This window comes from Candidatus Poriferisodalis sp. (assembly GCF_965208895.1).
Lineage (GTDB): Bacteria > Actinomycetota > Acidimicrobiia > Acidimicrobiales > Poriferisodalaceae > Poriferisodalis.
This window is the reverse complement of sequence record NZ_OZ242363.1, coordinates 3,549,356-3,664,698: the sequence shown is the minus strand read 5'-3', so window position 1 is coordinate 3,664,698 and position 115,343 is coordinate 3,549,356. Positions and strand designations below refer to the sequence as shown.

Below are 115,343 nucleotides of genomic sequence, written 5' to 3'. Positions count from 1 at the left end.
CCCCGCACGCTCACTCATCGCCTACGACCACTAACCCCTTGGAACTAACCATCTAGGAGACTGCTGAGCAATTCCCGGATCACCCCTTTGGCCCGAGCAAAACCGCAGGTCAGAGACTTGCCGTAGGTGCCGAAACCGAATAAATCAGCAGTCTCCTAGGTCCGGGGAAGTGGGGACAAGAGACAACGGCACCCGGCCAGCACAACGCCGACCGGGCGCCCGCTGTCTCGCAAGATCAGCCTTCGAGCTGCTGACGTGCCTCCGCAATAGCGGCATCGCGTCGCCGCGAGGCTCGCTGGCAGGCATAGACAGAAGCCGTGAGCGCAGAGACTCAGTCGGTGCCCGAAGGCTCCCCACGCGCAGCAGACCGAGCAGCCTCACTGCTGCGCTGCCGAATGGTGTACCACATCGCTCCCATGACTGCGGTCGCCAGCAGCGCGAGCGCTATGACCCGTGTCGCTAGTGCCGCAATGCCGCCCATTTGGAGCAAATAGATTGACGCCATGCCGACTGCTGTGAGCACTACGAATGACCGAAATGACCCGACTTGCCAAGAACGGCGACTCCTTGGTTCGACAGGATTCATGGTGTCAGGGTAGTTCGGGCCGCTCATTTGCGGAACCGGTCGATCTTGCGCGGTCATTGGTCGAGGCTGGCGAGGGCTGCTTGGCATTGTGCCGCCGCCCATGTTCGGTTGTCGTAGCTGCTTTGGTACTGGGTGTGTGCGGCACCATTCACGAACAGAGTGACCCCGCCGCGTTCCGGGCGCCCCCGGAACGCGAACGACGTCCACGGGCCGCAGTAATTGCCCGCCGAGTTCTCGTCGTCGGCATCACCGGACGCGTCGGCGGCGGCGCCGCCGCTGTCGCCGCCATCGTCAGGGTCGCCGCCGTCGTCGGGTTCGCTGTCGTCGTTCCCGTCTCCGTCGCCCGGGCCATCACTTCCTGTAACGAGCGCCACGTAGGCGGCGGCGCACGCCGCATTGGCACCGGTTGCTGCGGTCCATTTGACCCATGCCGGAGCCACTGTTCCCCCTGACGCCACGAGGGTCTGTGCGGCTAGCAGAACCAAAGCGCTACAGGCCACGCTCGTAATGAACGCTTTCGCGGGTTCGGGCAACTTGTCCCAGAGCTTCTCGATCTCTTGGCCGAGCTGCTGATTCAACTCGGCGTTTCGAAGCCCGTCCTCACCCAAGTCCGTCGCGATCTTCTCGAGGAGGTCGCGAGCGGCGCTGAGCGATGCGGCAGTGCCGGTTCGGATCAGTCCGGCGATGCGCTTGAGTTCACTCTCAACTTTGGGATCATGGCAGTTCTGCGAGCCGTGCCCGCCAGTCTCAGTGTGCCCAGCGGGGCAGTGCGAGTCGTCTTGAGTGTGACAGCCCGAGTCGGTGCTGCTGTCGCCTATGGGGTGCCTGTGACGCTGGTAGGTCCTCAGCGAGCCTTGGTACGGCGAGCACGGCTTGACCGTGTAGGTCGTGCCGGTGCCATTGTCAGACTTGCAGTTGGGCGGGGTGCCGGTCGTGCCCGCCCGACACACCTTCGGCTCAGTCCTTTCGGGCTCGGTCTCTTCGGGCTCGGTCTCTTCGGGCTCGGTCTCTTCGGGCTCGGTCTCTTCGGGCTCGGTCTCTTCGGGCTCGGTCTCTTCGGGCTCGGTCTCTTCGGGCTCGGTCTGCTCTCCATTGTTGTTGGTGTTGTCGGAGGGGATGGGGTAGCAGTTCGGGAATGTGCCCGTCGTGCCAGCGCCGCAGTTCTGGTTTGCCGGAGGGATCGGGTAGCAGTTCGGGTAGGTGCCCGTCATGCCTGCCCCGCAGGCGTGGGTGTGGCTGACGTTGACGGTCTCGGTCCAGCACTGGTTGCCTGCGAATGGGTCGTAGGAGCAGCGCTGTTTGGTGGTGGTCTGGCTGTGGGCTGCTGCGGGTTGGGCGACCACGGCGAGCGTGGATGCGGCAACGAGCAGCGCGCACAGCGCCGCGGTGAACTTCTTGGTCATTGGGCGGGTCTCCGTCCGATGGGTGAGCACTGGGGTGATCCGCGGACGCGCCGCCTGTGGGGGACCCATGCAATCGGTGCCGCCCTGTGGGCCGACGCGTCCGCGAATCGTTCGTTTCGCGGACGCCCGAGCCGAACAGAAACGGACAGGATCGGGGTGCGGGATGTGTACGCGGCGGCGAGGGCCGCGAGGGCGCGGAAGCCCAGCAGCGGCGCAGGTATCAGCTCTGCGGGAGGCTCAGCGCGAGACCGGCGCATGCCACGTGCCGGTCGGTGTTGACGGACCTGTCAGGCCCGGTTACTATACGAACGTATAGCGCACGCTCAAGAACAGCCTCTGACCAGCGGTTTCGGCCGAGGTGCGGGGTCCGGATCCCGGCATCGGCCAGGCACTACAGCCCGGATATCACCCCCGAGAGGCAACGAGACTCAGCGGGATGTCATCACAACTGTGCATTCCGGGCTCCCCCAGAACGTCGGCAACGCCGCAGGACCGCGCCCACAAGCGGAATCAGCCCCGAATAGCAGTGTCAGGGAGCTGTCCGTCGCACCATCGCGCGCCTGCGCTCGGCCTGGGGCGCATGCCGGTTGGTGCCCGCTCAGCACTCAGCGAGCGGCGCGTTGACGCGTCCGGGGTGGTGCGGCGAGACCTGCTCTACGGCCGCCGCCGGAGCGCTGCGCTCACTGGGTCGGTGCCATGGTGCGCAGAGCGGCCCCGAACGGTGGCGTGCGCCGCTTTGGAGTGCGATCGGCGCGTTTCGGCAGCGAGACGCGCGCAGGCGGTCTACTGAGGCCGCTCGTGCTTGGCGCGCAGCCGCCTCAGCCGGGCGAGGACTGGGAAGCAGCCCAGCGCAGCGATCGGTGCCATTGCGAGCAGGCTGGCGACATAGCCAAAGCCTCCGAGCACGCGGAACAGGAAACTGCCGATCAAGAACGGCACGATCACGTAACACGCCCAAGCCATCCGCTCCCTCAGCTCCAGCGGCGGCACTGAAGCACCATCCCCCTGCCACCACGGACGGATCGGCTCCATCAGCTCCAGCGGCTGCACTGGATCTGGGTCCCTGTTCGGTCGCCATGACCGCGTGCCCGGCTCTGAACTCACGGGCCGACGCTACCGCGCTGTTGACAGCCACCCCCACTCAGGACACTAAGCCGTGAGCCCAAGGCTTGGGTCTGGGTCCCTTGGTCGAAGCTGAACACCGCCGCCCGCTCGGGCGGGTCCAGGTACAGGCCGACCACGTCGTCGAGCTTGGCCTCGAAGTCGGGGTCGCCCGACACCTTGAAGATGTCGGTGCGCCACGGGCGCAGCCCCATCCTCGCGCCAAGTGCTCGCCACGATGTCCTTGCCCCACACCGTGACACGCCGCCATCTCCCGCGTCCACCAGCACGCCGCCCCGTCAGGCGGCTCGCCGGCCCGCCCGCGACAACCGGACAGTGCAAGCGCCGAGAGCAGCCGCAGGCTTCCCCGCTGTGCATGCAGAGCTCTGGGCATCGGGGACCGTCGCATCATGACCGAGGAATCGGAGTTGCCGTCGTGGTGGCGGCCTGACTTCACGTCGCGCTACGCGAGAGAGCGCCAAGCTCAGGCGTTCTATGTGACGATCCCGTTCGTCGTCGCCGCGTTCCTGTTCCGGCTGTTAGCCGGCTTTGACTTCTATGTGAGCTTCGCCGCCGCAACGCCGTTCGCGGCCATCGGCTGGATCGGCCTGCGAGCACGGCTGAAGTACCGCCGCGAGCGCCACCTGTAGACCGCTTCAGAACCATCAGCAGTATCGGGCAGACGACAATCGCCACAAAGATCGCCGCGCCAGCGAAGTACTGGCGGCGCCCGCATCACGCGCACACACGAACCTCCCGCGAACCGACCGCTCGGCCAGCCACCTACACAGGCCCCGCGGGACCGAGGCTGCCATTCGAGGCTGATTCCGACAGCCGAGTGCTGTTCTGCGGTGTTGTCGACCTTCGTGGGGACTCGGGAAACCGTCGTTGTGGTGGCATCTCGCTGAATCTCGCTGTTTGTCGGATGCGACATTCGGGCAGCGATCCTTGCATAGGTCTAAACCCCGGACCCCGCATTTCGGCCGAAACCGCTGGTCAGAGGCTGTTCTTGAGCGTGCGCTATACGTTCGTATAGTAACCGGGCCTGACAGGTCCGTCAACACCGACCGGCACGTGGCATGCGCCGGTCTCGCGCTGAGCCTCCCGCAGAGCTGATGCCTGCGCCGTTGCTGGGTTTCCGCGCTCTCGCGGCCCTCGCCGCCGCGTACACATCCCGCACCCCGATCCCGTCCGTTTCTGTCCGGCCCGGGCGTCCGCGAAACGAACGATTCGCGGACGCGTCGGCCCACAGGGCGGCACCGGTTGCATGGGTCCCTCACAGGCGACGCGTCCGCGGATCACCCCAGTGCCCACCCATCGGCCGGAGACCCGCCCAATGACCAAGAAGTTCACCGCGGCGCTGTGCGCGCTGCTCGTTGCCGCATCCACGCTCGCCGTGGTCGCCCAACCCGCAGCAGCCCACAGCCAGACCGTCAAGCGATGCGCCTATGACCCATTCGCCGGTAATCAATGCTGGAACGAAGCCGTCAGGCACTATCACACTCCTGTTCAGCGAAATATCCCCAGGCCCCAGACGTGCTCCGCAGGCACGACCGGCACCTACCCGAACTGCTACCCCATCCCCTCCGACAACAGCAACCACGACAAGGACAACGGCGGCACCGACAACGGCGGCCAAGACGGGACCGGCTGCCACCCTGCCAAGGGCGACACCTGCGGCGGCGACAGTGACGACGGCGGCGGCACCGACACCGGAACCAAGGGCACGCGATCGAACCGGCCCAAGCAACCGTCAACGCCAATCGGATGCCCTTACATCGACATAGTGGCGTTCGGCGGCATTCCCCATGAACACGACGGGCTCGGCTGCCATCACTCTGTACCGGGGCATCAGCACGGCGGAGGTGTAGCGCGCGATCCCGGCACGCCGCCCGGTGACACGACGGATCGTCAGGAACTCGAATTCACCGAAGAAATGCGCCAGGAAATGCTCGATAAGTTCTACGAGGAAACGGAACGAGCGGGGTTTCCGATCAGCAAAGGGACACTGGCGGGATTGGCAGTGACCGGGGTTGGTAGGGCTCTTGTGTGCGCTCCGGCCGCCCTCGCCGCGGGTGCCGGTGCCGTTGTCTGCGGGATACTTCTGTTTGGCGGATCGATCACTGTCAGTGAGATTGTGAGTCACGCGAACCGACAGCCCACGCAGTCAGGAGACGATAAAGACGACGAGAGCAGCGACGACAGCGGCGAGCAAGACCCGAGCGACCAGAAGAACCTCAACAACGCCAAGGACCAGAACGGCGGCGATCAGGGCAAGTTCACAGACGCCGCCTACGACGAGGCCGTAGAGGAGTTTACGAAGACCGGCGACGTCGACGCGCTGACGGACTTTCTCAACGAATGGGTTTGCCACCACGGCACCGGCACCCCGACGACGGGAACCTGCGAATGAGCGCCATGAACTACAATCAGACCGTGAGCCTCGCGAAGTGGTTGACTTGGCTGACTTGGATGAAGCCGCGGGACAACACCGAACGCTGGGTCGGTCTGGCGGTGCTTGATGTGCCGATCGGGATCTACATCGTGCTTCTTATTTCGGAGCGATTCCCGGCTTGGCAGTGCGGATTGGTCGGCATTGCCATCCTGTTGGTCTGTTTCGCAGCTCAGGTCATCTGGTACCGGCGACGCACCAAGACCAAGTGGAGCGCCTCAGAGGTGTTGCAAGCGGAGAAAAGTCCGGTCAGCCTTGGCGGCAGCCGACGCGATGCCGCTATTGCGGAGGCAGGCCAGCGGCCCGAAGGTTGATCTTGCGAGACGGCGGGCACCCGGTCGGCGTTGTGCTGGCCGGGTGCCGTTGTCGTTTGTTCCCCACTTCCCCAGACCTAGGGCTTGGGCAAGTGGGCTTCTTTGAGGCGTTCTGCAACCCTCTTCAGAAGTGACAACCAAGTGACACGGCTTGCCAGATTCCCCAGTAACTATGCGGGTTAGCTGTTCTGGTCGGCGCTGTGCGCGCTGCTCGTTGCCGCATCCACGCTCGCCGTGGTCGCCCAACCCGCAGCAACCCGCAGCAGCGCACAGCCAGACCACCACCAAGCAGCGTTGCTCCTATGACCCATTCGCCGGACAGCAGTGCTGGACCGAGACCGTCAACGTCAGCCACGTCCACAGATGCGGCGCAGGCATGACCGGCACCTACCCGAACTGCTACCCCATCCCCCCGGCGACCCAGTCTGTGTGCCCCCCAGGTATGACCGGCACACCCCCCAACAACTGCTACCCCCCGCCGCCCGACAACGACGGCGACGACGGCAACAACGACGACGAACGAGAGAAAGAGGCTGAGCGCAAGCGCAAGGCCGCTGAGACCGAGCCGGAAGAAACCGAGCCGGACAGCACCGACACCGACAGCACCGAACCCGACAGCACCGACACCGACAGCACCGAACCGGACAGCACCGACGCCGGAACAGGAACAGGAACAGGCACCGGGACCAGGACCGGGACCGGGACCGGCACCGGGACAGGCAGCAAGGATCCTTGCGGCGATTGGGCGAGCGCGACGCGAGACGCGCTCCATACCTACGGCTCCGACGGTGTGCCGAACGTCACACCCCCGCCAGCGGGCTGCGGAACCACAGCCTTGCAGTTGGCGCGATTTCTCAACAGGCTCACCACATCAGACCCGCTTGACCAAGTGGTTCTGTCTGCTGCTGAGTCCGAGGCCATGCGCAACGCGCTCGATGCGCTCGGCAGCGCGTACAACGAGTACATAACAGCTTGGGACAGCCTGACAGCCGCGGAGAAAGTGTTGGTGGCTTCAACCGCCTGTCTTGTCGGAGGGTTCGTGGTCTCGCCACCGGCAGTCAACGTGCTGGGTCCCGGTTGCACTGCGGCCGTCGGTTTGGCCGACGCGTGGCTGCCGAGGCCCACCGTGGAGCCCGACGGCGACATCCCCGGCGACGACAGCAGCGAGCAGGACCGGAGCGACCAGAAAAATATCAATAAGGCCAAAGACCAGAATGGCGGCGATTCGGACAAGTTCTCAGACGCCGCCTACACCGAGGCACTAGAGGATTTCGACAAGACCGGCGACCTCGGCGCGCTGACGGACTTTCTCAACGAATGGGTCTGCCACCACGGCGATGGCACCCCGACGACGGGAACCTGCGAGTGAGCGCCGTGAATTACGCTCAGACCATGAGCACCGAGACGACTCAGAGACGGCCGGCGCTTCTGTGGCCGATGTTGGAGCAGAGACCTAGGGATCGACGCGACAACGTGGCGCTCAGGGTGGCCGGCGCGGTCACATTTTGTGTCGCTATGTTCGGCTTCAGCTTCACTAGAGTCGCACTCGTCTGGTTCGTGCTCGCCCAGGTCATCGGGTACATCACGACTTGCCTCTTCTGGCTGATATGGACCCACCGACGCGGCTATTGGAGCCGTATGGCCAGTTCACGCCACTAGCCCTGATTCTTCATGAGTCTGTGGGGCGGTGCGGTGTAGTTCCGCGGAAAAGCCCCTCTGACCTGCGACGATGCATGCGTTCAAAGGACGCATCAGCGGGTTCAGGGGGGCATCTCCGAGGTGAAATCTGCCAGTGCCACAAACGCGTGTCTGGCAGGCGGCGGGTACCGGGTCGTGTGGGGCGCGGGCCTGTTCGCCCTGGGGCGATTCGCGGACCGTGTCGGGCTGACCGAAGCGTTGTCGGCTGCGGTGCCTGCCCGCGGGGAGCGCGCCCCGGTTCATGACCGGGGCGCAGTGCTGGCCCATGCGCTGTTGGTGCTCGCGAGCGGCGGGGAGGCTTGCACCGATATCGAGTGCCTGCGCTCGCAGCGTGAGCTGTTCGGCGAGGTGGCGTCGGACTCGACGCTGGTGGAGGTGCACTCGCAGAACAAGCAGGGCGCCGCTGCGAACTGCAAGGGCGGCTACGGGTTTCATCCGATGGTCTGCTCGACCGCGGACGGGGAGCCGCTGTGGATAAAGCTGCGGCCCGGCAACGCCGCAGCGAACGACATAGCCGATCATCTCGAAGTCCTCAACGCCGCGGTGTCGATGCTGCCCGTCCCTGACGCGGCAGGGCACTGCGAAGGCGACGACAAGCGCCTGGCGCAGCGCTCTTTGGTGGTGCGCATCGACGCGGCGGGATGCTCGGCGACCCTCGCGCAAGGGCTGCGGGACCGCAACATCGGGTTCGCGGTCTCAGCACGCTCGACGCCCAGCATCCAAGCAGCGATCCGCGGCGCTTTGGGCGACCCGGACCGCTGGCACAACTCCCCCCAACAGCGGCAGCGACCCAAGCCCGGCTGCGCTCAGGTCGCGGACCTCACCGACCTGCCGGGCTGGCCCGAGGGGACCCGGCTGACAGTGCGCCGCGAACCATTGCACCCCGGCGCCCAGCGCAGCCTGTTCCCCAGCGAGAACTACCGATACTGGGGATTCCTCACCGACCAGGCAGGCGACACCGCGCAGCTCGACCGCCTCATGCGCTCACACGCCGACGTCGAGAACGCCGTGTGCCGCCTCAAGGACAGCGGCCTCGCCCGCATGCCGTTCACTGCGTGGCACGCGAACAGCGCCTGGGCTGCCACAGCCATGATCGGCCTCGCGCTCGTGGGCTGGTTCCAGACCTGCTGCAGCACCGGGGCGCTGCGACGAGCAGCCCCCAAACGGCTCCGCTGGCAGCTGTGGCACCTCCCAGCGCTCGTGTGCCACAGCGCACGACGCGTCCTTTTGCGGCTCCCCAACAGCACCCCGGCGCCCGAGCACTGCTAGCCATCGCCGCTTGACAAGGGAGCGTCTGACACTCCGCTACTGAACAGTGAAGATGTTCGTCGAGGAGCGGGCCGTCGGCGTCTGACCTGGTGCGAAACGCGAAGTCGAGCAGCATCCGCAGATCGCGGTTGGACCGGGCAAATCGATCGAGGCGCATCGCTGCTACCACATTCGCCTCGCAGCCGGTGACGGTGCCTGACGCTGCGCCGCATCATTGGCCGCAGCAGCCGATTGCAACGAGTCCCACCGGTAGCCTGCGGTCATGGACATCCGGATCGGCATCACGCACGGCGGTCGCGAGCTCAGCGTCGAGATCGACGATGATGCTGCTGAAGATGCAGCGGCATCTCTCGAAGGCGCGCTGGCCGGAGATTCATCGGTGCTGTGGCTGACCGATCGCAGCGGGCGCCGGGTCGGCGTGCCCATCGACAAGCTCGCCTTCCTTGAGTTGGGTCCGGCTGGCGATCGGCGCATCGGGTTCGCAGCGGACTGAGCACCGAATGCGGGCGCCCGCCGACCGGCCGCTGCCCGCAGCCAGCGAGCGCGACAACTCTGCTGACGGCCCGCGTCGGCATCTCCGCCATCTCATGGCGTGGTGGTCGTTGCTGGCTGACCTGTCCTTCTCCGACTTGCTGCTGTTCGTGCCTGGGCAGGTGACTGCGCTGGACGATCTGCCCGACGAGGTCGCTAGCCCTGACTCGAACGATGAGGACAGCCCGCCTCGTCCGTGGCGCCGCCTTGGCTCACGGACTCCATTGACGGTGATCGGCCAGGTACGGCCGACGACCGGTCGCACGCTGTACCGCGACGACCACATCGGGTTGTGCGTTGCTGCGAGCGAACGGCCATTGGTGTCGGAGGCCTTTGCCCGCGGCGTGATCGTCACGGGTGAGGGTTTGCGCGTGCCCGGCGACCGGCGGGCGCGCATCACCGCGGTGCCGGTGACGTTCGACGGCGTGACGATTGCGGTGATGAGCAGCGAAGTGACGCCGCGCTTCACTGACATTCGAGATCCCGGCGAACTCGAGCGGACGTACATAGCGACGTTCGGCCGCCTCGCGCGCATGGTCGCAGCAGGCTCGTTCCCTTACCGGGGTGTCGATGTTGCCAATCAGGAAGCGCCCCGGGTGGGCGACGGACTGTTCCTTACCGACGAGACGACGCGTATCGGCTTCGCGTCGCCGAATGCCGTTAGCGCGTTGCACCGCATCGGCGTTGGCGGAAACGTGCAGGGTCGTCGCGTGCGCGACCTCGAGTTGGGACCCGACGTGGTGGGACGGGCGATCAGCGGCGGCATCCCCGAGGTGGGCGAGGTCGAGCACCAGTCGGTGACGGTCCAGTTGCAGGCGCTGCCGCTCGCCGATACTCCGGTGCGCAATGCGCTGGTGCTGCTGCGAGACGTCACCGAGTTGCGACGCCGCGACCGGTTGCTCATCTCCAAGGACGCCACCATCCGCGAGATTCACCACCGTGTGACGAACAACCTGCAGACAGTCTCATCGCTGCTGCGAATCCAAGCCCGTCGCCTGGAGTCGCGCGAGGCGAACCGGGCCCTCGATGAGGCTGTGCGTCGCATCCGGGCCATCGCACTCGTGCATCAGACGCTGTCGGCTGAGACGACCGACGACGTCGATTTCTGCGACGTGGCCGAGACGCTGACCGAGACGATGCGCCAGAGCATCACGTTTCCCGAACGACCCATCGACTTCGCCGTCTCCTGCGAGGCGGGGATGCTGCGATCGCAGACTGCGACCTCGCTCGCGGTGGTGCTCAACGAGCTGTTGCAGAACGCGGTGGATCATGCCTTTCCACGGTTGTGGGAGATCGAAGACCAGACGCTCGAGGCAGCGCCCGGGCTTGATGAGAGTCCCATCGGGAGCGTCGAGGTCGAGATCACCCGGCCGTGCGGGGATCTGCTGTCGATGATCGTGCGCGACGACGGCGTAGGCATCCCCGAGGCGTACGACGTGCATCGATCAGGCGGGCTCGGCACCTCGATCGTGCGCGCGCTGTGCGGGTCGGATCTCGGCGGCACTTTCGAGATCAGACGCCGGACGCCTCCGCCGGGATCCGAAGCCGTCGTGCAGATCCCGCTGCGCACGACCACCTGACCGCGGTCGCAGCCAACGCGTCGGCGTCCGTGGAGACAGGACCAGCGGCACACTGACATTTGCCGAAGTCCCAAGCGACCTCGCTTGTAGGGCAATTGATCGCTATACAGGTGTATATAGTCTCGACATGGCGACAGCATCCCACGCCCCGGCCCGACACTCCCGAACGAGCTTCCTGCCTGCCGACGCCGTCGCTCTGGGCTACGCGCGTGTCTCGACGGCTGAACAGGCCCGCACCGGGCTGGGGCTCGCTGCGCAGCGAGCCGCGATCGACGACTGGGCCGCCGGCCGTTCCGACAAGGTCGTCGTCGAGCACCACGACGAGAACGGAGCCAGCGGAATGCTCGCCCCTGAGGACCGGCCCGTTCTCAGCGTCCTGCTGGACCGGCTCGCCGACTCCGACGACCCCGCCAGTGCGCTCGTGGTCTCCCATCTTGACCGGCTGGGGCGCAGCGTCATCGACGTGCTGTGGCTGATGGACCGCGCACAGCGAGAGGACTGGTCAGTGGTGATGCTCGACTTGGAGGTCGACGCAACCACAGCGACCGGGCGCATGATTGCGACCGTGATGGCTGCCATGGCCCGAATGGAGCGCGACATGACGGCCGAGAAGACCCGCCGGGCTCTGGCCGAGCGTGCCGCAGCGGGAGCACGGCTGGGCCGGCCCGTCAGCGCCGAGACGCGGGCCGCGGCTGTGCGCGCCGAAGCGCTCGCAGCCGACGGGCTGAGCCTGCGATCCATCGCCCGCACGCTTACCGCCGAGGGCTGGCTCCGCGCCACCGGCGACCGGCAACGGCCATGGGACGCCGCCGCGGCCGGCCGGGCACTTCGCAGCCTGCAGCTCGACCGCGAAGCTGCCGCCAAGGCCACCGAAGCCGCCCGCCGCGCCGCCGAACAACAAGATCGCTGAGCGACGAGAATGCCCCCAGAACCGAAGGTCTTGGCCTTCCGTTCGGTCGTGGCCGGTGCTGCGGGCAGCGAAGAGGGCTCTCAGGCACAGCTCCCCTTTCATCGAAGAGCATGCCTCCTAGCTTCCGGGGGAAGCCCAAAACCCGCACTTGACATCTATAGGGACGTCCCAAGGCGAATCACGACGAACGGACCCCAAACCAGCCCCTCGCGCTCGCCATTTGACAAGGGAGCGTCCGACAGGCCCACCCATGGGCGACGGTCCAGCCCGACCGGCGCGGACGACCGCGCAGCCCGCCGGTCACGTCGAGCTTGGTTGCGCGTCTCAGCGTCTAGCCGCTTCCGCTGACGGTTCCAACGACGCCGAGCGCTCACGGCTGCTCACGCGACCAACGACGACCCGCAACAGTGCGTCCAACCCGGACAGCTAACCCGCATAGTTACTGGGCTTTCTCTGCCAGATAGGACAATGCGTTAGGACCGTTTCTAAGGCTCCGACTTGGCGGGCATCTCCGACGACGCAGCGCTGCCAGTTAGGACAATGCGTTAGGACCGTTTCTAGGCGTCTCGCCCGACCTGCCCAGTAGCCCAAGCCCTAGGTCCGGGGAAGTGGGGAACAAACGACAACGGCACCCGGCCAGCACAACGCCGACCGGGCGCCCGCCGTCTCGCAAGATCAGCCTTCGGACTGCTGGCGTGCCTCCGTGATAGCGGCATAGCGTCGCCGCAAGGCCCGCTCATAAGCATAGGCATAGGCCATGAGCGCTGACACTGCCAGCACTGCCCAGCCCGCTGGTAGCCGATAAATCAACCACCCGTTAGCGCCACCAAGAAACATCCCGACACAGCAAGCAACCAGCCGCTCGCGGACACTCATTCTCCGCCATAGCCGCTGCCGCGACGTGATCGCTGCATCTATGGCAGTCATGGCCTTGTTCATGGTCGCAGGGTAGTTCATGGCGCTCATTCACAGTCCCCCGGCGCGAAGTCATCGTACTTTTGGCATGTCCAGCGCCTAAAGAGCTTCAGCTGCTCATCGTTGTCCTGGGGCGCGTGACGCTCCAGCACGTCACGCCACGATCCCTCCAACGACGGATCGTCGCCGCTGCCGTCGCCATTGTCGCCGGACTCGTCGTCGCCGTCGCTGTTGTCGCCGTCGCCGTCGTCGCCGCAGGTGTCGCCCTTGGCAGGGTGGCAGCCGGTCCCGTCTTGGCCGTCATCGTCGCCGCTGTCGTCGGCGTTGCTATCGCTGCTGTCGCTCTCGGGATCGGTCCAACCGGGAGGGATAAGGTTCGGCAGCCTGGCCTCGCCGAAGGCGTGCCCCAGAAACGCACACCCAGACCCAAACAGTCCGCCACTGACAGGGCCAGTAGTGGCAGTGCCCGCTATGCCGCAAGCTCCGCCGGAGATGATTACCTGAGCTTCGGGAGGCAGTTCCTGCCATGCCTGCATGACCGATCTGAGGGCGACAAGGTCGGCATTGATGCGCTGTCGTTCCGACTCGCTGAGGTCCTTCAGCCCTTGTTCTATTCCATCGACGACTTGCTTGGCCGCAGCCTTTAGGGCGTCGCTTTGTGCTTCGTACAGTTCTCGGTCGGCATCGTTCAGTCTCCCTTGGCTATCGGCGACACCGCTCACAAGTCTCTTTAGCGCAGACCAAGCACCGCTGATCCAAGCCTCAAGTTCGCTCGTGCCGCCGTTGTCGGTGGTGCCGCCGTTGTTGGTGCCCCGGTTGGAGCGGGTGCCTTTGGTGCCGCTCTTGTCCGGCTCCGTGCTGTCGGGTTCGGTGCTGTCGGTGTCGGTGTTCTCGGGTTCGGTGCTGTCGGTGTCGGTGTTCTCGGGCTCGGTGTCTTCGGGCTCGGTGTCTTCGGGCTCGGTGTCTTCGGGCTCGGTGTCTTCGGGCTCGGTGCTGTCCGGCTCGGTCTTGTCCGGCTCGGTCTTGTCGGTGCCGCCCTTGTCCTTGTCGTGGTTGCTGTTGTCGGAGGGGATCGGGTAGCAGTTCGGGTATGTGCCCGTCGTGCCAGCGCCGCAGTTCTGGTTCGCCGGAGGGATCGGGTAGCAGTTCGGGTATGTGCCCGTCATGCCTGCCCCGCAGGTGTGGGTGTGGCTGACGTTGAGGGTCTCGGTCCAGCACTGCTGTCCGGCGAATGGGTCATAGGAGCAGCGCTGTTTGGTCGTGGTCTGGCTGTGGGCTGCTGCGGGTTGGGCGACCACGGCGAGGGTGGATGCGGCAACGAGCAGCGCGCACAGCGCCGCGGTGTACTTCTTGGTCATTGGGCGGGTCTCCGGCCGATGGGTGAGCATTGGGGTGATCCGCGGACGCGTCGCCTGTGGGGGACCCATGCAATCGGTGCCGCCCTGTGGGCTGACGCGTCCGCGAATCGTTCGTTTCGCGGACGCCCGGGCCGGACAGAAACGGCCCGAAACGGGGTGCGGGACGCGTACGCGGCGGCGAGGGCCGCGACGGCGCGGAAACCCAGCAACGGCGCAGGTATCAGCTCTGCGGGAGGCTCAGCGCGAGGCCGGCGCTGGCCGCGTGCCGGTCGGTGTTGACGGCCCTGTCAGGCCCGGTTACTATACGAACGTATAGCGCGTACTGAAAAAACCGTCTCTGACCAGCGGTTTCGGCCGAAATGCGGGGTCCGGATCCCGGCATCGGCCAGCGACTACAGCCCGGATACCACCCCCGAGAGGCAACGAGACTCAGCGGGATGTCATCACAATTGTGCATTCCGGGCTCCCCCAGAACGTCGACAAAGCCGCAGGACTGCGCCCACAAGCGGAATCAGCCCCGAATAGCAGTGTCAGGGAGCTGTCCGTCGCACCATCGCGCGCCTGCGCTCGGTTCGCCGGAACAAAGATCGCTCAGATCACAAAACCCGCAAAAGATGCAAAAGCCACAAAACTGCTAGCACGCACTTCGCATACGCTTACCCCGTGGCAAGAAACAATCCGTTCTCGCCGACCTTTGGCACCTCGCCTCCCATGCTCGCGGGACGCGATGACATCTTGGAGAGCCTTGACGAGGCCTTCGAGACGGGAACGACCCACCCTGACTACACCGTTCTGCTCATTGGTGTGCGCGGCACCGGCAAGACGGCGATCCTGAACGCCGCAGAGGACATGGTCCGCCAACGGGGTTGGCTCGTGATTGCCGAGCAAGGCAGCCCAAGTGGTCTCATTGACCGGGTGCGCGATCAAGCGGCACGCCTGCTCGCTGCGCTCGATCAAGAGCCCTCGCGCCGTGTCAGCGGCGTGCACGCTGCCGGTGTCGGCATCGCCTTCGAGCAGCGCTATGAGCAGCACGCGCCACAGGACCTTCGCTCCACCCTCGCCGACCTTGGCGATCGTCTCGCGCGAGTCGGCACCGGCCTGCTCATCACCATTGACGAACTCCACGGCGCCGATATGAACGAAGTGCGCGAATTCGGCGGAGTCCTTCAACATGTGACTCGCCGCGAGGGTCGACCCATCGCGTTCGCCGGTGCAGCACTGCCATACCTCGAGGATGACCTCCTGAAGGGCCAGCTCGCCACATTCCTCCAACGGTGCTCGCGTTACGACACCGGCCTGCTCGACTCAGCAGCCACCCGCAGCGCGTTGGAGCTTCCGATAACGCACTCCAGCGCCACCATCGATGCCCGTGCACTCGCACGAGCCGTTGAGGCCGCCAACGGCTACCCGTTCATGGTGCAGCTCGTCGGCTTCTACACGTGGAAGGCCGCGGGGGACCCCGCTGCGGGGATCGACGATACGGCAGTCACTGTCGGCATCGAACGAGCGGAGAGCAGAATCGGTCGTCTGGTCCTCGCGCCGACATGGAATGAACTCTCCGACACTGACCGGCGCTTCGTGTTCGCCATGACCGACGACGTGGACCCATCCGAACTTGCCGTCGTCGCCCAGCGAATGGGTGTAGCGGTCAACTACGCGCATGTCTACCGACGCCGCCTCGAACGCGCCGGACTCATCACCGTTACCGCGAGCAACACCATCTCGTTCGCTTACCCCACCGCGAGGGCATGGGTCTTGGCACGCCGAGAAGCGCTCGACACGAACGGTGCGAATAGCTGATCTCGGCGAGTTCGGACCGAATTCCTGACCGTATTCGGGACGGCTGCGGACTGCCCTACGGGGCTGTCAGGAGCTGCAGGAGAGCTGGCTGCAGCCGACCCGGGTACGGGCCCAGTCGGGTCGCAGCGCCGCATAGGACTCCCGGTCGGGCTGTTCGTCGTAGGGGCGGCGCATGACGTCGAGCAACTCGCCGATGGCTTCGGGCCGCCCCTCGGTCGCGCTGTGGATGGCCAGCTGGGCCAGGTAGTTCCGCAGCACGTACTTGGGATTGACTCGGTTCATCGTTTCGGCTCGTGCGGGGTCCGCGATGCCGAGCTCACGCAGCCGCGCTGCATAGCGCTCGACGAACTCGCTTGTGGCTGCGCGGTGCTCATCGGTGACCTCGGCGGGACGGTAGTAGGCGTCTGCCAGCGGGGCGATGCGATCGGCTGGCTCGACGCCGTCGGAGGTGTCGACCGTCGCGAGCCGTCGCCAGAACACCGTCATGTCGGTTTCGACCAGCCGGAGCACCTCCAGCACGCCAGTCGCCAGCTCGCGGTCGACCTCGGCCTGCAGCCCCGGCAAGCCGAGCTTGGCGGCCATCATCGCCGACCATTTCTGCTCGAAGTACGGCACGTAGCCGTCGAGGGTCGCCTGCAGCGGCTCGGCCTCGCCGACGAGCGGGTACAGCGCATTGGCGAGCTGCATCAGGTTCCACTGTGCGATGGCCGGCTGGGTGCCGAAGCGGTAACGGCGGTGGGCCGCATCGGTCGTGTTCGGCGTCCAGTCGGGGTCGTAGTCGTCGAGCCAGCCATAGGGGCCATAGTCGATCGTGAGACCCAGGATCGACATGTTGTCGGTGTTCATCACACCATGGACGAAACCGACCCGCAGCCACTCGCACACCATGTCCGCGGTCGTTCGCACGACCTCGTCGAAGAACTGCATGTACCGATCCGGCGCCCGCTCGGCCGCCAAGTGGGCGAAGTCGGCGTCGATGACGAAGTCGGCCAGCGTGCGCAGCGTCTCGATCTCGCCGCGCGAGGCGAAGATCTGGAAGTTGCCGAATCGAACGAACGAGGGCGCCACGCGGCACACCACCGCCCCGGGCTCTGGCGCAGGGTTGCCGTCATAGAGCATGTCGCGCATGACCATGTCGCCGGTCCCCACCAGGCTGAGCGCCCGGGTGGTGGGCACGCCGAGGTGCGCCATGGCCTCACTGCAGAGGAACTCGCGCACCGAACTGCGCAGTACCGCCAAGCCGTCAGCGGTGCGTGAGTAGGGCGTAGGTCCGGCGCCCTTGAGCTGGAGAGTCTGGTGCTGGCCGAGCGCGTCAACCATCTCGCCGAGCGCGATCGCCCTGCCGTCGCCGAGCTGACCAGCCCAGTTGCCGAACTGGTGGCCGCCGTAGCAGTGGGCGTGGGGGTCCATGCCGTCGAGCACGACGCTGCCGCCGAATACCGCGGCGAACTGCGGGTCTTCGAGCAGCCCCGTCTCGAACCCGAGCCGTTCCATCATCTCTGCGCTGTGCGCAAGCAACCGGGGCGCAGGCGTAGCAGTGGGCGCCACCCGCGAGTAGCAGGCGCCCGCAACCTGACGACGGAAGTTGTCGCGCTCCGGATCCGCGGGCAACGCTGCGGTGAAGCGATTGTCGAACTGGATTTCGTCGAGCGTCCCGATCAGCGCCGGAGCCGCTGAATCGACGCTCATGATCCCGCTCCCCGGCACCTTGGCGCGGCCGGTGACCGAGTGGACGACGCGAGCACGGCGCTCACAGCAGCTTCAGCCCCTCGTTGTAGCGCCGGGTGGGCAGATGCTCCTCGCAGAGCAGGCGCGCCATGTCCCTGAAGACTCCGGCGGTCTCACTGTTTGGATCGACCGCGGTGATCGGCAGGCCCTCGTCACCGCCTGCGCGCAGTTGCGGCACCAGGGGCACCTGGCCGAGCAACGGCACCTCCAGCTCGTCGGCGAGCGCTTGCCCGCCGCCGGAACCGAACAGCTCGTAGCGCTTGCCGTCGTCTCCGGTGAACCAGCTCATGTTCTCGATCACCGCTCGCACCTGCAAGTTGACGCGCCCGGCCATGTGGGCGGCGCGCTGGGCCACCTTCTGAGCTGCGGGCTGCGGAGTGGTCACCACCAGCAGCTCAGAACGGGGCAGGAACTGCGCCAGCGAGAGCGAGATGTCGCCGGTTCCGGGGGGAAGATCGATGAGGAGGTGGTCGGGCTCGTCCCAGAAGACGTCGGTCAGGAACTGCTCAAGCGCCTTGTGCAGCATCGGGCCCCGCCAGATCACCGGTTGGTCCTCGCGTGCGAAGAAACCCATCGACATGCAGCGCACGCCGTGAGCTTCGGTGGGCACGACCATCTGGTCGATGACGGTGGGCGGACGGCTCACGCCGAGCATCCGCGGAATGGAAAAGCCCCACACGTCGGCATCGATGACCGCGGTGCGGGTGCCACGCTGGGCCAACGCGATCGCGAGATTCACCGTCACGCTGGACTTGCCGACTCCGCCCTTGCCGCTCGCCACGAGCAGCACGCGGGTCTTGTTCCCCGCCTGGGCGAAAGGCACCTCGCGGCCTTCGGCGTGGCCGTGGCCTTCGTGTGTGCCCGCAGTGGCCCCTGGATCGCCGATGAGCTGGGCTCTCAGTGCCGACTGCTCGGCCTCGTCCATCACCGTGAACTCCACGACCACGTCGTCGATGCCGTCTAGCGAGCGCCCCGCCTCGCTCACGGCGTGCGAGACATGTCCGGCTGCAGGCCAGTCGTTCGACGGCAGGGCGACGAGCACTTGTCCAGCGCGCCCGGCGACGGCAGCGGCCCGCAGCATGCCCATCTGACCGATGGATCGGCGCAGCTCTGGGTCGATCACGCCAGCCACCGCTTCGGCCAGCTGCTGGTCGGTGACCTTGGCTGGACCGCCGTTGGCGGCAGACCCTCGACGCTTGCCCTTCACTGGGTGCCCCTGACCGGTTGTGATCGCTTGCCGCAATGAAGCTGCATTGGTGCCGCAGCCGCATCTGCCGCTCGCCTCGCACGCTACTGCCGGTACTGCCGCCGCCCGCAGCCGGCGGCGCCGGTTCGGCCGAACATGGGCTAGTTGGCAGAACCTGACGACTCTTGGGGGCCTTGTTCGGACTCCATCTCGGCGATCGCGCTCTCGAGGGCGGCAGCCATGGCGGGCGGCGGGTCGCGCTGGAGCGCCGCTTGGTAGTAGCCGATGGCGGCGGACAGATCCCCTTCGATGAAACGGGCCGTGTAGCCGCGGAACACCCACGGGTCGAACTCGCCTGGATCGAGTGCCACGGCGGCATCGAGCGAGGCAATGCCCGCTGCGATCAGCTCGCGGTCGGGGATGCGCACCAGCAGCCAGCCGCGCAGGGCCAGTGCCTCGGTGTCGCTGGGATCATCTGCCAGCACTCGGTCGAGATCCACTAGAGCCGACTGCAGGTCGCAGCCGGCCGCCGGGGCATCGGCTGTCTCGCCGGAACCCGACCCGTCCTGAGCCGACAGCGATTCGCAGTGGCGCAGGTGCAGGCGAGCCGACAGCACGAGCGCGCTGCGCAGGTCACGGTCGAGCCGGAAGATCTCCTCCAGCGTGGCGCGAGACTCCGAGAGCTGGTTCGCAGCGAACTGACGCTGAGCATCGACGAGCAGCGAGCGAGCCGAACGGTCGATGTCGCCTGAGAGGGTCTCGCCCGACAGGCGCAGCCCGGCCGAGCGCGCCACCAGTACGCCAGCCGCAATGCCGATGAGAACCAGCAGGCCGATGGTCGCGACAGACACGAGACGCGTTCGTCGGGTGCGCTGCTCGTCACTGGAGGACCGGCGGGCGACGCCGTCATCGAGCACGCCGGGGTCCGTCCCGCCATCAACGGCAAGGGCTCCGCGAGTCCCGGCGGCGGAGATCGGGCGCGTCTCATCGGTGCCGTCGATGCGCACGCCGGACCGCGCGCCGTCCTCGACTGCGCCGGCTTGGCGCGCTGAGCCGGCGCCGGTGCTGGAGTCGCCCAAGACCTCGGTTGCCGCCCTGGCCTTCCAACGGCGGGTTGCGGCCCACAGTCCAGCCCCAGCCGCAGCGAACGCAGCCACGGGGAGCACCCACACGAGCGTGCCTACCCCCTCCCCCGGCGGGAGCGCATTCACGTCGTCGCCGTAGGCGGCGGCAAGGTCGGCCCGAATCTGGGAGTCGCTGCGTCCTGCGTCTACCCAGAGGTCGATCTGCCGGCGCATGGCGGCTGCGGCCGGCGCATTCGATTCGAGCACGCTCTGGCCGTCGCAGACCGGACACAGCGTGGCCTGCTTCAGCTCATAGGCCCGTTCTGCCTCCGTCGCCGGAGGACGTGATGCCGTCGCAGCAAGCACGCCGGCGACGATCGCCGCGGCAGCGACGACAAGCCAGCCGATGCGCCGCATTCCAGAACCGCCGCTCGTCGGAGAGGCCGGCACGCTCGGCGCAGCAGACGAAGTCGCCTCTGAGTCGTTCATGGCGGACTCAGCTCGGCAGACGCGGTTCGCGCGACGTCCGGCACCGGTGCACCATGCGGTGCGGGCACGGCCTCGTCCATGCCGGCGCTCACGAGTCGAGCTGCTCAGGCACTTGACCCTCGACGACGGAACCCAGCAGCAGGGCGATGACAGCATCGGGATCGTCCGCGCTGATCTGACCCTGCCAGCGAGCTGCCACGATTCCTTCAGGCGTGATCAGGAACGACTCGGGCGGGCGCAGCACCCCGAACTCGACAGCCCAGCGGGAGTCTGGATCGTCGACCACCGACCAGTCACCGCCGAGACGCTCGTAGAACGCGACCGCGTCGCCGGTCCGGTCGCCGAACGGGACTGCCACCAAGGCGCCGTCGTAGGAATGGCGAGCCGCCCATGTTGCGAGCGCCGGGTGTTCGCGCTCGCACGGCACGCACCACGATGCGAAGAAGTTGACGAGCACCCACCGGGGGGACGCCGCGTCGATATCGAAGCGCGCCACATCATCTGGACCGATTCTCACCCCCGGCAACGCCGGCGCGCCGCCGGCATCGAGAAACGTCTCAGGCGGCCAGATGAGCTCGCCGCGCAAGGGCGGCACCAACTCGCCGATGAGAGGGCTGGCTGCGCGGATGCTGCCGCCGTCGGCATCTCGTGTCGCCAGGAGCGCAATCAGGCCCGCAGCGACCAAGCCGACCCCCACCGCGGCGATCCGCACCCAGGCACGGCCCCGATTCCCTCGCCGACCGTCGGCATCGGCTTGCGAGGGGGGATCGGCGCCCGCGGCGTCAGCGGTCTCGAGGGTCACGAGCGGGTTTCCGCTGCGGTCGCACCGGCTCGCTCGGCGGACGGACCAGTGCCCGGACCGCTCGATGGCGGGATCACGAGCCGCGCTCTCTCGCCACTGCTCCCGCTCGCTCCTCCGCGGAGCTAGGGGTCGGGCGGGCGCTGCCGCCGCGGGGGACCCGGTCGCGTGCCCCGATGCGGGTCGGCACCAGTGCCGCGGCGATGCCCAGCACGAGCACAGCACCGCCCAGCCACATCCACGCAACCAGGGGCTTGATGAGCACGCGCAGCGCCACCTCGTCGCTGCCTTCGTCAGGAATGGAGGCGAGCGAGAGATATACGTCGTCAATCAGGCTCGTGGCCACCGACGGCGTCGAGATCGGCTGTCCGAACTCGACGAAGCGCGTCACGGCGGGCTCGAACACGCCGCGGCCTTCGACGTCGACGCGCACACGCACGACCCGGTTGCCGTCGGAGATCCCGTCGGTCAGGCCCAAGTAGGTGACCTGGTGGCCTGCCACCACGCCCGACTCACCCGGTGACAGCGTGAACTCGCCTTCAGAGCCGTAGGCGCTCGATGCGATGAAACCGAAAGCGATCACGCCGACGCCGATGTGGGCGATCATGCCACCGCCGGTGCGGCCAAGCAGGCCGCGCCAGCCATTGCGTCGCACGCCCAGCCACAGCAGCCGTGCCGCGCTGCCGATCACGAAGCCGCCCAAGCCCAGCGCCAGCACCTGCCACAGGCCGTGCGCTCCTGCCCATACCGACACGACCATGGTCAGCGCCCCTGCCGCCGCAGGCCACAAGAGCCGCTTCGAGCGGAGCTCAGCCGGCGTGCCGCGCCAATTCAGCGCCGGCGACAGCGCCATGAGCCCGAGCAGCGCGATGCCCACCGGTGCGAGCATCCGGTCGAAGTACGGCCGACCGACGGCCAATCGCTCCTGCGAGACAGCCTCGGCCAGGAGCGGGAAGACCGTGCCGAGCATCACCACGAATGCCGCCACGGCAAAGATCAGGTTGTTTCCCAGGAAGGATCCCTCCCGCGACCAGATGGACCTCAGGCTGGCGGGAGTGCGCAGCGTCTCGCCGCGCCACGCCACCAGCACGACGCCCGTGACCACGATCGCTGCGAAGAACCCCAACAAGATCGGCCCGAGCGAGGATTCGCTGAACTCGTGGACTGACTCGAGCACGCCTGAACGGGTGAGGAACGTGCCGAAGATGGTCAACGCGAACGTGATGATGAGCAGCGACAGATTCCATACCCGCAGCATCTGACGGCGCTGCTGGGTGATGAGCGAATGCACGAACGCGGTGGCCGTCAGCCACGGCAGCAACGATGCGTTCTCGACCGGATCCCATGCCCAGTAGCCGCCCCAGCCCAAGACCTCATAGGACCACCAGGCACCCAGCAGGATCCCCGCGCCCAGGCTGCCCCACGCCACGAGCGTCCAGCGGCGCGTATCGGCCAGCCAGTGACTGTCGAATTTCCCCGTGACGAGCGCGGCGACGGCGAACCCGAACGGCACGGTGAATCCGACGTACCCGAGGTACAGCATCACCGGATGAATCGCCATCAACGGGTGGTTGCGCAGCAGCGGGTTCAAGCCGCCGCCATCGGAGGGTGGGTCAGCCAGCGTGGCGAACGGGTTCGCCGGGCCGGCGAGCAGCGCAAAGAAGAAGACGCACACGATCAGCATCACTGCCAGCGCCCACGCCACCGTCGGGTCTGCGGTCCGGTCGCGGAATCGCCACGCTGCCGCGCCCACATAGCCGCACAGCACCAGTGCCCACAGCAAGATGGATCCTTCGAGCGCGCCCCACAGCGTCGCGATCTTGTAGATGAGCGGCGTGGCGATAGTGGAGTTACGCGCGACGTAGGCGAGCGAGAAGTCGTCGCTGAGCAGCGCGAACTCCATCGCCCCGGCGGCGAGCGCGCAGCCCGCGGCCATCGCCGCAATCCACGCCAGTGCCTGGCGGCAGCGCTCGGGCTGGTCGAGCACTCTCGCTGCAACCAGCGTTCCGGCGCCGCCGAGCGCGCTGACAAGGCCGACGGCCACGCCGAGCGTGCCCAGCACGGCGATCACAGCCGGGGCACCTCGAAGGGGCAGTCGTCGAGGAAACCCTCGGGTGGCTCGTCGGGGTCAGCGATGCGATCCGCGTTGGCTGCTGCGTACTCGTTGGTGTGCTTCACGAGCATGTTGTCGCTCGAGAAGAAGTGGGTGTCGCGGCCGGCGACCGTCACCACATCACCGCGCACCCAACGGCCTTCGAGCACCACCGGAATCCAGGGCGACTCGAACAGGGCCGGAGGATCGACCGAATGGCGCACCGAGACCGATGCACAGTTGTGAATCACTTCGAAGGCGGTCACGCCGCTGTCGCCCGCTACCGAGGAGGGCACGACCCGTCCCTGCAGCCGAAAGCGACGGTCGCCCAGTTCGACCCGTTCCGCGATCGCCTCGTCGGCGTTGCGGAAGAACAGGGTGGCGTTGCGGAGGCCGGCAACGGTTGCCGCGCCGCCTGCGATGAGCAGCAGCAGCACGAAGGCACCGATCAAGGCCTTGCGCCGACGCCCCATCTGCTGGCGCAGAGCCGCACGATCACTCGGCGCCTCTAGTGGGTGCCGGGGGCTGAGGTCGGTCTGGCGGCGCACAGGGTGTCGATCACCCGCAGTCTCGATCGAATCCCGTGGGCCTCGGTCAGTCATGAGGTCGGGATTCATCGCCGACATCGGGGCCGGGACCTCCTGCGCCGATCCCCAATTCCCGACCGAGCGTGCGGCCTCGGCGGACAACCCATGAGGCGTAGGCCGCGACGCCGACTGCCGCCAGCACGTAACCGGTGAGAACGTTCGCTGCATAGGTCATCGGTTCGTCGCCTGTTCGCCGGGCCGACTGCTGCGTTGCTCCGCGGATCGGCGACCGGTGCTCTCGTCCTCAGCCCGGCGTGCCTCAAGCAATTCCTCCAGCAGTGCCTCATCGGCGAGTTCCTCGAGGCGCAGCACCCGGTAGCGGTGGATGCCGATCCACAGCGCCACCACCGTGAACACAGCCCAGGAGAACAGGAGGGTCCAGTACATCTCACCGGTGATGTTGCGGTCACCGCCGGGCTCGAGGTTCAAGCTCGCCTCTTGATGGAGTGTGCGCCACCAGTCCACGGAGTAATGGACAATCGGCAGGTTGACGACCGCGATGAGCGCCATCACCGCGGACCGGCGCGCACGGACGCGCGACTCCGCCGGGAGCCGACGCAGCGCCAAGTACCCGAGGTAGGTGACGAACAACAGCACGGTCGTGGTCAACCGGGCGTCCCACTGCCAGTAGGTGCCCCAGGTCACCTTCCCCCACAACGAGCCCGTCACCAGCGTGAGCGCGGTGAACAGCACGCCGAGTTCGGCCGCAGCGCCGGCCACTCGGTCCCAATGGCGCACTTGGCGAGGGGCGATGTCGCTGTGGGCACCGGCAGTGGCGGCGCGAGTCCACCCGAGCAACCCAGCCATCCAGCCGAACATGGAGGCGCCGCTGCGAGTCCACCTCAGCACTCTGGAACTGGCGAACGCAGTCAGCGCGAATCCGCCGTAGGCGACCCAGATCGAGGGCACGTGCACGTACATCAGCCGCACGGCGTCGCCCTGGACGGCGTCGGCGGGCGAAATCCACAGCGCCAGGATGGCCATCACCGCTGCTGCGGCCAGCGCGACGACACCGAGCACCCTGGTCGCCGGGCTGCCGGTCATCGACAGCGACCCTGCTCGCTGCGCCTGCTGGCGAAGGTCGGGCGGAGCGGCCTCGGTCATCGTGAGCACAGCTTCATGGCTCAGGCGTCCTCCAGCAGCGGCCCGGCCGCCGCCCAGCCCACTGCGATGTAGGTAACCAGCACCACCGCCAGCAGTGCCGTCCAGCTCCAGCCTTGGTCGGCGCTGGTCCCGAGCGCCACGTCGAACGCCCGGGTTCCGGCCAAGAGCACCGGTGCTGCCACTGGGATCAGCAGCAGCGGGAGCAGGGTATCCGCCGACCGCAGACCTACCGTCATCGCCCCGTACAGCGCGCCGCAGACTGCGAACGCAGCGGTACCGCACAGCCCCGCAGCCACGATCAGCAGCCAGTCCTCGACCGTCACCGAGAACAGCACCAACAGGCCTGCAGCGGCGAAAACGCCGACCACCATGGATTGCAGCGCCAACGCCGTCGCCTTGCCCCACACGATGGCGGCGGGAGCGAGCCCGCCGAGGCGCAAGGCGTCGAGATTCCCGCCTTCGGCTTCGATATCGAAACTGCGCTTCGACCCGAGCACGGCACCGAAGAGCACAGCCACCCAGAACAGACCTCCTGCCCCAGCACCCAGCAGAGTCGGATTCGCGTCGAACGCAAATGCGAAGACAACCAGCACCAGCAGCACCGTCGGGACGATCTGGACGAGGGTGACGCGGGCACGCCACTCGATGGTCAGGTCCTTGCGGCAGACGAGCCAGATCTCACGCAACATCGTCAGAGGCTGAGCCGATAGGCGAAGCCGTGGCCCCAGCGGCCCGTGAGCGCAAGCGAACAAGAGCGGGAGACAACCGGTGCGACAACGTCAACGTTCACCTATCCGCGCCTTCTCTTCGGACCGATCGTGGACGGCGCGGGCGGCGTGGGCGGCGCGGACGAACCTTCTACGACGCGACCTCCGGTCAGAAGAACCTGGCGAGCTGTCGCCACGCCGGTGCGGCCCTCTTCGTGCGTCGCGAACATCACCGTCGCGCCCGCCTCGACGGCGCCGGCCAGCAAGTCATCGAGCGCATCCCGGTTCGAGCTGTCGAGGCCGGCGTGCGGCTCGTCGAGCAGCCACAGCCGGGGCCGGGCGATGGTCAGGCACGCCAGCGCCACCCGCCGCTGCTGACCTTCAGACAGCCGCCGGATTGCAACCGCACCGAGGCGACCGCCGATCCCGAAGCGTTCGACCGCGGCCGTCACCTCGGCGGGAGCCGCGGTATGCAGCTCGGCGCAGTGGCGAACCTGATCGTCAACCCGCAGATCGCCGTACAACGGCGCTCGGTGTCCCAGCAAACCGACGTGACGCCGTACGGAGCGACGATCCGCTGTCAAATCGAAGCCCAGCACGTCGGCCCGCGTGCCTCGCACCGGCACGAGCCCCGCGCATGCCCGCAGCAACGTGCTCTTGCCGGCGCCATTGGGACCGCGCAGGCAGACCATCTCGCCGGCCGCCACGCTGAGGTCCACTCCCGCCAATGCGGGAAAGCGGTCCAACAGGGCCACGACGCCTTCGAAGGCAACGGCAGCTCCCACGGAGCGTCAAGGCTACGGGTGGGCTCGCCGCAGGACGTGCGCGACGGTGCCGGTGCAGCGTCGCAGAACGGCGCGAACGCCGGAAGTCACGACGTAGCGACCACCGCGAGCACATCGCCTTCAGCCACCGAGTCGCCTTCGGCCACACGCATCTCGGCCAGGGTGCCGTTCTCGGGCGCAGTGACCGGAATCTCCATCTTCATGGACTCGAGGATGATCAATTCGTCACCCTCCGCGACGGTGGTACCCACCTCGGCGACCACCTTCCACACGGTGGCGGTCAGCTCTGCTCGAACGTCCAGCACGTCGTTGCTCCTCCAGAAGTCTCAGGCGCACGGCCAGCGCAAAGCTAACCGCGCGAGCCGGCAGGTGTGCTCGCAACTGCCGCTACGCCCATTCGTAGCGCGCCGCAGTGATGTCTATGAAATCCCCGAACGTTCGCGCGCCTACCGGTACTGTCGGCAGACGGTGTTCCTCATCGTGCTCGTCACAATCATCGGAGTTGGCCTCGGGTTTGCTGTCGCCCTCGTCACGGGCGGCACGCCGCGCGAGATCTTCAGCAGGATTCGAGCGGCGCACATCCACTACTGGCCCGTTCTGGCCCTGGGAGCAGTGCTGTCGCTCGCTGTCGGGCTGGACACCAACATGCTCGCGGGCAGGTTCGCGCTCGGCATCTCACTGGCGTTGCTGCTCGCCGTCTGCCTTCTCAATCGGCACATCACCGGTGCAAGCGTCGCTGCGGTCGGCATCGCCGCGAATCTCGGTGTGCTCCTCGTGAACGGCTACGTGCCGGTGAGCGAAGGCGCTGTCGTGGCCGCAGGGATCATCGACTTCGACGGACTCGACCGCGTGCTGCTCGGTGCGGCACGGCGGTGGTCAGACGACGCGACGATCGCCGCGTGGCTGGGCAGTGCGATCCCGCTGGCACCTCTGAAAGACGTCATCACGCTGGGCGATCTGGTGACCGCCGCCGGCTTGGCCAATGTCGGATTCCGGCTGATGTGGCCGTCAACATCGGCCATCAGACAGCTCGAGACGGTCTCACTGACCGATTTCGACGACTACGACGAGGCTGCGGTCGTGCTGTTGCCCGCACCGCAGCCCACGACGCTGGAGCATCCGCCGCTCGTGGGCGCGGCAACTGCAGCACCCGCAGCGACGGCGGCGCCGACTGCTCCCGCGGCCGCACCGAGTCCCCAACCGGCACACGCCGAGCCCGCCTGGGCGTCGCGTGTCGAGCCGGCCCCTTGGCCAGCCCCCGCTCCGTGGCCCCGTGAGCCGTCGCCCGATGAGAGCCCCTCAGCCCCCCACGCCTCAGGCGACGAGCCGACCGAGAGCCACGATCCACAGCTCTTCGGAGCCTGAACGCCACAGCGTGCCGAGATAATGGGGCCGTGGCTGACGGCGAGGAATCTCATCAGCGCGCGGCCGTCAGCCGTCAGGGCGCTGCGCCTGCGGCGGGCCAGCCAATCGACGACGTCGTTGCCCGACGAGCGCGGCTGAAGCGGATCACCAGCCTGGGGCAGCGGACCGGGTACGGCCTCTACGCGGGCTCGCTCATCTGCGGTGCCATCGGCATCCGCTGGGGATACACCCCGCTGCTGACCACCCTGATTGCGGTGGCGCTCGTGGTCGGCTCGATGCTGCTCGCACCGACCATCATCATGAGCCACGGCATCAAGGCCGCCGAGCGCGAAGAGCGCCGGGCGGCTGCAGCCGGATCGACTGAGTAGGCCAGGATCACATGCCAGAAGCTGCAAGTACCGCCGGGGCCGCCAACGAATCGGCCGGCGCCCTTGACGGCATGCGCGTCGTCGATCTCACCACCGTGCTGATGGGGCCGATGGCGTGCCGCATGCTGGGCGATCACGGTGCCGATGTCATCAGGGTGGAATCGCTGGACGGCGACTCCACGCGCAACGGTCTTCCTGCTCGATCCGCGGGCATGTCCGGCTTCAGCCTCAACATCCAGCGAAACAAGCGCTCGCTGGCGCTGGACCTCAAGTCCGCAGCCGGGAAGGCGGCCATGCAGCGCTTGCTGGCGAACTCCGACGTGCTGGTCACCAACATGCGAGCGGCTGCGCTCGAACGCCTCGGCCTCGGCGCCGATGCGCTGCGATCACAGCACCCGCACCTCATCTGCTGTCGGGCGAACGGGTATGGCAGCGGCGGTCCGTACCGGGACAAGGCGGCGTACGACGACGCCATCCAAGCAGCCTCAGGCCTGTCGAATCTGATCGGTCGCATCGCTGGCGAGCCCGGCTTCGTGCCGGCCGTGGTCGCCGACAAGGTCACCGGGCTCCATGTCGTCGAAGCCGTGCTCGCGGCCTTGTTTCACCGGGAGCGAACCGGCATAGCGCAATCCATCGAAGTGCCCATGTTCGAGACGATGGTGGCGTTCAACCTGGTGGAGCACTACCGCGGTGCGGTGTTCGAGCCGCCTGAGGGACCGTTCGGGTACGACCGATTGCTCACACCGCACCGACGTCCGTACCCGACTGCGGACGGCTGGGTCTGCCTGCTGCCCTACAACGACGCGCAGTACCGGGCGTTCTTCGCGTTCGTCGATCGACCCGATCTGGCCTCGGATCCACGTTTTGCGGATCACAACTCCCGGATTGCGCACATCGACGACCTGTACGCGCTGTTCGGGCAGCTCTCGGTGCGTCGCACGACCGACGAGTGGATTGGGTACTGCGACGAGCACTCGATCCCGGCGGCACGGGTCATGGACCTCGCAGATCTCGATGCGGATCCTCAGTTGGCTGCCGTCGGTTTGGTGAGCATCGCCGAGCATCCCACCGAAGGCTCGTACCGATACGTGGCAGACCCGGTCGTGTATTCGGCGACGCCGACGCGTCTGCGCCGGCATGCGCCACTGCTGGGCGAGCACGCAGTCGAGATACTCCATGAATTGGGCTACGACGCGCACGAGATCGACGCCATGCGCGATGAGGGCGTCATCATCGTGCCGGACTGACGGCGCATCGGCCGCTTGGACCGCGGCTGCATACGGAGCCGGAAGCCACAGCTCGCCTCATTCGCGGGGCACGCGTATCGGGGGCTCAGCCTCTGCACGCGCCGGTAGCTTTGCCGCACATGACCCAGGTGCCCGAACGGCCCACCGTCGACGGACTCGAGGCCAAGTGGTCCCAGCGCTGGGAATCCGCCGGCGTGTACCGCTTCGATCGCACTGCGGCTCGTGAGGAGGTGTTCAGCATCGACACGCCGCCGCCGACGGTGAGCGGCTCGCTGCACATGGGTCACGTATTCAGCTACACCCACACCGACAACATCGCCCGCTACCGGCGCATGGCCGGCTGCGAGGTCTTCTACCCGATGGGCTGGGACGACAACGGTCTGCCCACCGAACGCCGCGTCCAGAATTACTTCGGCGTGCGCTGCGACCCCTCCCTGCCGTACGACGAGAACTTCGAGCCGCCGGCTGACGGCAGTGATCCCAAGGCCGTGGAAGCCCGCGGCGAGCTGGCGATCTCCCGGCGCAATTTCATCGAGCTGTGCCACGTGCTCACCGACGAAGACGAGCGCGCCTTCGAAGCCTTGTGGCGCCAGCTCGGGCTCAGCGTGGACTGGTCGATGACCTACGCCACTATCGACGAGCGCTGCCAGCGGATCGCGCAGCGTGCGTTCCTGGAGAACCTCGAACGCGGCGAGGCCTACCAGATCGAAGCGCCTTCGCTGTGGGACGTCACCTTCGGCACTGCGGTGGCACAAGCTGAGCTCGAAGACCGAGAACGGCCAGGCGCGTACCACCGCATCGCCTTCCATCGCATCGACTCCCATGGCGCCCGCCACGGCACCGTCGAGATCGAAACGACACGGCCCGAACTGCTGGCCGCCTGCGTCGCGCTGGTAGCGCACCCCGACGACGAGCGCTACCAGCCGCTGTTCGGCTCGACCGTGGTCACTCCCCTGTTCGGTGTCGAAGTGCCCGTTGTCGCGCACAAGCTGGCTGAGCCCGACAAGGGCACCGGCATCGCCATGATCTGCACATTCGGCGACACGACCGACGTGACGTGGTGGCGCGAGCTCAACCTGCCGGTGCGGGCGATCGTGGACCGCCGGGGCCGGCTGATCCCCGAACCGCCTGCGGGAATCGACACGCCTGCTGGTCGCGAGGCTTACGCACGCCTGGCCGGCAAGGCCGTGGGCGGCGCTCGCAACGCAACGGTGGAGCTGTTGCGCGACTCCGGCGAGCTCATCGGCGAGCCGCGCCCGATCACCCACGCAGTGAAGTTCTTCGAGAAGGGCGACCGGCCGCTCGAGATCGTCTCGAGCCGCCAGTGGTACATCCGCAACGGCGGTCGCGACACCGATCTGCGCGATGCGCTCATTGCCCGCGGCTCGGAGATGACCTGGCATCCGCCCTACATGCAGGGCCGCTACACGAACTGGATCGAGGGCCTGAGCGGCGACTGGCTGGTCAGCCGCCAGCGCTACTTCGGGGTGCCGATACCGCTGTGGTACCCACTCGACGACGGCGGCGAGCCGATCTGGGAACGGCCGCTCGTGCCCGACGACGCCGCTCTGCCCGTCGATCCGAGCAGCGAGGTGCCAGCCGGCTACGGCGAGTCTCAGCGAGGCCAGCCGGGGGGCTTCATCGGCGATCACGATGTGATGGACACCTGGGCAACGTCGTCGCTGACGCCCCAGATCGCCTGCGGGTGGAGCGAGGACACCGACCTGTGGGAGCGCACCTACCCCATGGACATGCGCCCCCAGGGCCACGACATCATCCGGACCTGGCTGTTCTCGACGGCGGTACGCAGCCATCTCGGACATGACAGTGCCCCGTGGCGGCACTGTGCGCTGTCGGGCTGGATCCTCGACCCCGACCGCAAGAAGATGTCCAAGTCGAAGGGCAACGTGGTGACGCCGGTGGACTTGCTCGACACCTACGGCGCCGACGCCGTGCGCTACTGGGCGGCCAACGGTCGGCCCGGCACCGACACCGCCTTCGACGAAGGCCAGATGAAGATCGGACGGCGCCTGGCGATCAAGCTGTTGAACGCGGCCAAGTTCGCCTTGACGCTCTCGGGCGGGGCGATGCCGGCAGATGCAGCGAGCCCAGGCGACAACGACGGCGCCGTCCGCAATCCGCTGGACGCGGCATTGCTGGGCGAGCTTGCCGAGTTGGTGCGGGTAGCCACCGACGCGTTCGAGAAATTCGACTACGCACGGGCCCTCGAACGCTCCGAGCAGTTCTTCTGGCGCTTCACCGACGATTACGTGGAGCTGGCGAAGGGCCGTGCGTACGGCGGGCAGGGCGACGAGGCAGCCGCAGACGCGCACCTCACGCTCACGGTCACGCTCGACGTGCTGCTGCGGCTGTTCGCACCCTTCCTGCCGTTCGTCACCGAGGAGATCTGGTCGTGGTGGCGGCCCGAGTCGATCCACCGGGCATCGTGGCCCGACGCGGACGAGATGGCCGCGCTGGTTCCGGATCTGCCCGCCAACGCCTTTGAACTCACGGCTTCAGTGCTCAGCGAGGTTCGACGGGCCAAGACCGAAGCCCGACGGAGCCTGCGTGTTCCGGCCGAGCGGGTGACGGTCAGCGCTGCGAGTGCTGACGTCGCCGTGCTGTCGGGGACGCAGCTCGACTTGATCGATGCGGGCCGGATCGAGGACCTGTCATTCGTGGCCGACGATGCGCTCGCACACCCGGTGGTCAGCGTGGTGCTCGCCCCCGCCGAAGCGCAGGCACAGAGCTAACAGTCTGAGCTGGCCAGCGAGACCGGTTCAGAGGTCGGCACCGTCGCCGTCGGCGTCCTCGGCTTGCAGCGGCGTGGTGGTCGTCTGGAACGCGCCCACCGCCCTCTCGCCATCGGCTTCGGAGGGCTCGCCGCTGCGCACCCATACCGTCCGCTGCGGGAACGGGATCTCGATGCCTGCCTCGTCGAACGCGTCCTTGATGCGCTTGCGCAGCAGGCGCGCTGTGGCCCACTGCTCGGAAGGCTCGGTCTTGACCATGACGCGGATGGTGACCGCGTCGGCCCCGAATGCCTGCACGCCCACGACGCTCGGCTCTTCGAGCACCGTGGTGTTCTCGCCCTGCTCGTGCCACACGTCGTCGGCGACGCGCTTGATGATCTCCATGGCCCTGTCGAGGTCGGTGTCGTAGGCAACGTCGAGATCGAGCGGCACGCGTGCCCACAGCTGCGACATGTTGCCGACGCGTGCGATCGCGCCGTTGGGCACATGCCAAACCGTGCCCGAGATGTCACGCAGCCGTGTGGTGCGCAGCCCCACCGACTCCACGGTTCCGACCGCATCGCCCAGGTCGACCACGTCGCCGACGCCGTACTGGTCTTCGATCAGCATGAACACGCCGGTGAGCAAGTCCCGCACCAGCGACTGCGCGCCGAAGCCGACTGCGACGCCGACGATGCCGGCACCCGCAATGAGGGGGCCGAGGTTCACGTCGAACTCGCCGAGCAGCATCATGAGCGCGACGGCCCAGATGATCGTCGTGGCGACGCTCTTGAACAGCGTCCCGAGCGTCGTGGCCCGCTGGCTGGCACGCTCGGTGCGCTCGCGCAGCTGCCGCATCTTGGCCGACAGGCGCTCGGGGTCCCACGTGCGCCCTTCCTCGGCGGTTCGGGCAGCCTCGTCTTCCTCGGCGTGCTTCTTGTCCGAAGCGATGCGCTCCACCATGTGATCGATGGCGCGACGCACGACCCGGCGAGCGATTATCGCGAGCACCAAGATGATCAGGACCGTCAGCGGCTTGTCCACGATCCACACAGACGCCGACGCAAAGCCTTCGCTGCCGGTCCAGTCCAGAACGCGTTCGCAGATCCAGCTGGGCTCGGTGCCGCACACCTCCGTGCTGCGGCTGATCTCCAGCAGTGCATCCACGGCGTCGGTAGCCGAGGAAGCCTGTGCCAACAGTTCAGTCATCGCGGCAGCCTAAGTCCCGACACGCGACGGTCGTGGCGGGAAGGTCACCACGTTCGCGCCCGCCTCCTTCGCGAGTTCGGCGGTGCTGCCGTGACAGGTCAGCAGCATGACCTGATGCAGTCTGGAGAATTCACGTAGTTCGCCGATACACCGCTTGGCCCGATCATCGTCAAGGCCGACGAGCACATCGTCGAGAATCACCGGCAGCCGCACGCCCGATTCCTCACCCCGTTCTGCCACCGTCGCCAGTCGCAGCATGAGAAACAACAGTGAGCGCGCTCCCAAGGACAGTCGATGTGCCGAATGCTCCCCACGAGGACCATCCACCAGCAGGCGATGTTCATCATCGGCCTGTTTCTCGCCGTCGGAGGACTGTGAAATCATGCGGATTCCAGTCCAATCGGCCACGTTTGACGCCCGCCGGTTGGCCTTTCGCAACCACTCTGGTTGACGCTCGCTGAGGTACGAATCGGCGGTGTCGTCCAACAGTTTCGCCGCGAGGCCACACCCCAGACCTCGCACGATCTTGGCGCGAATCTCTGTCACTCGCTGGCCGCGTTCCAACCGATTGTAAGCGGCCTCGTCCGATAACCCCTTCAGCTCAAATGCTCGCGTATCTAGTTCATCGAGCCTTTGTTCGACGCTGATGGCCCCGTCAGCGAGCCTATTTCGGTCCTCCTGCAAGCCACGAATCTGGGCGTCCAACGACTCTGGATCGTCGTTGGCGACGTGTTCAAGGGCAGCCCGGTCGATCTCCACCGCTTCGCGCAGGCGAGTGCGCGCTGCTTCCGCACAATGCACGGCCCGGTCGTGGCCTTCGACTCGCTCTCTAATCGCTCCGAGCATGGCGCGAGCGGAAGCGGCGTCGTTGATCGCAACAGGTGCCGCGTCCGCCTTGCGCGCAAACGTTGTCGAAGCCGGTGCCTCGTCTTCGGACTGGGCCGGTTCGTCACCCCGAATCGTCGGTGAAGAGTGCATATATTTGGCACCTGCGAACATGCGGTGCACGGTCGCGAGCCTCTGCCGTCGGTGTGCTTCGGCCCCATCCGATGGCGTCGATGCTCCGTCATCGTCCAGGTCGCGACTCCGACGTCGCTGGAAAAGCACGGCCGCCGCCACGCAAGCACCTGCAACCAACAGCCCTGACAGTCGTCGGTCGACGAACAATGCCAACAGAGCGACCAGCGCTACAACGATGCCGCCCGCGACCGTTCTGCGCTCACTCCACGAGCGGTCGGACGGCTGCTCTGCCGCGTTGCTCACTGGTTGGCACTCATTCTCAGCTTCCTCGAGTCTTGCGATCGCTTCGCCTACGTTCTCGCGGTTGTCATACAGGTGCCGTTCGGATGGCGACGGCGATGGCAGTTGTTCAAGTTTGCGGGTCCAATTCCTCACGTTGTCAACATGCCCATCACTGAACGCCGCCTTGGCAAGTTTCAAGCTCCTCATCTGTTCATCGATGCAATCACGACAGCAGCGCTTCTGCCGCGCAAGGTCGCTGATACGCGCCCACTCAGGCCCAGCGTTAGCAATCGTCCTAAATCGGTCATCGAGATCGTTCACCTTTTCGCACAACTCGCGTGCCGAGTCCTTCCTCGCCGCACCGCTCTTCGCTCCCAGCTCTTCCAGTGCGGTTTTCTCGAGTTTGCTGCTGTGTTCGGAGGGATCGATCCCTCCGAACACAGCCTGTGCCGAGAGTCGGTCGGCAAGATCCGATCCCTTGTCGACTTGAAGTGATTCGACCCAGTGGAAACGCCGGTAATCGTGCAAACCGCCTGTACACAATTCGGCTGCGAGTTGGCGTCGCTGCAATGCCTTGCCGCCGACCGAAGCAGAAAACTGCTGCTCCTTCACCAGGTGGCTTGTCGCATCCTTCGCCACCTTCGCGCCGGCGCTAATCGTGATCTGTTCGGACCCCAGACGGCCGCGCAGGCTCGCGTTGAGTTCTGTTCCCGGGCTGCCAAAGTGCGACAGCAACTCGCGATCACCGGGTCCTGCCAACAGCCACGCCAGTGCAGATGCGAAACTCGTCTTGCCCGTCTCGTTGGCACCGAGTAGCACCACGAAGTCGTTCTCAGGAAGCGGTATCTTGAAGCCCGAAGCTCGACCCCAGCGTTCGATATTGACCGACTCAACCCGGAGAAGTTCGCTCACTTCGCGTCGGCCGATCTCTCGTCAAGAGCTGCCAACAGCAGTTGTTCGGTCAAGTCGACCACATCGGACATGATTTCCCGGTCCTCCTCGAGAGCTTGCCTCCAAGCCCACTTGACGTCGTCCGGCAGCAGACCGAGCAGTAGATCACCTAATTCAGGATTGGCTGCGTCGCTTGATTCGGCGGTATCCCGCAACCTGTCGAGTGCATTCAGCACCTCAACGCGCAGGTCGCCTGCTTCCACGATTCGCTCCCGGTCAACGGGTTCGCGCAACGAAATCCTGACGTCACACAGTCCACCGCCGTTAAGCCTGCCAGACAACTCGTCGGCCGAGCCATCAAGCAGTCCGCGGCGGAAGCCTGGCTCGTGCAACCGGGTTGCCTCCGCATTGCTCCCGATCAAGCGGCATTTCCAAGCCACTGGTTGAGGCGCGTGCTTGTCTCCCAGCTCTCGTGCGACATTCCTGATCTTGCTGGACACACACTCGACGGAGTCGCCGGGAGTCACTTCGAGGTCGCTGCGCTCGAACCGAACTCGATCGCACGGCATAAATGCCGGTTCGCCAATCCGGCCGTCCTCGATCGGCACGACCAACGCACCCTTGGGTTCACATTCTGAAGGCTTGAAGTTACGACCCTGCAGATTGCCGCAGTACGCAGCCCACGCGCCGTTCGGCAGTCTGCGGATTCCGCGCTTATGGATATGGCCCAGCGCCCAGTAGTCGACGGATTCCGTGTCGAGGTCGTCCCACGTGCATGGCGCATACTCGCCATGACCAGAACTTGAGCCGACGTTCGCGTGCAGCACTGCTATGTGGGCCGCAGCATCCTGCGGTCGTTCGATTTCACGAAAGCGCGATGCCAGATTCTCGCGTTCGTGCTGAACTCCGAAACTCACACCGCTGACCTGCACGCGGTCGCGGCTGTGGCGCAACGTGACCGGGTGCCACTGCGGCTTGCCTGGCTCAAAGCGCACGGCATTCTGCGGCAGCTCGCCGATCGGCCGGAAGTCCTTGCCCAAGGGATCATGATTGCCGTGGCAGATGAACACGGATACGCCGCTGCCATCGAGTTCCCGGAGCCCGTCTTGGAAGAGCTGTTGCACACCTACACCGGCTGCTGCTTCGTGGAAAATATCACCGGCCAAAACCAGGAATGAGGCCTCCTCGTCAATGCACAGCTGTACGAGGCACTGCCATGCGCCTGCAGCCCGTTTGGCAAGGTCACGCTGTCGCTCCTTGTCGAGCATCCCGAGGTTGCCGAGCGGCGCGTCAAGGTGAAGATCGGATGCATGCACGAAGCAGTCCGCCATGGGAGCGATGCTATGCGGCGCACTCTTAGGCCGAGCCGAACACAAGCGAGATGCTGACGACCAGTCACAGCCGGAGCCAGGCGCTCGATTCGAAGGCGCTTCCACATCGGCCGAGTGGAATCACCGCGATCCCGAGACCCCGGCGGATGTTTCAAATGGAGCTCACGGTCGGCGTGTGTCGAGCAGCAGCTACGAAGACGCCCCCCGAGGGTGGTGCCGTCGAGATGTACCCGTATACGCCGCCGCCAGCCGTTCGGCGGCGAAGTAGACCATCGCCGGTGTCCGAAGATCGGCGGGCACGCCCTGTTCGATGAGGTCGAACAGCTCGCTCTCGGTGCGAATGCCGATGGTGCGGATGAGGATCTCGCAGTCGGCCTCGTCGATCTGGCGTCCGCTGGCGAGCTTCATCACGAGCACGTATTGGTCCCCTGCCGAGTCAATCAGCAGGCGTTCGCCGGTGTAGAGGCGTTCGGGTGCCATGGGCAGGCTGACGCGATGCAGCTTTGCGCCGTCGTTCAGCCAGTCCGGGCGCAGTCCCCGATGGCGCCGGCTGACCTCGGCGACGCACTGGCGCAGCTGCTCGGTCATGCCCTCGGAGACGACGTCGACGTCGGTGGTGAGCCGAGCGTCGGTCTTGACGGCAATGACGGCTCCCCCGCCGACGTACAGGTGGACCATGGTGCTCGCACCGGTACTGACCAGAATGCTGTCAAGCTCTGAGAAGTAGCGGAGCATCTCGCTCCCGGTGAACGGGAGATCGTCGCCCGCCGATGCGCTCTCAGCGGAATCCATGCACCCGATGGTCGTCGAGGTCGACTTCGCGGAACCACACGTTGTGCCGTACGCAGGCTGCGGGCGCCTCGGAGCGGATGTGATCATTCCAGGGCGTCGCAGGAAAGGCGGACTGGGTCAGAGTGATCGGACGCGACGCTCGACTCAAGCCGGCCCACGCCGGTACTGGCACACCGTCGCGGTCGCATAGCGCCGCGACGACAGCCGCTATGCGGGCCAAATCGAAGCGTCTGTCGTTGAAGCGATGCCACCAGCGACGGCGGCGGGGTGCGTCGCAGACCATTTCGCGACGGCGGGCCGGGTCCGATGTCGCCCAGTCCTTGACGAACTGCCGGATGGCAACGACGCGGCCGCGGCCGTCGTCATCCGCGATCAGCGCCGGCAGATCGCAGGCACGCAGGAACCGATCAGCGAGGCGCAATGCCGGAGTGGCGGCGATGGGCTCCATACCCGAATCGTAACGGCGCGTCCACGCGAGCCTGACTGAGCCGCGACGGTGCCTAACATCGCCGCGATGTCACAGGACCATGCAGGCAACGACGTCGACGATCGCACGTCGACCGACGATTCCGACGCAGCCGTGCTCTATGAGGTCGCGGGTGGGGTGGCGACGATCACGCTGAATCGGCCCGACTATCGCAACGCCCTCAGCGTCGAGATCGTGAATGGCATCGGCGATCACTTCGATGCAGCGCTGGCCGATCGCGACGTGCGGGCGATCCTGTTCACCCACGTGGGGAACACGTTCTGTGCCGGTGCCGACCTTCGGGCCGCTCAGCCTGGGGTTCCCCAGCCGACGCAGCGCCACAACTTCGTGGAGATCCTCGAGCAGATCATGACCTGCGACAAGCCGGTGGTGGGCAGGCTGGCGGGTCACGTCACTGCAGGCGGCGTGGGGCTGGCCGCGGCCATGGACATTTCGATCGCAGCCGACGACGCAATCATCGGCTTCACCGAGGTCCGCATCGGCGTAGCGCCTGCGGTGATCTCGGTGGTCTGCCTGCCGAAGCTCCGCCGGGCCGATGCCAGCGAGCTGTTCCTGGAAGGCGAGCGGGTGCCCGCACCTCGGGCGGCGGCAGCGGGGCTCATCAACCGCGCGGTGCCCCGCGACCAGCTCGACGACGAGGTGTCGGAGACGCTGAGGCGGCTGGTGCGAGGAGGCCCCAACGCCCTGGCGAACACGAAACAGCTCGTGACGAGGGTGCCCGCGATGGATCGCGCCGAAGCCTGGGAGTGGACGGCCGAACTGAGCCAGCGTCTGTTCCGCAGCGACGAGGCCGCCGAGGGCATTGCCGCCTTCCGGGAGCGCCGAGACGCCAGCTGGGTGCCGCCCGAGTCCTGAGTTCGGGCCTCGCTCGACGCTCGCACCGCCGACGATGCTCTCGCCTCGACACAACAGCGGCCGGATGCATCTCCGGCATGGCTGCGGGGCGGGCGGTAGCGTCAGCCGCCGTGAGCGGGCAGGTGCATCTCGAACGCGACGGCCATGTGGGCCGCATCATCTTGGATCATCCCGAACGGCATAACGCCATCAGCGCCCAGATGTGGGACGGCATCACCGCCGCAGCGACGGAGCTGGAAGGCGACAACGAGATCCGGGTGGTCGTCATCCAGGGCGCCGGGGAGCGCGCCTTTGCCGCGGGCGCCGACATCAGCCAGTTCGGCGAGCAGCGATCCGATGCGAGCGGCAACCGCGACTACGACGACACGACGTCGCGAGCGCATGCGGCGCTGCTGGGATTGTCCAAGCCGCTCATCGCGGCCATTCACGGCTATTGCATCGGCGGTGGGCTCGCCGTGGCACTGACAGCCGACCTGCGCGTTGCCGCCGAGGATGCCCAGTTCACCATCCCCGCCGCACGGCTCGGACTTGGCTACGGCGCCGCAGGAATCGGCACGCTGATGCGCCTGGTCGGGCCATCCGCGGCGAAGCGCATCTTCTTCTTGGCTGATCGCTTCGGGGCGCAGGAGGCGCTGCAGATGGGTCTTGTCAACCGGGTTGTCCCCAAGGCGCACCTCGAGTCCTCGGTCACCGAGTGGACCGATCTCATCGGCCAGAATGCACCGCTGACCATTGCCGCCGCCAAAGCAGCGTCGACGCAGTGGCAGAAGCCCGAGTCTGAACGCGACTTCACCGAGGTGGAGGCAATGATCCGGGCGTGCTTCGACAGCGAGGACTACCAAGAAGGCGTGGACGCGTTCATGAACAAGCGGCGGCCCGAGTTCAAGGGCCGCTGAGCTCAGCGATACGCAGACACCTCGACGTCAGGCGCGCCCGCTGCGAAACGGATCGCCGGTGTCCATGTCCGCCACGACCTCGAGGTAGGTGCTGAGACGCTCGGGCGCCAAATCGCCATCTGCCACCGCAGCAGTGACCGCGCAGTCCGGTTCGACGGTGTGCGCGCAGTCGGCGAAGCGGCAGCCCTGAGACAGCCCGACGATCTCGCCGAAGGCTGATGCGAGGCCACCGAGGCCACTCGGGGCCCCGGCCAATCCCAGATCGCCAACCCATGGGATCAGATCCTGCAGGCCCGGCGTGTCGACGAGGGTCCCGCCGCCCGGTCCGCCGACGGGAACGAGTTGGCGGCGCACGGTGGTGTGCCGTCCGCGGCCGTCAGGGCTCAGGTGCGCCACCGGCACGACCTCGGCCCCCGCAAGCCGATTCACCAGCGATGACTTGCCCACCCCGGAAGGACCGCTGAGGGCCACGGTCGCGCCGTCGTGGGCCAATGCTGCGAGACCGTCGAGCCCGCGACCGTCGAGGGCGCACGTCTGCAGGATCGGCACGTCGTCGGCTGCCGCGCCGAGGCGTCGGCGCAAGGCGTCGACGGTCGCCTCGCACTCGGCGTGGGACACCGTGTCGATCTTGTTCACGACGATCACCGGGCGAACTCCCCCGCCGAATGCCGCCGTCAGATACCACTCGATCCGGTGGCCAGCGCCGGCCGTTGCCGCGGAAGAACCATCGCCGGCTGGCCCGGGCGTGGTGACGACCGCCAAGACATCCGCGTTCGCCGCCACGAGCTGCGGCTGCGCCCGTGGCCCAGCAGCGCGTCGGCACAGCACGGAGCTGCGTTCGAGCACCTCAGCGATCACGACGCGTTGGTTGTGTCGAGCTTCAAGCGAGCGAACTACCCAGTCACCGACCGTTGGGTAATCGAACGGAGTTCCGGCGGCGTCGCGCAGCGCGGCGTCGAGTGCGCCGGTCGCCCGGCCCCGTTCGTCGACGAGTTCGTAGGCGCCGCGGTGCTCCACCGCGACGCGGCTCACGCCGTGATCCGGCGGGACCTGCGGGCCCGGGCCTGGCCGGCGGAGCCAGCCGAGCTGGGTGACACCCGGGATCGGCGACGATTCAACGATGCGCCGATCAACGCCGTCACTCACGGCGCAGCCACACCTCGTCGTAACGGCCGACACCGAGCCGCTGGCCTTCCGCCACTCTGCCGTCGGGAAGCGTCGCCCTCCCGAGCCCACCGACATCTGCGGTGGCCGCTACGACACTCGATGCGTAGGACAGGAACACGTAGGGGGCCTCGTTCGCGAGTTCTGCCATGAATTGCGCGACGGCTTGGCGCCGCTCGTCGATTGCGTCCGTCGACTTGATCAGGCTCGCCAGCGACGCCAAGTGCTCTCCGGTGAAGTTGGACACGTTCAGCGGCGTGGTGCGCACCGGGCCCACAGCAGCAGACGCCAGCAGAGCCGGATCGGACTCGCCGCCGACACGCCAGCAGGTGGCTCCGAAGTCACCGGCAAACGACGGGCTCTGGACGACCGAGCCCATGACGCGGCTGATGAGTCCGGTACGCGCCACCGTCTCGACGTCGACGTCGACAAGGCCGGTGTCTTCCCATTGACGCTCGAGTTCCGCCGTCATCCGCGACAGCGACAGATCGTCGGTGCACAGAACTCTGACGCGCACGGGCTCGCCGGGATCCCGGTCGTCGGAGCGCTCAGGATCCTCGATGTACTCACCCAGCAGCGAGCGGGCACGCTCGAGGTCATGGTCGGGCCAGGCCGCGGCAGCTTCGGTCGAATACCAGATGCTCTCGGGCGACCACCACTGGGTTGCCGCCAGCCGGTCGACATCGGGCCCGAGTGCGGAGATGAGCTGTTCCTGATCGGCCGCAGCGATCAGCGCGCGCCGTACCCGGATGTCGTCGAGCGGGGCACGGAGCAGGTTGAACAGCACGACTCCGGCGTTGTCGTCGTGCCGTTGGATGGTGGCGAGCGAGCGGCCAACGCTGTCGGTCGCAGCGGCCACGGCTGTGGCGAGCTCTGCCGATCTCGACATCAGGATGTCGCCGCGGCCGTCGAGCAGTGCCTCGAGCCGCTCCCGCTCGTCGGCGAGTTCGGTGAAGACGATCTCGTCGGCCCACGGCAGTGTCGAACCGTCCGCGGCGGTCCGCCAGTAGCCAGGGTTCGCTTGCAGGACCGCCGGCTCGCCGGCCGACCAGCGCCGGAAGACGAACGGACCGGTGCCGACCGGCGCTCTGGCAAAGAGGTCCGGGTCGGCGTCGGCGGCGACGATGGAGAAGACGCGCCCGACCGGGCCCGCCAGCGCAGCGGGCAGGCCGGCATTGGGCTCGCTCAGCTCGAAGAGCAGCGTGAGATCGTCGACGACGACCACCGATGTGATGCGGGCGTCTCGCAGGTGGCCGCCGCTGGCTCGACCTGAGCGCAGGTAGTCGTCGATGCCGGTCTTGACGGTGAGCGCATCCAAGGGCTCGCCGTCGGTGAAGGCGACGTCCGGCCGCAGTGTCACGGTCCAGCGCTGCAATGACGCGTCGACCGAGACCGACTCCGCCAGCCAGGGCACGACGGTTCCGTCGGGGAGCACGACCATGAGCGTCTCCACGACATGGTCCAGCACGTTTCGGCACGACCATGCGCACACGTGATCCCACGGTGTCCAGCCGGTGATGGGCGTGGGGTCGGCCGCCAGCAGCACACGCAGCGTGCCGCCGCGTCGTGGCCCCGTTTCCGCAGGCGCCTGCGTTGTGGGCACCGCGATCTGCGAGGCCTCGCTGGTCGTCGTGGCAACACCCGCCGTACCCGCGACGGGGGTGACTGTTGTTGTCGAGGCAATGGCGGGCTCGGGCGCCTGGTCGGTGCCCGTGCTGCAGGCCCCCGCCAGCAGCAGGACTGCGAGGGGGGCCGCCACCGCGGCGCGCCGCGGCCTCAGGAGCCCCAGTCCTTGCCGCTCATGGCGCACTCGCAGAGATCGCCGTGTGTGCCGCGCATTGACGCCGACGCTAGACGCACGAACCTCGAGCCCGTCAGCGCAGGGCACTTCGGGACTGGTTTGGCCCGGACCGCATTGCGTCACGTTTCAAGCTTCGTTGCCGTGCGGATCCCTTCTGGTAGTCGTCATCAACCGGCGAAACCAACGGGATTACGCTTGAGCTGTGTCCCGTCGAGAGGCGCTCTTGCTCCATCACCGCGAGGCCATACGGGCTGCCGCGTCTCGGAACAACGTGTCTTCGATCGCGTTGGCCGGTTCGGTTGCGCGCGGCACCGATGGACCCCACAGCGACTGCGACTTCGTCGCCGAGTTCGATGACGGAGCGACCATGTTGGACATGGCAGGGCTGGAACTTGACCTCAGCGACTTGCTGGGATGCGAGGTTGACGTCTGCTCGCTGCGCGCGCTCCGGCCCCCGTACGACTCGATGCTGGAAGATGCGATCACGCTATGAGCCGGAGCGACGAGGAGCGCATCGGAGACATCCTCAGAGCAGCTGAGTTCGCAAGCAGGATCGCAGCCGAGGGCGAGCAGGACTATGGCTTATGTGCTTCAGAGTCGACTGGTTGATCCCTCCGCGTTTGTCAGGGTACACTGACAAACATGAGCCTCATAGCTCCCGAACGCCTGCCGGCCAATCCGATTGAAGCGCTACAGGAACTCGCGCGCGCCGCCATCGAGTGCGACGACCTCAAGCGCGAACATGTGGCTGCTGCCCGCGCCGCGGGCGTGACATGGGAAGCCATCGGCAACGCCCTGGGGATCACCAGGCAGTCGGCGTGGGCGCTGCACTCGGCCGAGATCCGCGCTGACCTCGCCGCTAACGCCGCGAACAACTCGGACCTCTCCGAAGAAGAGGCTCTCGAAATCGCAGTTGAGGAAGTGCGGGCAGTTCGACAGGCTCACCGAACGCGCTGATCCAATCCGATGCGAGTCGTGGTGGACGCGAACGTGTTCGTGTCAGCCGTAATGGGGAGAGGTGCGTCGCATCGCATCCTCCAACGCTGGCTAGAGCGTGGCGACTTCGAGATCATTGCGTGCCAAAAGCTGCTCGACGAAATACTCAGAGTCACGACGACCCGACCACGAGTGACCGCACGCGTCGACAGCGCAGTCGCAAACAGGTTCATCGCGCACTTGACTACGGTGGTCGGTCTCGTGCCCGATCCCAGCGACGTACAGCAATGGACCCGTGATCCCGACGACGACTATCTCGTGGCGCTCGCGAGAGAGCACAATGCCGAGTTCATCGTCTCCGGAGACAAAGACCTCCTCGAATGGGACGAACAAGTGCCGCCGGCCATTGCGCCATCTGATTTCGAGGCGATCCTAGGATCGGCACCGCATCCTTAGTTCGCCGATTCGGCATCCGCATTCGCTGCCTCGCTCAGCATGAACGCGCAGTAATTCAGGAACGCCATGGCCTTGAGGCCACTTTGTTCGGTCCGGGTCTGTCAAAAAGGTGTGGACCCCTCCCGAGAAGGTCTCCATTTTCTAGTGCCCGTATAGGTGGTGAACACTCCCAGACCGCCCAACTGTGGGACTGCCGATCGGGGGAGGCGCCGGTTCAATGCGAAGTGAAGTCTGGCGACCACAGGCTGGAGATGGGCAGTGCCCACAGGCGGTCGCCGAAACTGGCGGCAATCTCCCCGTCGTAGATGACGGCGCCGCCGACGAATCTGTCGCCGGACGCGGCGGCGAGCCTTCGGAGGCCGCGAAAGTCCGCGGGAGTGGCCGTCGCCGATGCCTTGATGTCGATGCCGCCGACGCGGTGAGCGCCGCGCTCGATGACGAGATCAACCTCGACACCGTCCCTGTCGCGGAAATGGAACAGTCGGTGCGCAGCCGGGTGGGCGTTCGCCTGGCTTCGCAGTTCGCTGTACACCAACGTTTCGGTGAGCTGGCCAAGCAGCTTGCGGTCCTGGTAGATGTCAGCCGCACTCACCCCGAGCAGTGCGCAGGCGAGCCCGGCGTCTCCCAGATGCAGCTTGGGTGTCTTGATGATGCGTTTGCTGCGGTTGCTGTGCCAAGGGCGGAGACGATCGACTAGGAACAACCGCTCAAGAGCGGACAGGTATTCAGTGACCGTCGGACGGCTGATCTGCAGCTGACTGGCGAGATTGCTGACGTTCAGCAGTGACGCTGTCTGTGTTGCGCAGACCTCGAGCAGGCGGGACAGCGCATCGGGCACGCGTACGCGCGAGATATTCGGCAGGTCTCGCTGGATGACGGAAGTCAGATAGTCGCTGTACCAGTTCAGCCGACGCGCGCCTGCGGGGCGGGCAACCGCAGCGGGATAGCCCCCCGCAGCGATCCGATCGGCAAGTCGGGAACGCTCAGGCTCCACGCGTGTCACGCTGAAACCGCCGCTGAACAGCGAATCCAAGAAGTCGGCACCCTCTCTCGGAAGCACTCCGGTCTCATCTGCCTGTGCGTCGCCAGCGTGCGCTTCGGTGCTCAGCTCCCGCTGTGTCAGCGGATGCATTCGCACGATCTGCATCCGGCCCACCAGCGAATCCGCCAGCGTCGGCATCAGCAGCAGGTTCGTCGAGCCGGTCAAGACGAATCTGCCCGGACTGCGGTCGCGGTCTACAGCCAGCTTGATCGCCGTGTACAACTCCGGCACCCGTTGCACCTCGTCGAGCACGACGCGTGGCGGCAGGCGATCGACGAATCCCATGGGGTCGCTGCGGGCAGCCTCGACGACGGTGAGGTCATCGAATGTGATGTAGGCATGCGTCTCGCTGCCTGAGATGTGCGCTTCGGTGCTCGTCGTGCTGCGCAGCCTGCTTCGTGCGCCCCGCTCCAGTGCACTCGGCGCACAGGTCATTTGAGTCAGGGTGGTCTTGCCGCACTGGCGCGGCCCGTGCACGAACACCACCGGGGAGTCGGCCAATGCCTCGCGTAGGCGCTGCTGTGCGAGCCGCGGGACCAGCCGATCGACAACCATCGGCTAATTGTAAAGGAACGGTGCGGCCAATTGCAGGAAAGTCAGCGGCCAATTGTCAACTTCAGCTCGACGTTGCTGCGGCTCTGGCAGCGACGCCATACCTCGCTAGACAGTGAGCAGCGCAGGATGACCCGGCGCGTTGGGAAGAGGCGCTTGCCTGCCGTCACCAAGGAGTGAACCGTATGTCCACTGGTATTGCCGTTCTTGCCGTCATGATCGGAGTGACGGTCGGTCTTGCCGCCGGCGCAGGTGCAGTGTGGGCTGCCCTGTCCTCACGCCTGCGAGCCTCGCGAGCGAATGCCGAACAATTGCGTACGGAGTTGAACGGCCGCGACGTCGAGTTGGCCAAGGCCGCGATCGCGCGACAGTCCCAACAGGAACTCGCCGAGCAATTCAAGGGACTCGCGGCACAGATCACCGAGTCGAGCCGCACAGCGTTCCTCGAAGAATTCAGTCAACTCACGAAGGGCCATACCGAAGTCGCCGAAAAGCAGGTGAAGGACTTGCTTAATCCAGTTCGCGAGGATTTGGACAAATTGAACCGGCAGGTAGGCCAGGCCGAAGATGCCAGGGAGAGTCTCGCCAAGGAGACTCGACAGCTGCGCAATGTGCTCGGGGACTCGCGCATGAGGGGCAGCTGGGGCGAACAGCAACTCCGCAAAGTGATCGAGCTAGCCGGTCTGACCGAACGCGTCTCCTACGTGAAACAAGCGACAATCGCCGCTGAATCAGATCAACGTCCCGATGTCATCGTCCACTTGCCTGAGAATCTGGACATCGTGATCGACGCGAAGGCCCCTTTGGAGGCCTACCGGCGCGCCGTTGACGCTGAGGACGAGGAAGAACAGCGGACTCAACTCAACAAGCATGCGAACGCCCTTCGCCTTCATGCAGCACAATTGGGCAAAAAGAACTACACGAGAGAATTGCCAAATGCGCCTGAATTCGTCATCATGTATGTGCCGACTGACTCGATGCTCGACGCCGCCATGAAGGCAAATGCGGGTAGCTGGGAGGCGGCTTGGCACGAGCACCGAGTACTCATCACGAGTCCAGGACTTCTGATCGCGCTCTTGAACTCGGTGGCTTTCGCTTGGAAGCGGCAAGAGATGGAGAAGAACGCGAAGCACATCGCCGAACTCGGCGAGAGGCTGTACGAGCGTCTCCGCACGCATGCGAAGGAACTGGGCAGCATCGGCGCGGGCCTCAACACAGCAGTCAAGTCCTACAACAAGAGCATCGGGTCTCTCGAGAACCGAGTACTCGTAACCGCGCGCAATCTGCGGGCACTCAACGCCGCCGACGCGAAGCCCGGGCCAAAGCCCTTGCCGCCAGTCACAGCCGCCGTGCGGCCGATCGTCAAAGCCGAACTGCAGGAGTCAGAGGATCCGATCGACTGAGCGATGGTGGCGGGCAGCATGGCACGGCCACGTAGCGTCACCAGATGGGCAGATCCCGAACCCGCATGCTGGTCGGACTGAGCGAGACGATGGCGGAGAACTCTCGCTCGTTGACTCGGGCGGCTGCGAACTCAAGTGCGGCACTGATGTCGGCCGCCTCGAGGTACGGATAGTCGCACAGCAGCTCGTCGTGAGTCCTACCGGCGGCAAGCTGCTCGAGCACTGTAGCAACGGTCACACGCAATTCTCTGATGCAGGGCAAGCCGCCCATGCGATGAGGATCCACCGTGATGCGGTCCAAGAGCACGGTCACACGCTAATTGGCACACGTCGCAGGCAATGCCAACAGTTCTGCTGTGAGATTGCTGCCTAACCGGTGGCGTCGGTGATTGCTTGCCAGACGCGTTGGGGTGTGAGCGGCATGTCGATGTGGCGGATGCCCAGGTGCGCGACGGCGTCGATGACAGCGTTCTGGACGGCGGGCGTGGCGCCGACGGTGCCTGACTCGCCGATGCCCTTGGCGCCGAGCGGGTTGATGTGCGTGGGCGTCTCGAGCACCACCCGGTCGAAGAACGGCAGCTCGGCTGCGGAAATGATCGGGTAGTCCGCGAAGTTCCCCGTGAGCGGGTTGCCGTCGTCGTCGTAGACGAATTCTTCGTACAGCGCCTGGGCCGCACCTTGGGCCAGGCCCCCGTGCACCTGCCCGGCCGCCAGCAGCGGATTGAGGATGGTGCCGGCGTCGTCGCAGGCGACGAGGCGGACCAGCTCCACCTCTCCGGTGTGATGGTCGACCTCCACGACGGCCACGTGGGTGCCAAAGGGAAAGGTGGGTGCTTCGGAGTCGAACACCTCTTCGGCGTGCAGCAGGCGCCGACCCGCCTCTCCATTGGCCGAGGCGAGGTGGTGGGCGATGGCAGCCCAGTCCACCGACACCGCCGGCGTGCCGACGACGTGGAACGCGCCGGCCTCAGTGTCAAGCGTGATGTCGGCAGGATCGGCTTCGAGCAGCGTGGCCGCCACCTCTCGGGCCTGATCCACCAGCGTGGCGGAGGCCTCCCAGATGGCTGCGCCCGCGAGCTGCACCGACCGCGAGCCGCCTGTCACCTCACCGCGAGGCACCTCGTCGGTGTCGCCGTGGACGACGTCGATGCGGTCCATCGGCATACCGGTCCGATCCGAGATCAGCATCGCCCAGGAGGTGTGGTGGCCCTGCCCGTAGGGCGACGACCCCGTGCGGGCCACGATGCGGCCGCCCTCGACGAGTTCCACCGCCCCGTACTCGGACCGTCCCACGCCCGCCGTGCGCTCCACGTAGGTGGCGAGTCCGATGCCGAGCAGCTGTTCGGCGCCATCGGCGCGGCGACGCTCCTGCTCGGCGCGCAAGGCGCCGTAGTCGGCTGCTTGAAGTGCTGCGTCCAGGCTGGCCTCGTACGCGCCCGAGTCGTAGGGCATGCCGGTGCGGGTTTTGAAGGGGAAGACTTCGGGCTGCAAGAAGTTCTTCCGGCGCACTTCGGCGGGATCCATGCCGATCTCGGCGGCGAAGGCGTCAACGGCACGCTCGATCGCCGCGGCGGCTTCGGGCCGGCCGGCGCCGCGGTAGGGGCCGGTCGGCGTGGTGTTGGTTAGCACCGAGACCGAGGTGAATCCGAGCGTCGCGATGTCGTAGCAGCCCGCCAGCATCGCCTTGCCGTTGTTCGGCAGCGCCGCGCCCATGTTCCCGTAGGCACCCGCTTGCTGGACCACGTGCACGTGGAACGCCGTGATGCGTCCCTCGCGGGTGCCGCCGATGCGGCAGTATTGGATCTGTCCGCGCCCATGGACGAGCCCCACCATGTCGTCGCTGCGCGAGGGCACCCACATGACCGGCCGGCCGACACGAGCCGCCAGCCAGCCCAGCAGCGCTTCCTCGGGATGGGGCCGAGCCTTGGCGCCGAAACTGCCGCCCACGTCACGTGAGAGCACACGCATCTGGGAACGGTCGAGGTTCAGGATCTTGGCGAGACCGGCGCGCACCGGGTGGGGGCCCTGGCCGGCATTGACATGGTGCAGGCGCCCGTCGTCAGCCCAGCGGCTCGCGGCGACGCGCGGCTCCAGCGGGCACGGCGCGATGCGGTTGTTGACCGTGCGCACCTCCACGACGGCTTCGCACCCCTCGAAATCGGCCTCGGAGTCCTCGAGCGACATGCGGACCACAACGTTCGGTTCGGCCATGCCCTCGAACAGTGCGGGGCCGTCGATCGCCGCCTCGGGATCGACGATCGCCGGCAGCGGCTCGTAGTCGACCACGACCATCTCGGCTGCGTCGATCGCAGCGGCTGAGGTCTCGGCCACCACGACGGCGACGGGCTCGCCCACAAACCGCACCCGATCGGTGGCCAGCATCGGGCGCACAATGGCGGCGTCGAACGCTGGGCTCGGCGACGGGTACGGCTCGAGGTTGACGTCGGCGGCCGTGACGACATCGATGACGCCGGGAGCGTTGCGTGCCTCGCTCACGTCCAGACCGGCGACGCGGGCGTGAGGAACCGTCGAGGTCACGTAGCAGGCATGCGCCAAGCCGTCCCAGTCCGCATCGGCGGTGAGGTCGGCGACGAACTGTCCCTGCCCGCGCAGCAGCGGCTCGTCCTCGCGCCGGACGACAGATGTTCCTCGCAATGCCATGAATCGACTCCGATTGCCCCTCAGCGGTCACAAACCCCGGCGATTGTGGCAGGTCCGTGCCGTGCTCACCGGCGTCTGCGGCGCCGGATTCGTGGCGGACCGTGGCGAACACTGGCGGGTTTGCGCTACCAGGCTGCGGAAGGGTCGATCGAGAGCACCTCGACCATCTCGGCGTGCAGTGCCGCAAAGTGAGGCGAGCGCTGGCCGTCTCGACCGCTCGCCGGGAGGGGCTCGTCACGGTGTGCGGGCCACTGGGGCTGGTGCCCTGCCTGAGCGAGCGCCTCATCGACCGTCGCTTGCCACTCGACGCGCTGCTCGCTCACTGGGCGGGCCATGACCCCCGCGGCCACGAGGCCATCTACGTCGCAGTGCGGGGGAAGGTCAAACAGCTCGCACGCCATCGGCGCGAACTGATCGAACAGCGGGAGCAGTTGGGAACAGCCCGACTCGGTGCGCAGCAGCCGCGAAAGCAGCCCAAAGGCGTGACGCAAGTGCGACCGTTCCTCGGCCAGGGCTCGGCGCGCAACGGCGCCGAGGGCCTCCCACGACGAGTCTGCGAACGCCTCCCATCGAATGCTCTCGGCGGTGTCGTACAGGAAGTGCCGGACGAGCGTCTCGCCCCAATCGCGGCAGGGCAACTCGGTCAGATGAGCGCTGCGGTACTCATGGGGCTGGCGCCCATAGGCCAGCGCGTCGATGTCGTCGCCGAGCAGGCCGAACAGTGCCCGGGCGTGGCCCAGCTCGTCCTGGCTGATCGAGGTCAGCGCCAAGTCCTCCTCGAGGAACGGGCCGACAGCGATCCACCACGCGAGGTTCTGGCCGACGCACAGCTCGTCGTCGGCGAGCGCCAGCACCAATTGGTGCGCGTCACTTGCGTCCTCAGCATCCGTGACGCTCATGAGGCGGGTGGGTCTCCTGCCTTGCGCAGATCCCGCAGCAGCGCACCGTCATTGTGGCGGTGGGAACGATCGGCCATTTCCAGCTCGACGGAATCGGCGACCAGCAGCTCGCTGCGCGCCACCACCCACATCTGCTCCCCCTCGGATCTCCGTGCGTAGCAGTCGCGAGCGAAGCTCAGCGCCAATTCGTCGTCGGGCGCTTCGAGCGCGCCGACGTGAGTGAACGGATCCTTGCCAGGGCGCTTCAGGAACACCTCGTAGGTCTTCACGCAGGCACCGTTCTGACGGGCGCCGCCACCGGGGCGGCCGTGCCGACGGGCGCCGCCACCATGGCGGCCGTTCTGGTCGGCAGGTCCGCCCTGCCGACGACCTCGATGGGGTTGCGGCATTCGGGGCACCACTCCACGCTGCGACACGGCGTCGGTCCGAAGTCCGAACGGTGCTCCAGCGCAGCGTTCCCGCAGATGGGACACGTCGCATCGGCCAGGGAGCTGCGGACTGCCACGGAGTACTCGCGGGCCATGAAGTCGACCGCCGACGGCGCGATTCGGTCGGGCGTCCATAGCGGGTCTGCCACGAACACCACCTCGATTCGGGCCTCGACGCCAGTGCACGCCGACTGCGCCGCGGCAGCCACGTCGCGCCGGATCACATCGAGGGCTGGGCAGCCGAGCATGGTCGGCACCAGCTCGATGCGCACAAGCGAGCCGTCTTCGGCCGTCGAGACGCTCTCCAGAATGCCCAGCTCAGCGATGGTCACGTCGGGGTACTCGGGATCGCACACCAACGACACCGCGTCGAAGACCATCGCATCCAAGACCGTCGCATCCAAGACCGTCGCCTCGGCGGCGCCTGCGCTCGTTGCCGTTGTCGCCGTGGCGGTGTCGTTCCGGCCATCGCTCACGCGGGCACCGCCGCTGCTTCGTCGAGCGCTGTACGAACCCATGCCGCGCCGTCCCAGGCGTTGCGCGCATCGCGCAGCCGCCGTTCGCTGTCAGGCCCCCGACCTGCGATCGCTGCCTTGAGGGCATCCCAGTCGATCTTGCCGCTGATCCAGCGTCCGGTGTCAGCATCCTGGTGCAGGTCCGGGTCGGGGATCGTGAAGCCCGCCGCGGTCAGCTGCGGCACCATCTTCTGCACGAACCGGTCGCGCAGCACCTCGTTGCGCTCAGACTTGATGTGCCAGCGCAGCAGCACGTCGTCGGGCCGTGTGTCGGGGCCGAACAGCTGCACCGACGGCCACCACCACCGGTCGATGCTTTCCTGCATCATCTCGTGCTGAGGGGCCGTGCCCGTGGCCATCTTCAGCAGCAGCTCCTCGCCGTTGCGCATGTGGAAGCCCTCCTCGGCGATGATGCGCCGCAGGATGCGCTTGTAGGGCCCGTAGCTGCAGTTCTTGAAGACGGCCTGCTGGCTGGCGAGCGCCGCAGCATCGACCAGGTACGCGATCGCGATCTGGTCGCCCCAAGTGTAGGCCCGGTAGTGGAACACGTTGTGGAACGTGGTGTGGCCAGCGAGCAGATCGGTGGTCATCTCATCACGGGTCTTGATGCCCATGTCTGCCGCGACCATGTACAGCAGGTGCGCGTGGCCGATCTCGTCCTGGGTCTTGGCCAGCGCCGTCAGCTTGTTGGCGAGGCCCGGCGCCTTCGCGATCCAGTCACGCTCGGTCAGCCCCCCCATGTACTCGCTGTTGGCATGCAATTCGATGAAGCGAAAGACCGCTTCGCGGTACGCGTCGGGCATGGCGTCGCCGGGCTCCACCAAGCCGCCGTCGTCCAGGAAGGCCTCGAATTCGGTCATCGAGTTCCAGCTGCGCATAGGCACCTCCCTGTCACGGGGGACAACTCGAATGTTAGGCGTGGATCGCGCGGGGCTGACCTCGCCGCGGATTCCGTGTCTGCTCGCGCACAGTGCCATACCGGCAGAGCTGGGCGGCCCAGGGTCAATCAGGCGATCACGCTCCCGTTGCATGTCCGAGGCCGCATAAGCCGAGCAGAGTCAGCGGCGCTGCCGGCAAATCGCTTCGTCTGCCGCGAGGCAGTCGGCTAAGTTCAGCACCGCCTCGTTGCCCGGCTTATGCGGCGACCGAACCGAAACCAAACGTGCGCTCAGAAGCGCCGCGACGCTCAGCGAGGCCCGATGCCCACACCAGTGGAGACAACCGCCACCGTGACCCCACCGGCTGAATCCGATGACGCCAGCGAAGCGTCGGCCGGTTCATCAGTGCAGCCCGAAGCGGGCCAGCCGTCTGCCGTCCCTGCTGCGGCGGAGGCTCTTGGCAAGGCACAGTTGAGGGGCGAGCATGTCACGGTGTCGCTCAATTCGATATTGGGCGGGCTCGCGGTGGCACTGGTGACCGCGATGTTCAGTGTGCTGATGTGGCAGATCAACTCGCTCGGCAACCGCGTCGACGCCAATGGCGTCCGCATCGAGGCCTTGGCGACCGAACTGCGCACCGAGATGAGAGCCGAAATCGGCAGCCTGCGCACCGAGATGCAAACCGAAATCGGCAGCCTGCGCACCGAGATGCAAACCGAAATCGGCAGCCTGCGCACCGAGATGAGAGCCGAAATCGGCAGCCTGCGGGCCGAGATGCAAGCCGGATTCCGAGAGATCAACGCAACGCTGCTCGATCACACCGACCGTCTTGCCCGCCTCGAAGCCGCCGCTGGGCTGCCACGCATCATCGAGGCCCCCGAGTCGCCGGGCGGCGTCGGCGAGTAGCCGCACAGCAAACTTGAATCACCCGGCGGCCAGACACCCGCTCGCGCAGCGCAACCGGATGCGTCCCATTACTCGACGTCGCAGTCGTCCTCACGTCCTGCCTCGGACGCGCATATTCCTCCCTCGAACAACGACGAAGAACCCAGCCGTGACACCGCCGGGCATATTGCTCGACGGCAGCGATCGGTCTCGCAGCACCGAGTCGGCTGGGACCGTCAGATCGTCGACACGGCACGGCCGAGCAGCGCGAACAGCGGGTCTTTAGTGGCTTCGAGCGCGGCCGAGACTTCTTCGTGGGAGATCTCGCCGTCGAACATCCCCGCCGCCATATTGGCCACCACAGCTACTCCGGCATAAGGAATGGCTGCCTCGCGTGCCAGGGCGACCTCGGGGTAGCCGGTCATGCCGACGACGCTGCCGCCCATCTGCGCGTACATGCGGATCTCCGCGGGCGTCTCGAAGCGGGGCCCGTTGGTGCAGACATAGGTGGCTGTGGGCGCCACGTCGATGCCCTCGGCCTGTGCTGCTGCGGCCAGCGCTGCCCGCAGCGACGGGTCGTACGGCGTGGACATGTCGGTGTGCACGACGTGGCCCGGCTGATCGAAGAAGGTCGCCGCCCGGCCGGTCGTGAATTCCAGGTAATCGTCGAGCAGCAGGAACGATCCCGTCGGGCGTTCAGGCACCATCGACCCGACCACGTACACCGCCAGGATCGCCGTCGCACCGAGGTCGCGCATCGCAGCGATGTTCGCCCGGTAGTTGATGGCCGACGGCGGGATCGAGTGATCGCCCCCGTGACGAGGCACGAACGCGATCCGCCGCCCGTGCCAGCGTCCGGTCATCGCCGAGGCCTCGCCCCAGTCGGTCTGCACCTCATGGTGCTCGGCCTCGCTCAGGCCGGGCAACTCATAGAAGCCAGTCCCGGCGATGATCCCCACCGGCGCAGACTCCCCTGCTGCCCAGGTCGTCCCACCGCCGTCGTTCTGATCGCTCATGGCGCTGCCGCCTTCCCGCAGCCGGTCTGTCCCCGCATCCGAGACGTGGCCGCCCAGCGCCAAGATGCCCATTGAAGATGTTCATTACAGTCCATTCAGCCTGATTTAATCCGAACTGCAGAACACAATTCGAATCAGCGAATCTGGATGGAGGTGTCATGCGACGTGGTGCCGCTGCATTGGTGGGTCTGGTGCTCTTGGTCGGGGTGCTCGCCGGCGCGCCGACGGCGGGCGTATCTGCGCAGTCCGCGTCGACGCCGCAGGGGCTGTCGACCGAGGATAGGCCAGCCTCCCGAGAGGGACTGTCTCCCGAGGACGGCTTGGCCCCCGAAGACGGCTTGGGCGCTCCCGGGCTGGGCGAGGCGGTGCAGGAGCCAGGAGTCCTCGATGTAGTGGGACCCGATGGCGTATGGATCATGAATGACGGCGGGCGCCAAGTCGAGATGCGCCTGTTGAACGCAGACGAGGTCGCGTCGCTGGGTGAGGAATGGCAGTCCGCGAAGTCTGCAGCGGCGACCGCGTATGCGACCCCGGCGAGAGAACCGGGGAATGCCTCGGGGGCCGCTGCGGGGAGTGCTGCCGCGAAGCCGGGCACTTGGTTCGTATCAGGTACCGGGGAGCAGTATCTGCTGGTGGGCGGCGTCAATGTGCTGTTCGCCTCACACATGAGCGGCCCGGACATCGACGCGGTGTGGACGCGCCACGGTGTCGCCCGCGAGCATGTGTCGCCGCTGGGCGAGCTGCCGAACGCGTTCTTGGCGAAAACGGTGTCGGACACTGAGACGCTGCGTCTGGCCGATGCCTTGTCGGCCGAGCCGGGTATCGACGTCGCAGTTCCCAACACCGTCAGGCCGCTCTCCTCGGAAGCATTCGCGAGTGACGCCCAGCTGACGGCCGATGCGAGACGCCGATGCAACGCCTATGCGGACCCCTGGCCCGACGAACTGTCGAGTTGCCAGTGGCACCTCGACGCGTCGACTGACTACCGACATACCTTCCCGTGGTGGGACGTGGACGTCAGCGATCCGAGCATCGACATCAACCTCGGCGATGCGTGGAGCACGACGATGGGCGCCGGGGTCACGGTGGCGGTCGTGGACGCGACTTGGAATTCGACGCACGAAGATCTCGCAGACAACGCGGACAACGCAAGGAGCAAGTACTGGTGCGGCCGCACCGGGCGGGCGACAGGCGAAGATCACGGCACTGCGGTTGCGGGGATTGTCGGAGCCCGCGACAACACAGTGGGCGGTCGCGGCGTCGCGCCCCGGGCCACGTTGGTGAACTACAACTATATGGACTGCCAATCCTCGGCAAACAGAGCGGCAGCAATGACGCTCAACAAGGAGACCGTAGCCGTGAGCAATCACAGCTACGGCTGGAGCCGCCGCGGATTCGTCACGCAGGGCAGGCTGTGGCAGGAGGCCTTGGAAACCAGCCTCGAGCAGGGGTTCGGCGGCAAGGGGACGTCATACGTACAGTCAGCCGGCAATTGGGGCGTCGGCGACAGGGAATGGGTGAGCCTCGACGCCCACAACAACCACCGCGGCATCATCACCGTATGCGCATTGAACTCGTTGGGGGGCAGAACCTGGTCCTCTGAGCGGGGTGCCAGCCTGTGGGTGTGCGCTCCATCGAAAGACCTCGGACACGCAGGAATCTTGGCGCCAATCGGCGCCAATCACTACACCTCCGCTTTCAGCGGGACCAGCGCGGCCGCGCCAATCGTGTCGGGAGTGATCGCGCTGATGCGCAGCGTGAACGCTGACCTGACATGGCGCGATGTGAAAGTGATCCTGGCCGACACGGCGCACCAGAACGACCCGCAACACTCCACCTGGCTGAGCGGCGCGCCGAAATACAGCTCGACGGGGCCTCAACGCGAGTCGTACTCATTCAGCCACAGCTACGGCTTCGGCTTGGTAGACGCCACCGCGGCCGTCGATGCAGCCTCGGCATGGACGCTGCTGCCTCAGATGCAAACCGCCAAGGCTTCCCACACAGGCGAGGTGTCGCTGCCGGCGCATGGCGACGAGATCGATCTTGTGCTCGACCTGCAGACGGCCGTCGATTTCACCGAGCATGTCAAGGTCACGGTCACAGGAGATGTGTCCGATTTCCGCAATTACCAAGTCACTCTGGTTTCGCCGTCAGGCGCCGAGTCGATTCTGTCGGTGGCGAGCCACTTCTGCGATGCCGGCTGGTGCGCGCTGCGGGGTTCGTTCGATTTCGGGTCGTCGCGTCACCTGGGCGAGAACCCGAGCGGCACGTGGAAGCTGAGAATCCGAAATGTGCTGAACAAGCCGCGAGGCGGCGGCTTCCGGGAAATCCTCAGCGCGTGGAACATCGAGGTGACCGGACACACCCGCCCGAGCAAGCCGATCACGCTGCCCGAGGTGTCGGTCTCGGCGGCGGGTGATGTGGTCGAAGGTTCTGCTGCACAATTCACGGTGTCGGCGTCGCCGAAACCCGCTGCGGGGCTTGATGTGAAGGTGACGGTGGGTGCTGTCGGCGACTTCGGGGCAGCGACAGGTTCGCGGACCGTGACAGTGCCGTCCTCGGGCAGCCTGACGCTGACCGTCGCCACGTCTGGCGACGCGACCGATGAGCCTGACGGGTCGGTGTCGGCGTCTTTGGATGTGCCGGCCGCTGACGCGGGTTACACGGTGTCGCCCACGGCGGGTTCGGCGAGTGTGGCTGTGTCCGATGACGATGATCCGCCCCCGGTGGTTCCGGTGGTGAGTGTCTCTGGTGGCGGCGGTGTGACCGAGGGCGGTGATGCAATATTCACGGTGTCTGCGGTGCCGAAGCCGGCTGCGGATCTCGACGTTGAGGTGACGGTGGCCGCGGTGGGCGATTTCGGTGCTGTGGCGGGTGCACAGACTGTGACGGTGCCGGTGTCGGGCAGCGTGAAGGTGACGGTGGCGACTGTCGGTGACTCTGTCGATGAGGCTGACGGTTCGGTGTCTGTGTCGTTGGACGCTCCTGCTGCGGATGCGGGCTACACGGTGTCGGCCACCGCCGGATCGGCGACCGTGGCGGTGTCCGACGATGACGATCCGCCGCCGGTGGTCGAGCCGGAGCCGGAGGCTGATCCGCCGTCGGTGGAGGCTGATCCGGCGCCGGTGGTGGTGCCTGTGTGCACCGGCAGTCCGGAGTTGTCGGTGGCTGATGCGAGTGCTGTGCCGGGTGGGATGTTGGTGTTCGGGTTCTCTTTGAGTTGTCGTGCGTCTGGTTCGGTGGTGGCGTACTACTACTTGGTGCGTGACGGCGCGATTGCGGGGTCGACTCAGGCGGTGCGGTTTGCTGCGGGGGTGACGTCGGGGTCGGCGAGTGTGGCTGTTGGGGGTTCTTCTGCGGTGTCGCTGACGGTGGTGTACGCGCCGGGCACGGCGAGGCCGTTCCGTGGGCTGAAGGCGACTGGCGTGATCGTGGAGACGTTGCCGGTGGTGAGCGTGTCGGCGGGTGCGGGCGTGAGCGAGGGCGCGGACGCGGTGTTCACGGTGTCTGCGGTGCCGGCGCCGACGAGCCCGGTGAATGTTGTGGTGGATGTTTCTGCGAGCGGCGATTTTGTGGTGTCGTCGGCGCGGCGGACGGTGGTGCTCAGCGGCGCGTCGGCGACGCTGGCGATCGCGACGAGTGATGACGCGGTCGACGAGGCGGACGGGTCGGTGACTGTCACGCTCGTCGACGGCGCAAGCTACGACGTGGGCACGAGCAGGGCTGCGACGGTGAGCGTTGCCGATGACGACGTCCCGCCGCCGGTGGTGAGCATCACGGCCGGCTCGGGCGGCGCCGAGGGCACCAGCGCGACGTTCGCGGTGACGGCGTCGTCGGCGCCGGCGGCGAATCTTGAGGTGAGCGTGATGGTCGCCGCCACGGGCGATTTCGGTGTCGCAGCCGGAACACGCACCGCGACGATCCTCGCGGGCACTACCGGGGCGACCCTGACTGTTGCCACCGCAGATGACAGCGTCGACGAGCCTGACGGGAGCGTGACGGCGACGTTGGCGGCGGGCAGCGGCTACACCGTCGGCCCACAGGCGACACAGAGCGCACAGATCGCAGACGACGACGATCCGCCGGTGGTGATCCCTGAGGTCTCGGTCACTGCTGGCGGTGCTGTGAGCGAGGGTGCTGGTGCGGTGTTCACGGTGACCGCGAGCGAGCCGAAGTCTGCTGCGTTCGATGTGGGCGTGACGGTCTCCGCGACGGGCGAGTGGGGTGTGGCTGGGGGCTCGCAAACGGTGAGCTTCGCGGCCAACGCGGCGTCGGCGACGCTGACTGTCCCCACGGTCGGCGACAGTGTCGACGAGGCTGACGGCAGTGTGTCGGTGTCGTTGGACGCGCCCGCGGCGGACGCGGGGTACACGGTGTCGGCGACCCAGAGCGCTGCGTCGGTTGCGGTGGCTGATGATGATGTGGATCCGTTGACGGTGTACATGATCTTTTTTGCGAGGTCGATCGCTGAGGATGGCGCCGGCGATGACAGTCAGGCGCATCTGAGGATCGCGCCGACGCGTGCTTTGCGGTCGTGGGAGACGCTGACGGTGCCGTTGAGGGTGACCGGCGGCGATGAGGGCACGCATTGGACGATGCGCGACCTCAATGATCCCGATGCGGTGTTCGCGAATGAGTTCGAGGTGGTCTTCGGGCCGGGTGATCGCGGTGTTGTGCTGGAGCCGGGTGATCAGCGTGCTGAGTTGGTGTTGACGGCTGTGGATGACAGCGATTGGGTCGATCAGGAGATCACTGTGTGGTACGGCACCGGCGCTCGTGCGCCGACGCTGAACGGCAGCACCGAGGGTGTGACGTTGGGCATCTCGTGGGGTCCCGACGGCGTCGAGCGCGCCGACGGGTCCACCACCGTTGTCATTATCGACAGCGACGAGCCGCCCCCGCAGATCGACATCACCGCCGCGACCGGCGGGATCGAGGGCACGGCTGCGACGTTCACGGTCACCGCGTCGGCGCCCACAACAGCCGACCTCGACGTGGCCGTGGACATCGCCTCAACCGGCGAGTGGGGCGCAACGACAGGCACGCGGACGGTGACAATCCCCCAAGGCGCCACGCAGGCGACGCTCACTGTCGCCACTGTCGACGACAGCGTCGACGAGCCCGACGGGTCGATCACCGCGACCTTGGCGGTGGGCAGCGGCTACACCGTCGGCCCACAGGCGACACAGAGCGCACAGATCGCAGACGACGACGATCCGCCGCCCGAGCCCGCCGTCGCGGCCTGTGTCGGCAAGCCGACTGTCTCTGTCGCTGACGCGACGGCCGCACGAGGCGACGACCTCGAATTCGTGGTCAGCCTCAGCTGCCGCTCGAGTGGTGCGGTCACCGTCTACTACTTCATCTCCCACGGCGGAGGCTTCAGCGGCGGCGAAATCGTCACCATCGACAGCGGCGACACCGAGACGACCGTGAGCGTGCCCACCGCCGGGGTGGACCAGGCCATCGGGTTCCATGTCTTGTACACGATCGGCGCCGCCAACAACACAGCCAAAGCCACATCCACCATCACCGACTGACATCACGACACCGAGTGCCGTTGGGCTTCCTCACAAAGATCGTGGAGGATCGCTCAGCGCGTGTTGGCTTGGTCGCAGTCGGTCGGGCTGGTCATATCGAGGGTGCTGTGACGCGCGGGCTTATCGTAGGCTGTGGCGCAGCGATGCTCGCCTCCCGCAGGGCCTCGCCGGTTCAGGTTCCCGACTCGCTCGCCAAGCGCTGAGCCCGACGCTGAACCTCGTAGCGAGCCCGTGCCTCGTCAACGGTGAGACACACTCGATCTGCTACCACTCGCTCGCCGCCCGCCCACACATCGGTGACGTGGCGGCTGCCGCCTGCCCACGCCACATGGGCGACAAGTTCATTGGGCGAGGTCACCGGCACGAACGCCGGGTCGTCAATGTCGAGCCGGATCATGTCGGCCCAGCGGCCGGGCTCGAGCACACCGGTGTGCAGTCCCAGCGCCTCTGCGCCGCCGTGGGTCGCCATCGAGATCACCTGCTGCGCACTCATCAGCGTGGGGTCGAGCGCCGTCACTCTCGCCAGCAGCGATGCGATCTTGATCTCCTCCCACAGGTCCAAGTCGTCGTTGGACGCCGGACCGTCGGTGGCGAGCGACACGGTGATGCCGCGCTCGATCATCTCGGGCACCCTGGCGACGCCTGAGCCGAGCTTCATGTTGCTGACCGGGCAGTGAGCCACCGCGACGCCGGCCGAGGCGTAGATGTCCAAGTCAGCGTCGTCCAGCCAGACGCTGTGCGCCGCGAGCACACGCCCGTCGAGGACGCCGGCATCGGCCAGCAATCGGGGCACGCTCGCTCCGCCGTGCTTGTCGGCCAGCGAAGCGCCTTCACCAGCGGTCTCCGCCACATGGATGTGCAGCAGGGCGTCGCGCTCCTGGGCCGCGGCCGCTATCTCCGCGCAGGCTTCCACGCCGAGGTCATACGCCGAGTGCGGAGCGAACCCGACCGTGACGAGGCCCGACGGGTCGTTCACCGCGTCGTGCACTGCCGCGATCTCACCGACACGATCGGCGACGCTTCCCGTGTCGTCGGCGTGCGCCACCGACAGCACCCCCGGACACATGACCTGCCGGATGCCCGCCTGGTGGCCCGCGTCGATCACCTCGTGTTCGAAGGCGTACATCTCGCACGTGGTCGTGACGCCCGAGCGCAGCATCTCCACCGAGCCCAGCGTCATCCCCCACCACACGTCTTCGGAACGCAGGCGGCCCTCGCGGGGCCACATCACCTCTTCGAGCCAGGCCATCAGCGGCAACCCGTCGCCTGCGCCGCGCACCAGCGTCATCGGGGTATGCGCATGAGTGTTGATCAAGCCCGGCATCAGCAGGCCGCCCAGGCTGATCACCGGAGCGTCGGTGGTCGATGCGTCGGCGGCAGCGCCCACCCACGCGATGCGCCCGTCCGCTCGCACGTCCACCGCCCCGCGCTCGATCATCTCGAAGTCCTCGTCGCAGGTCAGCACGACATCGGCGAGGTAGCGAATGTCGATGGAGGGGCCATCTGATCCGTTCGGCACGGCCTCATCATCGCACCGGGGCGCGGCGGGGGGTCAACGCGGCGGCCCGTGACACAATCTGCGGCCGTGTCCCTGTTCCTGCAGCGGGTGTTCGACTCGTTCGCCAACGGCTCCGCGTATGCGGCCTTGGCGGTGGCGATCTCGATGGTGTTCCGCTCGACCGGAGTGCTGAACCTCGCGCAGGGCCAGATGGCGATGCTGTCCGCCTACATCGCGGTGGTGTTCGCCGCAGGTGCCGATCCCTCGGTTGCGTTCTCCGGTTGGCTGACACCGTTTGCGACGCCGTGGCCGATCTGGGCCGCGGTCGCGGGAGCGGTGGTCGTGTCCGCCATCGTCGGGGCGCTGCTGGAGTACACGGTCATCAGGCCGATGCGCGGCGACCCGGTACCGACTATCGGGGCGACGCTCGGGCTGTACCTGCTCATCGGCGTGTTCGTCGTGAAGCACTTCGGCGGCCGCCAGAGGTTCCTCGGTTCGCCGTTCCCCCAAGAGCACACCGACCGTTTCATCATCGGCGGGGCGCGGCTGTGGTTCGACACCATCGGGCTGACGCTCGCCATGCTGGCGGCCATCGGCCTGCTCGCGCTCATTCAGCGCACCACCAAGGTGGGCCTCGCGTTCCGGGCGATCACTTCCAATCGCGACAGCTCTGCGCTCGTGGGCATCAGAGTCGAGTCGGTGGTGATGGGCGGATGGGCCGTCGCAGCAGCCTTGGGCGGGCTGGCCGGCGGGCTCATCGCGGGCGAATTCAACGTGCGCCCCGACATGATGGAACGCCTCTTGGTCTTCGGCCTTGCAGCCGCCACCCTCGGCGGCCTGCGCAGCCCGGCGCTGGCGCTGGCCGGGGGGTACCTGTTCGCCTTTGCCGAAACGATGATGTCGGGCTACGTCGGCTTCATCGACAGCCAGGTCACGCTGGTGTGGGCGTTGGCGGTGCTCATCGTGGTGCTGTCGGTGCGCCCGTCGGGGTTGCTGAGGGGCAAGGCAGCTCGCGGAGGCATCCGATCGTGACGGACCGCGAATCGGCACCGTGGCCCGCTCTGGCGACGGCTGCGTCGCTCCTCGTGATTGCGGCGCTCGTCGTCGTGGTGCCGCTGCAGGCGTCGTCGACGTTTGTCACCGACTTCACGCAGCTCGCAGCGTTTTGCCTGGTCTTCGCCGGGCTGTGGCTGCTGACGCACCGGATGGGGCTGCTGTCGGTCGGCCATGGAGCATTGACAGGCGTCGGCGCCTATGCAGCGCTGCACGCGGTCAACGACTTCGGCTTGCCGCCGATGCTGATGCCCCTGGCCGGATTCGCTGCGGGCTGTGCGGTCGGCGCGCTGCTCGGCGTCCCGGCACTGCGCTTGCCAAAGGCCTATTTGGCGTTGCTCACCTTGTCTGCCGCCGTGGCATTTCCCATCGTGCTGCGCCAGCTCGACGGCCCGCTGCCGGTGACCCTGGACAGTGAGTTCATTCCGCCTGCATGGACGGGCATTGCGCCCAACGATGAGCACATCTGGGAGTTCTGGGTGGTCGCGGCGTGGGTGGCGGTCGCCTTCTGGCTGCTGCGCGGCCTGCTCAGCGGACCGATCGGACGGGCGCTGGTGGCCACCCGCGACGAGCCGACCGCCGCTGCGACATTCGGCGTCTCGGTGTACCGACTGCGCCTGGCGGGGGTGAGCCTCAGCAGCGGTCTCGCCGGCCTTGCAGGCGCTCTCATGCTGGTGCCGGTGAACTTCAACGATCAGTCGCTGTATCCCGAGGAACTGTCGATCAAGCTGTTCGCTCTCACGATCGCCTTCGGCAGCACAGCCATCGGCGGCAGCCGGCTCATCACGACCGTGCCTGCCGCCGCCGTCCTGGTGCTGCTGCCGGTCTGGCTCGTGGATCGGCCTGGGTGGGTGACCCAAGGCGGCTGGATCGGCTTCCTGAAATCCGAGTTCTTCCTGTACGCAGCGCTGCTGCTGGTGGCCGCGTACGCACGCAGCCGCCGGGCGCGCGCAGTGAGGTCCTACGACGCGTGAGCTCAGCCGACCGCTGGGATGCGAAGTACGCCGACTGGGACGAGCCCGGGCTGGCTTCGGAATTCGTCACCGGCTGCGTGGACATGCTCGCCGATTGCCCGACGGCAGTGGACCTGGCCGGCGGCGCAGGCGGCACGGCGCTCTGGCTGGCGGCGCAAGGTATCGACACAACCCTGGTCGACGTCTCCGTGCGGGCCCTCGAGATCGCCCGCACCGCCGCCGGCGAGCGCAGCCTGCGACTGCGAACCGTGCAGGCCGATCTGGAATCCGAGCCGCTGCCGACGGTCGCCGATCTCGGCGGCAACGGCGGATGGCACGCAGCGGTGTGCACCAACTTCCTGTACCGGCCGCTGCTCGGCGCCCTGTCGCGACTGCTCATGCCCGGCGGCATCGCGCTGGTGCTGATCGCCACGGTCGACAACCTGCTGTACAACGCCCGCCCGGGCCGTCCCTTCCTGGTCGAGCGAGGCGAGCTGCCCAGTCTGTGCAGCGGGCTTGAATCGATCAGCTTCGAAGAGGGCTGGTTCGGCCACCGTCACGAGGCCCGCCTGGTGGCCCGCCGAGGTGCGGCTGATTGAAAGTTTCTGCCTCGGCTAGTTGAAACTTTCGAGGGCGGCTGTCTGCAAGCGGCACGCGCCCGCAGCACCGCGCCCAGGCGCTTAGCCGAGCAGCCAGTCGGCCGGGGTGATGTCGGCGTCTGCGAACAGGCGGTCCTGGAAGCGGCGCATGCCCGACAGCCAGCGGTCGATGTCCGACGCCTTGCGCTCGCGGTAGGTCTGCACCTCAGGGTGGGGCAGCACCAAGAAGCGCTCCTCGGCCATTGCCTCGATGACGGTGTCGGCCAATTGCGAGGGCTGCAGGACGCCGTCGCCTGCTGCGGCCCCGGGTGTGCCGCGTTCCTGATTGCCGTTGCCGGTGCGGTCGGGGCTGTTGGCCAAGATGTTGGTCTCGACGGCCTGCGGGCACAGCATCGACACCACGATGCCCTTGTCGCCGTAGGTGATCGACAGGAACTCCCCCAGCGACACCGCTGCAGCTTTGGTGACTGCGTACTGCAGCGAGCCGAGCTGGGTCAGCAGGCCCGCTGCGGAGGCGGTGTTCAGCAGGTAACCGCCGCCGCCCTCGACCATGACGGGCACCGCGGCGCGGGCTGCATACACGTGAGACATCACGTGCACCTCCCACATGCGCTGGATCTCGTCGTTGGCGACTTCCAGTCCGCCTTGGGTCACGTAGCCCGCGTTGGATACGAACACGTCGAGCGCGCCATGCGCTGCCACCGTGTCGGCAACGACGGTCTTGATGGCCTCCTCATCGGTGACATCGAGGCCGACAGCCGTGCCGCCGACGCGGTCAGCCACCGTCTGCGCGCCAGCCCCGTCGCGATCGACGACCACCAGCCCCCGCGCTCCTTCAGCATGGAAGCGCTCAGCGAGCGCTTCCCCGATCCCGCTCGCGCCGCCAGTGACGACAGCGACCTTGCCTGCAAGTTCCATGGCTGGGCAGCGTAATCTCGCGACTCCGACTCGACGCTGGCTTGGAGGCTCCGTGGCAGCTCCGCTCGACGATGTGAAGGTGATCGAGGTGGACAGCTGGATGGCCACGCCGTCGGCAGGAGCCATCCTGGCCGACCTCGGCGCAGACGTCATCAAGGTGGAACCGCTCGAGGGCGACCCCGCCCGGGGGTTCAGTCGCCCCGCCAAACTGCCGCCCGAGATCAAGGACTACGACTTCCAGTTCGACGTCGACAACCGGGGCAAGCGCTCGATTGCCGTCGACCTGGCCTCCGCACAGGGCCAAGCGGTGGTCCACCGGCTCATCGCCGACGCCGACGTGTTCATGTGCAACCTGCTCGTGCACCGCCAGGAGCGATTCGCGCTCGACCCCAACACTGTGACGGCGGTCAATCCGCTCATCGTGCATGCCACGCTGACCGGCTACGGCACCACCGGCCCGGAGGCGTGGCGTCCCGGCTACGACGTGACGGCGTTCTTCGGCCGCTCAGGCATCTACGACGCCATGCGGGAAGGCCCCGACGGCGCGGTGCCGATGGCACGGCCCGCCCAGGGCGACCACACCACCGGCCTGGCGCTGGTGGGCGCTGTGCTCGCTGCGCTGCGGCTGGCCGAGCGCACCGGCGAGGCGCAGGTGGTGGAGACATCGCTGTACGAAACGGCGGTATGGACCCAGGCGTCCGACTACGCCATCACCGCCATGGACCGGGCGCCGCTGCGCCAGCGTGCCCGCGAGAACATGATCATCCCCACCGCCAACCGCTACCCCTGCGGCGACGGCAAGTGGGTGGTGTTCAACATGCCCCAAGACAGCGCTTGGCCGCTGCTGTGCCGGGTGATCGAGCGCCTCGACTGGCTCGAAGACGATCGCTTCGGCGACATCCGCGGCCGGTTCGCGCACATGCCCGAGATCGTGGCCGGCATCGACGAGGCGCTGGCACACCGCACCCGCGACGAGTGGGGCAAGATCTTCGATGCCGAGGGGATCATCTGGGGCCCGGTGCTGGGGCTGCACGAAGTAGCCGACGATCCCCAGGCCGAGGCACTGGGCCTGTTCCCCACGCTCGACAGCCCCGACATCGGCGAATACCGCAGCGTGGGCATCCCGATGCGGTTCGCAAACGCCGATGTCGGCCCGCGTGGACCGTCGCCGAAACTGGGCGAGAGCACACGTGAAGTGCTCGCCGCCGCCGGCATGTCCGACAGCGAGATTGACACCTTGATCGCCGACGGCTCGGTGCGAGAATTCTCGACGGAGTGAACCCGGGCTTCGGAAAGCGAGTTCGGGCGTCGGCTGCCGCTTGGGAGCAGCAGAGTCGGCAACGGCATTGAAGCCGCCCCGCACGTCTTCGACGGTCGGTTGCGCGCTCGCGCTCACAAGAGCGACTCGGGTGCAACGGGCGCGAAGTAGGTTTGCCGACGAAGTGCTCCCCGGAAGGAGGCACGAGAATGCGACATGTCCTGATCGTGGCCAACCAGACCCTCGTCGGCAGTCACCTGCACGAACGGGTCGAGCACATCCTGGCCGCCGATCCCGAGACGCGGTTCCACATCGTGGTGCCGGGCACCGGTGCCAACGGCCCCGATCCCGCGCGGGCGCTCGCCGGTGCCCGCCGGCGGCTCAGCCAGGCGTTTGAGGCACTTGACGACATCGGGGCGCGAGTCACCGGCGAGGTCGGCCCAGCGCACCCTGTGGTGGCGGTCAACTTGGCGATCGAGCGGTTGAGTCCCGACCTCATCATCTTGAGCACGCTGCCCGCCGGCGCCAGCCGGTGGCTGCATCTCGACCTGCCGCATCGCCTGCAGCGTCGCTTCGGCGTGCCCGTCGAGCACGTCTCGGCGGAAACGCAGACCGTTGATCGCGCCGGCACGTTCGAGCCTCCCGTCGTGCATGCCCCAGATGACACCGTGCACGTGCTGCTGGCCGAGGAGAACCAGCACGACGTCGACGTGATCACGATGGCGCTTGCCGAGGCGGGAACGCGCAACCAAGTGCGCGTCGCCCACGACGGCGCCAACGCCCTGTCGTTCATGCGCTCGGTGGGCCCGACGGAAGTCGACCTGGTGCTGTTCGACCTGAAGCTGCCCGTCGTCAGCGGATTCGACCTGCTCGCGGAGATACGCGCGGCCGGCGAGTTCGACAAGGTGATGATGGTTGCGCTCACCACCGCCGAAGCCGCCGAAGACCGCGCCCGCGCCTACGACCTCGGGGCCGATGCGTTCGTGATGAAGCGCCCCGACTACAGCCAGATGGCCCACGTCATCGACGACCTGCTGGCCGAAGTCGCCGGCTGACCGGCGATCATCAGACACGACGCCGGCTGACCGGCGATCATCGAACACGACGCCGGCTGACCGGCGATCATCAGACACGACGCCGGCTGACCGGCGATCATCGAACACGACGCCGGGCAGCTATCGGTCAGCGCCCTCACGGGCGGCTGCCATGCCGCCGGGAAAACCGATCTCGGCCGGGGCCTCGACTTGGCTCTGGAGCACCCAGCCGAGCTGCCCGTGCCGGTCCCAGATGGCCGTGTGCGTGCCGGCCAGGCCCTGCGCAGTGCCGACGGTGGCCGCGTCGAAGTAGAACCACTCCCCCAGCGGGACGCGCAGGAGCTGCAACGTCACGTCGGTGTTGATGTATGCGCCGCCCGACGGCGAGAAATCCCAGCCGATGGCAGCGCCGAGGTCGGCCAGCGTCGCGATCTGGACCAGCGGCGACGTGGCCTCTCCCGCCATGAGCGGGTGGTCCAAGCGCAGCCATGTGCGGCCGGGGCCCGGTTCCTCGGTGGAGCCGCCCACGAATCGCAGGTCGACAGCGTCGGCATTGAAGCCGGGTCGGGGGTAGTCGATGTCGGGATTCGCTCCGGGGTCAGCTCGTTCCGCGGGGATCGGCGGCAGCGAGCGCCCGTTGCTCAGCGACCCGGACGCCGGGATCGGCGAGGATTCGGTCACGTCGAGATCGTCGATACGCATGCTGTCGACGCTCGACGACCCCGCCGTCCCAAGCGTGGGGGTGAGCCACTGTGAGGTGGCACGCGCCATCAGGCGGCCGCTCCCCCGCTCTGCATCCCGGGCCGGCGCGGCCCGCACCTCGGCATCGACGAGCGCCGTCCGCTTGCCGCCCTTCACCGTGGTCGCTGCCACCTCGTAGCTCGCCATCGGCATCCCCGAGAGGATCTCCACCGTCAGCCGGCTGCACACCTGAGCGATGCCGAGCCGTTGCTGCTCGCGCTCGACCGTCCAGCCCAGCACGCCGCAGATGGCGCCGCCATGCATGACGTGGTGAGCCCACGGGCCGCGCGTCAGCTCGGTCGCGCGCACGCCGCCGGGTTCTGAGATGAACAGCGCCGGGGGCATCGGGCCGGTCGCCGTCTCGCCACGGCTGCGGTGTGCGGCGGTGCTGTCGTCGGAGGTGATGTTCGCCACGGCGACAAGCTAGATGGCAGGATGTCCGCCGACTACGACATGCGAAACCGGGCCGATCTGCAGCGGGTGAAGGAGTTCGCCAACATCCGGCAGTTCCCCGACGACATGATGGCTGCGTTCAAGGAAGAGACCGAGAACGTGCTCGATGCATTGGCGTCCGAAGATGCCCGCTTTGCCGCGATCCTGGGCCCGTGGCGGCAATTCCGTGACGGCATCGCCGAGTGGCACGGCTTGGCCGAGCGTTCCTTCCTGGATCAGCAGACGCAGATTTAGCAGCCCGATTCGCCGAGCGGCTCAGCCGCGTAGGGTGCCGCTGTGCATCCGTTCAGATTCGGTGTCCAGTACGGCAAGCCGGAGAACCCGGCCGCGTTCCGCGAGACGGCTCGCAAGGTGGAGGACTTGGGCTATTCGTCCCTGTTCTGTCACGACCATTTCTGGGACAGTTGGTCGCCGATCGTGCATCCCGCGGTCGTGGCGGAGATCACCACCACGCTGCGGGTGGGGACGCTGGTTTTTGCGGCCGACTACCGCCACCCCGCCGTGCTGGCGAAGGATTTCGCCACTTTGGATCTGCTGGCCGAGGGCCGCACCGAGTTCGGCATCGGCGCCGGCTGGCTGACCGAGGACTATGTGCAGGCTGGCATACCGCTGGACCGACCCGGGGTGCGCATCGACCGCATGATCGAGGCCTTGGAGGTCATCAAGGGACTGTGGAGCGGCGAGCCCCTGCACTACGACGGCGAGCACTACCAGATCTCCGGCATGGTCGGGCGGCCGCTGCCCCATACGCCGGGCGGGCCGCCGGTCATCATCGGGGGCGGTGGCCGCCGAGTGCTGACCGAGGCGGCGCGCCTTGCCGACATCATCAGCCTGAACCCGAATCTGCGCTCGGGCACCGTGGGCCCCGATGCGGCGCGCAGCTCGGTGGCGGCCAAGTTCGCGCAGCGGCACCAGTGGATTGCCGATGCTGCCGGCGACCGATTCGCTGACATCGAGATCCAGCTCAACACGTTCATGGCGCTGGTGACCGACGACGCAGACAGCATCCTTGCCGAGTTCGCACCGGGTTTCGGGTTGACGCCGCAGGAGGCCCGCGAGGTGCCGTTGGTGCTGGCCGGCACGGTCGACGACATCTGCGAGCAGCTGCATCACCACCGTGAGGCGTACGGCGCCAGCTATATCGTGATCCACGACCCTGAGGTCGATGCAATGGCCCCGGTGGTGGCACGTCTGGCCGGCACCTGAGCCCGTCAGCGGGAGCGGCGCACCCGACGCAGCTGCACTGCCACAATGCATCCATGACTGCTACGCATGAAGATTCCGTACCGGAAAATGAGGGTGATGTGACCCGCGACGTGCGCGAGGCTCACCGGCGCAGCCACCGGCTGCCGTCCCTACGTCCTGTGCGAAGAAAGAGGCCTCCTGTGGGCGCCACGCATGCCACCGTTACCGTCAAGAACCCAGCAGCACGCGATCGTGCCTGGCAGTCCGAATTCCTGGTGGACACCGGCGCCATAGATTCGCTGGTGCCGCGCCGACACCTCGAGGCCATCGGCATCGAGCCGATCAGCTCTCGCACCTACGAACTGGCGGACGGCAGCCGGATGCCATACGACGTCGGGCTTGCCGAGTTCGAAGTCATGGGTGAGACCGTCGGCGGCATGGTGGTGTTCGTCGACGACGACGTCGAACCGCTGTTGGGCCTCACTGCGCTGGAGTCAGCAGGCATCGAAGTGGACCCACGCAACCAGCAGCTCAAGCGCCTGTCCGCCGTGCGACTCAAGGCACTCGCCGCCCACTGAGTTCCGCTCGGTCGCATCACATCTCCCACAAGCCATCCGGCGGCTCCCGCGGGCGGACTCGAGGTCGCCGGTGACGGGGCCGCCCGGCCGCCGACCCCAACTTCGTGCCTGTCACACCGGGTGCGTAGTGTCGCCCCCGTGACCGATCCCGTCGCTGAAGCGACAGCCGAGCCTTCCGAAAGTGGCGGCGGGTTGGCGGCGGTCGGCGTCGCGTTCGGGGCCGAGGCGCGTGAGGCACTCGCCGATTTCGTGACGCGGGCCAAGTCCGACGATCCGCTTGCGGCGGTCACGGTGGTGGTGCCGTCGAACTACACGGGGCTGTCGCTGCGACGTGAGTTGGGCGCTCGCCGTGGCGGTGTCGCCGTGCTCGAGACGCTCACCATCTCCGAACTAGCCGACCGCCTCGGTGGTTCGTCGTTGCAGCGCGGCGGGCGGCGGCCGTTGAGCGACATGGGTGTCGCAGCGGCCGTGCGTATCGCACTCGGCGAAGATCCTGGTCCGTTCGGACCTGTCGCCCAACATCATCAGACCGCTCGTGCCCTCGGTCGTACCTACCTGGAGATGCGCGATCTGTCGGCGTCCCAGCTCGACGACGTTTCCGGCGTGTCACTGAGGGCCGCCGGAGTGGTGGACATCTGCAGGCGAGTGCGGGCGTCACTGCGGAACGACTGGTATGACGAATTCGACCTCATGTCCGCCGCCGCGGAGCAACTCGGCTCGCTCAACGCCCTTCCTCCCACGCTCGGGCGCATGTGCGTGTACGTGCCACGGCGGCTGAACCAGCACGAGGGGCGGCTGCTGCGTGCGCTCGGTCGAGCAGCGACAGATGCGCCGGTCGAAGTGATCGTCGGAATCACCGGCAACGACAGCGCAGACGCGGTGGCGAGGGGCAACTGCAAGCGTCTCGGCCTTGAGCCGCCGGTCCTCGACGGACTGCGCCGTGTCGAGCTGCGCCCCATGTCCTGCGGTGATCGGATCGTGAGCGTCTCCGATGCCGACACCGAAGCCCGCACGGTGGTGCGCGAGGTGCTTGCCGACCTCGACGCTGGCGTCCCGCCGGGCAGGATCGCAGTGTTCTTCGGTGCGAGCGAGCCGTATGGCCGCACGCTCGAAGATCAGTTTGAAGCCGCTGGCGTCGCCACATACGGCAACACCGCCCGGACGCTTGCCGAATCGATCTACGGCCGATTCGCGCTGGGCCTCGCCGCGCTCGCCGATTCCCATCTCGAGGCGCCTCGCCTCGAGCGCCGAGACGTCTTCGACTTGCTCGCCGGCGCGCAGGTTCCCCAGCAACGCCTCGGCGAGCGCGACATCGAAGTGGCCGCCGACCGCCGGTTCTTCGTGCCCGACTCTGCATGGGAGCGTCTCGCTCGGGCTGCCCATGTCGTCGGCGGCAACGATTGGTCGTCGCGGCTCGGGCGCTATGCCGCAGAGAAGCGTGAGCACGCTGCGCTGGAGCGATCCGGTGACGATCCCAGCCTCTCCCGCTGCCGGTGGTTCGAGCACGAAGCCGATGAGTGCGACGCAGCCTCTGCGTTCATGGCAGAGATGCGTGAATGCCTCATGGACGGCCGCAGACGGCACACCTGGCGAAGCCTGTGCGGCTGGATGCAGTCATCGCTGCATCGCTACCTGGGTGCGGTAGGCCAGGCACGGTGGGTTCAGGACTGGCCCGAGTGGGAGATCACCGCAGCAGAACGTGTCGAGGGCGTGCTCGAACGACTCTCCGACCTTGGCGCTATCGAGCCACGCGTCGGCTTCGACACCATGTACCAAGCGCTGGAGGCCGAACTTGCGCAGCCGCACGGCCGCAGCGGAACCGAGGGCAAGGGCGTCTATGTCGGCCCGCTCGCCGGCGCACTCGATGTCACCCCCGACCGGAGCTACATCGTCGGGATGGCCGAAGGCATCGTCCCCCCACGGCCCCAGCCAGACAGTCTCGTCAACGACGACGAGCGGCGGTCATTGGGCGGCGCGCTCGCGCTGCATGCCGACGACTCAGCCGAGCACCACCTGACCCTGCTCGCTGCGATTGCCGCCACCCGTGAACGCTGCACCCTGCTGGCACCGCGGGGGAACCTGCGCCGCAATGCCGACTACGTGCCCTCCCGCTGGCTCGCAGACACGGCGCGCCGCCTCGATGTCACTCGGCGCTACTTCGCCGACGGCTACCTCGACGCGGAGAATCTGCGCGCGGCTGCGCTCGACGACACGGTGCCTGGCATCGTCGAGCAGCCGTCGTTTGCGGGCGCCGTGCGCTCGTGCGAGTTCCCTGCCATGCCGTGGGAATACGACTCCGCAAGCCTCCTGGCGACGAGCCGTGCCGAGCTGGGCCGGCGGAAGCATCCGATGTTCGCCGACCCGGCGTTCCGTTACGGCGTCGAGCTCTCGGCTGCCCGGCACAGCGCGGCGTTCACGCGCTTTGACGGCAATCTCTCGGGCGTCATCGACAGCGACAGTGCCGTGGCCGCTGTCGTGTCCCCGACGCGGCTCGAAGCTTGGGCGACGTGCCCGCGCAAGTACTTGTTCGAGCAGCTCCTCGAGGTGAGCGCCATCACCGAGCCCGAGCAGATTCTCCGCCTCGGTGCGCTCGAGCGTGGCAGCTTGATCCACGAGGCGATCGATCGCTTCTACCGGCCGCTCATCGCAAACCGCGACGCGTGGGCGTCGCAACAGCCGATGCCTGCTGCGGGGGCGGGTCGACCCCCGCCGGGGCCGAGGCGCTCCCCCACCGACGAGGATCGCGACGAGCTCGTCCGGCTGGGCCGCGAGCTGGCCGATGATGCCGAACAGCGCGGGCTGGCCGGCCTGCCGCTGCTGTGGCAACGAGACCGCGAGACCCTGCTCGCTGATCTCGGCGAACTGCTCGATCGCGACGGCCAGCGCGACTCGCACTCACGCGGCGACATCGAGAGCTCGGAATTCCGCTTCGGCTTCGACGACTCCGCGCCGGCCGTTTCCTATCGCCTCGATGACGGCAGCGAGATCCATTTCCGGGGAATCATCGACCGCGTCGAGCGCACCGACGACGGCCGCCTCGTCGTCATCGACTACAAGACCGGCGGCGCCGACAGTTACAAGGGCATCGTCAAGCGCGGCGGGGCCGACCCGACGCTCGCGGGCACCAAGCTGCAGTTGCCGGTGTACGCGCTTGCCGCAGCTGCACACTTCGGATCGCGAGACCCGAACGCCGGAGCGGTGCTGAGCGCCTACTGGTTCGTCTCGTCGGAGCGGGGGCGCTGGCACTGGCTCGAGCTGCCGGTTGACGACGCGGTCATGGCCCGCTTCGCCGAGGTGGTCGGCACCATCGTGGCGGGTATCCGCAGCGGTGTATTCGTCGGCTTCGCTCGCCCCGGCGACGACCGCCTCCCGTACTGCGTGTGCCCCTATTGCGATCCCGACGGGCTCGGCACCGCCGACGTGCAGCACTCATGGCGTCTCAAGCGCAGCGATCCGGCGTTGGCGGCCTTCGCGGAGCTTGTCGAGCCCGCCGAGGTGACGTCGTGAACGCGCCGCAGGCCGTCGCTGCATCGCAGCAGCAAGCCGACCAAGCCGACCGCGACCGGGTGTACCGGCAGACCGGAACCACCATGTTCGTCGAAGCGGGCGCCGGCACCGGCAAGACCACTGCGCTGGTGAATCGGATGCTCGAACTCGTCACCGGGCCCGGCGCGGCGGCGATCGGCTCGATTGCCGCGATCACCTTCACCGACAAGGCCGCCGCTGAACTGCGCAACAGGGTCCGCGCCAGGCTGAACGAGCGCCTCGCGTCAGCCTCGAACGAGCACGACAAGGCGAAGCTGACCGGCGTGCTCGACGGGCTCGACAGCGCCGCCATCTCCACGCTGCACGGATTCGCTCGACGGATTCTCGCTGAGCACCCCATCGAGGCCGGGCTGCCTCCCCGCTTCGAGGCGCTCGACCAGATTTCGAGCGACGTCGAGTTCGACGAACGATGGCATCGCTTCATCGACGAGCTGCTGTCCGACGTCGACATCGCCTGGGCTGTCGGTCTCGTCGACGCCGCGGGCGTCGGCCCCGGCTCGCTCCGTGACATCGGCGCGGCGTTCAATGCGAATTGGGACCGGGTGTGCGCAGCCGATGCGGCGCCGCGAGCAGTGCCTGTCGATGCGAACGGCATCATCGGGCAGGGAATGGCGCTGCTGAAATGGCGGCATCCGGCGAGGGACTTCTCAGCGAAGGCCGCGGAGCTGCTGGGCAAGCTCGACGACTATCTGGCACGCCTGCGTGCAGCGACCACCGACGTCGAGCGGTTCGCCGTGCTGAACGAGTCCAACCTCGACGGCCGCGGCGTGCCGAAGGGCGGCGGGGTCTTCCGGGGCGCCGACTGGGCGCCGATGCGCGAGGGTCTCGTCGAGCTGCGAGAGCGATGCGCTGCCACGGCCACCGACGTCATCGACAACGCGATCGCAGCCATGTGCGACCGGATCGCCCGCTTCACCCTGGAGGCAGCCGGCCAGCGACGAGCAGCGGGGCGCTTGGAGTTCCATGACTTGCTGGTGCGGGCGCGCGACCTGCTGCGCACCTCACCCGAGGCGCGTGCATCGCTGCACCGCCGGTATCGCCACCTGATGCTCGACGAGTTCCAGGACACCGACCCGATCCAGATCGAGATCGCCGCGCTCATCGCCGCCGACGAGCATGGCGGCCCGACCGATCCGGCAAGCACCGTCGAGCGCCACCAGGTCGGCGACGAGACCATCGACGACGATGCAGTCAGCGACCGCTCGGGCAACCACGCCTACGAGCCGCCCAGGGCGGGATGGAACCAGCTCGACACAGAACCCGGTCAGCTGTTCTTCGTCGGCGATCCGAAGCAGTCGATCTATCGCTTCCGTCGAGCCGACATCGAGCTGTACCGCGATGCACAGCATCGATTCGGCGCCGAGATCGGCGAGTCGGCCAGCCTGCGAGTCAACTTCCGATCAACAGCCTCGATCATGACGTGGGTCAACGCGGTATTCGGCTCGCTGATGGTCGATGACGACGACGGGCATCACGATGAGGGGGGCGGCGACGCCGACCGCGCTGGCGATGACGGCAACAGCGTCCGCGCCGCACGCCGCCTGCAAGCCCCCTATGCGGCGTTGACGCCAAGCCGAGCCGACATCGGCACAGGGCCGGCAGTCACCGTGCTCGGACGTGACGCGCACGACAAGAAGGAGTCGGGCCTCAACGCCGAAGGCATCCGAACCGTCGAGGCCGCAGATGTCGCCGACGTCATCTGCGAGATCATCCACGACGGCTGGGACGTGCATGACCGTCACCTCAACCGCACCAGACCGGCACGCCTCGGCGACATAGCGATCCTGGTGCCGACCCGCACGTGCCTGCCCCAGCTCGAAGCTGGTCTCTCGGCAGCGTCGGTGCCGTACCGGCTCGAAGCGTCCGAGTTCGTCTGGCGCAGCCGCACCGTGCGAGACCTGATGATGTGCCTGCGGGCCGCGGCAGACCCCGACGACGCCCTCGCGGTAGTCAGCGCGCTGCGGACCCCCATGTACGGATGCGGCGACGACGACCTCTACGCCTACTACCGAGCCATCGGGTCGTGGAGCTACTTCGCTCCCGAGGCCACCTCGTCGCTCCACGGCGAGCACCATCGGGTCGCGTCGGCACTGATTCACCTCCGCGCGCTGTACGACGAACACTCGCTGACCGCTCCCTCAGTGCTGCTCGAGCGGCTCGTGCGCGAGCGTCGTGTCTTCGAGCAGGCCGCCGCCGGGCCACGCACTCGTGATGTCTGGCGGCATGTGCGCTACGTGATCGACCAAGCACGCGCCTGGTCGGAGAGCCAGCACGGCGGTCTTCGCAAGTTCCTGCGCTGGGTCGAGATGCAAGGCGCCGAAAGCGCCAAGGTTACTGAGGCGATCCTGCCCGAGTCCGACGACGACTCAGTCCGGGTCATGACGGTGCATGCGTCGAAGGGCCTGCAGTTTCCAGTGGTGATCGTCGCCGGCCTGCAAGGCAACGGTGCAAGCCCGGCCGCCACGCGAGCGGTCTTCGTCGATGAACGCTCAGGCAAGGTCTCGACGAGCCGATACGGCGGCGCGGCGGCAGTGCGCTTGCGCAAGGGCGCGGAAACCGTGACCTTTGCCGCCTGGGCCGAAGCTGAACGATGGGCAGAGCACTGCGAACGGATCCGGCTGCTGTATGTGGCTTGCACGCGGGCCTGCGACCGCCTTGTCGTCTCACTGCACCGCGAGGCCCCGCCTCAGGAGGGCGAGCCGTTCAATCGAAGCCACGCGCAGGTCATCGCCGACGCCATGGCGACAGTCGACGGTGTCGGAGGCGATGCGGCTGCGGCCGAACAGTGGGACTTGCGCGACGGCCGCGGCCGCGATGCTGTGCCCCCCGCACTGAGAACGCACAGCGCTCAGCCTCGCTATGTCGAACATCTCGGCCGAACTGAATGGCTGGATCGACGCGACCGGGCTGCGGCGTCATCACAGCGACGGCCCACGCTGAGCGCGACCGGCGTTGCGCACGTTGCGACCGGCGCTGCCGCAATCGACGATCCAGAATCACAGGCGGGCGTCACGAGCGCCCGTGACGCGCGCGGCTTGCAGGCACTTGCCGCCGTCGAACCGATCCTCGAACCTCCGCGGGCGCCGAACAAAGGCACACCCGACGACCATCTCGGCGGCGGCCGCGCGCCGGTGCGGCGCGGTCGGGGTGCGACTGCCACCGGCAAGGCCGTGCATGGCGTACTGCAGTCGATCGACCTGGGTAGCGGCAACGGGCTCGGACCGCTCGCAGCAGCGCAGGCGGTCGCCGAAGGCATCGCCGGCCGCCAAGACGTCATCGAGGCATTCGTGCGCTCAGCGCTCGCGAGTGACGAGGTTCGCGACGCGGCGCGCACGCGTCACTGGAAGGAGGTGTACGTCGCCGCGCCGCTCGACGATGCTGCTATGGGTTGGGTTGGCGGTTCCGACGGTGGCGGCGGCGAGGTGTACGTCGCTGCGCCGCTCAGCGATGCCGATGCGGCGGCGCCCCCGACCGTCGTCGAGGGTTTCGTCGACCTGATGTACGAGGACCGGGCGACGGGCGGTCTTGTCGTGGTCGACTACAAGACCGATGCGCTCGGGGCGATGCCCGACGCTGACAGCGAACGTGCCCAGCAGTACCGCCAGCAGTGCGCTGCGTACGCCTGGTGCCTCGCCCGCGCCGCCGGCAAACCGGTGAGCCGCGTCGTGCTGCTGTACCTGCGACAAGACGGTTCGCCCGCCACTGCCGACTCGCTCGCCGGCGATGCCCTGCGTGCCGCCGTCGATGCAGTGGGCGGGATCGCCGCCGAACGGTCGGATGTGACCCGCACGTAGGGGATCAGTCCGCCGTTGTTTGTCGATGCAGTGGGCGAGGTCGCAGCCGAACGCTCGGGGCAGTCAGTCTGAGGTTCAGCCCGGTGCAGTCAGCCCCATGTGCGCGGCGGGGTTGTTGTCCAGCGCCCCTCCCACTTGTTGTCCTCGGTCAGCCGAGCGCGCGGGGTGGGGGCTGGTAGCCGCCGGTGAGCTCGCCGATGCGGCGTGCGAGTGCCATCGTGGTGCGGTCGCCACCGTAGGGGCCGACCACTTGGAATCCGACCGGCAGTCCTTGGGGCGTCAGGCCCAGCGGCGGCACCGTGGCGGGCAGGTACGACATGCCGGTCAGGATCGTCCAGCGCGTCATCTCGATGTAGGGCCGCTCGACGCCATTTGCGGGGAGGCGACGCTCGGCGAACGTGCCTTCGGGCATGTGGTCGAAGGGATGGTGGAAGCTCACCGGCATGAGGATCGCGTCGTAGCCGGTGAAGAACTCCGCCCACTTGCGGCGGCATTCTTCCCGCGCCAGGTGGTTCTCGAGCCACTCGCGATGGCTTGGCCCCTCGCTCCGGCCCGCCAATGCCATCGCCGCGCGCACCAGCCGCATACCGGTCTCCCACGCCGGCAGCGGATCGATGTCGGGCCTGGCTTCGTGGTCGACGTGCACGCCGCTGCCTTCAAGTGCTTCCACGGCCGCTCTCATCACGCCCAGCACATCGCCGTCGACCGGGCAGTACTCGTCGTCGAGCCATGCGGCGACACGAAGCGGCCGCACGTCATCGGGCCCCGGCGGAAGCTGCGGCGCCCAGGGCGCCTCGCGGCGCAGCAGCACATCGAACAACAGCTCCAGGTCGTCGCAGCTGCGCGTGAGCGGACCGAAGACGTTGATGTCCGGCTCAGTGGTGCCGCCACGCACGTGATCCAGATAGCCGGTGGTGGGGATCAGCCCGAAGCTCGGCTTGTGACCCCAGATGCCGTTGTACGAGGCCGGGAAGCGGATCGAGCCGCCGATGTCGGTGCCGATCTCGAAGCTGGTGAACCCCATCGCCGCGGCCGCGGCCGCGCCACCCGAGGAGCCGCCGGGCACCTTCGAGAGGTCCCAAGGATTGCTGGTGGTGCCGAACAGGTCGTTGAACGATTGGTTGTCTGCAGACCAGCGCGGCAAATTCGTCTTGCCGATCACGATCGCCCCCGCGGCACGGCAGGCAGCTACCACGGCCGCATCGGTGTCGGGAATGTTGCCGGTCAGCTCGCGTGCCCCGCCGGTGGAACGGATCCCCGCAGTCATCAGGGCGTCCTTGGCCGTGAACGGGACGCCGTGCAAGGGCCCGAGCGCGTCGCCGCGGGCTTGCGCGGCATCCGCGGCTGCGGCGCGCCCGAGCGCGCCCTCGAAATCGCGCGTCACCACGGCATTGATGTCGCCGTCGAGCCGCTCAATGCGGTCGATGACGTGGGCAGTCAACTCGCGGCTCGACAGCTCTCCCGCCGCGATGGCTGCGGCTTGTTGCTTCGCACTCCTCAGTCCGAGGTCATCGTGCGCCATCTCGTCCCCCATTTCCCAGCCGCTGCCGCGGCCCGATGCTGCGCCGACGTTAGTTCTGACGCCGCAGTCCCATGCTGGTCCGAGCGGCGCAATCGTGTCCCAGAGCGCCGAGGCGTCTACGAGGCTGAGCCGATAGGCGAAGCCGTGGCCGGAGCGGCCCGTGAGCGACTGCCAACAAGAGCGGGAAACAACTGGTGCGACAGCGGGAAGGTTTGCCTATCGGCGAGGCGTCTACGCGACGATCTGCCGGTACGCATCGACGACAGGTGCAAGCTCGGCTGGGGTTGCGCCGTGCATCAAGACGGCATCGCCGCCGAGGTCGATCTGGCGTTTGACGGCTGCGGCGCACTCAGCGGGCGTCCCGGTCGCCATGGCGGCCAGCCATTCGACGGGCAGCAGCGTGCCGATGTGCTCCAGCTCCGCGACGGTGGAGGTGCCATCGATCGGAGCGAGGAACCGCGAGACCACCGAATCGGCGCGGAACCGCTCCAGCACCTCTGGGTCCCAGCGATTCACACGCACGAGAACGTCGCCGTAGTACTGCAGATAGGTGGCCAAGCGGCCGACGGTCTTGCGCAGCCGCAATTCGTACGGCACGTCGTCGCTCACCACGACGAAGCACGACCACACGCTCACCTCACCCGGATCGCGGCCGGCCTCGCTGGCCGCCGTCTTGGCCGCATCCACCGAGCGCACCAAGGTCTCGTCGGAATAGAACGGGTGCAAGATGACGTCGTCGAAGCAGCGACCGCCGAGCGCCAGCGTCTGGGGGCCCATCGCCCCGAGCGCCAGCGGCAAGTGCTCGTCGAGCGTCTGGTCGAGCAGCAGGATCGGCACGCGCCCGGTCGGGCCGTCGTAATCGCCGATGATCTCGCCCCGGAACAGCCGGCGCATCACCAAGGCAAAATCCTCCAGCTGCGTCGTGGTGACCGGCTTGAGGCCCATGATCTCCTGCGCCACAGCAACGCCACGCCCGAAGCCCATCGTGAAGCGCCCGCCTGCCAGGCTCTGCACGGTCAGCGCGAGGCCCGCAGTCAGCGTCGGATGGCGGGTATTGATGTTGGTCACTCCCAGCGTGATGCCGATGGAATCGGTCACCGCGGCAGCAGCGCCACAGACAGCACCCGCCTCCTTGCGATTGGGTCGCTCTCCCAGGAAGGCTCGCCCGAGCCCCATCGCTTCGGCCGCCCGGACCTCCGCGACGGCATCGGATGAGTCCTGTGCGTCGCCGGGCAGCAGGTAGAAGCCCAGCTCGGGGAATTCTTGCGTGTTGCTCGCACTGTCGGACATCGGGGTCACACTAGGAGGCTGAGCCGATAGGCGAAGCCGTGGCCCGAGCGGCCCGTGAGCGCCGAGTCAATGGAAATCGGGAACAAGAGCGGGAAACGATTGGTGCGACGACGGAAGGGTCCACCTATTGGTGCTTCCTCCAGGACCGCTGCGCTGGTGACTTGAAGCTCTTGTGGGGCGCTGGACACTGTGCCGCCGGCCCGACGGTGCAGCTCCTATTCGGCGCGCTGAATGACGAACAGCGTCTGCTCGGGCTTGCCGACAACGACGGCGAGATGCTCGCCCGCCCATCCGACCTCGCCGTTCGCCTGCTCCACATCGAGGATCGGGCAGACCTCCCAGCTCTGATCGCCGTGCTTCAGCATCGCCATGCCAGCGGACACCTCGACGGTCGTATCCACATCGAGCATCGTCGTGCGGTGCAGCTCGACCGAGAGCGCCTCGTCCTCAGCGCTGCGGGCGGGGGTGAGCTCGCGTGCCGCCACCGTGTAGCGGGGATCGGAGACATGTGCCCATGACAGGTCCGAGCGCTGCGCGACTGCACCTAGGGCGTCATCGCTGGCGACGCTCGGCCAGTGCGTGCCGAAGTCGGGCTCGAAGGACGCAACGAGCCAACTCTGGCGCTGGACCTCGTCGAGCTCGGCGAGCTCTGCCACAACTTCGACGGCCTCGGGGATCAGTTCGGACGAGCCCGGGGCGTCGGCGCAGCCTTCGTTGATCCGCAGACGCTCCGTTCGCTCTACCTCGATCGCCCGGTCGGTGACCCGCAGTCGCGCATGGACCAACTCGGAATCCACGATCCGCGGGGTCTCGTCGTCGATGCGCGTGTAGCTCCAGCCGTCCGCGGCCTGAACGCCGACGATATGTTCGACGACGCATGCCCGCGGCCGGACGACGCCCAGGATTGCAATGCGTTCAGGGCCCGACAGGTCCACGGCCACCACTTCGATGTCGTCGGGAATGCCGACCGAGTGCCACGCCGACCCGTCGTAGGCGTACCAGTCGTCGGCCGCTCGGGCGACCGCGAGCCCGCCGCTGAACGAGTAACGCATGTCTGCGCCCTCGGCCGATGCCGGGGGCGCCACCACCGACACCGTCTGAGCAAAGACGGCGCCCTGCGAGCCGCTTGAGGGTGCAACTGCCCCGCCGGACTCATCGGACTCGCCGAACTCGCCGTGGTCATCTGAGTCTGGGTGGTCTTCGACGCTCATCTCCTCATCGGCCATGGCCACCATCGCGACCTGCTCGTCGAAGGACTCGTCGTCGCTCATCTCCTCGTCGCTCATCTCCTCGTCAAGACTGGAATCCACCGCCTCGACAGCAGACTCCATGGATTCAGGCTGCGATTCGCCCGCCGTGCCGGCCGGAAGCGCTGCGTCCGCTGGGGACTCGGTCGCCACCGAATCGGAGAATTCGTCGACGCCCCCGTCTCGGAAGGTCACGATGCCGACCGCCGCGACTGCTGCGAGGGCACAGGCGCCCACGCTGCCGCGAACCGCGCTGCGCCGGCGTCGCAACTGGCCCGCTCGCGCCTGCACGCCTGCGAGCGAGCCGGCGCCCACCGGCATCGACGCCCCCGCGCTGCGGAGACGGTCGCGGAGGCGATCTTCGGTCGTCACGTCGCCTCGCCTCCACCCGGCGCCGATTCCAGCACCTCGCGCAGCTGGTCGAGCCCCCGGCTGAGCCTGCTCTTCACCGTGCCTTCGGCGATTCCGAGTGCGTCCGCCGTTTCGGAGACCGACCAATCCCAGTAGAAGCGGGCCACGATCACTGCACGGTGAGCATCGTTGAGCGTCTCCAGCGCACGCTCGAGGTCGAGATCGCTCGTCCGGTCCTCGGCGGCATACGGCTGAGCCAGCAGAGGCCGCCGTTCTCGTTCACGCCGGACGCGTCGCAGCCATGATCGGGCCCAATTCAGGCCGACGCGGAACACCCAGCCCTGCGGGTTCGCATAGGCGCTCACCTGCCCCCAACGCTGGCATGCCCGGGCGAACGCCTCATCGGCTGCTTCGGCGCCCAGCGCGCCATCGCGCAGTGCCAGCCCGAGGGCTCGCGCCATCTCGTCGCGGTGAGCAGAGTAGAAGTCCTCAAACCGGAGAGCCACCGCATCGACGGCCGCTGCGCTCGAAGGTGCGCCGTCAGCGGTGCTCAACGTCGACCCCGTGCGGACCGCGCCCGAGCCAGTCGTTCCCGAACCCGCGAGCGAGGAATCCGTCCGCGCTGCATGGAACCGCAGGTCCAAGTTCATCAACGCCAGATCGATCAGCGCATTGGGCGTGCCGGCCATTCAGAGTCCCCACGAAGGCTGCCTGTCCCTGCAGACTCCGGCTGGACGGTTTCGGTTCCATGAGAATCGCCGCATGAGCGTCGTGGCCGACGGTCACTGCTGTCAACGTGCGTTCTTCTCGGCCGCGAACGCATCCTCGATGAGCACTCCCGCTTCGCGCATCGCCTCGATCTCTGCACGCCCGGCCCCCAGCCACTCCGCCAGCACCTCGCCGTTGTGCTCGCCGAGGTGAGGCGCCAGCGCCTCAGCCGTGACGCCGGAGGCTGCCGAGGTCTGCGCGGAAGCGCCCGAGAACCGGTACGGCGTCTGGGTCACCCGGCGCGTACCGCCGTCGCGGGCAGCGATCTCGACCGATGAGCCGCGATGCAGCGCCGTCGGCGAGGTGTGTGCCTCCGCGGTCGTTCGAATATCTCCCCACGCCAGATTCGCCGCGTCGAGGGCCGCCAGCATCTGTGCACGGGTCTCGAACGAACTCAGGAACGCGTTGATCGCGTCGCTGCGGCACGCCCGCTTCGTCGCGATGTCCGCATCAGGGGGCGACGGGTCCGCGAGCCCATGAGTTTCGCTCAGCTGCCGCCAGATCCAGCGGAAATCGCCGGCGGTCAACACCGGCCCGCCGACGCCGTCCCACACCAGCCCGCCTTGGGACGTGTAGCTCCCGCCGTCGAGCCCGCTCTGGCTTCCCTCGTCGGTCGCCAGGAACGCTTCGAGCATCGCAATGTCGATGTGCTGGCCGTGCCCAGTGGTCTCGGCGACACGCAGCGCTGCGAGAACTCCGATGGATCCGTGCAGTGCTGCGTTGGTGTCGGCCACGGCCAGGTACGGCTCTTGGAGCGGCTGCCGGTGTATGCGGGCGGTGCGAGCCATCCAGCCCGACTCGCCGTGCAGCACCGCCGCATAGGCGGCCCGCTGCGAATCGGGCCCCTCCTGTCCGAAACCGCTGATCGACAGCATCACCAGCGCCGGGTTCACCTGGCACAGCTCGGCAAAGGACAGGCCGTGGCGCGCCATGACACCGGGCCGGAAGTTCTCGACGAGGACATGGGCGTGAGCGACAAGCCGCTTCACCGTCTCGGGCCCGCCGGGGGCACGCAGGTCGATGCAGACGTTGCGCTTGCCGACGTTCTGCTGGGTGTAGAAGCCGGCGAGCCCGGCCCGGTTGACGCCCCACAGCCGCGAGATGTCGCCCTCGGGCGGCTCCACCTTCACGACGTCGGCGCCGAGGTCGCTGAGAATCCTCCCAGCGAACGGACCTGCCAGAACGCGGCTCATGTCGACCACGCGGATGCCTGCCAGCGGTCTCATCTGTGACTGCTCCGGTGGGCGGCGTGCTGCGTGAGGCCGGTGTTCACGTCGGGAGCTCTCGACTCGGCAGTGCTCAACTCGACCACTCTCCATCCGCCAGTCCTCAACGAGGCCGGTCGCCGGCGATCGTCACCCGGAGCATGTGGCGGCGCTGCCCGTGGTAGTCGTTCAGCGCATAATGCTGGACGCTGCGGTTGTCCCACATGGTCAGCGTTCCCGGTTCCCAGCGGACCCGGCAGGTGAACTGCTCTCTGACCGCGTGGTGCCACAGCATTTCGAGCAGTGCCTTGGACTCGTGGCGGCGCATGCCCGAGACGGCCTCGGTGAACGCCCGATTCACATACAGCGCCTTCGCGCCGGTCTCAGGGTGGGTCCGCACGACCGGGTGCGTCAGCTGCGCGTGCGCTTCGTCGGATACCTGCACCTTCATCGAGCTGCGCTCGCCGCCGTACCGGTCCGAATCGCCTCGGCGCCCGTACTGACGAGCTGCCGAGTGCACGGCGTCGAGACTCTCGGCGAAACGCTTCATCGTGTCGGACAGCCCCAGGTAGGCAGCCTGCTGGTTGGCGAACAGCGTGTCCCCGCCGAAGCTCGGCACCTCCACTGCGTACAGCGCCGTCGCCATCGGGGGGCACTCCAGGAACGACATCTCCGAATGCCATCCACCGCCGAAATTCACGGTCTCATGGGGCTCTTTGATGACCGGCACCACCTCGGGCTCAGCGGCGGTGCCGCCGAGGTAGGGGTGGCGCTCCAGTTCCCCGAAGCGACGGCCGAAGCGAGCCACATCACCGGCTTCCATCTGCTGATCGCGCAGCACGACCACGTGATAGGCACACATTGCTTCGCGGATCGCCCCAACATGCGCCTCATCCATGCTGTTGACGTCGAGCGCTCTGCCGCCCGCCGCTTGCAGCTCGGCGCCCAGCGCACCCGCGAGCGGCCGAACGTCGAGCAGTTCCGGCGCTGCGCCCTTCGGCTGCACTGGGACCGGCACCCGACCGGACCGCTGTGAGTGTTGTGCTGTGGTCATCGTCATGGTCCGTCAGTCGCTTCCTGGCTGTGCACTGCGGGTCAATCGACTGGCCGTTCGGATCCCCCGACCGCTGATCGCCGGCTGGTCAAACCCTCAGCCCTTCGGCCCGCGTGCCCTTTCGTCAGTCTGGCGTTCATGCAGCGGCATCGGGGCCATCCGCGCCTGCCAGCGGGTCCGCGGCCCGCAGGCGCCGCGCCACTTCCCCCGCCGCCAGTATCGCCTCGTTGGGGTCGGGACCGCACGGTGTCATGTTCACGTGTCGGCAACCCGCTGCAAGATACGGCAGGAAGAACTCCACGATGTCATCGACGGTGCCGTACGGCGTGTACTTCTCGAATGCCTTGAACGGCACGCGGTAGAAGCGTTCGAGCTCGGGGGCGACGCACGCCGCGGCCTCCTCGCGGTTGTCGCCGATGCCCACCCACAGCTGGATGCCATGGTCCCCGACGTCGGGGGCCGCACCCGGAACCGCTCGCTGCGTCGCTGCCGTCTCCGCATAGAGGCGCAGCGCCGCCTGGTAGTGCTCGACGGTGCACCAGATGCCCAGCCAGCCGTCGGCAAAACGGCCGGCGCGGCGGATGGCGGCATCGGAGCGCCCGCCGACGTAAGTCGGGATGGGCGGGTCGGGCACCGGGATGATGCGTGCCTGTGACATCGAGAAGAACTCGCCGTGGTGATCGACCGTCTCGCCGCCCAGCAGTCGCAGCACGATCTCGAGCGACTCGTCGGTGCGCCGGCCTCGGGTGCGGGGATCGACGCCGCACACTTCGACCTCATGGCGGTCGTCGCCGCCGATGCCGACGCCGAAGCTGATGCGCCCAGGCGCCATCTCGGCCAGGTTCGCGAGCTGGCGGGCAACAGGAACCGGGTGACGCAGCGGCAGCAGGTACACGCCGAGATACACGCCCAGGCTCGGGTGGAGGTTGGCAAGTGCCGCTGCGGTGACCATGCCGTCATTGCCGTGCCCGACGCGGAAACTGACATGGTCGGCGAAGAACATGGCGTCGATGCCTGCGTCGGCGACCAGCTCCACCATGCGGCGGCGCTCGTCCCACGGGCGCGACCACAGCTTCACATCAGGCGTGACCCCGACCCGGATGGGCGGTACGGCGGGGTGCTCTGGCGAACTCATGCGGGCGATCTCATAAGAGAAGGCGCGGATAGGTGCGCCTTCCCGTTGTCGCACCAATTGTTCCCCGCTCTTGTTCCCAATTTCCATTGACTCGGCGCTCACGGGCCGCTCGGGCCACGGCTTCGCCTATCGGCTCAGCCTCTGAGGGAGCGCTCATGGGTTGTTCCTCCGATCAGCGGCCGAGGCGCCAGGCACATCCCAGAGCACCGGCAAGTGCTTGAAGCCGTGCTGGAAGTTCGACAGCAGGCGCTCTGGCCGCTTGGCCGGATCCAGCCGCAGGTTCGGCAGGCGCCACAGCGCTTCGGTGAACATGGCGGACATCTGACGGCGCGCCAAGTGCGCACCCAGGCAGAAGTGCGGGCCGGCCCCGAAGGTGAGGTGGTCGTTCGGGCTGCGCTCGATGTCGAACCGGTCGGGCTCGGCGAATACGGCGGGGTCGCGGTTGGCCGCCACATGGAACACCACCACCTTGTCGCCGGCGTGCACCTTGCGCCCGCCCAGTTCGACGTCACGGGTCGCCGTGCGTCGAAAATGCACCACCGGCGGGATGAATCGCAGCATCTCCTCGATGGCGCCGGGCAGCAAGTCGGGCTCGGCGAGCAGCTTCGCGAGCTGGTCGGGGTGCTGCAACAGCGCCCACAGGCCACCGGGCATGCCGTTGCGCAGCGTCTCGTTGCCAGCCACGGCGAAGAGGAAGAACATGGTCTCGAACTCTTCGTTGGTGATGCCGCCCTCGGCGTCGTCGGCCGCCAGCAGAATCGAGACCACGTCGGGGCCCGGGTCGGCCCGCTTGTAGGTCGCCAGGTCGTGCGCGTAGGCGTACATGTCTGCAAGACCTTCGCGGGAGCGGGGGTCGGGCATGCGACCGTCGGGCCCAGGACGAATCTGGGCTCGCACCTCCAACGAGCGCTGGGCCATCTGCGTTCCCGTCGCCGGATCGAACGCGTCAGAGACCGCATACTCGGCGTCCTGGTAGCCGATTACCCGGTTGGACCAGTCGAACAGCAGCATCCGGTCCTGCGTCGGCACGCCCATGATGTCGGCGAGCGTCAGCAGCGGCAGCTCGGCGGAGACTTCCTTGGCGAAGTCGGCCCTGCCCCGGTCGACGACCGCGCTGACGAGTTCTTCGGCACGAGCCGAGATCGTGGCCTCCAGCGAGGCCACCGCACTCGGTGTGAACGAGCGCATGAGCAGGCGCCGCAGCCTCGTGTGCTGGGGCGGGTCCTGGTTGAGCATCATCCGCTGGACGAATTCGAGCATTGCAGCCGTCTGGGGATCGCGAATCTGCGTCCCGCCGAGGTGGGACGAGAACGTCGCCGGATCGCGCAGCACCCGGTTCATCAGCTCGTGGGTGAGCACCGCCCAGAAGCCGGGCCCAGCCTCCCAGCCCATGAGCTCAGGTTCGGGCACCCACTGGACCGGGGCGTGTGCGCGCAGATCGGCGATCAACCCATGGGGCACACCGTCAACAAAGGTGCGCGGGTCGAACAGCGGTGTCGGGTCCGGGCTCGACTCACTCCGGGACTCGAGTCCGGTATCTGCGCCGACGGCGGGCATGGCACTCAGCCTGCCATCTCCTGCCGCGGTGCCCCCGCGGCGGGAGTCGCGTCGCCTGCCGGCGCAGCTACAGCGGGATGCTCGGCGTCTGTGCCGGGCCTTGACGCTGGGTCGCCGTCGATGGTCGGCTGATCGTCTGCGGTCGCGCCCATGCCGACCCTGCTCGCTGGGCCAGAACGTGAGCTGTCGTCGCGGCGCGGCGGTTCCGGGGGCCTGGCGAGGATGAAGAAGATCATGCCGAGTGCCGTCATTGCCGACAGCACGACGAAAGCGAGCACGTAGCTGCCGGTCATGTCGGCGATCCAGCCGGCGACCAGCGGCCCCAGCACCGTGCCGGTCAGCACGATCATCGAGCTGATGCCCATGATCGTGGCGAACGACGACGAGCCGAAGTAGTCCGCCCGCAGCGCCTGCATCAGCGGGCCCCGCGCCCCCCACGCGAGCCCGTGCAGCACCACGAACAGCACCACCACCGCCACGTTGGGCGACCAGGCCAGCAGCAGCAGGCCGCCCGCGTGGCCGCACATTGCCACCGATGCGATGAGCCGCTTGTTGATGCGGTCTCCGAGATAGCCGCCGAGGGCCATGCCGCCGAGTTGAACGAACGGGAGCGACGCTGCCACGAAGCTGGCTTGTTGCAGCGAGTAGCCCCTCTCTGAGGTCAGAAAGAGCTGCAGGTGCGCCATCACGACGCCGACCACGAACAACGCGCTCATGTGCCCGAACGAGATCATCCAGAACGCCCGCGTGCGCAGCGCTTCCGACGCCGTGAAGTGGACGTCGCTGACGCCTTCGGCACGCACTGTCGTGCCACCGGCGACGACATGGGCCCCGCCGTCGATCTCCTGTCCGTAGTCCTCGGGCCGCCCTTCGAGGTACTTGGCCAGCCACCACGCCGCTGCGGCCCCGCCCAGTCCTGCGACGGTTGCGGTCGTCCGCCAGCCGAAGTACGAGAACGACAGCACGATCAGCGGCACGCACATGCCGCCGATTCCCAAGCCCATGCCGGCGACCGACAGCGCCCTGGCTCGCAGCCGCTCGAACCAGCGCACGATCGAGACGGTCACAGTCACGAAGCCGCAGAAGCTCGAGCCCACGGCAATGAGCATGAACGCCGCGTAGAACTGCCACAGCGAGTGGACCTGTCCGAAGAAGACGAAACCCGCTGCCATGAAGACCGAACCAGTGCGGGCGATGGCGCGTGGGCCGAATCGGTCGAGCAGCCAGCCCTGCGCAGGCCCGAGCAGCGCGGTCTCGGCCCGGTTCATCGCTACCGCGCCCGACAGAGCGGTCTTGCTCCAGCCGAATTCCCGCTGCAGCTCGACCAGATACGAGCCCGACGCGTGCATGAACAGGGCCGACTGCAGGCCCTGCATCATTCCTCCCGCACCCACCACCTTCCATCCGCGGAAGGCGGTGCTGCGTTTGGACATCGGTACATCCTGCCCGCTGTGGCGCGCCGCGCGTCGGGAAAGTGCCCACTGCGGCTCGATCCGCCGATCCTCCCGCCTCTGCGTCGCGCCGTGCGTCGGGAACGTGCTCCGACGGGCGCTGATCTACAGTTGACTGCTCGCCGTCGCCTCGCAGGTGAGCCTCTCGGCTGACCGACAATGGCGCCGCCACGGGCACCGACACGGAGACGTGAAGATGACAACGCTCATCAAGGGAGGCACCGTTGTCAGCTCGACCGGAGCGGATGCGGCCGAGGTGCTCATCGACGGTGAGCAGATCGCTGCCGTTCTGCAACCCGGCAGCGACATCGCCGTGGCCGCCGAGCAGGGCGCCGAGGTGGTCGACGCCTCCGGGCGCCTGGTGGTGCCCGGCGGGGTGGACGTGCACACCCACATGTCGCTGCCCTTCGGCGGCACCTACGCCTCGGACAGCTTCGAGACAGGCACGCAGGCGGCGGCTTGGGGCGGCACCACGACCATCGTCGATTTCGCCACCCAGACCTACGGCGAGAATGTGCGGGCGTGCTTCGACGCGCGCATGGCCGAAGCTGAGGGCAACTGTGCCATCGACTACGGCATGCACATGATCCTCGGCGGCGTCGATGGCGACGCGCTGGCCGAGATGGATCCCCTGGTCGACGAGGGTGTCACCAGCTTCAAGCTGTTCATGGCCTACCCGGGCGTTCTGTACTCAGACGACGGCCTGATCCTGCGGGCCATGCAGCAGGCGGCCGGCAACGGCGGGCTGATCATGATGCACGCCGAGAACGGCCTGGCCATCGACGTGCTCGCTGCACAGGCTTTCGAGCGGGGCGAGACCGCTCCGGTCAATCACGGCTATGTGCGGCGCAAGGAACTCGAGTCCGAAGCCACCCATCGGGCCATCCAGCTCGCCAAGGTGGGTGCAGCGCCGCTGTACATCGTTCACCTCTCGGCCGCCGAGGCCCTCGAGCAGGTGGCGCTGGCGCGCGACACCGGCATGAACGTGTTCGCCGAGACCTGCCCGCAGTACCTGCACTTCAGCCTGGAAGAGCACCTCGCCCGGCCCGGTTTCGAGGGCGCGGCCTACGTGTGCTCGACACCGCTCCGCTCTCGTGAGGAGGGCCACCAGGACGCCCTGTGGAAGGGGCTGCGCACCAACGACCTGGCCGTCGTGTCCACCGACCACTGCCCGTTCTGCATGAAGGAGCAAAAGGAGCTGGGGCTCAACGATTTCCGGGCGATTCCCAATGGCATCGGCGGCGTGGAGCACCGCATGGACATGATCTTCCAGGGCGTGGTCACCGGCGAGATCGGGCTCGCTCGCTGGGTGGAACTGTGCGCCACAACCCCGGCCCGCATGATGGGCCTGTACCCCCGCAAGGGGATCATCGCGGCCGGCTCGGACGCCGACGTCGTGATCTATGACCCCGAGCATCGTTGGACCATCAGCGCCGACGATCACCACATGAACATCGACCACTCCGCCTACGAGGGGATCGAGGTGACCGGCCACGTCGACACGGTGTTCTCGCGGGGCCGCAAGATCATCGACGGCGCCCGGTACCTGGGCCGCGCGGGCGACGGCCGGTACCTGCGCAGGGGTCTGTGCCAGTACTTGCAATAGGAGACGACGCCAGGCCCAGCTCGACCACACGCAGCTCCCGCCGGACGGTCTACAGGACAGTGAACATGGACTTCGGCATCGTTCTTCAGACAAATCCACCCGCGTGGCGAGTGGTCGACTTGGCCAGGCGAGCCGAAACGATGGGATTCACCTACGGGTGGACGTTCGACAGCCACGTGCTGTGGCAAGAGCCCTACGTGATCTACAGCCAGATGCTGTCGGCCACGAACCGCATGATCGTGGGCCCCATGGTCACCAATCCGGGCACTCGCAACCCGACGGTCACCGCTTCGCTGTTCGCCACGCTCAACGACATGTTCGCCAACCGGACGGTTTGCGGCATCGGTCGGGGCGATTCGGCCATGAGGGTGCTGGGTCATGCACCCGCCAGCCTCGCCACGCTGGCCGAGTCGATGAAGGTCATCAAGGGCATGGCCGAGGGCCACGAGGTCGAATACAACGGCACCAAGCAGAAGATCCCGTGGTCGTCGGGCGGCAGGCTCGACATCTGGATGGCCGCGTATGGGCCGCGTGCGCTGCGACTCTGCGGCGAGCAGGCCGACGGCTTCATCTTGCAGCTCGCCGACCCGCAGATCGCCGAGTGGACCATTGCTGCAGTACGGCGGGCTGCCGCCGAAGCGGGGCGCGACCCCGATGATCTCTACATCTGCGTGGCCGCGCCCGCGTATGTGGGCGACGACCTGGCCCATCAGCGCGATCAGTGCCGCTGGTTCGGCGGCATGGTCGGCAACCATGTGGCCGACCTCACCGAGCGCTACGGCGACAGCGGCGGCGGGGTGCCCCAAGCGCTCACCGACTACATCAAGGGCCGGCGGGGCTACGACTACGCCGAGCACGGCAGAGCGGGCAACGTCCATGCCGACTTCGTCCCCGACGAGGTGATCGACCGGTTCTGCGTCCTCGGTGATGCCAGCCGCCACATCGCCCGCCTGAGTGAACTGCGAGAACTCGGCGTAGACCAGTTCGCCATCTACTTGATGCACGACGCCCCTGACGAGACTCTCAACGCCTATGGCCAGCGGATCATTCCGGCGCTCGAGGGCGGCGGGTAGCCCGAGAGTCCAGAACTGCCTGAAATCGGGGCTCTAGCGAAAGCGCTGTCTTCAGATTCAGCTCAGGCTCAGGGACCCTCGGCGCAGACATACTCACACTCTCGATGATATTGTCAAGAGTGTGAGTATGTCTGCGCCCGCTCTGGCACCGCTGTTCAGATCCGATCAACAGCTTCGGATACTCGGGGTTCTCTTCGCCGGCACGGGAGACGAACTCACCGTCGGAGCGATTGCCGAACGCGCACGCGTCGCGCAAGCAACGGCGAGCAGGGAAGTAGCCCGACTCGAAGAGCACGGACTCTTGGTAACCCGACTGCTGGGCCGCAACAGGCTCGTCCGCCCAAATTGGGAACTGCCGTGGGCACCGGAGCTTCGCTCCATTCTGCTCCAGACTGTCGGCGTACTGGGGCGCCTCGGCAACGCTCTGGGTGGCGTCGAGGGCGTAGAGGTCGCGTTTGTCTACGGCTCGTGGGCACGCCGCTTTGTCGGCGAGCCGGGCCACTTTCCGAACGACATCGATGTCGTTGTGATTGGCGAAGCGCCGTTGCGCGCTGTTCGCGCGGCGTGCCGTGCCGTCGCAGAAGATCTGCGGGTGGAGGTCAACCCCATCGTGATCGACCGAGAGAGATGGGGATCCTCTTCGCCGGAACCGTTCGTCGCCCAAATTCAAGAGCAGCCCTTGGCACCGATAGTGCTAGAAGTCGAGGGTGACGTCCGACTGGCTCGCTGAAGCGATCGCTACCCGCCGGCTCGAACGGGTCAAGGCCAACATGGGAGCAGCGGGCGAACGCATCAACGCCGTCGCGCGCGTGCTCGCATCGTGAGCAGTCCGGCTGAAACCAGGTCAAGACCGCGCATCTCGGCGAGCCCGTAGCAGCATCAGGCAACTGCTCAGAACACAACGGCGTCCCCGAGTTCTTTGGCATTCGGGGGCTCTGCCTGATCTGTCGGTCTTGGGCTGTCTGGGCGAGGGACCGGTTGTAGCAGTCTGCTACGCTTGTGCGTGAGGTTGAGGCATGGCTACGAGTTCACCGGTCCGGGTCGATGAGGAGATCCACGCGTGCGCGGCCGCTGTGGCGCCTGCGATGAGTCGCAGCACAGCACAGCAGATCAGCCACTGGGCTCGCATCGGCAAGGAATTCGAGCTGGCACCCGACGTGTCACTCCGGGACATCGAGCGGGTACTCGCCTGCGATTCCTCCTACGACGATCTCAACAGCCGCGAGCAGGCAATCGTTCGGGCCGAAGGGGCCGAGCGAACCGAGCAGCGCCGACGCACCCTCGATCTCGTCGCTGAGTTCGAAGCAGCGGGGATGTCCTATGTCGAGCAGGACGACGAGGGCACGATTATCCGGCACCAGCCCTGAAGATTGCGGTTCGGCTGACACGGGCGCCTTTCGATGCCCACACCGGTCCTGCACGTCATCGCTGGCCCGAACGGCGCCGGCAAGAACACCTTCCAACGCAGCGTGCTCGCTCCGTCCACGCTTGAGTTCGTCAACGCCGACCACATTGCCGCACAGCGTTGGCCCGGCGCGGAGGCGGCGCATGCGTATGACGCAGCGAGTCTTGCCGAGCAGCGGCGAGCGGAACTGCTTGCCGAGCACACGTCGTTCGTGGCCGAGACGGTGTTCTCTCACGAGTCGAGGGTCGAATTGCCCCGCCGTGCGTCGCGGGCCGGTTACATCGTGGTGCTCCATGTCATCCTCGTCTCCGAGGCGCTCGCAGTAGCACGCGTCGAGCACCGCGTGGCGAACGGAGGACACTTCGTCCCCGAAGACAAGATCCGGTCCCGCCACCGACGGCTCTGGAGCCATGTCGCGCAAGCAGCCGGCATCGTCGACGAGACCATCGTCTACGACAACTCATCAGCGACTAACCCATACAGGGTCATCGCCGCCTACCGATCCGGCTCGCCCGTACGGCGGCCGAAGTGGCCTGCATGGGCGCCAGCGGAACTTGTGAACCTCTGATCCACGCCGCCGCTCCCGACCGAACTCAGGCAGGGTCCGGCACGCCTCGCTGGAGTACTTCGAGCAGGCGCCCGGCATGGGTGCTCAGCAGCGTCAGGCGACACGTCGTCGGCTCACGCAACTCTCTGTCCTGCAGGTAGGTCACCCGAAGCGCGGTGTGGCCGGTAGCACGCAACGCAAACCGCGTGCTCCGACGATTTACCTTGATAATCCGTTGTCTTGTGACTATTTTTCAAGGTAATCTTGCCCGCATGGAGTTCGTGCCGCGGCCAGTTGACGAGCAGGCGCTGCGTGCCGCGGTTGCGCACGCTCCGGTGACTCTGCTGACAGGGCCGCGCCAAGCAGGCAAGTCGACGCTGGTACGCCGTGTCATCAAGCCATCGACTGCGGCGTTTTTCGACCTCGAGGACTATCGCGATCGCGCCCGACTGTCTGAGCCGATGCTCGCCTTGCGAGACCGCGGCGAGACCATCGTGATCGACGAGGCACAGCGCATGCCCGAACTTTTCACGTCGTTGCGTGTGCTGGTGGACGAGCATCGCCGTCCGGGCCGGTTCGTCGTCCTCGGCAGCGCCTCCCCCGACCTGACCGGGCTGAGCGCTGAGACGCTCGCCGGGCGGGTGAGCTTTGTCGAGCTGGCAGGCTTCCGCCTTGGCGACCTCGGCAGCGACCGGCTTGATGACCTGTGGCTGCGCGGCGGGTTACCGCCCTCGTGCCTGGCACCGGATCTCGCGGCCTCCAACCGCTGGCGGGACGACTACATCGCCACTTTCCTTGAGCGCGACCTCGCCAACCTCGGCGTCCGCATTCCGGCGGCTGCCATGCGGCGGTTCTGGACGATGGTCGCTCATTATCACGGCCAGACCTGGAACGCCGCCGCAGTTGCCCGGTCCGTCGACGTCTCGGCAAGCACTGTGCGCCGGTACCTGGACGCGCTCACTGATGCGCTGGTCGTGCGCCAGCTTCCGCCTTGGTTCGCCAATGTCGGCAAGCGGCAGGTGAAGTCGCCACGGGTGTACATCCGCGACACCGGTTTGCTGCATCGACTGCTCGGCATCACCGACCACGTCGAGCTCGAACGCCATCGGGCGCTGGGAGCGAGCTGGGAGGGCCTGGTGGTGGAGCAGATCCTTGCCCGTCTCGACGGCGCAACACGGGCAACGGTGGCATTCTGGTCGACCCACAGCGGTGCCGAGCTCGACCTCCGTCTGACGGTGAACGGTCGCGCCTTGGGTTTCGAGATCAAGCGAACCGAGCGTCCAAGGGTGACGCGCTCGATGCGCAGCGCCCTCGCCGACCTCGAGCTCGACCATCTCTACGTGGTCCATGCAGGTGCCCACCGATTCGCCCTCGACGAACGCATCACCGCCATCGGTGCGGTCGAATTGCTGACCGGCGAGGATCCGCTGATCGACATGGCATGAGGCTCGGCACTCGGCTCACTGCTCGGCGGGTGAACCTGCTGTTGAGCATCGCAGCGACGGTGGCAGCGGGGACCGGGCTGGCATCGTGGGCAGTGGGCGCTGGTAGACGGTCGTTAGGGTCCGCCAGAAGTCAAGTCGCGTGGTCTGCGCTCGGAACCATGCGTAACTCTTGGCAATCACACGGATCGTTCGCGCGACTTGACCCGCGGCGGGCCCTTAGCAAAAAAGCCCCGCCATTCCAGGTCTGCAACGAAGCGTCCTGAAAGGCGGGGAGGATTGTCAGAAAGCGTAACACCCACACAACTCGTTGCGACACGGTGTTGAGGTCGCGGGCGATTGCGCCGAGTGCTAGGCAATTGCTCTACTTGGCTGCTGCCCATGATGAACGAAGGTATGGCTCAGCGAAGGTGCTACCGCCTTCTTCATCATCTTCGGCGACGGGTGTAATCCGTGTTGTCCTCGACTCGGCTGAAGTCCGCTCGACTGAGCCGGTTGACCCAGAGTTTCCGGCCGGCTAGCCGAATCGGTTTGATTCGTCTGCCATCGGATGGCACCCATGTGGCTACTTCGCAGGCCAAGTCTGAACCCTTGATGTTCATCACGGATTCGATCGCCGGGACAAAATCCGTATCGTTAGAAAACAGGACTGCGATGTCGAACTCGTCGCGCATCGCCATCGTCACCATGTCGACGGCGATCTTCACATCGACGCCTTTTTCCTGGGGTCGAGACGGGTCCCGATAGTTCAATGGCCGCGACCAAGCCTGCACCAGACGCTCTCGCTGCCAATGGGCGATCTGGCGCTCGGCGGCACCGAAGCCCTTCGAATCGCGGCTCGATGACGGGAGGCCTCGGCAGACGAACACGCCGACAAGCACGCGTCGCGCATCACCGCGTTCTGCAAGCCGCATGCCGAGCTGGCGTGGCCGAACCTGGCCACGAGGCGCAGGATCATCGTCGCGGAAGAAAGCTGAGCGCGCTCCGCGGTAGCAGTTCTGATAGTCAACAAAGAGAGCTAGGCGGTCTTGGGTGCGGGATGTCACGCCTACCCCCATCCGTGAAATGCGGCTCAACAATCTACGAGTTGGACACATTCTTCACAATCGGGCACACGTCGGCACGGAACTTAGAGCGGCCTCCAAGGACTACAAAGATCGTGACGAAGTGAGGGCCATGGCATGAGACGTGGCAGATGGCTCACTGCCCGGCGGGTGGACCTGCTGCTGGGAATCGCGGCGACGGCGGCGGCAGGGACCGGGCTCGCATCGTGGGCAGTCGGCACCGGCTGGGGCCGCTGGGTCACGGTCGTCCATGCCCTCGCCGGCTTGAGCCTGCTGGCGCTGGCCCCGGCAAAGTTCCGGGGCTCGGTGCGCACCGGGCTGAAGCGCCGCCGCGCGACCAGGTGGCTGTCGATGCTGCTCGGCGCTCTCGTCGTCGCGACCGTCGTGCTCGGGGTACTTCACGCCACCGGGCTGTGGCACGGGGTGGGCTACTGGTCGGCGCTGTGGATCCATGTCTTGCTGGTGGCATTCGTCGCCCCGCTGCTGGTGTGGCACATCGTCAGCCGACCGGGTCGCCCCACCGTGGCCGACCTCGACCGCAGGGCCTTTGTCGGCGGCGGCATCGCGCTGGCCGCCGCCGGCACGGCGTACTGGATCCAGCAGCTCGTGGTAGGCGACAACCGACGATTCACCGGTTCGCACGAGATCGCCTCGTTCAAGCCCGCTGAGATGCCGACGACTATGTGGCTCAACGACACGTCGCCCCGGGTGACCGCCTCGGACTGGGAACTGACGCTCGCCGGCGAGCTGGTGCCTCTCGAAACACTGCATGAACAGGCTGCGCCGGTGACGGCCGACCTCGACTGCACCGGTGGGTGGTGGAGCCGACAGTCGTGGGACGCGGTACCGCTGGCCGAGCTGATGCAGTCGAATGACGCACCGACTCTGGAGGTCACCTCGCTGACCGGCTACAGCCGACTGTTCCCCGCTCGCGACGCCGACAACCTGTACTTGGCGGTGGGCTACGGAGGCGAGCCGTTGCGCCGCGGCCACGGCGCCCCGGTGCGGCTGGTTGCGCCGGGTCGGCGAGGATTCTGGTGGGTCAAGTGGGTGAGCCGCATCGACGTCGTCGACCGCCCGTGGTGGTTGCAGCTCCCATTCCCGCTTGAGTAGCCGACGAGCTCTCTGTCGACCGCTCAACAAAGGGAGGGGGAATATTCCCCCTCCAAGTGAGGTGAATCACACCGGGTTCGGTAGAGACTGTTTTTTGTGGGTCGCAGCCTGGTCGGCTGTGACGGTTTGACTGTAGTGGGCGTTCTCGTGTTCGATCGGGGTGGTGTGGCGGGGGGTGCCGGTGAGGCGGCTGTGGAGCCGCCGATGGTTGTACCAGTCGACCCATTCGAGGGTGGCGTACTCGACTTCGCTGATGTTCTGCCAGGGTCCGCGGGGGTAGATCAGCTCCCACTTGTAGAGGCCGTTGAAGCTCTCGATCATGGCGTTGTCGTAGCTGTCGCCCTTGGAGCCGACCGACGCGACGACGTTGTTGTCGGCGAGCCTTTGGCTGTAGCGGATGGACAGGTATTGCGATCCGCGGTCGCTGTGATGGGTGACCCCCTCCACAGCGCGGCCGTCGCGTCGGCGGGTGTGGATGGCCATGTCCAATGCGTCGAGGGCGAGGTCGGTGCGCAAGGAGCGCGACGTCTGCCATCCCAGCACCCGGCGGCTGTAGGCGTCGATCACGAACGCCGCGTACACCCAGCCGCTGCGGGTGCGCACGTAGGTGAGGTCCGCGAGCCACAGCCGATCAGGCGCCGACGCTGAGAAGTCTCGGTTCACCAGGTCCGCGGGCCGGTCGTCGTCGGGCCGCGGGGTGGTGGTCGAAGGCGGCCGGCCCCGCCGGGTCCCCTCGAGGCCCAGGCGGCGCATCAGCCGCTCGGTGGTGCAGCGGGCGGCCGGGATCGCCTCGACGCGGTTGAGGTGCTCCCACACCTTCACCGCGCCGTAGGCGTCGTAGTTGTCGCGATGCACCCGGGCGATCACGTCGCACAAGAACCCGTCGCGTCGCGCTCTCGCCGACGGCGGCCTGGTCTTCGCGGCGTAATAGGTGGACGGGGCGATCCCGACGCCGTGCTCGGTGAGCACAGCGCAGATCGGCTCGACCCCGAACCGGTCCCTGTGAGCGTCGACGAACGCCACTATCTCTGAGACTGGCGGTCGAGCCCCTTACCCGAAGAAAGCCGACGCCGCCTTCAAGATCTCGTTCGCTCGACGCAGCTCGCGGTTCTCGCGTTCGAGGACCTTGATCCGCTCACGCTCCGCAGTGGTAACCCCGTCACGGGCTCCAGCGTCGATCTCGGCACGGCGCACCCACTTGCGCACCGACTCCGCCGACGGCCCCAGCTTGTGAGCAACCGAGCAGATCGCCTCCCATCTCGAACCGTGGTCACGCTCATGGTCGAGCACCATCCTCACCGCCCGCTCACGCAGCTCAGCGGGATACCTCCCATTGTTCGCCATAGCTCCATCCTTCCCAAGGATCAGAGCCTCCACCAAACCCGGGGCGATTCACAGCCAAGAGGCACCGGGTGAGCTGGGGGCTGGTGAACGCGTTGGTGGTGGCCTGGGCGGGCGTCGTCGCCGACCATCGCCGGCGGCGAAGATGCCGGGTGCTGCTGGTCGACGAGACGTCGATACGCAAGCGGCATCGCTATGTGACGGTGCTCGTCAACGGCGACACCGGCGAGGTGCTCGCCATGGTCCCCCACCGCGACAGCGCAGCATTGTCGGGGTTTCTGGCTGCTCAGGGACCCAAATGGTGCCGCCGCGTCAAAGTCGTGGTGTCCGACGGCTCCAAGGCATACAAGTCGGCAATAGACAAACAGCTCGGCCACGCCCGTCACGTCCTGGATCGGTTCCACGTCATCAGATGGTTCGCGGCAGGGATGACCGCGGTGCGCCGCGACGTGCAGCGCCGCCCCGAGGGCTCCAAGCCTGCGTTCGACCCAGAAGTGTTCAAAGCACGGTTCTTGCTGATGCGACGCCCCGACAAGCTCGACGCCGACGAAAAGGCCCGCCTCGACAAGCTGTTCGAGACCCAGCCTCGCCTCAAAGCAGCCTGGGACGCGCTGGGCGAGCTGCACAACCTCTACCTTGCCGAGGACCGCGAAGGCGCCCTGGCGGCACTGGACCGCTTCGCGGACATCTACGGGACCGGGGACATCCCCGAGTTCAGCGACACCGTCGACACGTTCCTGGCCTGGAACGAGCAGATCCTCAACTGGCACCACACACGGCGCCCCAGCAACGGACGCATCGAAGGCACCAACAACCTGCTGCAAGTCCTGCGGCGCAAAGCCCACGGCTTCACCAACTACACCAACTTCGAAGCCCGCGGCCTGCTACTAACCTGACCCCCACACCGAGCCCAGCAGCCCAAATCCCACAAATTCGCGAAGGCTCACAAAGGGAGGGGGAATATTCCCCCTCCAAGCCAACCCATACCACAGTACTGATTCACCCTGGGTTTTGCGCAGGCTGAATGTTGTGGTTTTTTGTTTGGTGGTTGTCGGTGTTCGCCGCAGCGTAGGCGGCTTCGAATTGGTCGGGTGACTGGTCGTGGAGGTAGCCGTGGATGCGGTCGGTGTTCCACCAGTGCACCCAGCCGAGGGTGGCGAGCTCGACGTCGTCGATCGTGCGCCACGGGCCTTGGCCTGGGCCGCGGATCAGCTCGGTCTTGTAGAGCGAGTTGACCGCCTCGGCGAGGGCGTTGTCATATGAGTCGGCGACCGACCCGATCGACGGGACGGCGCCGATTTCGTCGAGCCGTTCGCTGTAGCGGATGCTGGTGAACTGGCTGCCGGCGTCGGCGTGGGCTATGAGCCCTTCGAGGCGGGCGCCGCGTGCCCAGCGGGCCATCTCGAGCGCGTCGAGCACCATCTGTGTTGCCATGTTCGACGCGACCCGCCAGCCCACGATGCGGCGGGAGAACGCGTCGGTGATGAAGCACACATAGGCGACGCCGGACCAGGTGGGGACATGGGTGAGGTCCGCGACCCACAGCCGGTTCGGCGCGTCGGCTGTGAAGTCGCGCTCGACGAGATCGGGCGGCCGGGCGGCTTTGGGGTCCGCCCGGGTGGTGCGCACCCGCTTTGTCCGCTGGACACCCCGGATATCGAGCAGGCCCATCAGCCGAGCCACTTGGTCGCGGCCGATGTCATGGCCCGCTCGCCGGGCCGCCACCCACAGCTTGCGCGCCCCATAGACGCAGTAGTTGGCCTGCCACAGGACCAACAGCAGCGGCATCATCTTGGCGTCGCGCAACGCACGCGCTGACGGCGGCCGGCGCTTGGCCGACCAATACGTGGAGGGGGCCGCCTGCAACGCAGCGCAGACGGGCTCGACCCCGAACTCTTCGCGGTTCGCGTCGACGAACTCGACGATCATCGCTGTCGGCGGTCGAGCTCCGCCCCGAAAAAAACCGCCGCCCGCTGCAAGATCTCATTCGCTCGCCGCAGTTCGCGGTTCTCCTGGCGAAGCTTCTTGAGCTCGCCGCTCTCAGCGCTCGACACGCCGGGTCGAGCCCCGGCGTCGACCTCGGCCTGAGCCACCCAGCGGCGCAGCGACTCCTCGCCATAGCCCAGCTGACGCGCCACACGCGTCACCGTCCCAGCCGAGGTGCCCAGCTCTTCGCGCAACGCGAACACCATCCGCACCGCCTGCTGTTTCTGCTCAGCCGAATACCGACGCGACGTCGCCGCCCGCCCCGCTTGTGTGTCCATAGATCCCATGCTCGCTCCAATCCTTGGAGCCTGCGCGAAACCCAGTGCGAATCACACCCAAATCGGGGCCAAAAACAGCCCAGCGGAGCCCTGATTCGCACCCCAACAACCCCGACACGACAAATCAGGCCAACCGGCATGCCCAAAAGACGACTCGCGGCATTCTCATGAATAATCAGGGCTAGCTCGTGGTGGTGTACCTCGCTCAACAAAGGGAGGGGGAATATTCCCCCTCCAAGGAGGTCGTCGGGCATCGGCTCGTCGCGGTCGCGGCCGCTCAACAAAGGGAGGGGGAATATTCCCCCTCCAAGGTCATCGTTGTTGCTCCCTTGCTTGCTTGATTGCTTCGCTCAACAAAGGGAGGGGGAATATTCCCCCTCCAAGGCCGGCGGGTGCCGAGCGTGGCGTGGACCCAGACGCGCGCTCAACAAAGGGAGGGGGAATATTCCCCCTCCAAGCTGGTCTCTGATGGCGCCGGCTTCGAATGCCATCGCCAGCGCTCAACAAAGGGAGGGGGAATATTCCCCCTCCAAGCGGTCAGCCGACTCGGCGCCGGTCAGCCGATCCGGCTCGCTCAACAAAGGGAGGGGGAATATTCCCCCTCCAAGTCGCGTTCTGTCTGGACAGGATCACCGACATGGTGCGCGCTCAACAAAGGGAGGGGGAATATTCCCCCTCCAAGTCCGCGTCGGCGACGACGCGGAACACGGCCGTCGTCGCTCAACAAAGGGAGGGGGAATATTCCCCCTCCAAGACCCAGATCCGGTAGGCGCCGTCGACCCAGTCGCGGCGCGCTCAACAAAGGGAGGGGGAATATTCCCCCTCCAAGCGGCGTTCTCGACCGGCGCCGCAGCGATCGGCGCCGTCGCTCAACAAAGGGAGGGGGAATATTCCCCCTCCAAGAGCACCGGTTAGTGGTTGCGCCGGCTGCCAGTAACTGGTCGCTCAACAAAGGGAGGGGGAATATTCCCCCTCCAAGGCCCAGTAGGTGTGTGGGACCATGCGCCGAGCGCCGAACGCTCAACAAAGGGAGGGGGAATATTCCCCCTCCAAGGTGCCCGTCGGCGGGTGAAGGGTTATGACGCCAGCGATCGCTCAACAAAGGGAGGGGGAATATTCCCCCTCCAAGAGCTGCTCGCCGACCTGCGGTCGGCGACGATCAACATCGCTCAACAAAGGGAGGGGGAATATTCCCCCTCCAAGCGAGGCGCGTCCAGCCGCCCTCGTCGCCGCGGGCGCCCGCTCAACAAAGGGAGGGGGAATATTCCCCCTCCAAGATGTCGGCGGCACTCAGAGGACGGCCGGTGAGGACCGCTCAACAAAGGGAGGGGGAATATTCCCCCTCCAAGGGCTCCGCGGTCACGGCTCGCGTCTGTCGGCGACGCGCGCTCAACAAAGGGAGGGGGAATATTCCCCCTCCAAGTTCGGGCTGCGAGTCGCCGCCGGCGCCGCCGGCCCAGCCCGCTCAACAAAGGGAGGGGGAATATTCCCCCTCCAAGACCGCCGCCGCTGACCGCGGCGCGCACGTCGGTCTGCGCTCAACAAAGGGAGGGGGAATATTCCCCCTCCAAGGTCCTTGACCGAGCGTGCGGCTGCGGATGCAGTCGCCGCCGCTCAACAAAGGGAGGGGGAATATTCCCCCTCCAAGGGCCTCGGGTGCATGAGCGGCGCATGGCCATGTGTCCGCTCAACAAAGGGAGGGGGAATATTCCCCCTCCAAGAAGTAGACGGGCACCTGGCGGCGGCACATCGAGATCGCTCAACAAAGGGAGGGGGAATATTCCCCCTCCAAGTGCCCCTCCGAGGCACGCCGATACGCGACATAGACCGCGCTCAACAAAGGGAGGGGGAATATTCCCCCTCCAAGTCCCGAGATGGGGCCGCGACAGGACATTCGTCATGGACGCTCAACAAAGGGAGGGGGAATATTCCCCCTCCAAGCAAGACGTAGCCGACGTCGGCGTGCAAGGTCGCCGCCAACGCTCAACAAAGGGAGGGGGAATATTCCCCCTCCAAGGCGCCGTGTGACCTGGCCCGTCCATGCGCTCATTCAGCGCGCTCAACAAAGGGAGGGGGAATATTCCCCCTCCAAGGTCACGTGGGGGCCGAACCGGTGGCTGGCCACCATCGACCGCTCAACAAAGGGAGGGGGAATATTCCCCCTCCAAGGCCATGACTCGGGCGACCAGTCGAACTGGCACGCGGCCGCTCAACAAAGGGAGGGGGAATATTCCCCCTCCAAGCTCATGGGGAGGGCTTGTACACCAGTGTACATCATCGCTCAACAAAGGGAGGGGGAATATTCCCCCTCCAAGTCTACCGCTGGACCTACGCCCGCGAACAAGTCGCCCGCTCAACAAAGGGAGGGGGAATATTCCCCCTCCAAGCGGCGGACTCGACAGCGACAGTCGCCACCGCCGCTGACGGCGCTCAACAAAGGGAGGGGGAATATTCCCCCTCCAAGTTCCGTCGAAGCCCGATCCCTCACGGCAGGCTCAGCGTCCGCTCAACAAAGGGAGGGGGAATATTCCCCCTCCAAGTGAGTGGTGCCGACCGGAGCGGCGAACGTGAACGTCGCTCAACAAAGGGAGGGGGAATATTCCCCCTCCAAGCGTACTCAACCCGGAATTCACCCGCTGGCTGATGGGCGCTCAACAAAGGGAGGGGGAATATTCCCCCTCCAAGCCGTGCACCCTGGCGCCGTCGTTGAACGTCGACGACGCCGCTCAACAAAGGGAGGGGGAATATTCCCCCTCCAAGGCTGGAGAACCACTTGGGGGCGTGGACGTTCCGGTCCGCTCAACAAAGGGAGGGGGAATATTCCCCCTCCAAGCAGCGGGCCAGGACCGGCGACGGTGACTGTGCGCTCGCTCAACAAAGGGAGGGGGAATATTCCCCCTCCAAGGCGTGCCTCATGGTCTGATATCCTGCGCAGCCTGCGCACGCTCAACAAAGGGAGGGGGAATATTCCCCCTCCAAGCGGAACGCACGATCCTCGACGGTGCCCGTCTCGAGCGCTCAACAAAGGGAGGGGGAATATTCCCCCTCCAAGCCGTCTCCGAGGTCACGGCCGCCCGAGTTGCGGCCGGTCGCTCAACAAAGGGAGGGGGAATATTCCCCCTCCAAGGACGGACTGCAGAAAGGGGGCCTCCAATCGCGAGCCGGCCGCTCAACAAAGGGAGGGGGAATATTCCCCCTCCAAGGCCGTCATGATCGGCTCGCCACGCCGCCGCAGCAGCACGCTCAACAAAGGGAGGGGGAATATTCCCCCTCCAAGTTCGGCGACGTGCCGGCGGGCGGCGCATGCCCGAGGACCGCTCAACAAAGGGAGGGGGAATATTCCCCCTCCAAGTCCGCGTCGGCGACGACGCGGTACACCGACGCCGTCGCTCAACAAAGGGAGGGGGAATATTCCCCCTCCAAGAGCTGGGGACGGTCACGCCGCCGACCGTGGCGCGCCGCGCTCAACAAAGGGAGGGGGAATATTCCCCCTCCAAGTAGTCATCGTCAGCTTCCGGCTCGAACAGAGTCGGCGCTCAACAAAGGGAGGGGGAATATTCCCCCTCCAAGGCTCGGCCAGCATCTCGGCCGCCCGCGTCGCCGCCGCGCTCAACAAAGGGAGGGGGAATATTCCCCCTCCAAGATCACAACATGAACGCCGGCACGGCACCGATAAGCCGCGCTCAACAAAGGGAGGGGGAATATTCCCCCTCCAAGTGCGCGTCGAGCGTGGCGTCGTCGTCGTAGTCCACCGGCGCTCAACAAAGGGAGGGGGAATATTCCCCCTCCAAGGACGGCCGCTACGACTCGCTCGAAGAACTGACCGAGCGCTCAACAAAGGGAGGGGGAATATTCCCCCTCCAAGGAGGCCGTCGGGGAGCCGTTCGGAATCGGCGCCGAACACGCTCAACAAAGGGAGGGGGAATATTCCCCCTCCAAGCCGCACCGGCATGCTCGTCCCCGGCTCCGCGTCGAGCGCTCAACAAAGGGAGGGGGAATATTCCCCCTCCAAGGCCGTCCGGCCGCGGGCTGCCCGATCGGCGCGGCGGCCCGCTCAACAAAGGGAGGGGGAATATTCCCCCTCCAAGCTGGGGACGGTCACGCCGCCGACCGTGGCGCGCCGCGCTCAACAAAGGGAGGGGGAATATTCCCCCTCCAAGGCTCCCCGCGGATCGTGACATCGGCTGTCCACAACACCGCTCAACAAAGGGAGGGGGAATATTCCCCCTCCAAGTCTCCCGGTCACGGAGCGTGGCCAAGAGGACTGCCTGCGGCCAGAAAAGGCCGCGCAGCGCGCGAAATAAGCCCCATCGGACTCGCTCGGGTATTCGGTTGTCAAGGAGCACCGCGGGTTCGCACGGAAGTCACAGGATCCAAGGATTGCCTGTCTGGTGGTCGAGTTCAACCCCAAGAGTTGTCTTGGCATCGTTGATAGAGCCTCGAAATCGGTACAGGGTGATCGTGTCCCTGTTCCAATCGATGGTGTCTTCAAGATCAGCCCGGAGCTTCGCCAATGATGCTGGTGTCACGCGACACTCGAATACCGAATACTGGACGCGCGTGCCGTATTCGGAGCAGAGATCAGCCACCTTCTTGAGACGTCTCGCGTCCGACTTCTTGTCAGTTGCGATGTCGTACGTCACGAGAACATCCATCGCTACGAGAGCACGAAGGGCGGGTACATGGGCAGATCGCCTCGCAGATGTCTCGCGAGGAGTGTCGCCTGGACTGTCGGCAGCGCCCAGCGCTCGATTGGCCGTTGAAGAGTTGCGTGGCGGAAGGCCTGCTCGCGGTGTTCCTCCCAGCGTTCGAGCAATCGGGCTCGACCGCTGTCATTGAAGTAAACGGCGCCTCCGGGCATGCGTTCGAAATCGCTGGGTCCGAGCTGGCGCCGTCGGACCAATGTGACGACGAATCGGTCGCAGATAGGCCGCAGTTCCTCCGCCAAGTCGAGCGCCAACGACGGCCGACCGGAGCGGGCTCGATGAAGAAAGCCGACTTGGTAGTCAAGTCCTACTGCATCAAGTCCGCCGATGAGTTCCGTGGTGAGCAACCCATAGCAAAAGCTCATGGCGGCGTTCACCGGGTCGCGTGGCGGACGGCGGCTGCGCGCTGTGAAACTCAGCGGGCTCTGCGACAGCGCCTGACCGATGCACGTGAAGTACAAGCGCGCCGCGTCGCCCTCGATTCCGCGGAGGTGATCCCCGTCGCGAGCAGCCCCGATTCGGCCGAGTCGGTCGCGAATCTGATCCGATCTGTTCCGGAGCGTCTTGGCGAGCACTCCTTCCGCGTCGCGAGACCAGCGCTCGACTACCGAGCACGAGTTGCGAATCTTCGCAGCGACAAACCGGCGGGCTAGTTCAAGGGATCGCTGCTCGTCAGCGGCGGCAGCGTGCTGGGAGGTTCGAAGGTGGACGTTTCCGCCCATTGGGCCGCCACAAGCGAATCGCAGCGCGCCGTTTCGCTTGAGCGACGCGACGCGGACTCCTCGCGCTGCGCAGCTTGCGAGCGCATCGGAGGTGACCTGCGCACGACCCAACAACAGGACGCTGTCGACGCCTTCCATGGGTATGCGGGTTGTGCCGGACTCACGTGTGACGGTCAGCGACCCCTTGCGCACTCCCACCTTGGCGCGGTGGTCGGTGACATAGACCGTGCTGAGAATCTTCACAGCAGCAGTGCCTCAGATGTCAACGCTGCAATCCGCGTCGCTGTGGCCGTCGCGGACGGGAGGCAGTGGGGCTCGAGCTGGCATTCCTCGCAGCGAGCATCGTTGGGTGCCGCAGGCAGTTCACCGGAGAGCAGCTGCGCACGGACCGATTCCACAGTCTCAATCACATCCGTTCGGAGCTGGTGGTCGAGAAGCACCTTCGCCCGCCTGCGGGGTCCGCCGTACCAGACATAGGCAACGGGTATGTCGACGTGCATCATCTCTTCGAGGCACATCGCTTGAGCACACACCTGCAGGTCGGCGGCCTTGCCGTGACGTACACCGGATTTGTGCTCGACCGGGTACACCGCACCCTCGTTGAACTCGACGGTGTCCGCCCGGCCCGACAGCCCCAGCGTCTCGCTCCACAGCGGGATCGATCGCAAGGTCAGCACGCCCCGCTCGCGGCGATGCAGCCCGCTGTCCACCCGACGATGAGCATGCGAGCCGCGCACGGTGTGGGCGTTATCCATCCACACGCCGTCGCCGTGGATGAGAGCGCACTGACGCTCGCAGTAGACGAAGTGCTCAAGCGCCGAAATCAGAACGACGGGTTCGGTCATCAAAGCGATTCCGATCCGATGCCACGCGTCCGATCATCTCCAGACGCATTGAATTCTAGACTCTGCCAAGCATTATGAACCTCCAACCCAGACCATGCACCACGGCGCGTCGGACTCCAAGCATCGAGCAATGCGTCAATCGCCGCACGAGTCAAGGGAACGCGCCAAGCTGGCCATACAAATCGCAACGAGCCATTGCGTTGATATTGAATCCAATTCCGCTGTTGAAGGAAATTGTTTCTATTCGAACTCCTCTTGGTATTGGTTGCAGTCTTGATTACGCCAATACCCCGGATCGGAAACAGAGCAAGTCCGAAGAAGGCCAGAACCTCAATAACAGCATCAACGCGCTTCTTGGAGTCGTCGGCAAGAGCAGTTATGCGCCTGAAGTCGAATCCTAATCCGTTGTCTTCGACACGTCTTGAATGTCCTGCCAATGTAGCAATGACCTGAATTCGGCTCTCGCTCACCTGAGAGTGAACTTTTGCCAGTCGGCTGTAGATTGTACGCCCCTTGCCCGTCAGATTGTTCTTTCCTGGAACTCCGGGGGCGAACTTCGACCCGCCGACGGCATGATCCTTTGTCTGAGCATTGACAAACAGGTCTGTATAGATTGATGACAGTGACCAGTGGTCACTATGCCCATGTGATCGCAAATAGCGAGCTCGGTTACGAAAATCATCAATAGACATCTTGGGGTCGTAAGGCTGAATATCGCGCCAAGAATCGGCAATCGGCATGTCGTCGATTCGTTCCTTGGTAGGCCATGCATCGACTAGCAAGTCGATCGGATCGGAACCGTCTGGCGCATGCAGAACAGCATGCGGGCTGGCACTGTCGGTCCAGGACAGGCGCATGTCGGGCACCAAGACCGTGACGCCGACAGCGGCCAGCCACGCGTTGAGCCATTCGGCCGGCAGACCGGGACATTCGTGTGAGGGCATTAGCGGACCTCCCATGCAATGGAGGCACCCGCCGACACGGTGTGGTCGGCTTGGCGCACAACTGCTTCCAGCAGCGCTAAGCCCCACGGCCCGAAACGTTCGTTGAGGCGGGCAAACCGCTCCGGCTGCTCCCAATCGACGACTGCCAAGTCTGCACACGCAGACACTTCATGTCCCTTGATCGACCAGCGAACCGACGAGGGTGAGCCGTCGTTGACCGGTTCCACCAGCGGTCGGCCCCTTCCATGATGGCTGACGACCAAGTGAGTCAATAGTTGCGCGTCTGAGCCTGAGATGTCGCCGCTGTCGGCGGCAGCCAGCCAAGCCGTCACCAGACGGGCAGACAGTTCCTCATGCCGGCCGCCGCGGGGCCAACCCGCCGCTGCCCGGGCCGCTGCCCATCGATCACGTCGCATCGACGACTTCGCAACGAGGGGCTGTTCCACTGGTCCGTCCCGAAGCCATTGCTGAAAGCGATCGTCAGCTTTGCCGACATCGTGACACTGCCCCGCCGAGCGCAGGACTCCCGCCAGATCGGCGGCAAGACCGATGCAGCGCGCAACGGCATATGCCTGCTCCCCGACTGCGTAGCCGTGTGCGTCCAACTCGACTGCCGCAGCGGCAAGAGAACGCTCGTCGAATTCGTCATAGATGACTCGGCTGGCGTCCTCGGATCGACGTCGCAGCCGAGGAATCTCGTTCGCAGGTTCGGAAACGACAGGGTCGAGGGCGCTCAAGAAGCCAGCCCAAGAATCCTCATCCCACTTGGGAGGCAGCGTGGCTCGCAGCGTCTCGATCAAATGAGCAAGCGCTGCGGAACTCTCCTCTTCGTCAGGTTCGTCGACATCGTTCTGCAAGATGGTGTTGACAAGCCCACCGACCTCCACACTCGCGAGCCGGCGGATAGCGGCTGCATCAAGCGGCAGGCCTGCACACTCCAATGCGACGTCGTGAGCGCGTTCACGGCATGTGGCATCCCAACCGAACTGGTCGATGAGGCCCACATCTGTCGGGAGAACCACCGAGTCGCCCGGGCGCAACTCGTCCGTGCCGACCGCCTCCACCGAGAGCCGATCCGGCGTGAGGCGCGTCAACTGCTGATCTTCAAGCGCGCTGCGCAGCTCCCAGATGGGTACATCTATTGCCTCAGCATCACGTGGCCGCGGCCACAGCCGCTCCCCCGGCACTGGTACATGGCACCGCCATATGACCGACACGGATCTGTTCTGGTCTTGGATGCCCGAGAAGTACGGCTCGACCGGTGCCTCGCCGGGCGGCGGCGTGGTGGTCTTGACCCACTCCCACAGGAGCGCAGGGAGCACTTCCGGTGCCCGACCGGGGTCGTCCTCGGCTTCACCGAGCACCGCCGAGATCGCATGCGGGGACATGTCGATCTCGTTCCCGGACTCATCCCCGATGCTCTGAGCCTGTTCCAGCCTGCGCAGAACGTGGTCGGGTTCGGGTCCATAGACGGGCCAGCCCGTATCGGGCTTGCGAGCACGGGCCGACTCCAGATGGACGTAAACGGCGCGGGACCCGTCGAATCGGCCAAGACGATTCAGGCGCCCGAGTCTTTGCGTAAGCGCTCGCACCCCGCACTGCTCGGTCACCAAGAACTCGAAATCGACATCCGCGCCTACCTCGAGTGTCTGGGTCGCTACAACCACAAGACTGTGCTCGCGGGCCACATTGGGGCGTTCTGACGGCGCTCCGTGCGCGGCATCCAGAATCTGGCTGCGCACAACGGCGGCATCTTCCTCTCGGGCACGCCCTGTGAGCAGCAGAACCCGATCGCCCGCTGACTTGCGCCGCGCAACAAGCTCGGTGTACACAGCGCGGGCCGTTGCCGGCGTGTTGGCGAACACCACACACGACACCGGTCGGCCAGCAGCGGCCAGCAGCGCCTTAGCCTCGTCAGCAAGGTGGCGTTCGGGCTTGCCCGATAACGGCACCCGCAGGGTCAACGGCTTGCGTGCGTGGAGACGCCGTCTCACCTCAGGATGTTCGCGGTCGGCTTCATCGAGGTCGAACCTTCCGTCGCCGACATCGCCCGTAGCTGTCAACGAGACGATCTGGGGACCTGAGCGCCCAGAAGTCCACAACTCCTCGACACGAGGTGCGCAGTCCTTCAGCGCCGGCACCAAGTCCCTCAGGTGCTGCGCAAGGTGCGCCTCATCGATGAGCACCAAGCTGTCGGTACCCGCCATGGCCGCATCGATCGGGCGCATCGATCGCGACGAGCCGTACCCGCGAAACAGCAGACGCGATCCGTACATCGGAATGGTCGACAGCACGATCGCCGGCTGAGACGGATCCCGTGGGCGCTCCGACGACATGCCCCCGCGCAGCTGAACGACTTGCAGTGGCGGCGCTTCTGGCAACGCCGACAACGCGCACAAGCGATCGCGCACACTACACAGCGCTCGTTGCGCAGCGTGATCGTGGGCCGATGAGTCCCCCTCGCGAAGCAAACAGGTGAGCCGTCTTGCGTGCTTGGCAGTGGAATCAACGAGGAGTCGACGGTTCACGCACCACCAGATACGCGTCGGCGCAGTTCGCTGCGTAGGTTCCAAGTGCGCCTGCGAGGCCAACCACCACACCGCGATGTCCAAGCACGCCGTCTTGCCAAGCCCCGTGGGCACGCCGATTTCGAGCGGCCATGCCCCGTCGTCGTGAACTTTCTGCGCAAGCCGCGATTGCCAAGGAAACGGCTCGCGCTCATACACCGCTGCGTAGAAGTCCTCGAAAGGAGGAGTGGGCAGCAACGAGGCGCCGCCAGCAACGCCCTGCGATGGGCTAACCACGATGGCTCCTGGGCTGCGCCGCTGTCGGCGGGCCAAGCGGCAGACACAGCCCGAAGCCGCGCTGGCGCCCTGAACCGATCACCACCGGTCCGGAGATTGGCTCGTCGAACCACAGCTCGAAATGCGAAAACGGCCGCTTCGGTCGCCCCTGCCGATGCACTTCGACCGATGCAAGTCGCGCTGCGCCCGCAATGAGCGGGCTCCGGGAATTGCGAACGGCGACCGGGGCGGGCAACCCGGCATTGGCGCACCAGCGGGAAACCTCGGCCAGCGTCACCTGCCGGTGACGCTCGTGAATGGCCGGGAAGACTGACACCCAGTGCTGGGCGGGCCCAGACCAGCGCGACGGGCGCACCGACCCCGGCCGTCGCTGGCCATCCCACATCTCGACGCCGACGTTGATTCCCGTGCCGTCCAAGCGCGCGATCCGAGCCGCAGCCGCACGCACCGCAGCAGCGAGGCCATCCGGTGCCGTGGCAGGCAGCCAAAGAGCCACGCCGTGGATGCGTCCCTTGGCATGCGCATGGCCGACATCTGGAAGTGCCAAGTAGCGGGCAGTGTCGTAACCGGTCGAGCCGAACCCGTGGCCGTGCAACTCGGGCAGCGGCTCTCCATGAACGGCTTGGTAGTGCTTCAAAACGGCAGCCTTGAACGTCGCAGTCACCTGCGAAATGCGCCGGGCGGACACTGCCGGGCGCAGCACCATCGTTACCGCCACACCCCCTTTCGCCGAAGGCGTGCTGGCCGCGCCCGGGGATCGATATCGCTCCTTGTTGATCAATGCCGGAAACTGCGAACGGCCCACCGATCCCCCCTCGGCCGTCCATTCGTCAAATGCCGCATCGAGCGCCTCAAGGTGACCTGCGGCAGGAACGCTGATTGCGACCTCCCCGCTCGGGTCAGGCTCAAACGCCGTCGTAGGCACCAGCCTCGCTTCTGCATCGGCGTCAGTGACGCGGACCCGAACGGGCGAGTCTGCACAGCCCAAGTACCCGATGCGCGCGGCTCGCACCTGCAGGGCACGGAAATCGTCCTCACCGACTTCGATCGGCCAGCAGTACTGCACTCGGGGATGACGCGCACTCACCCGCACCCCGGGGCGGACCTCGACCGCGATACGGCCCACGTATTCCTGCTGCGTTCCCCCGTGGGCCTTGCCTTCCTGTTTCACGATGAATCGCGGCTGGAGACGCTGATGGTGAACTTCGCTGGCAGTGCTCGCCCGTATGACCGGCGGAGGCGCACCGACGAACACGCTCAACTCCGCACCGCTGGTGTGACGACACCGATCGCGCGTGCCGTCGGCAGCTACGAAAGCGGCGAAGAGTCGCGACGGCGACGGCGGCCATTCGCCATGTTCGAGCCTGCCCGTATGCGCAGTACCGTCTGGGTCGGCTCGGAATGTGCCGTGAAGAAACTCGACCGTGACGCTGAGCATCAGTCAGCCAGATCCGGCCAAGACGAGACGACAGCCTTGCGGAGTCGATCACTCGGCGTCAGCCGCAAGGGATCAGCATCCCATCCGTCCATCGGCACCGACGCATCTCGCGCCGCCGCCTTAGCTGCCCCCAGCAATGCTCGCGTCGCATCAATGCCACCGAGTTCCACCGGTTGGTCGCCATCGGCACCAAGCCATGTGACGGTCGCTCTCGCCGTGCGTAACTCCGCTCCCGACCTGAGAGCGAAGCCGCGCCCGAACGCCAGCGTGTGGGCGTGCAGCCCGATTGCCGCCACCAGCGCTCGGACAGCCGCATCTGCATCGGCGGAACCCGAACCCATGCTTACCCGCCTCAACTGCGCCAGCGAGAGCGATGCTCGCTGAGTGACACGGCGAAACGACACCCCGGCAGGCGCGCCGTCGGTCTGAGACATGAACGGAACCTGACCGTGGCCGAGTTCGGACAGCTTGGTCTTCTTCTCCGCGCCGTCGGCTTTCTTGGTGCCGAACTCCCACACCACATAGTCATTCGGATCGTGCATCACGGCCTCATCGATGCTCAGATTGAGCGGGTCGCCCTTCAGGCCCATCACCCTCGTATCACGCGAAGCGGGCTGCCAACCGATGATCTCCGAGACCCACGCACGGGCGTGCTTGGCCTGAGTCCGCTTCTTGCCGAGATGCGACTGCCAGAATCCGTACAGCAACGCTTGAGGAAACCATGCCGCCAGGGGTCCCGCTTCAGAGGCGGTTGCATGGAAGATCGCCCTTCCCAAGTTCGTCTTCGAAAACTCCACACCGTCGCACAGGGCGTCGCGTAGGTACGCGTCAGCATTGCGATGCGGGAACTGGAAACTGGAGATCACACGAGGCAGATGCGACGGCAGATTGGCCATGTCGGACAGGTCAAGCAGCAACTCCGGCAGCCCGGATGCTGCACGATCCATGCGCAACTGCTCCTCATGACGGTTGGCCTGCGACGGCACGTTGTCGATCACGACGACGTCCTGCGGCACAGCGTCGGATGGCGAAGCCCAGCGACGATCAGTCTGGTATCTGCCACCTTCGTACACGGCGGGCTTCACGGTGCCCCCAGACCCAGCGACAGGTTCGAGTTCAGCTTCGATCAAGAGTCCGTCGTCGAACGAGTCATCCCTGCAGCCATGCAGAAGTCGCTCATATTCCAGTTGATTAGTCACAAATGTTCCTCTCCTCGTTGCTCCAATTCGACCGCAACTCGCAGAAGCGACAGTAATGACGGGGTGTTACACGAATGCGGATGGACACCCGCCGTGGCGATCCGCTGCGGCCGAGTTGTCCTGCTACGCGGCCCGTGGTCACGCCTCATTGCCGGTTCGTGTCACAGCCCCCTCGTACGGTTGTTCTCATGGAAACGGACAGCAGCGACCGGTGTTTCAGCGGTGCCTCCCCTGCTGCGGACGCACCGCATGGGGCGTCTGCTGGCGTCGGCGTACGGGTCGATGCGGTGACGGTGTCCGAACTGTCCGATGCGGCGTTGCATCGCCGGCTGGCCGAGATCGGCCGGGCAACGTCGGCTTTGACGGCGCTGCACGCCGAGACGCTGCGCGAGCTGACGCGCCGCACCGACGCTGCGACAGCCGAACAGACAGCCAAGGACACACTGAGAATCTCGGGGCGGGCGGCGCGCAGCGATGTGAAGCTGAGCGTTGCGCTCGGCGGCCTCGACGCGACGCGCAGCGGTCTCGAAGACGGCACGATTCCGGAGGGGAACGCGAAGTTGATTGCCCGCGCATCGACTGAGGGTCCGATCGACGAAGCATGGTTGGCCGAGCGAGCGCAACGGGAGGGCTACGACGAGTTCCGCCGCACCGTTGCCCGCCACCAGGCTGAGGCGAGCAGCGATGACGGCGCCTCCCTGCTGGAGCGGCAGCGTCAAGCCCGCTCAGGGAAGATCTTCACCAGCCGCCACGACGGCATGGTGGTGCTCAACGCCCAATTCGACCCCGTCACCGGCGCCCGATTGGCCACGGTGATCGCCGCAGCAGAGCGGCGCCTCTACAGCAACGAAGACCCCAGGTCGCGGCCCTCGCACTCCCAACGCACAGCAGATGCGATCGCAATGCTGATCCTCGAGCCCGACACCGCCCGTCCCGCAGGTACCTCGCTGCTGGTCGTCGCCGACTACGACGCAGTGAACCACGAGCTCACCAACGCCCGACTGTCCGATGGCACCCCCATCCCCATCAGCGAACTGGGCCCCATCGCCGCCGATGCGCAGGTGCTGCCGGCGATCTTCAACCACGCAACCGGCGACCTGCGCATGGGACGCAGCCGTCGCACAGCCACCGATCTGCAACGCGCCGCGCTCGCACTGCGCGACCAAGGATGCATCGGCTGCGACATGTCGCCCGACTACTGCCAGGCTCACCACATCGTCGAATGGCAGCACGGCGGCCGTACCGACTACGACAATCTGGTGCTGGTCTGCAACGACTGCCACCACAAGATCCACGACCACGGCCACACGGTCGAACCCAAGCCCTGCGCGGGCCGCTACGAATTGTGCGCTCCTGCATCGCCCTCAGCAACCTCCAACAGCGCCGACTCCAGGGCGCCGCCGGCTTGAGCGGCGCGGCGGGGTCACGGGTCCCCGTCACCCGGCTCGAGCGCCGACGTTCGGCATCACAGACTGCATGCAGCGAGGCGACGCCCTTCCCCTCCGAAAGCAACCCTCGCAGCCCTTCCCCTCCGAAAGCAACCTTCGCAATCGCCGCTTGACAAGGGAGCGTCTGACAGGCCCGCATAGGACTC

General features: G+C 66.6%; 92 protein-coding genes, 3 pseudogenes, 1 CRISPR repeat array and 2 other annotated features (1 of these 98 cut by a window edge). Of the genes and pseudogenes, 41 read left to right on the top strand and 54 right to left on the bottom strand.

Translation table 11 applies throughout. From position 1 onward, the window contains the following. Positions 1-34: pseudogene (locus tag ACOGJB_RS16370) on the top strand (transposase); its annotated part reaches 527 nt to the left of the window's first position; the annotation flags it as partial. 297 nt (positions 35-331) lie between these two features. Here the strand turns inward: ACOGJB_RS16370 and ACOGJB_RS16365 are convergent. The 4 genes from ACOGJB_RS16365 to ACOGJB_RS16350 all read right to left on the bottom strand — a co-directional run bounded on the left by ACOGJB_RS16365 (position 332) and on the right by ACOGJB_RS16350 (position 3,305). Next, positions 332-505 carry a hypothetical protein gene (locus ACOGJB_RS16365; protein ID WP_419838160.1) on the bottom strand — a complete coding sequence of 58 codons (174 nt, stop codon included), beginning with the start codon at positions 503-505 and terminating at the stop codon, positions 332-334. A gap of 134 nt (positions 506-639) precedes the next feature. After that, on the bottom strand, positions 640-1,989 hold the full coding sequence (locus tag ACOGJB_RS16360; RefSeq protein WP_419838159.1) for a hypothetical protein: 1,350 nt from the start codon (positions 1,987-1,989) through the stop codon (positions 640-642). Positions 1,990-2,772: 783 nt separating this feature from the next. Beyond that, entirely contained in the window at positions 2,773-3,093 is a 321-nt protein-coding gene (locus tag ACOGJB_RS16355; protein ID WP_419838158.1) for a hypothetical protein, read from the bottom strand. Then, a complete protein-coding gene (locus tag ACOGJB_RS16350) occupies positions 3,090-3,305 on the bottom strand; it encodes a hypothetical protein (RefSeq protein WP_419838157.1) in 216 nt (71 codons plus the stop codon). Before ACOGJB_RS16350 ends, ACOGJB_RS16355 begins: the two co-directional genes overlap by 4 nt. 195 nt (positions 3,306-3,500) lie before the next feature. Here ACOGJB_RS16350 and ACOGJB_RS16345 point away from each other — a divergent pair, with 195 nt between their 5' ends. The 8 genes from ACOGJB_RS16345 to ACOGJB_RS16310 all read left to right on the top strand — a co-directional run bounded on the left by ACOGJB_RS16345 (position 3,501) and on the right by ACOGJB_RS16310 (position 11,844). Beyond that, entirely contained in the window at positions 3,501-3,740 is a 240-nt protein-coding gene (locus ACOGJB_RS16345; protein WP_419838156.1) for a hypothetical protein, read from the top strand. Positions 3,741-4,426: 686 nt separating this feature from the next. Further along, positions 4,427-5,503 carry a hypothetical protein gene (locus ACOGJB_RS16340; protein ID WP_419838155.1) on the top strand — a complete coding sequence of 359 codons (1,077 nt, stop codon included), beginning with the start codon at positions 4,427-4,429 and terminating at the stop codon, positions 5,501-5,503. Continuing rightward, a complete protein-coding gene (locus ACOGJB_RS16335; RefSeq protein WP_419838154.1) occupies positions 5,500-5,856 on the top strand; it encodes a hypothetical protein in 357 nt (118 codons plus the stop codon). Before ACOGJB_RS16340 ends, ACOGJB_RS16335 begins: the two co-directional genes overlap by 4 nt. A gap of 214 nt (positions 5,857-6,070) precedes the next feature. After that, the gene (locus tag ACOGJB_RS16330; protein WP_419838153.1) at positions 6,071-7,225 is read left to right on the top strand and encodes a hypothetical protein; all 1,155 of its coding nucleotides are present in this window, start codon (positions 6,071-6,073) and stop codon (positions 7,223-7,225) included. A 410-nt stretch (positions 7,226-7,635) separates the two neighbouring features. After that, the gene (locus ACOGJB_RS16325) at positions 7,636-8,823 is read left to right on the top strand and encodes a transposase (RefSeq protein WP_419838152.1); all 1,188 of its coding nucleotides are present in this window, start codon (positions 7,636-7,638) and stop codon (positions 8,821-8,823) included. 262 nt (positions 8,824-9,085) lie between these two features. Continuing rightward, positions 9,086-9,316 carry a DUF3107 domain-containing protein gene (locus ACOGJB_RS16320; RefSeq protein WP_419838151.1) on the top strand — a complete coding sequence of 77 codons (231 nt, stop codon included), beginning with the start codon at positions 9,086-9,088 and terminating at the stop codon, positions 9,314-9,316. A 7-nt stretch (positions 9,317-9,323) separates the two neighbouring features. Continuing rightward, positions 9,324-10,934 (top strand): sensor histidine kinase, encoded by a 1,611-nt coding sequence (locus ACOGJB_RS16315; protein WP_419838150.1) that lies wholly within the window; start codon positions 9,324-9,326, stop codon positions 10,932-10,934. 127 nt (positions 10,935-11,061) lie between these two features. Next, positions 11,062-11,844 carry a recombinase family protein gene (locus ACOGJB_RS16310; protein WP_419838149.1) on the top strand — a complete coding sequence of 261 codons (783 nt, stop codon included), beginning with the start codon at positions 11,062-11,064 and terminating at the stop codon, positions 11,842-11,844. Positions 11,845-12,519: 675 nt separating this feature from the next. Here the strand turns inward: ACOGJB_RS16310 and ACOGJB_RS16305 are convergent. Both ACOGJB_RS16305 and ACOGJB_RS16300 read right to left on the bottom strand, forming a co-directional pair. Continuing rightward, complete coding sequence (locus ACOGJB_RS16305) at positions 12,520-12,810, bottom strand: hypothetical protein (protein WP_419838148.1); 291 nt, start codon at positions 12,808-12,810, stop codon at positions 12,520-12,522. Then, positions 12,807-14,117 carry a hypothetical protein gene (locus tag ACOGJB_RS16300; RefSeq protein WP_419838147.1) on the bottom strand — a complete coding sequence of 437 codons (1,311 nt, stop codon included), beginning with the start codon at positions 14,115-14,117 and terminating at the stop codon, positions 12,807-12,809. The genes ACOGJB_RS16305 and ACOGJB_RS16300 overlap by 4 nt, the downstream gene beginning before the upstream one ends. A 663-nt stretch (positions 14,118-14,780) precedes the next feature. Between ACOGJB_RS16300 and ACOGJB_RS16295 the strand changes: the two genes are divergently transcribed. Then, positions 14,781-15,917, top strand: a complete 1,137-nt coding sequence (locus tag ACOGJB_RS16295) for an ATP-binding protein (protein ID WP_419838146.1) — start codon at positions 14,781-14,783, stop codon at positions 15,915-15,917. Positions 15,918-15,983: 66 nt separating this feature from the next. On the opposite strand, the gene ACOGJB_RS16290 is transcribed toward ACOGJB_RS16295, so the two are convergent. From ACOGJB_RS16290 to ACOGJB_RS16240, 11 genes are all read right to left on the bottom strand, one after another. Then, entirely contained in the window at positions 15,984-17,606 is a 1,623-nt protein-coding gene (locus tag ACOGJB_RS16290; protein WP_419838145.1) for a protein adenylyltransferase SelO, read from the bottom strand. Between the two features lie 61 nt (positions 17,607-17,667). Next, positions 17,668-18,852: a P-loop NTPase gene (locus ACOGJB_RS16285; RefSeq protein WP_419838144.1), complete on the bottom strand. Its 1,185-nt coding sequence runs from the start codon at positions 18,850-18,852 to the stop codon at positions 17,668-17,670. Positions 18,853-18,992: 140 nt separating this feature from the next. Then, positions 18,993-20,384, bottom strand: coding sequence for a cytochrome c-type biogenesis protein CcmH (locus tag ACOGJB_RS16280; RefSeq protein WP_419838143.1), 1,392 nt, complete (start codon positions 20,382-20,384; stop codon positions 18,993-18,995). A gap of 88 nt (positions 20,385-20,472) precedes the next feature. Continuing rightward, a complete protein-coding gene (locus ACOGJB_RS16275; protein WP_419838142.1) occupies positions 20,473-21,186 on the bottom strand; it encodes a TlpA family protein disulfide reductase in 714 nt (237 codons plus the stop codon). Between the two features lie 73 nt (positions 21,187-21,259). After that, the gene (locus ACOGJB_RS16270) at positions 21,260-23,254 is read right to left on the bottom strand and encodes a heme lyase CcmF/NrfE family subunit (protein WP_419838141.1); all 1,995 of its coding nucleotides are present in this window, start codon (positions 23,252-23,254) and stop codon (positions 21,260-21,262) included. Further along, the gene (locus ACOGJB_RS16265; RefSeq protein ID WP_419838140.1) at positions 23,251-23,877 is read right to left on the bottom strand and encodes a cytochrome c maturation protein CcmE; all 627 of its coding nucleotides are present in this window, start codon (positions 23,875-23,877) and stop codon (positions 23,251-23,253) included. The genes ACOGJB_RS16270 and ACOGJB_RS16265 overlap by 4 nt, the downstream gene beginning before the upstream one ends. Beyond that, positions 23,870-24,037 (bottom strand): hypothetical protein, encoded by a 168-nt coding sequence (locus ACOGJB_RS16260; RefSeq protein WP_419838139.1) that lies wholly within the window; start codon positions 24,035-24,037, stop codon positions 23,870-23,872. The genes ACOGJB_RS16265 and ACOGJB_RS16260 overlap by 8 nt, the downstream gene beginning before the upstream one ends. Next, positions 24,034-24,966 (bottom strand): cytochrome c biogenesis protein CcsA, encoded by a 933-nt coding sequence (gene ccsA / locus ACOGJB_RS16255; protein WP_419838138.1) that lies wholly within the window; start codon positions 24,964-24,966, stop codon positions 24,034-24,036. The genes ACOGJB_RS16260 and ccsA overlap by 4 nt, the downstream gene beginning before the upstream one ends. A 20-nt stretch (positions 24,967-24,986) precedes the next feature. Further along, positions 24,987-25,655 carry a heme exporter protein CcmB gene (locus ACOGJB_RS16250; protein WP_419838137.1) on the bottom strand — a complete coding sequence of 223 codons (669 nt, stop codon included), beginning with the start codon at positions 25,653-25,655 and terminating at the stop codon, positions 24,987-24,989. Positions 25,656-25,756: 101 nt separating this feature from the next. Further along, positions 25,757-26,458, bottom strand: coding sequence for an ABC transporter ATP-binding protein (locus ACOGJB_RS16245; RefSeq protein WP_419838136.1), 702 nt, complete (start codon positions 26,456-26,458; stop codon positions 25,757-25,759). A gap of 86 nt (positions 26,459-26,544) precedes the next feature. Further along, positions 26,545-26,763, bottom strand: coding sequence for a biotin/lipoyl-binding carrier protein (locus ACOGJB_RS16240; protein ID WP_419838135.1), 219 nt, complete (start codon positions 26,761-26,763; stop codon positions 26,545-26,547). Positions 26,764-26,938: 175 nt separating this feature from the next. On the opposite strand from ACOGJB_RS16240, the gene ACOGJB_RS16235 reads away from it, so the two are divergent. The 4 genes from ACOGJB_RS16235 (at position 26,939) to valS (ending at position 32,191) form a co-directional block, all read left to right on the top strand. Then, a complete protein-coding gene (locus ACOGJB_RS16235; protein WP_419838134.1) occupies positions 26,939-27,823 on the top strand; it encodes a DUF5317 family protein in 885 nt (294 codons plus the stop codon). Between the two features lie 29 nt (positions 27,824-27,852). Next, on the top strand, positions 27,853-28,191 hold the full coding sequence (locus tag ACOGJB_RS16230; RefSeq protein ID WP_419838133.1) for a hypothetical protein: 339 nt from the start codon (positions 27,853-27,855) through the stop codon (positions 28,189-28,191). Between the two features lie 11 nt (positions 28,192-28,202). Next, complete coding sequence (locus ACOGJB_RS16225) at positions 28,203-29,438, top strand: CaiB/BaiF CoA transferase family protein (RefSeq protein ID WP_419838132.1); 1,236 nt, start codon at positions 28,203-28,205, stop codon at positions 29,436-29,438. 119 nt (positions 29,439-29,557) lie between these two features. After that, on the top strand, positions 29,558-32,191 hold the full coding sequence (valS, locus tag ACOGJB_RS16220) for a valine--tRNA ligase (protein ID WP_419838131.1): 2,634 nt from the start codon (positions 29,558-29,560) through the stop codon (positions 32,189-32,191). A 27-nt stretch (positions 32,192-32,218) separates the two neighbouring features. Here valS and ACOGJB_RS16215 read toward each other — a convergent pair whose 3' ends face one another. From ACOGJB_RS16215 to ACOGJB_RS16195, 5 genes are all read right to left on the bottom strand, one after another. After that, positions 32,219-33,379, bottom strand: a complete 1,161-nt coding sequence (locus ACOGJB_RS16215) for a mechanosensitive ion channel family protein (RefSeq protein WP_419838130.1) — start codon at positions 33,377-33,379, stop codon at positions 32,219-32,221. Between the two features lie 9 nt (positions 33,380-33,388). Then, the gene (locus ACOGJB_RS16210; protein WP_419838129.1) at positions 33,389-35,533 is read right to left on the bottom strand and encodes an ATP-binding protein; all 2,145 of its coding nucleotides are present in this window, start codon (positions 35,531-35,533) and stop codon (positions 33,389-33,391) included. Continuing rightward, positions 35,530-36,843: a metallophosphoesterase family protein gene (locus tag ACOGJB_RS16205; protein ID WP_419838128.1), complete on the bottom strand. Its 1,314-nt coding sequence runs from the start codon at positions 36,841-36,843 to the stop codon at positions 35,530-35,532. The genes ACOGJB_RS16210 and ACOGJB_RS16205 overlap by 4 nt, the downstream gene beginning before the upstream one ends. Before the next feature lie 189 nt (positions 36,844-37,032). Next, positions 37,033-37,635: a hypothetical protein gene (locus ACOGJB_RS16200; RefSeq protein ID WP_419838127.1), complete on the bottom strand. Its 603-nt coding sequence runs from the start codon at positions 37,633-37,635 to the stop codon at positions 37,033-37,035. Beyond that, the gene (locus ACOGJB_RS16195) at positions 37,622-38,083 is read right to left on the bottom strand and encodes a hypothetical protein (protein ID WP_419838126.1); all 462 of its coding nucleotides are present in this window, start codon (positions 38,081-38,083) and stop codon (positions 37,622-37,624) included. Before ACOGJB_RS16195 ends, ACOGJB_RS16200 begins: the two co-directional genes overlap by 14 nt. Positions 38,084-38,149: 66 nt before the next feature. Between ACOGJB_RS16195 and ACOGJB_RS16190 the strand changes: the two genes are divergently transcribed. Together ACOGJB_RS16190 and ACOGJB_RS16185 are read left to right on the top strand one after the other, a co-directional pair. Next, entirely contained in the window at positions 38,150-38,977 is an 828-nt protein-coding gene (locus ACOGJB_RS16190) for an enoyl-CoA hydratase/isomerase family protein (RefSeq protein WP_419838125.1), read from the top strand. Between the two features lie 110 nt (positions 38,978-39,087). Next, a complete protein-coding gene (locus tag ACOGJB_RS16185) occupies positions 39,088-39,873 on the top strand; it encodes an enoyl-CoA hydratase (protein WP_419838124.1) in 786 nt (261 codons plus the stop codon). 27 nt (positions 39,874-39,900) lie between these two features. Here ACOGJB_RS16185 and ACOGJB_RS16180 read toward each other — a convergent pair whose 3' ends face one another. Together ACOGJB_RS16180 and ACOGJB_RS16175 are read right to left on the bottom strand one after the other, a co-directional pair. After that, positions 39,901-41,019 carry a ribosome small subunit-dependent GTPase A gene (locus tag ACOGJB_RS16180; RefSeq protein ID WP_419838123.1) on the bottom strand — a complete coding sequence of 373 codons (1,119 nt, stop codon included), beginning with the start codon at positions 41,017-41,019 and terminating at the stop codon, positions 39,901-39,903. Further along, entirely contained in the window at positions 41,012-42,796 is a 1,785-nt protein-coding gene (locus tag ACOGJB_RS16175; RefSeq protein WP_419838122.1) for an ABC transporter substrate-binding protein, read from the bottom strand. Before ACOGJB_RS16175 ends, ACOGJB_RS16180 begins: the two co-directional genes overlap by 8 nt. Positions 42,797-43,040: 244 nt before the next feature. Here ACOGJB_RS16175 and ACOGJB_RS16170 point away from each other — a divergent pair, with 244 nt between their 5' ends. From ACOGJB_RS16170 to ACOGJB_RS16160, 3 genes are all read left to right on the top strand, one after another. Continuing rightward, positions 43,041-43,331, top strand: a complete 291-nt coding sequence (locus tag ACOGJB_RS16170; RefSeq protein WP_419838121.1) for a nucleotidyltransferase family protein — start codon at positions 43,041-43,043, stop codon at positions 43,329-43,331. Between the two features lie 149 nt (positions 43,332-43,480). Further along, the gene (locus ACOGJB_RS16165; protein WP_419838120.1) at positions 43,481-43,795 is read left to right on the top strand and encodes a hypothetical protein; all 315 of its coding nucleotides are present in this window, start codon (positions 43,481-43,483) and stop codon (positions 43,793-43,795) included. 18 nt (positions 43,796-43,813) lie between these two features. Continuing rightward, positions 43,814-44,230: a putative toxin-antitoxin system toxin component, PIN family gene (locus tag ACOGJB_RS16160; RefSeq protein ID WP_419838119.1), complete on the top strand. Its 417-nt coding sequence runs from the start codon at positions 43,814-43,816 to the stop codon at positions 44,228-44,230. Between the two features lie 214 nt (positions 44,231-44,444). On the opposite strand, the gene ACOGJB_RS16155 is transcribed toward ACOGJB_RS16160, so the two are convergent. Further along, positions 44,445-45,827: an ATP-binding protein gene (locus tag ACOGJB_RS16155; RefSeq protein WP_419838118.1), complete on the bottom strand. Its 1,383-nt coding sequence runs from the start codon at positions 45,825-45,827 to the stop codon at positions 44,445-44,447. 341 nt (positions 45,828-46,168) lie between these two features. Here ACOGJB_RS16155 and ACOGJB_RS16150 point away from each other — a divergent pair, with 341 nt between their 5' ends. Next, positions 46,169-47,227: a DNA recombination protein RmuC gene (locus ACOGJB_RS16150; RefSeq protein WP_419838117.1), complete on the top strand. Its 1,059-nt coding sequence runs from the start codon at positions 46,169-46,171 to the stop codon at positions 47,225-47,227. 37 nt (positions 47,228-47,264) lie between these two features. On the opposite strand, the gene ACOGJB_RS16145 is transcribed toward ACOGJB_RS16150, so the two are convergent. The 6 genes from ACOGJB_RS16145 to paaA all read right to left on the bottom strand — a co-directional run bounded on the left by ACOGJB_RS16145 (position 47,265) and on the right by paaA (position 52,608). Continuing rightward, positions 47,265-47,534 (bottom strand): DUF433 domain-containing protein, encoded by a 270-nt coding sequence (locus tag ACOGJB_RS16145; protein WP_419838116.1) that lies wholly within the window; start codon positions 47,532-47,534, stop codon positions 47,265-47,267. 62 nt (positions 47,535-47,596) lie between these two features. Next, complete coding sequence (locus tag ACOGJB_RS16140; protein WP_419838115.1) at positions 47,597-49,888, bottom strand: xanthine dehydrogenase family protein molybdopterin-binding subunit; 2,292 nt, start codon at positions 49,886-49,888, stop codon at positions 47,597-47,599. 125 nt (positions 49,889-50,013) lie between these two features. Further along, on the bottom strand, positions 50,014-50,787 hold the full coding sequence (paaC, locus tag ACOGJB_RS16135) for a 1,2-phenylacetyl-CoA epoxidase subunit PaaC (RefSeq protein ID WP_419838114.1): 774 nt from the start codon (positions 50,785-50,787) through the stop codon (positions 50,014-50,016). Beyond that, positions 50,784-51,056: a 1,2-phenylacetyl-CoA epoxidase subunit B gene (paaB, locus tag ACOGJB_RS16130; RefSeq protein WP_419838113.1), complete on the bottom strand. Its 273-nt coding sequence runs from the start codon at positions 51,054-51,056 to the stop codon at positions 50,784-50,786. Before paaB ends, paaC begins: the two co-directional genes overlap by 4 nt. After that, entirely contained in the window at positions 51,053-51,691 is a 639-nt protein-coding gene (locus ACOGJB_RS16125; RefSeq protein WP_419838112.1) for a metal-sulfur cluster assembly factor, read from the bottom strand. The genes paaB and ACOGJB_RS16125 overlap by 4 nt, the downstream gene beginning before the upstream one ends. Continuing rightward, positions 51,688-52,608, bottom strand: coding sequence for a 1,2-phenylacetyl-CoA epoxidase subunit PaaA (paaA, locus tag ACOGJB_RS16120; protein ID WP_419838111.1), 921 nt, complete (start codon positions 52,606-52,608; stop codon positions 51,688-51,690). Before paaA ends, ACOGJB_RS16125 begins: the two co-directional genes overlap by 4 nt. 321 nt (positions 52,609-52,929) lie before the next feature. On the opposite strand from paaA, the gene ACOGJB_RS16115 reads away from it, so the two are divergent. Then, complete coding sequence (locus tag ACOGJB_RS16115; RefSeq protein ID WP_419838110.1) at positions 52,930-53,514, top strand: hypothetical protein; 585 nt, start codon at positions 52,930-52,932, stop codon at positions 53,512-53,514. A gap of 215 nt (positions 53,515-53,729) precedes the next feature. Here ACOGJB_RS16115 and ACOGJB_RS16110 read toward each other — a convergent pair whose 3' ends face one another. After that, entirely contained in the window at positions 53,730-54,581 is an 852-nt protein-coding gene (locus tag ACOGJB_RS16110; RefSeq protein WP_419838109.1) for an S-methyl-5'-thioinosine phosphorylase, read from the bottom strand. A gap of 86 nt (positions 54,582-54,667) precedes the next feature. On the opposite strand from ACOGJB_RS16110, the gene ACOGJB_RS16105 reads away from it, so the two are divergent. Then, positions 54,668-60,046 carry a S8 family serine peptidase gene (locus ACOGJB_RS16105; protein WP_419838108.1) on the top strand — a complete coding sequence of 1,793 codons (5,379 nt, stop codon included), beginning with the start codon at positions 54,668-54,670 and terminating at the stop codon, positions 60,044-60,046. A 172-nt stretch (positions 60,047-60,218) separates the two neighbouring features. On the opposite strand, the gene ACOGJB_RS16100 is transcribed toward ACOGJB_RS16105, so the two are convergent. Beyond that, the gene (locus ACOGJB_RS16100) at positions 60,219-61,565 is read right to left on the bottom strand and encodes an amidohydrolase family protein (RefSeq protein ID WP_419838107.1); all 1,347 of its coding nucleotides are present in this window, start codon (positions 61,563-61,565) and stop codon (positions 60,219-60,221) included. A 48-nt stretch (positions 61,566-61,613) separates the two neighbouring features. Here ACOGJB_RS16100 and ACOGJB_RS16095 point away from each other — a divergent pair, with 48 nt between their 5' ends. From ACOGJB_RS16095 to ACOGJB_RS16085, 3 genes are read left to right on the top strand one after another with little or no spacing between them, the layout of a single operon-like run. Continuing rightward, a complete protein-coding gene (locus ACOGJB_RS16095; protein ID WP_419838106.1) occupies positions 61,614-62,576 on the top strand; it encodes a branched-chain amino acid ABC transporter permease in 963 nt (320 codons plus the stop codon). Continuing rightward, positions 62,573-63,571, top strand: coding sequence for a branched-chain amino acid ABC transporter permease (locus ACOGJB_RS16090; protein WP_419838105.1), 999 nt, complete (start codon positions 62,573-62,575; stop codon positions 63,569-63,571). Before ACOGJB_RS16095 ends, ACOGJB_RS16090 begins: the two co-directional genes overlap by 4 nt. Beyond that, complete coding sequence (locus tag ACOGJB_RS16085; protein WP_419838104.1) at positions 63,568-64,149, top strand: class I SAM-dependent methyltransferase; 582 nt, start codon at positions 63,568-63,570, stop codon at positions 64,147-64,149. The genes ACOGJB_RS16090 and ACOGJB_RS16085 overlap by 4 nt, the downstream gene beginning before the upstream one ends. Positions 64,150-64,230: 81 nt before the next feature. Here the strand turns inward: ACOGJB_RS16085 and ACOGJB_RS16080 are convergent, their stop codons facing one another. Beyond that, positions 64,231-65,067, bottom strand: coding sequence for an SDR family oxidoreductase (locus ACOGJB_RS16080; RefSeq protein WP_419838103.1), 837 nt, complete (start codon positions 65,065-65,067; stop codon positions 64,231-64,233). Positions 65,068-65,119: 52 nt separating this feature from the next. On the opposite strand from ACOGJB_RS16080, the gene ACOGJB_RS16075 reads away from it, so the two are divergent. Next, positions 65,120-66,346 (top strand): CaiB/BaiF CoA transferase family protein, encoded by a 1,227-nt coding sequence (locus ACOGJB_RS16075; protein WP_419838102.1) that lies wholly within the window; start codon positions 65,120-65,122, stop codon positions 66,344-66,346. Between the two features lie 188 nt (positions 66,347-66,534). Beyond that, a complete protein-coding gene (locus tag ACOGJB_RS16070) occupies positions 66,535-67,380 on the top strand; it encodes a response regulator (RefSeq protein WP_419838101.1) in 846 nt (281 codons plus the stop codon). Positions 67,381-67,500: 120 nt separating this feature from the next. Here the strand turns inward: ACOGJB_RS16070 and ACOGJB_RS16065 are convergent, their stop codons facing one another. After that, positions 67,501-68,514 (bottom strand): acyl-CoA thioesterase domain-containing protein, encoded by a 1,014-nt coding sequence (locus ACOGJB_RS16065; RefSeq protein ID WP_419838100.1) that lies wholly within the window; start codon positions 68,512-68,514, stop codon positions 67,501-67,503. Between the two features lie 21 nt (positions 68,515-68,535). Here ACOGJB_RS16065 and ACOGJB_RS16060 point away from each other — a divergent pair, with 21 nt between their 5' ends. From ACOGJB_RS16060 to ACOGJB_RS16040, 5 genes are all read left to right on the top strand, one after another. After that, positions 68,536-68,787: a hypothetical protein gene (locus ACOGJB_RS16060; RefSeq protein ID WP_419838099.1), complete on the top strand. Its 252-nt coding sequence runs from the start codon at positions 68,536-68,538 to the stop codon at positions 68,785-68,787. A 42-nt stretch (positions 68,788-68,829) separates the two neighbouring features. Then, positions 68,830-69,759 carry a TIGR03621 family F420-dependent LLM class oxidoreductase gene (locus ACOGJB_RS16055; protein ID WP_419838098.1) on the top strand — a complete coding sequence of 310 codons (930 nt, stop codon included), beginning with the start codon at positions 68,830-68,832 and terminating at the stop codon, positions 69,757-69,759. Between the two features lie 179 nt (positions 69,760-69,938). Further along, positions 69,939-70,316, top strand: a complete 378-nt coding sequence (locus tag ACOGJB_RS16050; protein ID WP_419838097.1) for a clan AA aspartic protease — start codon at positions 69,939-69,941, stop codon at positions 70,314-70,316. A gap of 138 nt (positions 70,317-70,454) precedes the next feature. Next, positions 70,455-73,823 (top strand): PD-(D/E)XK nuclease family protein, encoded by a 3,369-nt coding sequence (locus ACOGJB_RS16045; RefSeq protein WP_419838096.1) that lies wholly within the window; start codon positions 70,455-70,457, stop codon positions 73,821-73,823. Next, on the top strand, positions 73,820-77,656 hold the full coding sequence (locus tag ACOGJB_RS16040) for a UvrD-helicase domain-containing protein (protein WP_419838095.1): 3,837 nt from the start codon (positions 73,820-73,822) through the stop codon (positions 77,654-77,656). The genes ACOGJB_RS16045 and ACOGJB_RS16040 overlap by 4 nt, the downstream gene beginning before the upstream one ends. Positions 77,657-77,804: 148 nt before the next feature. On the opposite strand, the gene ACOGJB_RS16035 is transcribed toward ACOGJB_RS16040, so the two are convergent. The 9 genes from ACOGJB_RS16035 to ACOGJB_RS15995 all read right to left on the bottom strand — a co-directional run bounded on the left by ACOGJB_RS16035 (position 77,805) and on the right by ACOGJB_RS15995 (position 89,218). Continuing rightward, positions 77,805-79,178 (bottom strand): amidase family protein, encoded by a 1,374-nt coding sequence (locus ACOGJB_RS16035; protein WP_419838094.1) that lies wholly within the window; start codon positions 79,176-79,178, stop codon positions 77,805-77,807. A gap of 231 nt (positions 79,179-79,409) precedes the next feature. Beyond that, a complete protein-coding gene (locus ACOGJB_RS16030; RefSeq protein ID WP_419838093.1) occupies positions 79,410-80,468 on the bottom strand; it encodes a TIGR03857 family LLM class F420-dependent oxidoreductase in 1,059 nt (352 codons plus the stop codon). 215 nt (positions 80,469-80,683) lie between these two features. Continuing rightward, positions 80,684-82,087, bottom strand: coding sequence for a hypothetical protein (locus tag ACOGJB_RS16025; protein ID WP_419838092.1), 1,404 nt, complete (start codon positions 82,085-82,087; stop codon positions 80,684-80,686). After that, positions 82,084-82,755: an RNA polymerase sigma factor gene (locus ACOGJB_RS16020; protein ID WP_419838091.1), complete on the bottom strand. Its 672-nt coding sequence runs from the start codon at positions 82,753-82,755 to the stop codon at positions 82,084-82,086. The genes ACOGJB_RS16025 and ACOGJB_RS16020 overlap by 4 nt, the downstream gene beginning before the upstream one ends. 102 nt (positions 82,756-82,857) lie before the next feature. Further along, positions 82,858-84,060 (bottom strand): CaiB/BaiF CoA transferase family protein, encoded by a 1,203-nt coding sequence (locus ACOGJB_RS16015; RefSeq protein ID WP_419838090.1) that lies wholly within the window; start codon positions 84,058-84,060, stop codon positions 82,858-82,860. 103 nt (positions 84,061-84,163) lie between these two features. Next, positions 84,164-85,093 (bottom strand): TauD/TfdA dioxygenase family protein, encoded by a 930-nt coding sequence (locus ACOGJB_RS16010; protein ID WP_419838089.1) that lies wholly within the window; start codon positions 85,091-85,093, stop codon positions 84,164-84,166. Positions 85,094-85,229: 136 nt separating this feature from the next. Further along, positions 85,230-86,228 (bottom strand): LLM class flavin-dependent oxidoreductase, encoded by a 999-nt coding sequence (locus ACOGJB_RS16005; protein ID WP_419838088.1) that lies wholly within the window; start codon positions 86,226-86,228, stop codon positions 85,230-85,232. Positions 86,229-86,381: 153 nt separating this feature from the next. Beyond that, on the bottom strand, positions 86,382-87,785 hold the full coding sequence (locus ACOGJB_RS16000; RefSeq protein ID WP_419838087.1) for a cytochrome P450: 1,404 nt from the start codon (positions 87,783-87,785) through the stop codon (positions 86,382-86,384). Positions 87,786-87,790: 5 nt separating this feature from the next. Further along, positions 87,791-89,218 (bottom strand): MFS transporter, encoded by a 1,428-nt coding sequence (locus ACOGJB_RS15995; protein WP_419838086.1) that lies wholly within the window; start codon positions 89,216-89,218, stop codon positions 87,791-87,793. Positions 89,219-89,432: 214 nt separating this feature from the next. Here ACOGJB_RS15995 and hydA point away from each other — a divergent pair, with 214 nt between their 5' ends. From hydA to ACOGJB_RS15965, 6 genes are all read left to right on the top strand, one after another. Beyond that, entirely contained in the window at positions 89,433-90,842 is a 1,410-nt protein-coding gene (hydA, locus tag ACOGJB_RS15990; protein WP_419838085.1) for a dihydropyrimidinase, read from the top strand. Positions 90,843-90,907: 65 nt separating this feature from the next. Next, positions 90,908-91,915: a TIGR03842 family LLM class F420-dependent oxidoreductase gene (locus ACOGJB_RS15985; RefSeq protein ID WP_419838084.1), complete on the top strand. Its 1,008-nt coding sequence runs from the start codon at positions 90,908-90,910 to the stop codon at positions 91,913-91,915. Positions 91,916-92,042: 127 nt separating this feature from the next. Then, positions 92,043-92,645, top strand: coding sequence for an ArsR/SmtB family transcription factor (locus ACOGJB_RS15980; protein ID WP_419838083.1), 603 nt, complete (start codon positions 92,043-92,045; stop codon positions 92,643-92,645). A gap of 286 nt (positions 92,646-92,931) precedes the next feature. Next, positions 92,932-93,282, top strand: a complete 351-nt coding sequence (locus tag ACOGJB_RS15975) for a TA system antitoxin ParD family protein (RefSeq protein WP_419838082.1) — start codon at positions 92,932-92,934, stop codon at positions 93,280-93,282. 33 nt (positions 93,283-93,315) lie between these two features. Next, a complete protein-coding gene (locus tag ACOGJB_RS15970; protein ID WP_419838081.1) occupies positions 93,316-93,888 on the top strand; it encodes a zeta toxin family protein in 573 nt (190 codons plus the stop codon). A 251-nt stretch (positions 93,889-94,139) separates the two neighbouring features. Continuing rightward, a complete protein-coding gene (locus ACOGJB_RS15965) occupies positions 94,140-95,312 on the top strand; it encodes an ATP-binding protein (RefSeq protein WP_419838080.1) in 1,173 nt (390 codons plus the stop codon). A gap of 425 nt (positions 95,313-95,737) precedes the next feature. Here ACOGJB_RS15965 and ACOGJB_RS15960 read toward each other — a convergent pair whose 3' ends face one another. Then, complete coding sequence (locus ACOGJB_RS15960; RefSeq protein WP_419838079.1) at positions 95,738-96,367, bottom strand: NYN domain-containing protein; 630 nt, start codon at positions 96,365-96,367, stop codon at positions 95,738-95,740. A gap of 123 nt (positions 96,368-96,490) precedes the next feature. Here ACOGJB_RS15960 and ACOGJB_RS15955 point away from each other — a divergent pair, with 123 nt between their 5' ends. After that, on the top strand, positions 96,491-97,486 hold the full coding sequence (locus tag ACOGJB_RS15955; RefSeq protein ID WP_419838078.1) for a molybdopterin-dependent oxidoreductase: 996 nt from the start codon (positions 96,491-96,493) through the stop codon (positions 97,484-97,486). A 66-nt stretch (positions 97,487-97,552) separates the two neighbouring features. On the opposite strand, the pseudogene ACOGJB_RS15950 reads toward ACOGJB_RS15955, so the two are convergent. Next, a pseudogene (locus tag ACOGJB_RS15950) lies at positions 97,553-98,830 on the bottom strand (IS3 family transposase). Further along, positions 98,423-98,552, bottom strand: a sequence feature (AL1L pseudoknot). Its footprint overlaps the pseudogene before it by 130 nt. Before the next feature lie 62 nt (positions 98,831-98,892). On the opposite strand from ACOGJB_RS15950, the pseudogene ACOGJB_RS15945 reads away from it, so the two are divergent. Then, positions 98,893-99,723, top strand: a pseudogene (locus ACOGJB_RS15945) (ISL3 family transposase); the annotation flags it as partial. A gap of 103 nt (positions 99,724-99,826) precedes the next feature. Here ACOGJB_RS15945 and ACOGJB_RS15940 read toward each other — a convergent pair. The 8 genes from ACOGJB_RS15940 to cas7u all read right to left on the bottom strand — a co-directional run bounded on the left by ACOGJB_RS15940 (position 99,827) and on the right by cas7u (position 113,749). Continuing rightward, a protein-coding gene (locus ACOGJB_RS15940) for an IS3 family transposase (protein ID WP_419838077.1) occupies positions 99,827-101,091 on the bottom strand; the annotation gives its coding sequence in 2 pieces (ribosomal slippage) (positions 99,827-100,791 and positions 100,791-101,091; 1,266 coding nt in all). Then, positions 100,679-100,795 (bottom strand) — a sequence feature (AL1L pseudoknot). It overlaps the preceding gene by 117 nt. Before the next feature lie 202 nt (positions 101,092-101,293). Continuing rightward, positions 101,294-105,325: direct repeats of the CRISPR family, unit length 37 nt; unit sequence CGCTCAACAAAGGGAGGGGGAATATTCCCCCTCCAAG. A 130-nt stretch (positions 105,326-105,455) separates the two neighbouring features. Further along, positions 105,456-105,734, bottom strand: a complete 279-nt coding sequence (gene cas2, locus ACOGJB_RS15935; RefSeq protein ID WP_419838076.1) for a CRISPR-associated endonuclease Cas2 — start codon at positions 105,732-105,734, stop codon at positions 105,456-105,458. Positions 105,735-105,748: 14 nt separating this feature from the next. Continuing rightward, a complete protein-coding gene (gene cas1 / locus ACOGJB_RS15930; protein WP_419838075.1) occupies positions 105,749-106,762 on the bottom strand; it encodes a CRISPR-associated endonuclease Cas1 in 1,014 nt (337 codons plus the stop codon). Further along, complete coding sequence (cas4, locus tag ACOGJB_RS15925; RefSeq protein WP_419838074.1) at positions 106,759-107,364, bottom strand: CRISPR-associated protein Cas4; 606 nt, start codon at positions 107,362-107,364, stop codon at positions 106,759-106,761. Before cas4 ends, cas1 begins: the two co-directional genes overlap by 4 nt. Next, a complete protein-coding gene (locus tag ACOGJB_RS15920) occupies positions 107,364-108,308 on the bottom strand; it encodes a hypothetical protein (protein ID WP_419838073.1) in 945 nt (314 codons plus the stop codon). The genes cas4 and ACOGJB_RS15920 overlap by 1 nt, the downstream gene beginning before the upstream one ends. Beyond that, positions 108,308-111,034: a type I-U CRISPR-associated helicase/endonuclease Cas3 gene (cas3u, locus tag ACOGJB_RS15915; protein WP_419840755.1), complete on the bottom strand. Its 2,727-nt coding sequence runs from the start codon at positions 111,032-111,034 to the stop codon at positions 108,308-108,310. The genes ACOGJB_RS15920 and cas3u overlap by 1 nt, the downstream gene beginning before the upstream one ends. Positions 111,035-111,104: 70 nt before the next feature. Then, positions 111,105-112,550, bottom strand: a complete 1,446-nt coding sequence (gene csb2, locus ACOGJB_RS15910; protein WP_419838072.1) for a type I-U CRISPR-associated protein Csb2 — start codon at positions 112,548-112,550, stop codon at positions 111,105-111,107. Beyond that, positions 112,550-113,749: a type I-U CRISPR-associated RAMP protein Csb1/Cas7u gene (cas7u, locus tag ACOGJB_RS15905; protein WP_419838071.1), complete on the bottom strand. Its 1,200-nt coding sequence runs from the start codon at positions 113,747-113,749 to the stop codon at positions 112,550-112,552. Before cas7u ends, csb2 begins: the two co-directional genes overlap by 1 nt. A gap of 188 nt (positions 113,750-113,937) precedes the next feature. Between cas7u and ACOGJB_RS15900 the strand changes: the two genes are divergently transcribed. After that, positions 113,938-115,158, top strand: a complete 1,221-nt coding sequence (locus tag ACOGJB_RS15900) for an HNH endonuclease (RefSeq protein ID WP_419838070.1) — start codon at positions 113,938-113,940, stop codon at positions 115,156-115,158. The last annotated feature ends 185 nt before the right edge of the window (positions 115,159-115,343 follow it).

Bases quoted from the DNA above. Each gene is read 5' to 3' on its own strand.
- ACOGJB_RS16280 (WP_419838143.1), bottom strand. From the start codon at position 20,384: ATGAACGACTCAGAGGCGACTTCGTCTGCTGCGCCGAGCGTGCCGGCC.
- ACOGJB_RS16140 (WP_419838115.1), bottom strand. From the start codon at position 49,888: ATGGCATTGCGAGGAACATCTGTCGTCCGGCGCGAGGACGAGCCGCTG.
- ACOGJB_RS16155 (WP_419838118.1), bottom strand. From the start codon at position 45,827: ATGGTTGTCGATCGGCTGGTCCCGCGGCTCGCACAGCAGCGCCTACGC.
- ACOGJB_RS15900 (WP_419838070.1), top strand. From the start codon at position 113,938: ATGGAAACGGACAGCAGCGACCGGTGTTTCAGCGGTGCCTCCCCTGCT.
- ACOGJB_RS16365 (WP_419838160.1), bottom strand. From the start codon at position 505: ATGGCGTCAATCTATTTGCTCCAAATGGGCGGCATTGCGGCACTAGCG.
- ACOGJB_RS16115 (WP_419838110.1), top strand. From the start codon at position 52,930: ATGCCCACACCAGTGGAGACAACCGCCACCGTGACCCCACCGGCTGAA.
- ACOGJB_RS15985 (WP_419838084.1), top strand. From the start codon at position 90,908: ATGGACTTCGGCATCGTTCTTCAGACAAATCCACCCGCGTGGCGAGTG.
- ACOGJB_RS16070 (WP_419838101.1), top strand. From the start codon at position 66,535: ATGCGACATGTCCTGATCGTGGCCAACCAGACCCTCGTCGGCAGTCAC.
- paaA (WP_419838111.1), bottom strand. From the start codon at position 52,608: ATGCGCAGCTGGAACTCGATGACCGAATTCGAGGCCTTCCTGGACGAC.
- ACOGJB_RS16265 (WP_419838140.1), bottom strand. From the start codon at position 23,877: ATGACTGACCGAGGCCCACGGGATTCGATCGAGACTGCGGGTGATCGA.
- ACOGJB_RS15955 (WP_419838078.1), top strand. From the start codon at position 96,491: ATGAGACGTGGCAGATGGCTCACTGCCCGGCGGGTGGACCTGCTGCTG.
- ACOGJB_RS16340 (WP_419838155.1), top strand. From the start codon at position 4,427: ATGACCAAGAAGTTCACCGCGGCGCTGTGCGCGCTGCTCGTTGCCGCA.
- ACOGJB_RS15995 (WP_419838086.1), bottom strand. From the start codon at position 89,218: ATGTCCAAACGCAGCACCGCCTTCCGCGGATGGAAGGTGGTGGGTGCG.
- ACOGJB_RS16310 (WP_419838149.1), top strand. From the start codon at position 11,062: ATGGCGACAGCATCCCACGCCCCGGCCCGACACTCCCGAACGAGCTTC.
- ACOGJB_RS15975 (WP_419838082.1), top strand. From the start codon at position 92,932: ATGGCTACGAGTTCACCGGTCCGGGTCGATGAGGAGATCCACGCGTGC.
- ACOGJB_RS16010 (WP_419838089.1), bottom strand. From the start codon at position 85,093: ATGACCACAGCACAACACTCACAGCGGTCCGGTCGGGTGCCGGTCCCA.
- ACOGJB_RS15980 (WP_419838083.1), top strand. From the start codon at position 92,043: ATGTCTGCGCCCGCTCTGGCACCGCTGTTCAGATCCGATCAACAGCTT.
- ACOGJB_RS16290 (WP_419838145.1), bottom strand. From the start codon at position 17,606: ATGAGCGTCGATTCAGCGGCTCCGGCGCTGATCGGGACGCTCGACGAA.
- ACOGJB_RS16215 (WP_419838130.1), bottom strand. From the start codon at position 33,379: ATGACTGAACTGTTGGCACAGGCTTCCTCGGCTACCGACGCCGTGGAT.
- ACOGJB_RS16165 (WP_419838120.1), top strand. From the start codon at position 43,481: ATGAGCCTCATAGCTCCCGAACGCCTGCCGGCCAATCCGATTGAAGCG.
- ACOGJB_RS16225 (WP_419838132.1), top strand. From the start codon at position 28,203: ATGCCAGAAGCTGCAAGTACCGCCGGGGCCGCCAACGAATCGGCCGGC.
- ACOGJB_RS16300 (WP_419838147.1), bottom strand. From the start codon at position 14,117: ATGACCAAGAAGTACACCGCGGCGCTGTGCGCGCTGCTCGTTGCCGCA.
- ACOGJB_RS16250 (WP_419838137.1), bottom strand. From the start codon at position 25,655: ATGTTGCGTGAGATCTGGCTCGTCTGCCGCAAGGACCTGACCATCGAG.
- ACOGJB_RS15970 (WP_419838081.1), top strand. From the start codon at position 93,316: ATGCCCACACCGGTCCTGCACGTCATCGCTGGCCCGAACGGCGCCGGC.
- ACOGJB_RS16060 (WP_419838099.1), top strand. From the start codon at position 68,536: ATGTCCGCCGACTACGACATGCGAAACCGGGCCGATCTGCAGCGGGTG.
- ACOGJB_RS15920 (WP_419838073.1), bottom strand. From the start codon at position 108,308: ATGCCCTCACACGAATGTCCCGGTCTGCCGGCCGAATGGCTCAACGCG.
- ACOGJB_RS16005 (WP_419838088.1), bottom strand. From the start codon at position 86,228: ATGAGTTCGCCAGAGCACCCCGCCGTACCGCCCATCCGGGTCGGGGTC.
- ACOGJB_RS15965 (WP_419838080.1), top strand. From the start codon at position 94,140: ATGGAGTTCGTGCCGCGGCCAGTTGACGAGCAGGCGCTGCGTGCCGCG.
- valS (WP_419838131.1), top strand. From the start codon at position 29,558: ATGACCCAGGTGCCCGAACGGCCCACCGTCGACGGACTCGAGGCCAAG.
- ACOGJB_RS16000 (WP_419838087.1), bottom strand. From the start codon at position 87,785: ATGCCCGCCGTCGGCGCAGATACCGGACTCGAGTCCCGGAGTGAGTCG.
- ACOGJB_RS16360 (WP_419838159.1), bottom strand. From the start codon at position 1,989: ATGACCAAGAAGTTCACCGCGGCGCTGTGCGCGCTGCTCGTTGCCGCA.
- ACOGJB_RS16320 (WP_419838151.1), top strand. From the start codon at position 9,086: ATGGACATCCGGATCGGCATCACGCACGGCGGTCGCGAGCTCAGCGTC.
- ACOGJB_RS16350 (WP_419838157.1), bottom strand. From the start codon at position 3,305: ATGGGGCTGCGCCCGTGGCGCACCGACATCTTCAAGGTGTCGGGCGAC.
- paaC (WP_419838114.1), bottom strand. From the start codon at position 50,787: ATGAGCGTCACGGATGCTGAGGACGCAAGTGACGCGCACCAATTGGTG.
- ACOGJB_RS16315 (WP_419838150.1), top strand. From the start codon at position 9,324: ATGCGGGCGCCCGCCGACCGGCCGCTGCCCGCAGCCAGCGAGCGCGAC.
- ACOGJB_RS16205 (WP_419838128.1), bottom strand. From the start codon at position 36,843: ATGGCGGACTGCTTCGTGCATGCATCCGATCTTCACCTTGACGCGCCG.
- ACOGJB_RS16260 (WP_419838139.1), bottom strand. From the start codon at position 24,037: ATGACCTATGCAGCGAACGTTCTCACCGGTTACGTGCTGGCGGCAGTC.
- ACOGJB_RS16305 (WP_419838148.1), bottom strand. From the start codon at position 12,810: ATGAGCGCCATGAACTACCCTGCGACCATGAACAAGGCCATGACTGCC.
- ACOGJB_RS16195 (WP_419838126.1), bottom strand. From the start codon at position 38,083: ATGGAGCCCATCGCCGCCACTCCGGCATTGCGCCTCGCTGATCGGTTC.
- ACOGJB_RS16335 (WP_419838154.1), top strand. From the start codon at position 5,500: ATGAGCGCCATGAACTACAATCAGACCGTGAGCCTCGCGAAGTGGTTG.
- ACOGJB_RS16110 (WP_419838109.1), bottom strand. From the start codon at position 54,581: ATGGGCATCTTGGCGCTGGGCGGCCACGTCTCGGATGCGGGGACAGAC.
- ccsA (WP_419838138.1), bottom strand. From the start codon at position 24,966: ATGACCGAGGCCGCTCCGCCCGACCTTCGCCAGCAGGCGCAGCGAGCA.
- ACOGJB_RS16035 (WP_419838094.1), bottom strand. From the start codon at position 79,178: ATGGCGCACGATGACCTCGGACTGAGGAGTGCGAAGCAACAAGCCGCA.
- cas4 (WP_419838074.1), bottom strand. From the start codon at position 107,364: ATGACCGAACCCGTCGTTCTGATTTCGGCGCTTGAGCACTTCGTCTAC.
- ACOGJB_RS16105 (WP_419838108.1), top strand. From the start codon at position 54,668: ATGCGACGTGGTGCCGCTGCATTGGTGGGTCTGGTGCTCTTGGTCGGG.
- ACOGJB_RS16015 (WP_419838090.1), bottom strand. From the start codon at position 84,060: ATGAGACCGCTGGCAGGCATCCGCGTGGTCGACATGAGCCGCGTTCTG.
- ACOGJB_RS15960 (WP_419838079.1), bottom strand. From the start codon at position 96,367: ATGGGGGTAGGCGTGACATCCCGCACCCAAGACCGCCTAGCTCTCTTT.
- ACOGJB_RS16190 (WP_419838125.1), top strand. From the start codon at position 38,150: ATGTCACAGGACCATGCAGGCAACGACGTCGACGATCGCACGTCGACC.
- hydA (WP_419838085.1), top strand. From the start codon at position 89,433: ATGACAACGCTCATCAAGGGAGGCACCGTTGTCAGCTCGACCGGAGCG.
- csb2 (WP_419838072.1), bottom strand. From the start codon at position 112,550: ATGCTCAGCGTCACGGTCGAGTTTCTTCACGGCACATTCCGAGCCGAC.
- ACOGJB_RS16080 (WP_419838103.1), bottom strand. From the start codon at position 65,067: ATGGAACTTGCAGGCAAGGTCGCTGTCGTCACTGGCGGCGCGAGCGGG.
- ACOGJB_RS16200 (WP_419838127.1), bottom strand. From the start codon at position 37,635: ATGGATTCCGCTGAGAGCGCATCGGCGGGCGACGATCTCCCGTTCACC.
- ACOGJB_RS16020 (WP_419838091.1), bottom strand. From the start codon at position 82,755: ATGGCCGGCACGCCCAATGCGCTGATCGATCTGGCGTTGATGAACTTG.
- ACOGJB_RS16345 (WP_419838156.1), top strand. From the start codon at position 3,501: ATGACCGAGGAATCGGAGTTGCCGTCGTGGTGGCGGCCTGACTTCACG.
- ACOGJB_RS16030 (WP_419838093.1), bottom strand. From the start codon at position 80,468: ATGTCCGACAGTGCGAGCAACACGCAAGAATTCCCCGAGCTGGGCTTC.